The 90,149-nt window shown below is 70.4% G+C and carries 76 protein-coding genes, 5 tRNA genes and 1 pseudogene; 10 read left to right on the plus strand and 72 right to left on the minus strand.

Annotated features, from left to right (window positions below; genetic code table 11):
- Window positions 1–1,980: Ig-like domain-containing protein (locus AVW09_RS17365; protein ID WP_197462652.1), on the minus strand; the 1,980-nt coding region annotated here is incomplete at its 3' end.
- An 81-nt stretch (window positions 1,981–2,061) separates the two neighbouring features.
- A pseudogene (locus AVW09_RS18475) lies at window positions 2,062–2,817 on the minus strand (hypothetical protein); the annotation flags it as partial.
- Between AVW09_RS18475 and AVW09_RS18035 the strand changes: the two are divergent.
- Window positions 2,759–2,929 (plus strand): hypothetical protein, encoded by a 171-nt coding sequence (locus AVW09_RS18035; RefSeq protein WP_022877517.1) that lies wholly within the window; start codon window positions 2,759–2,761, stop codon window positions 2,927–2,929. The pseudogene AVW09_RS18475 and the gene AVW09_RS18035 sit on opposite strands and share 59 nt — an antisense overlap.
- A 295-nt stretch (window positions 2,930–3,224) precedes the next feature.
- On the opposite strand, the gene AVW09_RS14145 is transcribed toward AVW09_RS18035, so the two are convergent.
- The 5 genes from AVW09_RS14145 to polA all read right to left on the minus strand — a co-directional run bounded on the left by AVW09_RS14145 (window position 3,225) and on the right by polA (window position 10,898).
- On the minus strand, window positions 3,225–3,992 hold the full coding sequence (locus AVW09_RS14145; protein ID WP_197462654.1) for an SGNH/GDSL hydrolase family protein: 768 nt from the start codon (window positions 3,990–3,992) through the stop codon (window positions 3,225–3,227).
- Between the two features lie 41 nt (window positions 3,993–4,033).
- On the minus strand, window positions 4,034–5,374 hold the full coding sequence (locus AVW09_RS14150) for an MFS transporter (RefSeq protein ID WP_063258678.1): 1,341 nt from the start codon (window positions 5,372–5,374) through the stop codon (window positions 4,034–4,036).
- The gene (locus AVW09_RS14155; RefSeq protein WP_063258679.1) at window positions 5,371–6,429 is read right to left on the minus strand and encodes an LLM class flavin-dependent oxidoreductase; all 1,059 of its coding nucleotides are present in this window, start codon (window positions 6,427–6,429) and stop codon (window positions 5,371–5,373) included. Before AVW09_RS14155 ends, AVW09_RS14150 begins: the two co-directional genes overlap by 4 nt.
- A 106-nt stretch (window positions 6,430–6,535) precedes the next feature.
- Window positions 6,536–8,212: a DUF885 domain-containing protein gene (locus AVW09_RS14160; RefSeq protein WP_063258680.1), complete on the minus strand. Its 1,677-nt coding sequence runs from the start codon at window positions 8,210–8,212 to the stop codon at window positions 6,536–6,538.
- Window positions 8,213–8,258: 46 nt separating this feature from the next.
- Window positions 8,259–10,898, minus strand: coding sequence for a DNA polymerase I (gene polA, locus AVW09_RS14165; RefSeq protein ID WP_063258681.1), 2,640 nt, complete (start codon window positions 10,896–10,898; stop codon window positions 8,259–8,261).
- A gap of 59 nt (window positions 10,899–10,957) precedes the next feature.
- On the opposite strand from polA, the gene AVW09_RS14170 reads away from it, so the two are divergent.
- Entirely contained in the window at window positions 10,958–11,392 is a 435-nt protein-coding gene (locus AVW09_RS14170; RefSeq protein WP_063258682.1) for a hotdog fold thioesterase, read from the plus strand.
- 64 nt (window positions 11,393–11,456) lie between these two features.
- Here the strand turns inward: AVW09_RS14170 and AVW09_RS14175 are convergent, their stop codons facing one another.
- The 46 genes from AVW09_RS14175 to AVW09_RS14400 all read right to left on the minus strand — a co-directional run bounded on the left by AVW09_RS14175 (window position 11,457) and on the right by AVW09_RS14400 (window position 67,853).
- Window positions 11,457–12,077 (minus strand): ANTAR domain-containing response regulator, encoded by a 621-nt coding sequence (locus tag AVW09_RS14175; protein WP_022877510.1) that lies wholly within the window; start codon window positions 12,075–12,077, stop codon window positions 11,457–11,459.
- Between the two features lie 122 nt (window positions 12,078–12,199).
- Window positions 12,200–12,282 (minus strand) — tRNA-Leu (locus AVW09_RS14180).
- A 73-nt stretch (window positions 12,283–12,355) separates the two neighbouring features.
- Entirely contained in the window at window positions 12,356–13,801 is a 1,446-nt protein-coding gene (gene pyk, locus AVW09_RS14185) for a pyruvate kinase (RefSeq protein ID WP_063258683.1), read from the minus strand.
- Window positions 13,802–13,856: 55 nt separating this feature from the next.
- Window positions 13,857–15,323: a glutamate synthase subunit beta gene (locus AVW09_RS14190; protein ID WP_063258684.1), complete on the minus strand. Its 1,467-nt coding sequence runs from the start codon at window positions 15,321–15,323 to the stop codon at window positions 13,857–13,859.
- Complete coding sequence (gene gltB, locus AVW09_RS14195; protein ID WP_063258685.1) at window positions 15,316–19,893, minus strand: glutamate synthase large subunit; 4,578 nt, start codon at window positions 19,891–19,893, stop codon at window positions 15,316–15,318. The genes AVW09_RS14190 and gltB overlap by 8 nt, the downstream gene beginning before the upstream one ends.
- 52 nt (window positions 19,894–19,945) lie before the next feature.
- Window positions 19,946–20,950, minus strand: coding sequence for a prolipoprotein diacylglyceryl transferase (lgt, locus tag AVW09_RS14200; RefSeq protein ID WP_063258686.1), 1,005 nt, complete (start codon window positions 20,948–20,950; stop codon window positions 19,946–19,948).
- 10 nt (window positions 20,951–20,960) lie between these two features.
- Entirely contained in the window at window positions 20,961–21,752 is a 792-nt protein-coding gene (gene trpA, locus AVW09_RS14205; RefSeq protein WP_063258687.1) for a tryptophan synthase subunit alpha, read from the minus strand.
- The gene (gene trpB, locus AVW09_RS14210) at window positions 21,749–23,083 is read right to left on the minus strand and encodes a tryptophan synthase subunit beta (protein WP_063258688.1); all 1,335 of its coding nucleotides are present in this window, start codon (window positions 23,081–23,083) and stop codon (window positions 21,749–21,751) included. The genes trpA and trpB overlap by 4 nt, the downstream gene beginning before the upstream one ends.
- Window positions 23,080–23,856: an indole-3-glycerol phosphate synthase TrpC gene (trpC, locus tag AVW09_RS14215; RefSeq protein ID WP_063258689.1), complete on the minus strand. Its 777-nt coding sequence runs from the start codon at window positions 23,854–23,856 to the stop codon at window positions 23,080–23,082. The genes trpB and trpC overlap by 4 nt, the downstream gene beginning before the upstream one ends.
- A 2-nt stretch (window positions 23,857–23,858) precedes the next feature.
- Entirely contained in the window at window positions 23,859–24,089 is a 231-nt protein-coding gene (locus AVW09_RS14220) for a DUF6704 family protein (RefSeq protein WP_063258690.1), read from the minus strand.
- Between the two features lie 117 nt (window positions 24,090–24,206).
- Window positions 24,207–27,890 carry a beta strand repeat-containing protein gene (locus tag AVW09_RS14225; RefSeq protein ID WP_156496120.1) on the minus strand — a complete coding sequence of 1,228 codons (3,684 nt, stop codon included), beginning with the start codon at window positions 27,888–27,890 and terminating at the stop codon, window positions 24,207–24,209.
- 235 nt (window positions 27,891–28,125) lie between these two features.
- Window positions 28,126–28,713, minus strand: coding sequence for a Trp biosynthesis-associated membrane protein (locus AVW09_RS14230; protein ID WP_063258692.1), 588 nt, complete (start codon window positions 28,711–28,713; stop codon window positions 28,126–28,128).
- Window positions 28,713–29,060: a phosphoribosyl-AMP cyclohydrolase gene (gene hisI, locus AVW09_RS14235; protein ID WP_063258693.1), complete on the minus strand. Its 348-nt coding sequence runs from the start codon at window positions 29,058–29,060 to the stop codon at window positions 28,713–28,715. Before hisI ends, AVW09_RS14230 begins: the two co-directional genes overlap by 1 nt.
- Entirely contained in the window at window positions 29,057–29,821 is a 765-nt protein-coding gene (gene hisF, locus AVW09_RS14240; RefSeq protein WP_063258694.1) for an imidazole glycerol phosphate synthase subunit HisF, read from the minus strand. The genes hisI and hisF overlap by 4 nt, the downstream gene beginning before the upstream one ends.
- Window positions 29,821–30,663, minus strand: a complete 843-nt coding sequence (hisG, locus tag AVW09_RS14245) for an ATP phosphoribosyltransferase (RefSeq protein WP_022877497.1) — start codon at window positions 30,661–30,663, stop codon at window positions 29,821–29,823. Before hisG ends, hisF begins: the two co-directional genes overlap by 1 nt.
- A gap of 46 nt (window positions 30,664–30,709) precedes the next feature.
- Window positions 30,710–30,973 (minus strand): phosphoribosyl-ATP diphosphatase, encoded by a 264-nt coding sequence (locus AVW09_RS14250; protein ID WP_022877496.1) that lies wholly within the window; start codon window positions 30,971–30,973, stop codon window positions 30,710–30,712.
- 73 nt (window positions 30,974–31,046) lie between these two features.
- Window positions 31,047–31,706, minus strand: a complete 660-nt coding sequence (rpe, locus tag AVW09_RS14255) for a ribulose-phosphate 3-epimerase (protein ID WP_063258695.1) — start codon at window positions 31,704–31,706, stop codon at window positions 31,047–31,049.
- A 100-nt stretch (window positions 31,707–31,806) separates the two neighbouring features.
- The gene (locus AVW09_RS14260) at window positions 31,807–33,180 is read right to left on the minus strand and encodes an RsmB/NOP family class I SAM-dependent RNA methyltransferase (RefSeq protein ID WP_063258696.1); all 1,374 of its coding nucleotides are present in this window, start codon (window positions 33,178–33,180) and stop codon (window positions 31,807–31,809) included.
- The gene (gene fmt / locus AVW09_RS14265; RefSeq protein WP_063258697.1) at window positions 33,177–34,094 is read right to left on the minus strand and encodes a methionyl-tRNA formyltransferase; all 918 of its coding nucleotides are present in this window, start codon (window positions 34,092–34,094) and stop codon (window positions 33,177–33,179) included. The genes AVW09_RS14260 and fmt overlap by 4 nt, the downstream gene beginning before the upstream one ends.
- 60 nt (window positions 34,095–34,154) lie before the next feature.
- On the minus strand, window positions 34,155–36,137 hold the full coding sequence (locus tag AVW09_RS14270) for a hypothetical protein (protein ID WP_063258698.1): 1,983 nt from the start codon (window positions 36,135–36,137) through the stop codon (window positions 34,155–34,157).
- 99 nt (window positions 36,138–36,236) lie between these two features.
- On the minus strand, window positions 36,237–37,430 hold the full coding sequence (gene metK / locus AVW09_RS14275) for a methionine adenosyltransferase (RefSeq protein ID WP_063258699.1): 1,194 nt from the start codon (window positions 37,428–37,430) through the stop codon (window positions 36,237–36,239).
- Window positions 37,431–37,536: 106 nt separating this feature from the next.
- A complete protein-coding gene (gene rpoZ / locus AVW09_RS14280) occupies window positions 37,537–37,791 on the minus strand; it encodes a DNA-directed RNA polymerase subunit omega (RefSeq protein ID WP_055837405.1) in 255 nt (84 codons plus the stop codon).
- Between the two features lie 68 nt (window positions 37,792–37,859).
- Window positions 37,860–38,774, minus strand: coding sequence for a guanylate kinase (gene gmk, locus AVW09_RS14285; protein ID WP_063258700.1), 915 nt, complete (start codon window positions 38,772–38,774; stop codon window positions 37,860–37,862).
- Window positions 38,767–39,627, minus strand: a complete 861-nt coding sequence (gene pyrF / locus AVW09_RS14290) for an orotidine-5'-phosphate decarboxylase (RefSeq protein ID WP_063258701.1) — start codon at window positions 39,625–39,627, stop codon at window positions 38,767–38,769. Before pyrF ends, gmk begins: the two co-directional genes overlap by 8 nt.
- Window positions 39,624–42,911 carry a carbamoyl-phosphate synthase large subunit gene (carB, locus tag AVW09_RS14295; protein ID WP_063258702.1) on the minus strand — a complete coding sequence of 1,096 codons (3,288 nt, stop codon included), beginning with the start codon at window positions 42,909–42,911 and terminating at the stop codon, window positions 39,624–39,626. Before carB ends, pyrF begins: the two co-directional genes overlap by 4 nt.
- Window positions 42,904–44,076, minus strand: coding sequence for a glutamine-hydrolyzing carbamoyl-phosphate synthase small subunit (carA, locus tag AVW09_RS14300; protein ID WP_063258703.1), 1,173 nt, complete (start codon window positions 44,074–44,076; stop codon window positions 42,904–42,906). Before carA ends, carB begins: the two co-directional genes overlap by 8 nt.
- Complete coding sequence (locus tag AVW09_RS14305; protein ID WP_063258704.1) at window positions 44,073–44,573, minus strand: PH-like domain-containing protein; 501 nt, start codon at window positions 44,571–44,573, stop codon at window positions 44,073–44,075. The genes carA and AVW09_RS14305 overlap by 4 nt, the downstream gene beginning before the upstream one ends.
- Complete coding sequence (locus AVW09_RS14310; protein WP_063258705.1) at window positions 44,570–45,892, minus strand: dihydroorotase; 1,323 nt, start codon at window positions 45,890–45,892, stop codon at window positions 44,570–44,572. The genes AVW09_RS14305 and AVW09_RS14310 overlap by 4 nt, the downstream gene beginning before the upstream one ends.
- Complete coding sequence (locus AVW09_RS14315) at window positions 45,889–46,857, minus strand: aspartate carbamoyltransferase catalytic subunit (protein WP_063258706.1); 969 nt, start codon at window positions 46,855–46,857, stop codon at window positions 45,889–45,891. Before AVW09_RS14315 ends, AVW09_RS14310 begins: the two co-directional genes overlap by 4 nt.
- Window positions 46,854–47,384 (minus strand): bifunctional pyr operon transcriptional regulator/uracil phosphoribosyltransferase PyrR, encoded by a 531-nt coding sequence (pyrR, locus tag AVW09_RS14320; protein ID WP_063258707.1) that lies wholly within the window; start codon window positions 47,382–47,384, stop codon window positions 46,854–46,856. The genes AVW09_RS14315 and pyrR overlap by 4 nt, the downstream gene beginning before the upstream one ends.
- 241 nt (window positions 47,385–47,625) lie before the next feature.
- Window positions 47,626–49,827 (minus strand): RNA polymerase recycling motor ATPase HelR, encoded by a 2,202-nt coding sequence (helR, locus tag AVW09_RS14325; protein ID WP_063258708.1) that lies wholly within the window; start codon window positions 49,825–49,827, stop codon window positions 47,626–47,628.
- Window positions 49,828–50,138: 311 nt separating this feature from the next.
- Complete coding sequence (locus AVW09_RS14330; RefSeq protein WP_063258709.1) at window positions 50,139–51,713, minus strand: MBL fold metallo-hydrolase; 1,575 nt, start codon at window positions 51,711–51,713, stop codon at window positions 50,139–50,141.
- 100 nt (window positions 51,714–51,813) lie between these two features.
- Entirely contained in the window at window positions 51,814–54,762 is a 2,949-nt protein-coding gene (locus AVW09_RS14335) for a DEAD/DEAH box helicase (protein ID WP_063258710.1), read from the minus strand.
- A gap of 202 nt (window positions 54,763–54,964) precedes the next feature.
- Window positions 54,965–55,375: a transcription antitermination factor NusB gene (gene nusB, locus AVW09_RS14340; RefSeq protein WP_063258711.1), complete on the minus strand. Its 411-nt coding sequence runs from the start codon at window positions 55,373–55,375 to the stop codon at window positions 54,965–54,967.
- 2 nt (window positions 55,376–55,377) lie between these two features.
- Window positions 55,378–55,938 carry an elongation factor P gene (gene efp / locus AVW09_RS14345; protein ID WP_063258712.1) on the minus strand — a complete coding sequence of 187 codons (561 nt, stop codon included), beginning with the start codon at window positions 55,936–55,938 and terminating at the stop codon, window positions 55,378–55,380.
- An 81-nt stretch (window positions 55,939–56,019) separates the two neighbouring features.
- A complete protein-coding gene (locus AVW09_RS14350) occupies window positions 56,020–56,478 on the minus strand; it encodes a type II 3-dehydroquinate dehydratase (protein ID WP_063258738.1) in 459 nt (152 codons plus the stop codon).
- Window positions 56,479–56,633: 155 nt separating this feature from the next.
- On the minus strand, window positions 56,634–57,710 hold the full coding sequence (gene aroB / locus AVW09_RS14355; RefSeq protein ID WP_063258713.1) for a 3-dehydroquinate synthase: 1,077 nt from the start codon (window positions 57,708–57,710) through the stop codon (window positions 56,634–56,636).
- A complete protein-coding gene (locus AVW09_RS14360) occupies window positions 57,707–58,240 on the minus strand; it encodes a shikimate kinase (RefSeq protein ID WP_063258714.1) in 534 nt (177 codons plus the stop codon). The genes aroB and AVW09_RS14360 overlap by 4 nt, the downstream gene beginning before the upstream one ends.
- A complete protein-coding gene (gene aroC, locus AVW09_RS14365; RefSeq protein ID WP_063258715.1) occupies window positions 58,227–59,453 on the minus strand; it encodes a chorismate synthase in 1,227 nt (408 codons plus the stop codon). Before aroC ends, AVW09_RS14360 begins: the two co-directional genes overlap by 14 nt.
- Before the next feature lie 4 nt (window positions 59,454–59,457).
- Window positions 59,458–60,294, minus strand: a complete 837-nt coding sequence (locus tag AVW09_RS14370; RefSeq protein WP_063258739.1) for a shikimate dehydrogenase family protein — start codon at window positions 60,292–60,294, stop codon at window positions 59,458–59,460.
- Window positions 60,288–61,868 (minus strand): endolytic transglycosylase MltG, encoded by a 1,581-nt coding sequence (gene mltG / locus AVW09_RS14375; protein ID WP_063258716.1) that lies wholly within the window; start codon window positions 61,866–61,868, stop codon window positions 60,288–60,290. Before mltG ends, AVW09_RS14370 begins: the two co-directional genes overlap by 7 nt.
- A 1-nt stretch (window position 61,869) precedes the next feature.
- Window positions 61,870–62,343, minus strand: coding sequence for a Holliday junction resolvase RuvX (ruvX, locus tag AVW09_RS14380; protein WP_063258717.1), 474 nt, complete (start codon window positions 62,341–62,343; stop codon window positions 61,870–61,872).
- Window positions 62,340–65,009: an alanine--tRNA ligase gene (gene alaS, locus AVW09_RS14385; RefSeq protein WP_063258718.1), complete on the minus strand. Its 2,670-nt coding sequence runs from the start codon at window positions 65,007–65,009 to the stop codon at window positions 62,340–62,342. The genes ruvX and alaS overlap by 4 nt, the downstream gene beginning before the upstream one ends.
- 60 nt (window positions 65,010–65,069) lie before the next feature.
- Window positions 65,070–65,390, minus strand: a complete 321-nt coding sequence (locus AVW09_RS14390) for an ATPase (protein WP_231901853.1) — start codon at window positions 65,388–65,390, stop codon at window positions 65,070–65,072.
- Between the two features lie 284 nt (window positions 65,391–65,674).
- Window positions 65,675–66,304 (minus strand): 30S ribosomal protein S4, encoded by a 630-nt coding sequence (gene rpsD, locus AVW09_RS14395; protein ID WP_022879926.1) that lies wholly within the window; start codon window positions 66,302–66,304, stop codon window positions 65,675–65,677.
- Between the two features lie 178 nt (window positions 66,305–66,482).
- Window positions 66,483–67,853, minus strand: a complete 1,371-nt coding sequence (locus tag AVW09_RS14400; RefSeq protein WP_082823000.1) for a replication-associated recombination protein A — start codon at window positions 67,851–67,853, stop codon at window positions 66,483–66,485.
- 105 nt (window positions 67,854–67,958) lie between these two features.
- On the opposite strand from AVW09_RS14400, the gene AVW09_RS14405 reads away from it, so the two are divergent.
- From AVW09_RS14405 to AVW09_RS14415, 3 genes are all read left to right on the plus strand, one after another.
- Window positions 67,959–68,297 carry a hypothetical protein gene (locus AVW09_RS14405; protein ID WP_063258719.1) on the plus strand — a complete coding sequence of 113 codons (339 nt, stop codon included), beginning with the start codon at window positions 67,959–67,961 and terminating at the stop codon, window positions 68,295–68,297.
- A 469-nt stretch (window positions 68,298–68,766) separates the two neighbouring features.
- Window positions 68,767–69,948, plus strand: a complete 1,182-nt coding sequence (locus AVW09_RS14410; protein ID WP_063258742.1) for a DUF349 domain-containing protein — start codon at window positions 68,767–68,769, stop codon at window positions 69,946–69,948.
- A gap of 63 nt (window positions 69,949–70,011) precedes the next feature.
- Window positions 70,012–70,584, plus strand: a complete 573-nt coding sequence (locus AVW09_RS14415) for a type IV toxin-antitoxin system AbiEi family antitoxin (protein ID WP_063258720.1) — start codon at window positions 70,012–70,014, stop codon at window positions 70,582–70,584.
- Here AVW09_RS14415 and AVW09_RS14420 read toward each other — a convergent pair.
- The 10 genes from AVW09_RS14420 to pdxS form a co-directional block, all read right to left on the minus strand.
- The gene (locus tag AVW09_RS14420) at window positions 70,554–72,806 is read right to left on the minus strand and encodes a RelA/SpoT family protein (RefSeq protein ID WP_063258721.1); all 2,253 of its coding nucleotides are present in this window, start codon (window positions 72,804–72,806) and stop codon (window positions 70,554–70,556) included. The genes AVW09_RS14415 and AVW09_RS14420 overlap by 31 nt on opposite strands.
- A gap of 67 nt (window positions 72,807–72,873) precedes the next feature.
- Window positions 72,874–73,860: a protein translocase subunit SecF gene (gene secF, locus AVW09_RS14425; protein ID WP_063258722.1), complete on the minus strand. Its 987-nt coding sequence runs from the start codon at window positions 73,858–73,860 to the stop codon at window positions 72,874–72,876.
- On the minus strand, window positions 73,860–75,569 hold the full coding sequence (gene secD, locus AVW09_RS14430) for a protein translocase subunit SecD (protein WP_063258723.1): 1,710 nt from the start codon (window positions 75,567–75,569) through the stop codon (window positions 73,860–73,862). Before secD ends, secF begins: the two co-directional genes overlap by 1 nt.
- Window positions 75,570–75,615: 46 nt before the next feature.
- Complete coding sequence (locus AVW09_RS14435; protein ID WP_063258724.1) at window positions 75,616–76,083, minus strand: preprotein translocase subunit YajC; 468 nt, start codon at window positions 76,081–76,083, stop codon at window positions 75,616–75,618.
- 78 nt (window positions 76,084–76,161) lie between these two features.
- Window positions 76,162–77,211 (minus strand): Holliday junction branch migration DNA helicase RuvB, encoded by a 1,050-nt coding sequence (gene ruvB, locus AVW09_RS14440; protein ID WP_063258725.1) that lies wholly within the window; start codon window positions 77,209–77,211, stop codon window positions 76,162–76,164.
- Window positions 77,204–77,824, minus strand: a complete 621-nt coding sequence (ruvA, locus tag AVW09_RS14445) for a Holliday junction branch migration protein RuvA (protein ID WP_063258726.1) — start codon at window positions 77,822–77,824, stop codon at window positions 77,204–77,206. The genes ruvB and ruvA overlap by 8 nt, the downstream gene beginning before the upstream one ends.
- Window positions 77,825–77,833: 9 nt before the next feature.
- The gene (gene ruvC, locus AVW09_RS14450) at window positions 77,834–78,439 is read right to left on the minus strand and encodes a crossover junction endodeoxyribonuclease RuvC (RefSeq protein ID WP_063258743.1); all 606 of its coding nucleotides are present in this window, start codon (window positions 78,437–78,439) and stop codon (window positions 77,834–77,836) included.
- 48 nt (window positions 78,440–78,487) lie between these two features.
- The gene (locus AVW09_RS14455) at window positions 78,488–79,246 is read right to left on the minus strand and encodes a YebC/PmpR family DNA-binding transcriptional regulator (RefSeq protein WP_063258727.1); all 759 of its coding nucleotides are present in this window, start codon (window positions 79,244–79,246) and stop codon (window positions 78,488–78,490) included.
- Window positions 79,247–79,256: 10 nt separating this feature from the next.
- The gene (gene pdxT / locus AVW09_RS14460; protein ID WP_063258728.1) at window positions 79,257–79,877 is read right to left on the minus strand and encodes a pyridoxal 5'-phosphate synthase glutaminase subunit PdxT; all 621 of its coding nucleotides are present in this window, start codon (window positions 79,875–79,877) and stop codon (window positions 79,257–79,259) included.
- A complete protein-coding gene (gene pdxS, locus AVW09_RS14465; RefSeq protein ID WP_022879089.1) occupies window positions 79,867–80,751 on the minus strand; it encodes a pyridoxal 5'-phosphate synthase lyase subunit PdxS in 885 nt (294 codons plus the stop codon). Before pdxS ends, pdxT begins: the two co-directional genes overlap by 11 nt.
- Before the next feature lie 94 nt (window positions 80,752–80,845).
- On the opposite strand from pdxS, the gene AVW09_RS14470 reads away from it, so the two are divergent.
- Both AVW09_RS14470 and pdxY read left to right on the plus strand, forming a co-directional pair.
- Window positions 80,846–82,186, plus strand: a complete 1,341-nt coding sequence (locus tag AVW09_RS14470; protein WP_063258729.1) for an aminotransferase class I/II-fold pyridoxal phosphate-dependent enzyme — start codon at window positions 80,846–80,848, stop codon at window positions 82,184–82,186.
- A complete protein-coding gene (gene pdxY / locus AVW09_RS14475; protein WP_063258730.1) occupies window positions 82,183–83,034 on the plus strand; it encodes a pyridoxal kinase PdxY in 852 nt (283 codons plus the stop codon). Before AVW09_RS14470 ends, pdxY begins: the two co-directional genes overlap by 4 nt.
- Before the next feature lie 24 nt (window positions 83,035–83,058).
- Here pdxY and AVW09_RS14480 read toward each other — a convergent pair whose 3' ends face one another.
- From AVW09_RS14480 to thrS, 3 genes are read right to left on the minus strand one after another with little or no spacing between them, the layout of a single operon-like run.
- On the minus strand, window positions 83,059–83,676 hold the full coding sequence (locus tag AVW09_RS14480) for a hypothetical protein (RefSeq protein ID WP_063258731.1): 618 nt from the start codon (window positions 83,674–83,676) through the stop codon (window positions 83,059–83,061).
- Between the two features lie 54 nt (window positions 83,677–83,730).
- On the minus strand, window positions 83,731–84,297 hold the full coding sequence (locus AVW09_RS14485; RefSeq protein ID WP_022879085.1) for an HIT family protein: 567 nt from the start codon (window positions 84,295–84,297) through the stop codon (window positions 83,731–83,733).
- The gene (gene thrS / locus AVW09_RS14490) at window positions 84,294–86,303 is read right to left on the minus strand and encodes a threonine--tRNA ligase (RefSeq protein WP_063258732.1); all 2,010 of its coding nucleotides are present in this window, start codon (window positions 86,301–86,303) and stop codon (window positions 84,294–84,296) included. Before thrS ends, AVW09_RS14485 begins: the two co-directional genes overlap by 4 nt.
- Before the next feature lie 81 nt (window positions 86,304–86,384).
- On the opposite strand from thrS, the gene AVW09_RS14495 reads away from it, so the two are divergent.
- A complete protein-coding gene (locus AVW09_RS14495; protein WP_082823001.1) occupies window positions 86,385–87,533 on the plus strand; it encodes an SLC13 family permease in 1,149 nt (382 codons plus the stop codon).
- 2 nt (window positions 87,534–87,535) lie between these two features.
- On the opposite strand, the gene AVW09_RS14500 is transcribed toward AVW09_RS14495, so the two are convergent.
- The 3 genes from AVW09_RS14500 to AVW09_RS14510 form a co-directional block, all read right to left on the minus strand.
- On the minus strand, window positions 87,536–87,928 hold the full coding sequence (locus AVW09_RS14500) for a pyridoxamine 5'-phosphate oxidase family protein (protein WP_063258733.1): 393 nt from the start codon (window positions 87,926–87,928) through the stop codon (window positions 87,536–87,538).
- Between the two features lie 39 nt (window positions 87,929–87,967).
- Entirely contained in the window at window positions 87,968–88,351 is a 384-nt protein-coding gene (locus AVW09_RS14505) for a DUF7882 family protein (RefSeq protein ID WP_063258734.1), read from the minus strand.
- Between the two features lie 158 nt (window positions 88,352–88,509).
- Entirely contained in the window at window positions 88,510–88,923 is a 414-nt protein-coding gene (locus tag AVW09_RS14510; protein WP_063258735.1) for a PPOX class F420-dependent oxidoreductase, read from the minus strand.
- Window positions 88,924–89,093: 170 nt separating this feature from the next.
- Here AVW09_RS14510 and AVW09_RS14515 point away from each other — a divergent pair, with 170 nt between their 5' ends.
- Window positions 89,094–89,456 carry a hypothetical protein gene (locus tag AVW09_RS14515; protein WP_063258736.1) on the plus strand — a complete coding sequence of 121 codons (363 nt, stop codon included), beginning with the start codon at window positions 89,094–89,096 and terminating at the stop codon, window positions 89,454–89,456.
- A 56-nt stretch (window positions 89,457–89,512) separates the two neighbouring features.
- On the opposite strand, the gene AVW09_RS14520 is transcribed toward AVW09_RS14515, so the two are convergent.
- The 3 genes from AVW09_RS14520 to AVW09_RS14530 form a co-directional block, all read right to left on the minus strand.
- Window positions 89,513–89,587 (minus strand) — tRNA-Val (locus AVW09_RS14520).
- A 26-nt stretch (window positions 89,588–89,613) separates the two neighbouring features.
- Window positions 89,614–89,684 (minus strand) — tRNA-Cys (locus AVW09_RS14525).
- A gap of 64 nt (window positions 89,685–89,748) precedes the next feature.
- Window positions 89,749–89,821, minus strand: a tRNA-Gly gene (locus AVW09_RS14530).
- 151 nt (window positions 89,822–89,972) lie between these two features.
- Between AVW09_RS14530 and AVW09_RS14535 the strand changes: the two genes are divergently transcribed.
- A tRNA-Val gene (locus AVW09_RS14535) sits at window positions 89,973–90,048 on the plus strand.
- The last annotated feature ends 101 nt before the right edge of the window (window positions 90,049–90,149 follow it).

A 90,149-nucleotide genomic window follows, 5' to 3' on the forward strand; every position in this document is an offset into this window, starting at 1 on the left:
GGGTTCCGGTGTGAGGGTGGGTTCCGGTGTGGGGGTGGGCTCCGGTGTCGGGGTCGGTTCCGGTGTAGGGGGCACTGTCGGCTTCGGCGTCACGCGCACCGTGATGTTCGCGGTCCCGGTACGGCCGAGTTCGTCGGTGATCGTGTAGGTCAGGAAGGTCGTGCCGCTGAAGTCCTCCTTCGGTGTGAACCGCACGCTCCCATTCGAGGCGATCTCGACCGTCCCGTCCACGTTCGGCGCTACCGCGGTGACCGAGATCCGAGTTCCGGAGTCGTTGGCGATGGCATCCACGATCACCGGCACTCCCTGATCGGTCTGGACGTCGTCATCGACGGCGGTCGGATCCGGCGCGAGCACCGTGGGCGTCGTGCTGGTGAACGTCCGGCTCTGCGTCGGGCCGAGCGGCGCGATCGACTCCGGCGAGAACGTCGGCGGTCCCGAATACGAGAACGAGTCCGGCGGGGTGGGTGCCGGGTCCTCCTCGATCACGCAGGATCCTCCGTCCCAGAAGGCGATCGGGCTGCCGGTTGCGCTCGTACTTCCCGCCGGAACGGTCACGCTCCACGACTGTGAGGGCTGTCCGGTGCAGACGATCGTGCCTGAGAAGGTCTGATCGACCGGCAGTCCCGCTGAGGGCAGACCGGTGATCGACTTCGTCACGGCGATGGTCGACCGGGTGTTGAACAGCTGCAGCGACACGGTGCTGGAGTTGGAGGTCGGGTTGGGGTCGAAGATCGCCTCCGGCCCCGCGCTCGACACGACGGTGGCCGTGTTCTTGTAGGTCCCCGGTACGAGACCGGCCGAGCCCCGAACGACGATGGTCACGGAGCCGGCGCCCGCCCCGATGGTGGAGATCGTCGAGCCGACGGTCCGTGAATCGGCGTCGTACGAGACCGGACCGCAGACGGAACCGGTAGACGCGGTGCAGGTGGCCGACTCGTAGACGAAGCCCGAGGGCAGCGGGTCGGAGAACTGGATGGAAGTCGCGGGGTTCGGACTCGAATTCGTGACCGTGATGGCAAAGCTCACAGGCTCATTGGCGCGGGCGTCGCGCGGGGTCACGACCTTGTTGACCGAGATATCCGCACAGGTGACCTTGGTGTTGGATTCGACCCTGTTGTTCGCCGTCACGGGATCGGTCGTGCCCGCGCGAGTCGATGTCTCGAAGAGCGACGTGACGTTCGCGGCCGGACCGCACGTGGTGATGACGGGGACGAGGGTGTACTTCACCGTGATGGACGAGCCGCTCGGGTAGGTCGCCACGGGGCGATCGAATACCGGCGTGAACGAGGAGATCGTGGAATCCGGGAGCGTCGGACAGACGGCTCCCCCCGTCGTCGTGCACGACAGGATGGTCGCTCTCATCTGCGGGATGGTGCTCTGGTTCCAATAGACGAGAGACCTGATGTTCGAGCCGTCCGCGGCGGACGGTCCCTTGTTGCTGTAGGTGGCCGTGTACACGGTCGGTGCCTGATCGCTCTCTGCGACCGCGGACTGGGATTCGGTCACCTGCAGATCCGCTTTCGCGCATTCACCGCCGTCCAAGACACCGTCGATCTGGGTTCGCGAACGACCGCCGGCCGTGTTGGACGTCCCGGCGGGGGCCGCACTGCTCGCTTCGTTGGTGAGGGTGCCCTTGCCGCAGCTGGTGAACGTGAACGTCGCCGTATAGGTGATCGTCAGGGTCGCGCCGACCGGGAAATCTCCCACCTGACCGGACCAGACATCACCGAAGGAGGAGACGCTGGTGTCGCGGACGAAGGTGGGACACGTCGCTCCCCCGGAACCGACGCACGAGGTGATGTCGATGCTCACCGCAGGCGCGACCATGTTGCCCGACCAGAACATCATGTCGCGCACGGCGGCGTTGTCCGCGGGGTTCGGTCCCTTGTTGGCGTAGGTCACGGTATACGTGATCGGCGTCGTTGGCGTCACCGTCGTGGTCGACTGGTTCTTGGTCGCGGTCAGCTCCGTGGGCACACACGCGGGGCCGTTCGCCGTCACGTTGACGTTCACGGTGTTGTTCCGTGTCTGGGGATCACTGACCGAGGGCGGGGCAGTGATGGTTGTCGTGGAGGTGAGCTCCGTCGAGCCGCACAGGAAATTCGGGGTCGCCCGGAATACCACCGTGATGGATGCGCCCGAGGGAAACTTCGGGACGGCGCCCGTCCACGGGCTCCCGAAGGTCGGGGTCGTGGAGTCTTCGAGAAAAGTCGGGCACGTCGCCCCGCCCGTAGCCGAGCAGGACTGGATGGTGTTCGCCATGCTGCTGATCACGGATCCGGACCAGAAGAAGTACTCGTTGATGATGGCCCCGTCTGCGGGTGCCGGGCCGTTGTTCGTGTACGTCACCGTCCACGTGATCGGTGACCCGGGAGACGTGGTGGTTGCGGAGGGCGACGCCGATACGGCCAGGTCGGCACTCGTGTCGATTGCCGTGCTGACGCTGCTGGCGTTCGAGCTGGGGTCGCTGTCGATGGCACCGGGAGCGGGGTCGACGCGGGATGTCGCGGTCACGCTGGAGGGGGACGTGGTGGAGAAGCTCCCGGTGATCTTCAGCGTCACCAGCCCGAGGTGCGGGAGCGTGGGCACGGTGCCGGTGATCGCACTCCCGCTGACGTTCAGCGGGGAGGGGCAGACGGCGCCGTCCGCGGCGGAGCAGGTCGCCGCGACGTTGGTGGCTCCGGCGGGCAGGCCGATCGACAGCGCGGTGCCATCGGCCGCGGTCAGTGCGTTGTTGCCGACGGTGACGGTGTAGGTGAAGGCCGCGCCCGCGATGGCGTCGGTCGGCCCGCTGATGTTCGTCGTCACGTCCACTGTCGTCGCGCCGGTTGCGGCGGTTGCGGGGGCGGGCGAGCTCCCCGCCGCCATCGCTACGGCGATGGCGATCGACGCGACCATGGCGAAGATTTCACGCCTTCGGTCGTGATGTGTGCCGCCGCGTGTGCGGCGCTTGGTGCTGTGTCTCACGTGTCTGTCCACTTTTCGGGTTCGAGTGTTCCCCACGGCGCGATCGGGTCACGCTGGCTGCGAGCTGAAGGCATCCTTCGAGCCGCTATTTGCGAGGACACACGGACACGAGAGACATGACGCGCTTTTGCAAGGAAAAGGAGATGACGGCACGGCGCACGCCCGACAGCGCCCGCAGGGTGAGTGGGCTGAGGGAGACAGCGCGATACCGAGGGGAATCCGCCCTCGGTGAGAGAGGAAGTGGAGTCGGGGGCTCAGGAGGGAGTGGGGGCCAGCTCGGTCCAGCCCCCGCCGAACTTCGCCGCGCGGCCGTCCCCCGAGGACGTGCCGGTGAGGCGGCGCCGCACCCACGGCGCGACGTGCTCGCGGTAGTACGCCGAGCCCGTGAGCCGCTGGATCTCGGGGAGGTCGCGCAGGTGCCACCACTCCCCCGGCGCGGTGAGCCCGACGGACTCCAGCACGCGGGCCGCGACGCGGTGATGACCGCGGCCGTTCATGTGGAGCCGGTCGACCGACCAGAACTCGGGCCCGGCGAGCTCGCGATCGAACCAGTTGTACGCCGTGATGACGTCGGGGCGGTGCTGCAGCCGTGCCTCGACGGCGTGCGATAGTGCGTCGCCGCGCGCCTGGACGACCCGGCCGAGCGGCAGTCCCGCCGACGGGTTCGCGCCCGACAGAACGATGAGCTGCACGCCCTCCTCGTCGCAGCGGCGCACCACGTGGTCGAAGACGGCCACGATCCGCTCGATCCCGGTGCGTGGACGCAGCATGTCGTTGCCCCCGCCGTTGAACGACAGGTGCGTCGGCTTCAGCGCGAGCGCCGGCTCGAGCTGTTCGTCGACGATCGGCTGCACGAGTTTGCCCCGGATAGCCAGGTTCGCGTACTGGATCGGCTCGCCGATGGCATCCGCCCATCCCTGCGCCGCGAGGTCGGCCCAGCCGCGGACGGTGCCGTCGGGCCGCTCATCGCCGACGCCTTCGGTGAACGAGTCGCCGATCGCGACGTAGCGCACGGATGCCATCCCGCCAGCCTACGCGCGGGGCGGCGGCTCCGGCTTCAACGTCAGCCCTCGGCCAGGGCGCGCCCGCGTTCCTCGCGCAGGAACAGCGCGGCGACCACCGCGACGGCGAAGAACGCCGCGAACACCACGAACAGCAGCGGCGCCCCGCCGAGCCCCAGCAGTGGCGGGACGCTCAGCGGTGCGACGATCGATGCGATCCGGCCGACACCGGCGGCCCACCCCGCGCCCGTGGCGCGCAGCGGCGTCGGGTACGTCTCGGGGGTTGCGGCGTAGAGCGCACCCCACGCGCCGAGGTTGAAGAACGACAGCGCCATTCCGGCAGCGATCACCGCGACCTCGCCGGAGGCCGTGCCGAAGAACACCGCGGCCGCGACCGAGCCCGCGAGGAACGTCGCGAGCGTCGCGCGGCGACCCCAGGCCTCGATGAGCCACGCGGCGACGGCGTACCCGGGCAGCTGGGCCAGCGTGATGATGAGCGTGAAACCGAACGAGCGCACGAGGTCGTAGCCCTGCGACACGAGGATCGTCGGGATCCAGATGAACGCCCCGTAGTACGAGAAGTTCACGCAGAACCAGAGGATCCACAGCGCGGTGGTCCGGCCGCGAAGCGGCGCCGCCCAGAGCGCCGACACCCGCGCGCGCGGTGCAGCGTGCGTCGGTCCCGACTCGGTGGGCGCGGGCGTGAACGACACGCGCCCGGCCGCGGCCTCGAAGTCCCGGACGATCGCCGAGGCCTCGGCATCCCTCCCCCGGCTCGACAGCCAGCGCGGCGACTCGGGCAGCCCCCACCGCACGAGGAGCGCGTACGCCGCGGGGATCGCACCGAGCGCGAACGCCCACCGCCACCCGTCGGCCGACGAGGGCACGACCAGGTAGCCGATGACCGCGGATGCCGTCCACCCGAGGGCCCAGAACGCCTCGAGGAACACGATGATCCGGCCGCGCATGCGCGCGGGCGCGAACTCGCTGACATACGTGGATGCCACGGGCAGCTCGGCGCCGAGACCGAGACCGACGATGAAGCGCAGGATCAACAGCGCGACGAGGCCCCCGACCAGCGCGCTCGCCCCCGTAGCAACGCCGTAGATCAGGAGCGTGATCGCGAAGACCCGCCGACGACCGAAGCGGTCGGCGAGCAGGCCGCCGAGGCTCGCGCCGATCGCCATCCCGGCGAAACCGGCCGACGCGATCCAGGACGTCTCGCTCGGCGCGAGGTGCCACTGCGCCGCGAGCGCCGCGATGATGAACGAGATGAGCCCGACGTCCATGGCATCCAGGGCCCAGCCGATCCCCGACCCGCCCAGGACCCGCGCGTGACGGCGCGTGAACGGGAGGGCGTCGAGGCGTTCGGCGATGGCCGCGACGTCGGTCGACGTGGTCACCGGATGCCGGCCGTCTCGGTCTCGGCGAGCATCTCGTGCACGAGCGGGAGGACGCGCGTGCCGTAGAGCTCGATGCTCGACATGAGCCGGTCGTGCGAGATCGATCCGCTGGCGAACTTCAGCTGGAAGCGCGTGTTCCCCAGCGCCCGCACGGTCGCGGCGATCTTGCGGGCGACGGTCTCGGGCGAACCGATGTACATCGCCCCCTCGGGACCCACGTCGTGCTGGAACCGGAGCCGGTTGTATTCGGGCCACCCGCGCTCACGGCCGATCGTGTTGTTGAGCTCGGCGACGCCCTCGTACGCCTCTTCCCAGGCCTGCTGGTCGGTCTCGGCCACGTGCCCGGGCGAGTGCACCGAGATGGGCATCGGCGGCTTGCCGAACTCCTCGAGCGAGCGGCGGTACAGGTCTGCGAACGGGCGGAACCGTGCCGACGAGCCGCCGATGATCGCGAGCACCAGGCCGTAGCCGTAACGCGCCGCGCGCACGACCGACTCGGGCGAGCCGCCGACGCCGACCCACGCCTTCAGGCCGTTCTCGGTCTTCGGGTAGACGTCGGCGTCCTGCAGCGCGGCGCGCGTGCGTCCCTGCCAGCTCACCGGCTTCTCGTCGAGGAGCAGCGAGAAGAGCTCCAGCTTCTCCTCGAAGAGCTGCTCGTAGTCGCGGAGGTCGTAGCCGAACAGCGGGAACGACTCGATGAACGACCCGCGCCCGAGGATCACCTCCGCACGGCCGTTCGAGACGGCATCCAGCGTGGCGAAGCGCTCGAAGACGCGCACCGGGTCGTCGGAGGAGAGGACCGTGACCGCCGTGCCCAGGTGGATGTTCTTCGTGCGCGCCGCGGCGGCCGCGAGCACGATCTCGGGGCTCGTGACCGCGAAGTCCTTGCGGTGGTGCTCCCCCACGCCGAAGAACGAGAGGCCCACCTCGTCGGCGAGCACGGCTTGGTCGACGACGTTGCGGATCGTCTGCGCGTCGGACTGCAGGCTCCCGTCGGGTCCGCGGGAGATGTCTCCGAAGGTGTCGAGACCGAGCTCGAGCGGGCGATCGTTCATGGCGTCTCCTTGCCGAATCGGAAGCATTCGGATGAATGAACTTTATGCCCCCCGGCGGTATTCCCGAGAATCGGGGCGTCCGCGCGCGCGAACGCCCCGATCCGGATCACGCGGATGCGAGAGCTGCGCGCAGCGTGTCGAGCCCGACGCCGCCGATACCCAGCGCCTTCGTGTGGAACGCCTTCATCGAGAAGGCGTCGCCCTCGCGCTCGCGGTACTCGTCGCGCACCTGCTCCCAGATGCGCTGGCCGACCTTGTACGCGGGAGCCTGACCCGGCCAGCCGAGGTACCGGTTGACCTCGAACTTGACGAACTCCTCGGGCATGTTGACGTTGCGCAGCATGAACGCGAGCGCGTAGTCGTGGTCCCAGGTGCCCGCGCCGTCGAGCCGCGGCTTACCGAGGTGGACGCCGATGTCGAGCACGACGCGCGCCGCACGCATGCGCTGACCGTCGAGCATGCCGAGGCGGTCGGCGGGGTCGTCGAGGAAACCGAGCTGCTCCATGAGGCGCTCGGCGTACAGCGCCCAGCCCTCGGCGTGACCGCTGGTGCCGGCGAGCAGACGCCGCCACGAGTTGAGCTGCCCGCGGTTGTACACGGCCTGCGCGATCTGCAGGTGGTGGCCCGGAACGCCCTCGTGGTACACGGTGGTGAGCTCGCGCCACGTGTCGAAGCTGTCGACGCCCTCCGGCACCGACCACCACATGCGGCCGGGGCGCGAGAAGTCGTCGGTCGGGCCGGTGTAGTAGATGCCGCCCTCCTTCGTGGGGGCGATCATGCACTCGAGGCGCCGGATCGGCTCGGCGATGTCGAAGTGGGTGCGGCCCAGTTCCTCGACCGCGCGGTCGCTCGTGCGCTGCATCCACTCCTGCAGGGCGGCGGTGCCGTGGAGCTTCCGCGACTCGTCCTGCTCCAGGAACGCGACGGCCTCCTCGACCGTGGCACCGGGGAGGATCTCGTTCGCGATCGACTCCTGCTCGGCGACCATCCGCGCGAGCTCCTCGACGCCCCACTCGTACGTCTCGTCGAGGTCGATCGTCGCGCCGAGGAACTGGCGCGAGTGCAGCGCGTACAGGTCGCGGCCGACCGCGTCGGTCTCGCCGGCGACGGGCGCGAGCTCGGACGACAGGAAGGATGCCAGGGCGTCGTACGCCACGCGGGCGGCACCGGCGTTCTGGTCGAGGTCGCGAGCGAGCGACGCGGGCAGCTGCCCCTCCTCGGGGGCGGCGTCGCCCACGAACTCGGCGAAGAAGCCCGTGTCGGCGGTGTAGCGGGCGATCTGCGTCGCGACCTCGACGACCTGCCGACGGGCGGGGACCACGCCGCGGGAGATGCCTTCGCGCAGCGTCGCGATGTACCCGTCGATCGCGCCCGGCAGAGCCTTCAGGCGCGTGGAGATCGTGGACCAGTCCTCGACCGTCGCGGTCGGCATGAGGTCGAACGCCTGCCGGAGGTCCTGCGCCGGGGAGGCGATGACGTTGACGTCGCGCAGGTGCGTCTGCGCGGCGTGCAGCTCGAGGTGCAGGTCGAGCTCACGGCCGAGGTCGAGCTTCGTGACCTCGTCGACCGCGTCGACGGGGGTCGCGTTGTCGAGCGCGGCCTTGGTGGCGCGCGCCTGATCGGCGAGCTCGTTCGCGCCCTCGGGGCTGTAGTCGCCGAAGCGGTCGTTGTACTCCGTGCGTCCGATGTAGGTGGCGAGCGTCGGCACGCGCTCGGCCAGGGTGTCCACCCACGCGTCGGCGATCGTGTCGATCGGCGTGGGGGTGCGTTGTGGATCAGTCATAGGACGAGCCTAGGGAAGCCGGAGGGGGCCTGACCAGCCGGGGCGCTCAGTGGCCCGCTTCGTCCCAGTCCCCACCCCGGCCGATCTGCACGTCCAGAGGCACCGACAGGTCGGCGGCATCCGCCATCCGAGCCCGCACGATCGCCTCCACGGCATCCCACTCCCCCGGTGCGATCTCGACGACGAGTTCGTCGTGGATCTGCAGCAGCACGCGCGAACGAAGACCCGTGGATGCCAGCTCCTCCCGGATGCGGTACAGCGCGATCTTCATGATGTCGGCGGCGCTGCCCTGGATCGGGGCGTTGAGCGCGGCGCGCTCGGCGTTCTCGCGGAGCACGCGGTTCATGCTCGTGAGGTCAGGGAACGGGCGGCGGCGGCCGAAGATCGTCTCGGTGTAGCCGTCCTGTCGTGCCTGCTCGACCGAGCCACGCAGGTAGTCGCGCACCGCGCCGAAGCGGGCGAAGTACTCCAGCATCAGCTGCTTCGCCTCCGACTGCTCGATGCGCAGCTGCTTCGACAGACCGAACGCGGACAGACCATACACGAGGCCGTACGACATCGCCTTGACCTTCGTGCGCATCGCCGGGGTGACCTCGGACGGCTCGACGCCGAACACCCGTGACCCGACGAACCGGTGCAGGTCTTCGCCGGAATTGAAGGCCTCGATGAGCCCCGGATCGCCGGACAGGTGCGCCATGATGCGCATCTCGATCTGCGAGTAGTCGGCGGTCAGCAGCGTCTCGTAGCCCTCGCCGACCTCGAAAGCCGCGCGGATGCGCCGGCTCTCCTCCGTACGGATCGGGATGTTCTGCAGGTTGGGGTCGGTGCTCGACAGGCGCCCGGTCTGGCTGCCGGTCTGCACGTACGTCGTGTGAATGCGGCCGTCGGCGCCGATCGCGGCATCCAGCGCGTCGATGATCTGCTTCAGCTTGGTCGCCTCGCGGTGCCGCAGCAGCAGGTCGAGGAACGGGTGGTGGGCGTTCTCCTGCAGATCGGCGAGGGCCGCGGCATCCGTGGTGTACCCGCTCTTGGTCTTGCGGGTCTTTGGCAGCTGCAGCTCGTCGAACAGCACCTCTTGCAACTGCTTGGGCGACCCGAGGTTGACCTCGTGCCCGATCGACGCGTACGCCTGCTGCGCGAGGTCGTCGGCGCGCGCCGCGAGCTCGCCGGAGAACCGCGCCAGCTTCTCGTGCGAGACGGCGACACCCGCGAGCTCCATGTCGGCCAGGGCGCCGAGCGTCGGCAGCTCGATGTCGGTGAGGACGCCCGCGACGCTCTCGGGCAGGTCGCCGCGCTGCGCCTCGGACACGCGGCGCACGTACCACGACAGCTGACCCGGGGTCGCGCCCTCGGTCTCGGGCACGAGCTGCGTCGGGTCGGCCTCCGGCAGCTTCTCGCCCAGGTAGCGGTCGACGAGGTCGGCGAGCGTCTTGTCGGGGAAGCTCGGCCGCACCAGCCACCCCGTGAGGATCACGTCGTCGACGATCCCCCCGACCTCGACCCCCGCGCGGGCGAGTGCCTTGAGTTGCGGCTTCGCCGCCGCGAACGCCTTCGGGGCATCGGATGCCAGCCATCCGGCGAGGGCGTCGCGCACCGCGTCCGTCCACTCGGCCTCGGCCGCGGCGTCGGCGGTCGCGAGACCGATGCGGGAGGGCTTCTGACCGAACAGGTCGATGGTGACGCCGACCGTGCCGGTGGCCGCCGCCGTCCACGCGGCGATCGCGTCCGCGTCGAGAACGGCGGGAGTGGGGGCCTGAGCCGTCGGCAGCGCGGGCTCGGCGGCCACGGAGGGATCGGCGCCGAACGCGTCGAACACGCGCGGCAGCAGCGTGCGGAACTCGAGCCGGGCGAAGATGTCGCGCACGGCCTGCGCGTCGATGGGCTGCACGACCAGGTCGGCCGGGGCCTTCTCGAGCTCGACGTCCCGCAGCAGGCGGTTCAGGGCGCGGTTGCGCTTGACGTCATCGAGGTGCTCGCGCAGGTTGTTGCCCGCGACGCCGGTGATCTTGTCGGCGTTCTCGAGCAGCGCCTCGAGGGACCCCCACTGCGTGAGCCACTTCACGGCGGTCTTCTCCCCCACCTTCGGCACGCCGGGGAGGTTGTCGCTCGTCTCGCCCACGAGGGCCGCGATCTCGGGGTACTGCGCCGGCGGCAGGCCGTACTTCTCGATGACCGCGTCGGTGTCGTAGCGCTTGAGCTGCGACACGCCCTGCACGTTCGGATAGAGCAGCGTGATCTCGTCGTTCACGAGCTGGATCGTGTCGCGGTCACCGGAGCACACGAGCACCGAGAACCCCTCGGCGGACGCCTCGGTGGCGAGCGTCGCCAGGATGTCGTCGGCCTCGACGCCCTCCTTCATGAGGACGGGCACGTTGAGGGCGCGCAGACAGTCCTGCAGCAGCGGGATCTGTCCCTTGAACTCGGCGGGAGATTCGCTGCGGTTGGCCTTGTACTCGCTGTACTCCTCGGTGCGGAACGACTGCCGCGACGTGTCGAACGCGACCGCGAGGTGCGTCGGCTTCTCGGCCTTCACCAGGTTCACGAACATCGACAGGAAGCCGTAGATGCCGTTGGTGTGTTGCCCGTCCTTCGTGGAGAAGTTGTCGACGGGAAGGGCGTAGAACGCACGGTAGGCCAGCGAGTGGCCGTCGACGACGAGGAGAGTAGGCTTTTCGGCATCCGTCACTCGTCCAGCGTAACGAGTGCCACCGACACTCCCCGGGCTCCGGCCCACCGAAGGCGACGATGACCTCCACGACACCCGACATCACTCCCGGACTCGAATGGGTGAGACAGCGCGGAATGGGCGCCCTCGCCGAGAAGATGGGCATCGAGTGGGTCGAGTTCTCGATCGATCGCTGCGTGGCCACGATGCCGGTGGAGGGCAACACGCAGCCCGTCGGACTGCTCCACGGCGGCGCCTACGTCGTGCTGGGCGAGTCGCTGGGCTCGATGGCCGCGAACCTGCACGCCGGCGCCGGTCGCCTCGCGGTGGGCATCGACATCAACGCCACCCACACCCGCTCGGCGACCTCGGGTCGCGTGACGGGCGTGTGCACCCCGATCCACCTGGGCCGTTCGCTCACCGTCCACGAGATCGCCGTGTCCGACGAGCAGGGCCGCCGCTGCTCCACGATCCGCATCACGAACATGATCAAGGACGCCCCGACACCGGCCTGAAACTCGGACTGAAACGAAGAATGGATGCCACCGGAGTGGCATCCATTCTTCACGAATCGGGCGATCAGCCCTTCTTGGGCGCCAGCTGCTCGATGATGGCCTTGGCCACGTCCTGCATGGTGAGACGGCGGTCCATGGATGCCTTCTGGATCCAGCGGAACGCCTCCGGCTCGGACAGGCCCATCTTCTCGTTGAGCAGGCCCTTCGCGCGGTCGACGAGCTTGCGGGTCTCGAAACGCTCGACCATGTCGGCGACCTCGGCCTCGAGCGTGATGATCTGCTCGTAGCGGGCCAGCGCGATCTCGATCGCGGGCAGCAGGTCGTTCGGCGTGAACGGCTTGACGACGTACGCGAGTGCGCCGGCTTCGCTCGCCCGCTCGACGAGCTCCTTCTGGCTGAACGCCGTCAGCAGCACGACCGGAGCGATGTGGTTCTTGCTGAGCTTCTCGGCGGCGCTGATGCCGTCGAGCTGCGGCATCTTGACGTCCATGATGACCAGGTCGGGACGCAGTTCGGTGGCGAGCTGGACGGCGGTCTCGCCATCACCGGCCTCGCCGACGACGTCGAAGCCGTTGTCGCGGAGGATTTCGACGATGTCGAGGCGGATGAGCGATTCGTCCTCCGCCACGACGACACGACGAGGGGCGGTGGGTGCGCTCACCGGCGCGGCTTCGTGATCTGTCACGGTTCCATCCTATGGCTGTGTCAGGGAGGAACACCGGAACGGTGCCTCGAACTGCGGCGCCCTGGGGCACCGCGGGGGAAAAGGATATCGGGTCGACTCCCTCGAGAGCCGACCCGTCATCGTGCCGGTGGTGGGACTCGAACCCACACGCCCTTGCGGACAGAGCATTTTGAGTGCCCCGCGTCTGCCATTCCGCCACACCGGCAGGTGCTGCGTCCCAACCTATCGGCGGGAACGACGACGCGCGCCGGACGGAACCGGCGCGCGTCGCCGAAGGGTCAGTTGTCCTTGTACCCGGGAGCCGCGCCGTGCACGGCGTCACCCACGCGGTGGACGCGCAGGTCGTTGGTCGACCCCGCGATTCCGGGAGGGGAACCCGAGATGACGACGACCTTGTCGCCGACCTTCGCGAGGTCGTGCGACAGGAGGTAGTCGTCCACCTGCAGGAACATCTTGTCGGTGTGCGACACGTGCTCGACGAGGGTCGAACGCACGCCCCACGTCAGCGCCAGACGGCGGCGGATGCCGGGCTCCGGCGTGAACGCGATCATCGGGATCGTGGAGCGCAGACGCGACATGCGGCGCGCCGAGTCGCCCGACTCGGTGAACACGCAGAGGTACTTGGCATCCACGAAGTCGGCGACCTCGACGGCGGCGAGCGTGATCGCCCCGCCCTGGGTGCGCGGCTTGTTGGTGAGCGGCGCGATGCGCTCCAGGCCGTGCTCCTCGGTGGACTGCACGATGCGGGCCATCGTCTCGACGACCACGACGGGGTACGCGCCCACGCTCGTCTCGCCCGACAGCATGACCGCGTCGGCGCCGTCGAGGACGGCGTTGGCGACGTCGCTGGTCTCGGCGCGCGTGGGCACCGGGTTGCTGATCATCGACTCGAGCATCTGCGTCGCCACGATGACGGGCTTCGCCATGCGACGCGACAGTTCAACCGCGCGCTTCTGCACGATCGGCACGGCCTCGAGCGGAAGCTCGACGCCGAGGTCGCCGCGGGCGACCATGATGCCGTCGAACGCGTCGATGATCTCCTCGAGGTTGTCGACCGCCTGCGGCTTCTCGATCTTGGCGATGACCGGGATGTACCGGCCCTCCTCGCCCATGATCTCGTGCACGCGCTCGATGTCCTTGGCATCCCGCACGAACGACAGGGCGATCAGGTCGGCTCCGGCGCGCAGGCCCCAGCGGAGGTCGGCCTCGTCCTTCTCGCTCAGCGCGGGGACGTTCACGGCCACGCCGGGCAGGTTGATGCCCTTGTTGTTGGACACCGGGCCGCCGACGATGACCTTGGTCGTCACGACGGTGCCGTCGGTCTCGACGACCTCGACGCGGACCTTGCCGTCGTCGATGAGGAGGAAGTCGCCGGGCTGGACGTCCTGGGGCAGGCCCTTGAACGTCGTGCCGACGATCTCCTTCGTGCCGAGGATGTCCTCGATCGTGATCTTGAAGATGTCGCCGGGGGCGAGGTCGTGCGGACCGTTCTCGAACTTGCCGAGGCGGATCTTCGGACCCTGCAGGTCGACGAGGGCGGCGACCGGGCGGCCCGCGTCTTCTGCCGCCTTGCGCACGTTGGCGAAGTTGGCGTCGTGCACGGAGTAATCTCCGTGGCTCAGGTTCAGTCGGGCGACGTCCACCCCGGCGTCGATGATGGCGCGAACCATCTCATACGACGACGTGGCGGGGCCGAGGGTTGCGACGATCTTGGCGCGTCTCATCCGTTTTCAAGCTCCGTGAGGATATTCGGGAAGTGGCCGATCGGCCCTTGCCAGCTTAGGCGGGCAGGAGGCCGATGGCGACGTCGGTGGGCTTGACCGGTGCCGGCAGCACCGTCTTGCCCATGAGGAACGTGTCGACCTCGGCGGCCGCGGCGCGCCCCTCGGCGATCGCCCACACGATGAGCGATTGTCCGCGGCCGGCGTCACCGGCAACGAACACGCCCGGAGCGGTCGTGGCGTAGGTGGCGTCGCGCTCGACGTTGCCGCGGTTCGTGAACTGCGCGCCGAGCTGCTCCTCGAGGTGCTCGCGCTCGGGGCCGGTGAAACCCATGGCGATGAGCACCAGGTCGGCGGGGATCTCGCGCTCGGTGCCGCTCTTGGGGACGCGGCGTCCGTCGACGTACTCGGTCTCGGCCACGCGCAGCGCGCGGACCTCGCCCGCCTCGTTGCCGAGGAACTCCACCGTCGACGCGAGGAACGTGCGCTCCCCTCCCTCCTCGTGCGCGGAGGCGACCTCGAACAGGTTCGGCATCATCGGCCACGGCTGGTCCATCGGACGCTCCGAGGGCGGCTGCTTGCCGATCGCGAGGTTCGTCACGCTCAGTGCGCCGTGACGGTGCGCCGTGCCGATGCAGTCCGCGCCGGTGTCGCCACCGCCGATGACCACGACGTGCTTGCCGTGCGCCGTGATCTGCTGCGGGACCTGGTCGCCCGCGACCGCCTTGTTGCTCTCGACGAGGTACTCCATGGCGAAGTGCACGCCGTCGAGGTCGCGGCCCGGGATCGGGAGGTCGCGCGGAACGGTGGAGCCTGTGGCCACCACGACGGCGTCGTAGCGGGCGCGCAGCTCGCTCCACGAGATGTCCTTGCCGATCTCGACGCCCGCGCGGAACCGGGTGCCCTCGGCCTGCATCTGGCGCAGCCGCAGCTCGAGGTGGCGCTTCTCCATCTTGAAGTCCGGGATGCCGTAGCGCAGGAGCCCGCCGATGCGGTCGTCGCGCTCGTACACGGCGACCGTGTGGCCGGCGCGCGTGAGCTGCTGGGCCGCGGCGAGACCGGCGGGACCGGAGCCGACGACGGCCACGGTCTTGCCCGTCAGGCGCTCCGGCGGCTCGGGCTCGACCCAGCCGTTGCCGAACGCCTCGTCGATGATCGAGACCTCGACCTGCTTGATCGTCACGGCGGGCTGATTGATGCCCAGCACGCACGAGCTCTCGCACGGCGCCGGGCACAGGCGACCGGTGAACTCCGGGAAGTTGTTCGTCGCGTGCAGGCGCTCGATCGCCGCGCGGCCCTCGCCGCGCCACGTGAGGTCGTTCCACTCCGGAATCAGGTTGCCGAGCGGGCAGCCCTTGTGGCAGAACGGAATGCCGCAGTCCATGCAGCGACCGGCCTGGCGGCGGATGACGGCCGAATCGCCCGGCTCGTACACCTCTTTCCAGTCCATGATCCGCACGGGCACGGGGCGCCGCTTGGGGAGCTCGCGCTCCGTGACCTTGAGAAAGCCCTTCGGGTCAGCCACCCGTCACCTCCAGAATGCGCGTCCAGACGACGTCACCGTCGGGGTCGAGCCCCTCGGCGACCGCCTCCTGGCGGGTCTGCATGACCGCGGCGTAGTCGCGCGGCAGCACGCGGACGAAGTTCTCCACCTCGGTCTCGAAGTCCGCGAGCAGACGACGGGCCAGCGTGGAGTCGGTCTCGGCGACGTGCTTCTCGAGCAGGTCGCGCAGGATCTCGGCATCCCCCGAACCGAGGGGGCCGAGTTCGAGTTCACCGGATGCCAAGGCCTCACGGTTCGCCAGGTCGGTGTCGAGCTTGTAGACGTACGCCTGTCCGCCGGACATGCCCGCGCCGAGGTTGCGGCCGGTCGCGCCGAGGATCACGGCGAGACCACCGGTCATGTACTCGAGCGCGTGGTCACCCACGCCCTCGACGACCGCGGTCGCCCCGGAGTTGCGGACGAGGAAGCGCTCGCCCACCACGCCGTTCAGGAACATCTGCCCCTGCGTGGCGCCGTAGCCGATGACGTTTCCGGCGATGACGTTCTCGGACGCCTCGAACGTCGAGCCGCGCGGCGGCCGGACGACGATCTTGCCACCCGAGAGCCCCTTGCCGACGTAGTCGTTCGAGTCGCCCTCGAGGCGCAGCGTGATGCCGGCCGGCATGAACGCACCGAACGACTGGCCGGCCGAACCCGTCAGCCGCACGTCGATCGCGCCCTCGGGCAGGCCGTGCTCCCCGTGCGCCTTGGTGACGTGGTGGCCGAGCATCGTTCCGACCGCGCGCGCGGTGTTGCGCACGGGCAGCTCGATCGTGATCTGACCGCCGTGCGCGATGACGTCCTGCGCGCGCTCGATGAGCTGGACGTCGAAGTGCTCGTCGAGCTCGTGGTTCTGGTTGCGGCCGTGGCGGCGCGGCTCGTCCTCGGCGAAGTGCGGGCCCTCGAGGATCGGGGCGAGGTTGAGACCCCGCGCCTTCCAGTGCTCCACGGCGCCGTTGACGTCGAGGAGTTCGGAGCGGCCGACGATCTCGTCGATCGAGCGGTAGCCGAGCGCGGCGAGGTACTCCCGCACCTCCTGCGCGATGAACTCCATGAAGTTCACGACGTACTCGGCCTTGCCGGTGAAACGCTGGCGCAGGACGGGGTTCTGCGTCGCGACGCCCACGGGGCACGTGTCGAGGTGGCAGACGCGCATCATGATGCAGCCCGACACCACGAGCGGAGCCGTGGCGAAACCGAACTCCTCGGCGCCCAGGAGCGCGCCGATGATGACGTCGCGGCCGGTCTTCATCTGACCGTCGACCTGCACGACGACGCGGTCGCGCATCCCGTTGAGCATGAGCGTCTGCTGCGTCTCGGCCAGGCCGAGCTCCCACGGCGTACCGGCGTGCTTGAGCGAATTCATCGGGCTCGCGCCCGTGCCGCCGTCCTGCCCGGAGACGAGGATGACGTCGCTCAGCGCCTTCGCCACACCCGCCGCGACCGCGCCGATGCCCGACTGGCTCACGAGCTTGGTGTGGATGCGGGCCGACGGGTTCGCGCGCTTCAGGTCGAAGATCAGCTGCTTGAGGTCTTCGATCGAGTAGATGTCGTGGTGCGGCGGCGGCGAGATGAGGCCGACGCCCGCGGTCGCGTGACGCGTCCGCGCCACCCACGGGTACACCTTGGTCGGCGGCAGCTGACCGCCCTCGCCGGGCTTGGCGCCCTGGGCGAGCTTGATCTGGATGTCGTCCGCCTCGGTGAGGTACAGGCTCGTCACACCGAATCGACCGGATGCCACCTGCTTGATGGCGCTGCGACGCTCGGGGTCGAGCAGGCGGTCGACATCTTCGCCGCCCTCGCCCGTGTTCGACTTGCCGCCGATGCGGTTCATCGCGATCGCCAGCGTCTCGTGCGCCTCCTGCGAGATCGAGCCGTAGCTCATCGCGCCGGTGGAGAAGCGCTTCACGATCGCCGACACCGGCTCGACCTCGTCGATCGGCACGGGCGGGCGCTGACCGGTGCGCAGCGAGAACAGGCCACGGAGAGTCTTCAGCTCGTGGGCCTGGTCGTCGATGAGCTTCGTGTACTCGCGGAAGATGTCGTACCGGCGCGCGCGCGTGGCGTGCTGCAGGCGGAACACCGTGTCGGGGTTGAAGAGGTGCGGAGCGCCGTCACGGCGCCACTGGTACTCGCCGCCGGTCCACAGGCGCTCGTGCGCGCGGGCCGCGGCATCCTCGGGGTAGGCGTACTCGTGACGCGCGGCGTTCTCGGCCGCGATGACGTCGAGTCCGACGCCGCCGAGCTTCGTCTCGGTGCCCGTGAAGTAGGCATCCACGAATTCCCGCGAAAGGCCGACGGCCTCGAACACCTGCGCACCCGCGTACGACGACACGGTCGAGATGCCCATCTTGGACATGATCTTCAGCACGCCCTTGCCGAGCGCGTAGATCAGGTTCTTGACGGCCTTCTCGGGCGTGATGCCGGTGATGAAGCCAGCGCGCACGAGGTACTCGACCGTCTCCATGGCGAGGTACGGGTTCACCGCGGAGGCGCCGTACCCGATGAGGGTGGCGACGTGGTGCACCTCGCGCACGTCACCGGCCTCGACCACGAGACCGACCTTCATGCGGGTCTCGTTGCGGATGAGGTGGTGGTGCACGGCCGCGAGCATCAGCAGCGACGGGATCGGCGCCAGGTCTTTGTTGGAGTCGCGGTCGCTCAGCACGATGAACTCGGCGCCGTCCTCGATCGCGTGGTCGACCTCGGAACACATCTGCGCGATGCGCTTCTGCATTCCCTTGTGGCCGGCCTCGACACGGTACAGACCGCGGATCGTCACCGACGAACGCCCCGGCAGGGCGGTGTCGATGTGCTGGATCTTCGCCAGCTCGTCGTTGTCGATCACGGGGAAGTCGAGCGTGACGGTACGCGTGTGCTCGGGACCCCAGTCGAGGAGGTTGCGCTCGGGCCCCAGGCCCAGTGAGAGCGACGTGACGACCTCTTCGCGGATCGAATCCAGCGGCGGGTTGGTGACCTGTGCGAACTGCTGCGTGAAGTAGTCGAAGAGCAGGCGCGGGCGGTCGCTCAGCACGGCGACGGGTGCGTCGCTCCCCATGGCGCCGAGCGGCTCGGTGCCGTTCTGTCCCATCGGGGTGAGGAGCATGCGCACCTCTTCCTCGGTGTAGCCGAAGGTGCGCTGGCGGCGCGTGATCGAGGCGATCGGGTGCACGATGTGCTCGCGCTCCGGAAGCTCGGAGAGGCGCACGCGACCGGCATCCAGCCATTCCTGCCAGGGCTGCAGGGACGCGAGCTGCGCCTTGATCTCCTCGTCCTCGACGATGCGGCGCTCGGCCGTGTCGACGAGGAACATGCGCCCGGGCTGCAGGCGGCCGCGGCGCTTGATGCGCTCGGGCGCGAAGTCGAGCACGCCGGTCTCGGAACCGATCACGACGAGGCCGTCGGTGGTCTCGGTCCAGCGCCCGGGACGGAGGCCGTTGCGGTCGAGTGTCGCACCGACGAGCGTGCCGTCGGTGAAGATGAGCGCGGCCGGGCCGTCCCACGGCTCCATCTGCATGGAGTGGTAGTCGTAGAAGGCGCGCAGATCGGGGTCGATCGTCGCCTGCTTCTCGTACGCCTCGGGGACCATCATCATGATCGCGTGCGGGAGGCTGCGACCCGTGAGGGTCAGGAGCTCGAGGACTTCGTCGAAGGATGCCGAGTCGCTCGCGCCGTCGGTGCAGATGGGCAGCAACGGGCGCACGTCGCCGATCAGCTCGGACTCGAGCTGCGACTGGCGCGCGCGCATCCAGTTGCGGTTGCCCTTGACGGTGTTGATCTCGCCGTTGTGCGCGAGCATGCGCAGCGGCTGCGCGAGCGGCCACGACGGGAACGTGTTCGTCGAGTACCGCGAGTGCACGACGGCGAGCTCGGAGGCGAAGCGCTCGTCCTGCAGGTCGGGGTAGAACGGCTCGAGCTGCAGCGTCGTGACCATGCCCTTGTAGCCGAGGGTGCGGCTGGACAGCGACACGAAGTACGCGTCGAGCTCGTGACGCGCGCGCTTGCGCAGCCGGTAGACGCGACGGTCCAGCGCGATGCCGGAGAGCGCCGGCTGGTCGCCGACCGCGGGGTGCGACACGAACAGCTGCTCGAAGGCGGGACGCGCCTCGAACGCGAGCTTGCCGAGGTTCTCGGGCTCGGTGGGGACCTCGCGCCAGCCGAGGACGGTGAGGTTCTCGGCGGCGGCGAGCTTCTCGATGCCGGCCTTCTGCGCCGCCCGCTCCTCGTGACCGAGCGGCAGGAAGACGAGACCCGCGGCGTACTCCCCCACCGGCGGCGGGTCGAAGTCGACGACCGCGCGCAGGAACGCGTCGGGCATCTGCGTGAGGATGCCCGCGCCGTCACCGGTACCGGCATCCGATCCGACGGCCCCGCGGTGCTCGAGGTTGCGGAGCGCCGTCAGCGCCAGGTCGATGATGTCGTGCCCGGGCTCGCCACGGAGCGTCGCCACCATGGCGAGACCGCAGGCGTCCTTCTCGAACGACGGGTCGTACATGCCCTGCCGGGCGGGGAAAGCGCCGCCGACGGCGCCGGAACGGGAGCTCGAAGCCATACCAACCGTCCTCACGTTGATGCTGCGAATGGGACGACGTCGGCCCAGGGAGTTACTTCGTGGCGGGGCTGCTTGTGGCGCTGGTGCCGACGGTGTCGTTCGTCGCGGGCGGCTCGCTCACGTCGACGAAGTCAGTGGGGTCGGTCGAGTCTACAGCCCCGGGAGCCTTGCCCTCGCGCCCCGGCTGGTAGGGCGAGGGCTCGAGACCCTTGTGGCGACGCGACTGCACGATGAAGATCACGACGCCGAGGACGACGCCGATGATGGCCGCCCACACGTTCGTGCGCAGGCCGAGGATGATGTCGCTCGGGTCGATCCGGATGTTTTCCCAGACGATTCGGCCGGCGCTGTACCAGACGAGGTACACCGCGAACTGCTTGCCCCACTGCAGCGTGAACCGCTTGCCGACCCACAGGATGACCGCAGCGCCGAGCAGGTTCCAGATGACCTCGTAGAGGAAAGTCGGCTGGAAAAGAGTGCCGGCTGGCAGTCCGACGGGGATCGCCGAGTTCGGCGTGGCGATTTCGAGGCCCCACGGGAGGTCGGTCGGCTGGCCGAAGAGCTCCTGGTTGAACCAGTTGCCGAAGCGTCCCATCGCCTGCGCGATGATGAGGCCCGGGGCCAGCGCGTCCGCGAAGGTCCAGAACCGGATGCCGGTCCACTTGCAGCCCAGGTACGCGCCGAGGGCGCCACCGATCAGGGCGCCGTAGATGGCGATGCCGCCCTCCCAGATGGCCCACACGGAGCCGGGCTGGAACGGGTTCCACGGGTTGGACCCGGGACCGAAGTAGAAGCCCAGGTGCGTGACCACGTGGTAGATCCGCGCGAAGACGATCGCGATGGGCACCGCCAGCAGGCAGATGTCGATGACGACCCACTTCTCGGCGCCACGACGCGTCAGACGCGCGTTCGTGACGAACACGGCCACGATGATGCCCGCGACGATGCACAGGGCGTAGAAGTGGATGCGCAGGGGTCCGAGATCGAAGTACGAGATCGAGGGGCTCGGGATGCTGGCGAGCACGCCGGAGGCCGCGCGCGAGAGGGCGAACGTCATGCAGACGAGTCTAGGCGCGCCGCGCCGTGCCCGCCGACAGCTCCCGAGCGAGCGAGCGGAGCGCCTCGACGCCGCCGTCGCGGAGCGCCTTCACGAGCGCAGTCCCGACGATCGCGCCGTCCGCGTACTCGATGACCCCGGCGACCTGCTCGGCATTGGAGATGCCGATGCCCACGCACGCGTGCGCCGCGTCGTGCGACCGGAGACGCTCCACGAGGCCGCGGGCCGCGGCATCCAGCTGCGCCCGCTCCCCCGTGATGCCCATCGTCGAAACCGTGTAGACGAAGCCCGTGGAGGCCTTCACGATCATCTCGAGGCGCTCGTCGGTGGAAGTCGGCGCGGCGAGGAACACGCGGTCGAGGCCGGTGCGCTCGCTCACGGCGATCCACGCGGACGCGGCATCGGGCGTTATGTCGGGCGTGATGAGACCGGCACCGCCCGCGGCGAGCAGGTCGTCGGCGTAGCGCTCGACGCCGTACTGCTCGACGAGGTTCCAGTACGTCATCACGAGCACCGGCACGTCGGTGCGCGCGGTGACCTCGCGGATGATCGTGAACAGGTCGCGCATGCGGAATCCGTTGGCCAGCGCCGTCTGCGTGGCCTCCTGGATGACGAGCCCGTCCATGACGGGATCGCTGTAGGGCGGACCGAGCTCGATGACGTCGACGCCGGACTCCGCCAGCGCGACCGCCGCTTCGATGCTCGTCGCGACGTCGGGGAATCCGGCGGGCAGGTATCCGACGAGGGCACCGCGTCCGGCCGCGTGGGCGGCGTCGATCGCCGCGGACACGCGCGAGGTCACAGCTCGACCCCCGCGCCGCTCGCGGCGTCCGGAGCCGGGGTCACGTCCACCGGCGAACCGGAGGCGGATGCCACGGCCTCGGCGCCCGCGGTCTGGGCCGGACGGCCCTCCGGGGCGGGCGCGTGCTCGGCGTCGTACAGGTCGAAGTAGCGGGCGGCGGTGTCCATGTCCTTGTCGCCGCGACCGGACAGGTTCACCGCGATGATGGCATCCGGACCCAGCTCCTTGCCGATGCGGAGGGCACCCGCCAGCGCGTGGGCCGACTCGATCGCCGGGATGATCCCCTCGGTGCGTGACAGGAGACGCAGGGCCTGCATGGCCTCGTCGTCGGTCGCGGGGATGTACTGCGCGCGGCCGATGTCGGCGAGCCACGCGTGCTCGGGACCGACGCCCGGGTAGTCTAGACCCGCCGAGATCGAGTGGGACTCGGTGGTCTGGCCGTCCTCGTCCTGCAGCACGTACGTACGCGCGCCGTGCAGCACGCCCGGGCGACCGCGCTCGATCGAGGCCGCGTGCTTCGGGGTGTCGACGCCGTCGCCGGCCGCCTCGACACCGTAGAGCGCGACGCCCTCGTCGTCGAGGAACGCGTCGAACATGCCGATCGCGTTCGACCCGCCGCCGACGCACGCGAACACCGCGTCGGGGAGGCGGCCGAGGCGTTCGAGGAACTCCGCGCGCGTCTCTTCGCCGATGATCTTCTGGAAGTCGCGCACCATCGCGGGGAACGGGTGCGGACCCGCCGCGGTGCCGAAGATGTAGTTGGTCGTCTCGACGGTGGACACCCAGTCGCGGTACGCCTCGTTGATGGCGTCCTTGAGAGTGCGCGAACCCGTGGTGACCGGGACGACCTCGGCGCCGAGCAGACGCATGCGCGCGACGTTGAGCGCCTGGCGCTCGGTGTCGACCTCGCCCATGTAGACGACGCAGTCCAGGCCGAAGAGGGCGGCGGCGGTGGCGGTGGCGACGCCGTGCTGGCCGGCGCCGGTCTCGGCGATCACGCGCGTCTTGCCCAGGCGCTTGGTGAGCAGCGCCTGGCCCAGGACGTTGTTGATCTTGTGCGAGCCGGTGTGGTTGAGGTCCTCGCGCTTGAGGAAGACGCGTGCGCCGCCCGCGTGCTCGGCGAACCGCGGCACCTCGGTGAGCACCGAGGGGCGGCCGGCGTAGTCGTGGAGCAGCGCCTTCAGCTCGGCGAGGAACTCGGGATCGGCCATCGCCGACTCCCACACCGCGGTGAGTTCGTCGATCGCGGCGATGAGCGATTCGGGCATGTAGCGGCCGCCGAAGTCGCCGAAGAACGGCCCCTTCTGGTCGCGCAGGCTGACAGTGGTCATGCAGTCTCCTGGAGGAACGCGCGGAGGGTCGCGACCGGGTCGCCGGTCACCAGCGCTTCACCGACGAGGACGACGTCGGCGCCGGCGGCGCGGTAGTGCGCGACGTCGGCGGGGGCGAGGACGGCCGATTCGGCGATCTTCACGGCATCCCCGGGGAAGCGATCGGCGAGGGAGCCGAACAGGTCGCGATCGAGTTCGAAGGTCGAGAGGTTGCGGGCGTTGACGCCGATGAGCTTCGCGCCGAGGTCGGCCGCACGCTCCAGTTCTTCGGCGGAGTGCGTCTCGACGAGCGCCGCCATCCCGAGGTCGGTCGCGAGCCCGTAGAGCTCGGTGAGCGTCTTCTGGTCGAGCGCCGCGACGATCAGCAGCACGAGGTCGGCACCCGAGGCTCGGGCCTCGAGCACCTGGTACGGCGTCGCGAGAAAGTCCTTGCGGAGCACGGGCACCGATACGGCGGCGCGGACGGCCTCGAGATCGGCGAGACTGCCCTTGAACTTGCGGCCCTCGGTCAGCACCGAGATCGCGGAGGCACCGCCCTCTTCGTACAGGCGCGCCTGGTACGCCGGGTCGGGGATCGACGCGAGGTCGCCGCGCGACGGGCTCGCGCGCTTCACCTCGGCGATGATCTTCACGCGGTCGGCGGGGGCGAGCATCGCGAGCGCGTCACGCGCGGGGGTCTGCGCGAGGGCATCGCGCTCGACGGCCGCGAGCGGACGCGTCTGGGCGCGCTGCTCGGCATCCTCCACCGCTCCGGCCGTGAGATCGGCCAGCACGGTCAGTGAGCCTTCGACTGGTACTTGTCGCCGTTGGCGCCGTAGCCGGCCTTCGTCATGGCCCATCCGACGATCGCGCCCACGAGGAGGAGACCGACCGAGGCCCACACGAGAACCGGGAGGTCGAACCAGAAGAACAGCGTGCCCAGCGTGATGGCGAGCAGCATGATGATCACGGCCGTCCAGGCAGCCGGCGAGTGTCCGTGGCCGGGGTCGCCGATGGGGTTGCTCATGGATCTCCTTCGAGTCGCGCGCGGGCGCGGGGAACAGCGTGCTGTCAGTCTATCGAAGCGCGGCGGGGTGGCCGGTGCGGATGGCTCGACGGTGTTCTACGGGCGCGGCCGGCGTGCTCAGCCCAGACCCGGGATCCCGCCCGTCGCGTACTTCACGACCAGGTTCGTACCGGTGACGCTTCCACCGGCGGCGACCTCGATGCCCTTCCACGGGTACTGGTCCGGTGGGATGTTGAAGGAGCGCGTGAACACTCTCCCGACGCTGTCGTCGTAGAGCGAGGTGAACGTCACCGGGGACGCGGCGGTTCCCTGGACGACGAGGGAGCCACCGACCGTCAGTTGAGCGTCGCGAAGGTTCTTCACCACCGTCCCGGCAGGGGCGGTGACCGTAACATTCGGAGCGATGGTCAGGGTGTCGAAGACGAGCTGGGGCCCCGAGGTCGGCAGAGTCCAGTTCTCGACGAGCGTGCCACCGTAGCCGAAGAACCCGGCCTTGCCTCCGACGACCGTGTTGCCGGTCAGGGTGCTCGGACGCAGATGCACGTCGGAGACTCGGAGGGTGATGATGCTGTCGAACCCGGTGATCTGATTGTCGGTGACGACGACGGGCGCAGCGGTGGTGTTCTGCGACGTGACGTCGATACCCGAAGTTCGGGTGTTCCCGGTGATGGTCACGGGAAATGCGAAGGTCGCACCTTCCGGACGCTCGACGACGACGCGACGAAGAGCGTTGTCGGAGATCGTGACCGCGCCGCGGGCACTGCGCGACACGACGTCCCACGCATCCGACGAGATCACACGGAACAACGCGGCCTCGTCACCGACGATGCTGGAGTTCACGCGCGTGTGCTCGAGGGACACGCTCCCGCCCGGGACCGCCTTGATGCCCGACCAGATGACCGGGAGGTCGCTCGAGCCGCCCGTGGTGAACGTCACCGGCGCATCGGCCGTGCCGTGGGACACAAGAGACCCCGCGACCGTGAGGCTTTCGTCCTCGCCGAACTCCACCGTGGCCCCGGCAACGATCGTCAGGGTCGCGTCGGTGGCGACGGTGAAACTGCCGAAGAGCTGATCCTGTCCGGCGGCGCGGATGCTCCAGTTCTCGACCAGGGTGCCGCTGTAGAACACCCTCCCCAGGGGCGTGGTGTTCCCGGTCACGTTGCTGGGGCGCAGCTGCGCGTCGGTGATCCGAAGAGAGAACAGCACGGGGGATCCCGTGAGATTGTTGCTCGTCACGACGATGGGGACGGCGGAGGCGGAGGTATTGAGCGACGCGGCGTACAGCGAGCCCTGGGAGATGGTGTTCCCGGAGATCACCACGGCGGATGTGTAGCCCGCGCCGTCGGGACGGCTCACGTCGATGCCGCCTCTGGTGAACGTGTTGTCGGTGATGGTGACGGCCCCGCGGGCGGCGGCGGAGGTGACGCCGCCGTCCAAGCTCGATGACGTGACCGTGACGGACGCGGCCTCCGACGCGATCAATGCGAACTGGGCGTAGGTCAGCTGCACGCGGTCGAGGGTGATCGCACCGCCGCTGCTGACCCTCAATCCGTACCAGTCACGGCCCGGCGCGGTCCCGGTGCCGTCGGTGTCGCCGCCCACGGTGTCGTCGTGGATCGAGGTGAAGGGGATCGGCTGCCCCGTGGTGCCCCTCGCCACGAGGGAGCCGGCGACGGTGAGCTGGGCGCCGTTTGCGAACTTGACGATCGCGCGGCCGCCCACCGTCAAGGTGGCACCAGACGTCACGGAGATGGGTGCGCTGATGACATACACCGTCGAAACGGTCGGGGCCCAGGTGGTGTCCGCGGTGATGTCGCTACTGATGACCACCGTCGGCGCGGCAGGCACCGGGGCCTTCGCGCTCGTCTTCGTCACCGACACGTATCCGGCCTTGACGGCGGTGACGGTGACGGTGAGGTCGGCGCCGGCGTCGGTGGTGCTGATCGTGTACGTCTTCGACGTGGCACCGGTGATGGCGGTGCCGTTGCGCTGCCACTGGTAGGTGAACGAATCCGGCGCGGGTGACCACGTGCCCGTGGCAGCCGTCACCGTGGCCCCGGGCTCGAGAGTGCCCGTGATGCTCAGTGTCGGCGTCGTGGTGAAGACGCCCAGAATGGTCTTCGCCGCGCTGGTCCGCGTAAGGGTGGTGTAGCCGGCCTTCGTCCCGGTGACCGTCAAGCGCACCTGCGCTCCGCGATCGGCTTCGACGAGGAGGTACGACGCGCTCGTCGCGCCGTCGATCGGGGTGCCGTTCCGCGTCCACTGGTAACTCAGTTCGTCGGGCTGAGGTGACCACGTGCCTGCGACTCCGACGAGCGTGCCGCCGACCTGCGCCGATCCGCTGACGGACGGGGTGGGCGCGGTCGTGAACGTGCCCGGGGCCACCGTGACAGAAGCGCTGTTCAACGGCGTCCGCGTGTACCCCGTCTTGATCGCCGCAACGGTAACGGTGATGTCTCTCCCGACGTCCGCGGCTCCGAGCGTGTAGGTCGACCCGGTTGCGCCGGGGATCGCCAACGCGTCACGACGCCACTGGTAGGTGAAGTAGTCGGGGGTGGGTGACCACGTGCCCGTCGAGGCCGTGAGCACGGATCCCGCCGTCGGAGCGCCGCTGATGGTGGGCCTCGACGTCGTCGTGAACCGCTGCGTCGGCACGCTCTGCGCCAGGCTGACGCGGGTCGTCGACGCATACCCGGGTGCGGATGCAGTGACGGAGACGCTGAGGAGGTTCCCGGCATCCGCTGCGCTCACCTGATAGGTGGATGCCGTGGCACCACTGACGGGGGCACCATTGCGCGTCCACTGGTAGGCGAACTCGGTGGGTGTCGGCGTCCACGTGCCAGGGACGGCGGTGACCGTCGACCCGACCGCGACGGTGCCGCTGATGGTCGGCGTCGGCGCCGCGGTGAAGGGGCCAGGAGCAGGGATGCGTTCGGCGCTGATGGTCTTGGTCGTGGTGTAGCCGACCTTCGTCGCCGTGACGCTGACGGTGATCTTCTTGCCGTTGTCCTCGGGTGCGAGGAGGTACGTCCTTGCGGTCGCGCCGGGGATCGCCTGACCGTCACGGTTCCACTGATAGGTCAGCGCGTCGGGCGTGGGCACCCAGGTTCCGACCGCGGCGCTGAGCGTCGATCCGACGATCGTCTTACCGGAGATCGTCGGGGTCGGCGCGGTGGTGAAGGCGCCGGCGACCGCCGTCCTCCCCGTGCTCGTCCGCGACGCGGACGTGTACCCCGACTTGCTCGCGGTGACGGTCACCGTGATCTTCTTGCCCAGCTGCGCGGGCGTCAAGGTGAAGGTCCTCGCCGTCGCCCCGGTGATCGCGACCCCGTTCTGGTTCCACTGGTAGGTGAAGGCGTCGGGTGTCGGTGCCCAGGTTCCTGTGGCGGCCGTCAGCGTCGAGCCGATCGAGATCGCGCCGGAAAAGGTCGGGGTCGGCGCGGTGGAGAAGGTACCGGCGACCGCGGTCCGCCCCGTGCTGGTTCGCGCCGTGGACGTGTATCCGGACTTGCGGGCGGTGACGGTCACCGTGATCTTCTTGCCGACGTCAGCTGCCGTCAGAGCGTAGGTTTTCGCGGTCGCCGCGATGATCGCCATCCCGTTTCGGTTCCACTGGTAGGCGAAGGTGTCGGGGGTCGGGCTCCACGCTCCGGGGGCAGCGGTCAGGGTCGAACCCACCGAGATCGACCCGGCGAAGGTCGGGGTCGGCGCGGTGGTGAAAGGAGTGGTGACGGATTGCGCCGTCGGTGCCGCCATGGCCGCGGGAGCAGCGCTCAGTCCGAGGACGGCGACGATCACCATCGCGATCGTCGACCGAAAGAAACGGTCGCGACGGTTGTGTCGAACGTGGATGCGATCCTGCTGGTGCGCGCGCATGGTGTCCCTCCCCCAGGGGCCTCTGTAGAGCGCTCGGCTAGCGGCAACACAGAGAGAGCAGACGGGACGTGACGACCCTGCCCGCGGTTCAGCAGGCTATCGCGATCGGCGAACTCATAACAAGCACTGAACTGACGCTCAGGTGACGAGCGAGCGGGGTTCAGGCCGTGGGGTCGGCCCCGCGGGACAGATCGTCCCACGAGTCGATCGCGTCGTGGGGGCGCGAGGTATCCGCGGGCGCGTCGGTGGCGCTGCGGTACTTTCGGCCGGCACTCCCCTGCCACCGCCGGGCCGTGACGAGCGTGAAGATCGCTGCCGCGGCGAGCAGCAGCTCGGCCAGCAGCGTGACGGCGGGCCACGGGGTCAGTGACATCGACGACACGAGGTCGGCGATGGCATCCATTCCGGAGATGCCGGTCGCCTCGGTGACCGTCGCGGCGGTCGCCGAGACCGGCATGGTCAGAAGGACCTGAGCGGTCGCGACCCCCACGATCCCCGCGATCGCGAGGGCGAGGACCCCCAGCACGTACCGCAGGACACGGCCGACGATCGACAGGGCGGCACCGAGCGCGAGGGCGGCGAGGCTCAGCGGGGTGAGCACGGGCACGGCATCCGCTCCGGGGACCGCGAGCGTCTGCTGCGCGCCGTCGGCGAGGGTCACGTCGATCCACGTCTGGGTCGATGAGATCACGCCGAGGGCGCCGGCCAGGAGCATCCCGACGACGGAGAGCGAGCGCGCTCGACGCATCAGGACTGCCCGACGACGGGCTCGAGATCGGTGGAGTCGAAGCACGTGTGGTCACCGGTGTGGCACGCGGCACCCACCTGGTCGACCTCGATGAGGAGGGTGTCGCCGTCGCAGTCGAGGTGCGCGCCCTTGACGATCTGGATGTGCCCGGACGTGTCGCCCTTGCGCCAGTACTCCTGTCGCGAGCGAGACCAGAAGGTCACGCGGCCGGTGGTGAGGGTGCGGCGGAGGGCCTCGGCATCCATCCACCCGACCATGAGCACCTCGCGCGAGTCGTACTGCTGCACGACCGCGGTCGCGAGTCCTTGGGCGTCGTACTTCACGCGGTCGAACGCTTCGACGTTCATCGGCGCACCTCGATTCCTTCGGCCGCCATCGCGTCCTTGACCTGGCCGACCGTGAGCTGGCCGGAGTGGAACACGGATGCCGCGAGCACCGCGTCGGCGCCGGCGGCGACGGCCGGGGCGAAGTGCTCCAGCGCGCCGGCACCGCCCGAGGCGATCACGGGCACCGCGGCGACCTGGCGCATGAGGCCGACGAGTTCGAGATCGAAACCCTGCTTCGTGCCGTCGGCGTCGATCGAGTTGACGAGCAGCTCACCGGCTCCGCGTTCGACGGCCTCGCGCGCCCAGTCCAGGGCGTCGAGGGTCGTCTCGGTGCGGCCGCCGTGGGTCGTCACGACGAACCCGGAGGGCGTGGATGCCGCGCGCTTGACGTCGAGCGACAGCACGATAACCTGCGCGCCGAAGCGGTCGGCGATCTCGTCGACCAGGTCGGGGCGGGCGATCGCGGCGGAGTTCACGCCGATCTTGTCGGCGCCGACGGAGAGCAGTCGCGCCACGTCCTCGGTGGAGCGCACTCCCCCGCCGACCGTGAGCGGGATGAACACCTGCTCCGCCGTCCGGCGGACGACGTCGTACGTCGTCGCGCGCTCGTCGACCGTGGCGGTGACGTCGAGGAACGTGATCTCGTCGGCGCCCTGATCGAAGTAGAGCTTCGCGAGCTCGACCGGGTCGCCCATGTCGCGGAGATCCAGGAAGTTCACGCCCTTCACGACGCGACCGGCGGCGACGTCGAGGCACGGGATGACGCGGCGGGCGAGCGTCATCAGAGCCTCGCGGCGAGGATCTCGGTGACCAGGATCGCCCGTGCGCCGATCGCGTAGAGCTCGTCCATGACGCGGTTGACGTCGCGGCGGGGGCTCATGACGCGCACGGCGACCCACTCGGGGTCGCGGAGCGGCGAGATCGTCGGCGACTCCAGGCCGGGCGCGACGGCGATCGCCTGCTCGACGAGAGCGGCGGGCAGGTCGTAGTCGATGAGCACGTACTTCCGCGCGGCGAGGACACCGCGGAGGCGCCGGAGCAGCGTCTCGGTGCCCTCGACCTCGTTCGGGCCGGAGATCAGGACCGCGTCCGACTCGAGCAGCACGGGGCCGAAGATCTCGAGCCCCGCCTGACGCAGCGTCGTGCCGGTCGAGACGACGTCGGCCACGGCATCCGCCACGCCCAACTGCACCGCGGATTCGACGGCGCCGTCCAGCGGCACGATGTCGACGGCGACGCCGCGCTCGTCGAGGAACGCGTCGACGAGGCCCGGGTACGCCGTCGCGACGCGGAGGCCCTGCAGGTCTTCGACGTCGGTGAAGCGGCCGGGGCGGCCGGCGAAGCGGAACGTCGAACCCGCGAAGCCGAGCGACTCGATCTCGCGGGCGCCGGGCATCCGGGCGTCGAGCAGCAGGTCGCGGCCGGTGATCCCGACGTCGAGGGCTCCCGAGCCGACGTACGTCGCGATGTCACGGGGACGGAGGTAGAAGAACTCGACCTCGTTGACGGGGTCGACGGTGTACAGGTCTTTCGAGTCGCGACGTCCGGTGTATCCGGCCTCCGAGAGCATCTCGGCGGCGGTCTCGGCGAGCGACCCCTTGTTCGGCACGGCGATTCGCAGCATGACGGGGGCTTTCGTGGTTCGTGAGCGAGAGGTGGGCGGGAGCGGCTCAGAGATGTCGGTAGACGTCTGCGAGCGTCAGGCCCTTCGCGAGCATGAGCGTCTGGAGGTGGTACAGCAGCTGCGAGATCTCCTCCGCTGCGGCCTCGTCGGACTCGTACTCGGCGGCCATCCACACCTCGGCGGCTTCCTCGACGATCTTCTTGCCGATGGCGTGCACGCCGGCATCGAGCTGGGCCACGGTTCCGGAGCCGGCGGGGCGCTCGACGGCCTTGGCGCTGAGCTCGGCGAACAGGTCGTCGAAGGTCTTCACCTGTCTAGGGTATCGGCTCGGCGGTGCCCCGGCCGCCGGGCGGGGCTGACATCGGGGCGACGTCCCGGTCGGGTCAGTGCGTGTGGCGGGCCGCGGCGGAGCGCAGCGACTGGATCGCGCGGTCGGGGTCGTCGGCGCCGAACACCGCGGAGCCGGCGACGAACGTGTCGGCCCCGGCCTCGGCGGCCTGCGCGATCGTGGACTCTCCGATGCCGCCGTCGACCTGCAGCCACACGTTCGATCCGCGGCGGCGGGCCTCGTCGGCGAGACTGCGCAGCTTCGGCATGGTCTCGGGCATGAAGGACTGGCCGCCGAAGCCCGGCTCCACGGTCATCACGAGGATCTGATCGAACTCGTTCAGCACCTCGAACAGGTTCTCCACGGGGGTCGCCGGCTTCACGGCCACGCCGGCGCGCGCGCCGATCGAGCGGAGCGTCCGGGCGAGCGCGACGGGCGACGCCGCAGCCTCGAGATGGAAGGTGACGGATGCCGCGCCCAGCTCGGCGTATTCCGGAGCCCAGCGATCGGGGTCGTCGATCATCAGGTGCACGTCGAGCGGTACGGGACTCGTCTCCTGGATGCGGCCCACCATCTGCGGACCGAAGGTGAGGTTCGGCACGAAGTGGTTGTCCATGACGTCGACGTGCACGAAGTCCGCCCCGGCGATGCGAGCGAGCTCCGCCTGCATGTTCACGAAGTCGGCGGCGAGGATGCTCGGATTGATGCGGGGCACGGTTCCATTATCGGCGCCCGGTCCGCCGCACCCTCGCGTGAGAGGTCAGAAACTGTCGCTCGGGTCGCGCAAATGCGACAGATCTTGACCCCTCACGCGTTCAGGAGACCCGTCGCAGGAGCGCGATCGACATCGCGTCGGTGCCGTGGCGGTCGGGCCAGAGCTGGGCGCGGAGCGAGCCGTCCGACTGCGCGGGCAGGTCGATGCCGGAGCCGGCGATCTCCCGCACGACGGCGCGGGCGTCGAGTTCCTCGACGGCGTCACCGAACTCGCGGCGCACCTCGGCGAGCACACCGGAGGTCTCGGCCAGGTGCGGTGAGCACGTCACGTACGCCAGCACCCCGCCCGGCTTCAGCGCACCGAGCCCCGCCCGCACGAGCTCGAGCTGCAGCGCCGTGAGATCGGGCACGTCGGCCGGAGTCTTGCGCCACCGCGCCTCCGGACGCCGGCGCAACGCGCCGATCCCCGTGCAGGGCGCGTCGACGAGGATCCGGTCGTACTCCCCCGGCGTGCGGGCGGCGCGGTCGCGGCCGTCCTCCTCGGTCACCTCGACGTCGAGCGGAACGGATGCCACGGCCCGGCGCACGAGACCGGCCCGGTGCGGCGAGATCTCGTTGGCCTCCAGTCGCGCACCGCCCGCGAGGGCTTCCGCCGCGAGCAGCGCCGTCTTGCCGCCGGGCCCGGCGCACAGGTCGAGCCACCGCTCCCCCGGCTCGACGGGTCGGAAGCGGCTGAGGGCGAGGGCGGCGAGCTGCGACCCCTCGTCCTGCACGCGGATGCGACCGTCGGACGCGCGGATGAGCGCCTCGGGGTCTCCCCCGCGGGTCGTGAATGCCGTCGGCGCGTACCGGGCGGGACGGGCGTCGTCGGGGATCTCGGCCAGCCCCGGCAGGGCGATCATCGCCACCCGCGGGGCGTCGTTGTCGGCGGCCAGGAGGGCGTCGAGCTCGTCGCCGCGGCCCTCGGCCGTGAGGGCGCGACGGAATGCGCGGACGATCCACACGGGGTGCGCGCTCGTGAGCCCGAGGCGCTCGTCGTCGCTGCGCGCGGACGCCGTGATGCGGTCCATCCAGTGCCCGGGCGTCTCGCGGGACACCCGCCGCAGGACGGCGTTCGCGAATCCCGCGGCACCGCGACCGCCGCCGTGGCGACGGGCGAGCTCGACGGACTCGTTCACCGCGGCGTGCGAGGCCACGCGCGTCGACAGCAGCTGGTGCACCCCGAGCCGCAGCGCGTCGAGCACGGGCGGGTCGATGCGGTCCACGGTCCGATCCGCCGCAGCGGCGATGATCGCGTCGTACGTCCCGCGGCGCCGGAGCGTGCCGTACGTCAACTCGGTCGCGAGCCCGGCATCCTTGGCATCCAGCTTCGCCCGCTCGATCGCGTGCGGCAGCGACAGGTTCGCGTACGCCTCGTCGGCCGACACCGCCCGCAGGACGTCGTACGCGACGGCGCGCGCTCCCTGGACGCTCACGAGCCCAGCACCGGGTTCTCGACGCGCAAGCCGCGGAACCAATCGCCGGCGGGCATCGCGCCCTTGCCCGCGGGCTGCACGGTCTCGAGCCGCAGCGGGGAGCTCGCCGTCCCCACGAGGATCTCGCGACCGGATGCCACGACCCGGCCCGGGGGAATCGGATCCGCCGTGCTCGCCCCGGCGCGCAGCACCTTGAGCCGCGCGCCCTCGAACGTCGTGTGGGCGCCGGGTTCGGGCGTGACTCCGGCGATCCGGGCGCGGAGCGTCTCGGCATCCAGGGAGAAGTCGAGGGCGCCGTCGTCGAGGGTCAGCTTCGGGGCGAGCGTCGGCTCACCCTGCTGCGGGACCGCGACCGCGGAACCGTCGGCGATCCCGTCCACGACGCGGGCGAGGAGCGGGGTGCCGATCTCGGCGAGGGCGTCGAGCACGTCGCCCGCGGTGGCGTTCCACGGCACCGCGTACCGCTCCTCGGCGAAGACGTCGCCGGCATCCAGTGCGGCCACGAGCTGGAACACGCTCGCGCCGGTCTCGCGGTCTCCCGCGATGAGCGCCCGCTGCACGGGCGCGGCGCCGCGCCAGCGCGGGAGGAGCGAGAAGTGCAGGTTGATCCAGCCGTGCGCGGGGGCCGACAGCAGCGGCTCGCGCACGAGCCCGCCGTACGCGACGATCACGCCGAGTTCGGCCTCGAGGGCGGTGATGCGGGCGGTGGCGTCGGCATCCAGTCGGTCGGTCTTGATCGTCGGGATGCCGAGATCCTCCGCCGCCTGGGCGACCGGGGACGGCGTCAGGACGCGTTTGCGGCCGAGGGGCGCGTCGGAACGGGTGACGACGGCGGCGATCTCGTGCGGCCCCTCCGCCAAGGCGCGGAGGGAGGGGACGGCGACGGCGGGGGTGCCGGCGAAGACGAGGCGCATGGTTCTCCTCACGCTTCGGATGCGGGTGGGTGGGACCGGGCTGCTGGGGGCAGGAGGCGCTCAGAGGTCGGGCTCGGGGAGGTCGAGCCGCACTCTGAGTGTATTCCGGGGCCTCGGGCCCTTGTCCTTGGAGGACTTCCGGGCGCGGAGGGCGTCGGCGATGACCCCCGCGCGGAGGGCGTCGGCGACGGCACGACCGTGCGCATAGTCGAACCGCACGAGCGCGCGGGACGTCGGGGTGTCGGGGGCCGTCGACGTGTCGACCGGACCGAGGACGGCGAGGGCGTCGAGGTCGGGCACGGCCTCGCGGAGTTCGGCGAGGAGGGTGTCGACGCTCCGGGCGTGTCCGTCGACGCTCGCGACGCGCACGGCCGGGGGCATGCGCAGCGGCGCGCGGTCGGCCAGCTCGGCCCGGGCGTAGGCCGGCTGCGTCCAGGTCGCGAGCGCCCGGGCCACCGGACCCGCGACACCCACGAGGTGCACTGGCGCGCCGGGGGCCGCGAGGGCGGCGGCGTTCGACCACCAGCGCAGGCAGTGCTCACCCACGCGCAGCGCCTCGTTCTGCAGCATGCGGTCGCCGTCGAGCAGGATCACCGCCCGATACCCGCCGCGCGCGATCGGCTCGGCTCCGCGCGTGGCGATGACCAGGGCCGGGGTGGCATCCACCTCCGCCACGGGATGCGCGCCGTCCGCGATGATCACGCGCGTGTTCGGGAACGCGCGGCCCAGCTCGTCGGCTGTGCGCTCGCTGCCCGAGGACGCCATGCGGAGCTTCACCGAGCCGCAGTGCCCGCACGTCCACGCGTGCGCGTTGCGGCCGCACCACGCGCACACCGGAACCGCGCCGGGGCGCGCGGCACGGAGAGGCCCCGCGCAGTGCGTGCAGCGGGCGGGGCGACGGCAGTCCGCGCACACGAGCGACGGCGCATACCCGGGACGCGCGACCTGCACGAGCACAGGGCCCTGCGTCAGCGCCTCGCGCGCGGCCGCGAACGCCGAGGACGGCACGCGCGCGGTCCGCGACTCCCCCTCGCGCGTCGCGCTCAAAACGACCCGCGGACTCTGCCGCCGCGCCGGCGCCGACTCGCGCACGTACCCCACCTCGACCAGCCGCTGCACGTCGGTCGAGCGGGTGTGGCCCGCGAAGACGAGAGCCGAGCCCTCCAGCTCCTGTCGCACCAGAGCGGCATCGCGCGCGTGGACACCCGGGGCGAGCGGCTCGGCGAGCAACGAATCGCCGTCGTCCCACAGCGCGACCAGGCCCGTGTCATGGGCCGGGGCGTAGACCGCCGACCGGCGGCCCACCACGATCACGGGCACGGGCGCGAGCGTGCGCAGGTACTGCGCGTATCGCGCCGGCCCGGACTGATCGGCGTCGTCGCGGACGACCGCCTCGGCCGGCACCAGGTCGGCCAGCGCCGCCATGATCTGCGCCTGATCGCGGTAGTCCGGGACCACGAGCACGGCGCTCCTCCCCCGCGCGAGCGTGTGCACCGCGGCGGCGGCCAGGAGATCGGCCCACGCGCCCCTCGGGAGAGCACCGGTCGTGTGCGGAGGGGCGTCGACCGCGAGGCGCTCGCCGCCGTCGAGGGCGTCGACGAGCCCGACGTACGGCTTCAACGTCGTGTCCGCCCGGGCGAGCGACTCCGCCGGGACCACCGGCGTCTCGGGGACCGGTGCGGCGAGCCAGGCCTTCTCGGCCCGCACCATGCGCTTCGGCACCGCGAGGCGCAGCACGTCGCTCACCGAACCCGCGGCGCGGTCTGCGACCTTGCGCGCGAGGGCGAAGAGGCGCTCGGGCAGCACGGGCATCGTCGAGACGACGCTCTCGACGGACGACAGCGGCCGCTCCGTGCCGTCGTCGGCCACGACCTCGACCACGAAGGCATCCATCATCCGACCCGCCGACCGCAGCGGCACCTTCACCCGAACCCCGGGCACGACGTCCGCGACCAGCGGATGCGGGATCGCGTAGTCGAACAGCCGATCGAGCTGCGGGACCGGCGAGTCGAGCTGCACCCGCGCGACGCGGCGGGCGCTCACGCGGCGGCTCCGCGCGCACCTCGCCGCGCGCGGCGGAGCGGATCACGGGATGCCAGGGCAGCGGCGACGCGGTGCACGCCCGGCGCGGGCGCCCCCACGTCAGATACCGGCGGCGGTGCGCAGCGCGTCGACGCGGTCGGTGCGCTCCCACGTGAAGTCGGGCAGCTCGCGGCCGAAGTGACCGTACGCGGCCGTCTGCGCGTAGATCGGGCGGAGCAGGTCGAGCTGGTCGATGATCGCCTTCGGACGCAGGTCGAACACCTCGCGGATGGCCTTCACGATCGTCTCGTCGGCGACGTGCGCCGTGCCGAAGGACTCGACGTACAGGCCGACGGGGTTCGCCTTGCCGATCGCGTAGGCGACCTGCACCTCGAGGCGGTCGGCGAGACCGGCCGCGACCGTGTTCTTCGCGACCCAGCGCATCGCGTACGCCGCCGAGCGGTCGACCTTGGACGGGTCTTTGCCGCTGAAGGCGCCGCCGCCGTGACGCGAGGCCCCGCCGTAGGTGTCGATGATGATCTTGCGGCCGGTGAGGCCGGCGTCGCCCTTGGGGCCGCCGATCACGAACGGACCCGCCGGGTTGATGTAGTACTGCACGTCCGGGAGATCCAGACCCGTGTCGCGCAGCACCGGGTCGATGACCTCGGCCTGCACGAGGGCGCGCAGCTCTTCCTGCGAGATGTCGGGGTGGTGCTGCGTCGAGAGCACGACGGAGTCGACCGTCCGCGGCGTGTGTCCGTCGTAGCCCAGCGTGACCTGCGTCTTGCCGTCGGGGCGCAGGAACGGCAGAGTGCCGTCCTTCCGAACGGACGCCAGGCGCTCGGCGATGCGGTGCGCGGTCCAGGCCGCCATCGGCATGAGTTGCGGCGTCTCGTTCGTCGCGAAACCGAACATGATGCCCTGGTCGCCGGCGCCCTGCAGGTCGCGCGGGTCGACCGAGCCGCGCTCGCGCTGTTCGAACGCCTTGTTGACGCCCGCGGCGATGTCGGAGGACTGTGCGCCGATCGACACGCTGACGCCGCACGAGTCGCCGTCGAAGCCGGTCTCGCTCGAGGTGTACCCGATGCGGTTGACGACGTCGCGCACGATCGCCGGGATCTCGACGTAGGCGCTCGTGGACACCTCGCCCGCGACGTGAACCAGGCCCGTGGTCACGAGGGTCTCGACGGCGACGCGCCCGGACGGGTCCTCGGTGAGGATGGCATCCAGGATGCTGTCGGAGATCTGGTCGCAGATCTTGTCGGGGTGTCCTTCCGTGACGGACTCGGACGTGAACAGGCGCAGGTCGGTCAAAGCGACTCCCGGTCGGTTTCGGGCTGGGGACGGGCACAAGTATGCCCCGGACGGCGGACAGCCGCCCGGGGCATCGTCACATCTGTGAACGGATCACACCTGTGGACTATTCGGCGGCGCGAAGGCGCAGCTTGTCCTCGTGGATCTCGTGCAGAGCGATCGTGAGCGGCTTGTCCTCGACGGTGGAGTCGACGAGCGGGCCCACGTTGTCGAAGAGGTTGCCCTCGTGCAGATCGGAGTAGTAGTCGTTGATCTGGCGCGCACGCTTGGACGCGTAGATCACGAGCTGGTACTTCGAGTCGACCTTGTCGAGCAGCGCGTCGATGGGCGGGTCGATGATGCCCTTGTCACGTCCGGCCATGGGGAACCTCCTGGTTCGGCGGGATGGGGTGGATGCGGCGCCCGTCGGCGCCGAAGCATCCTCGTATTCTATCCGACGTCGGGGCGACGTGCGGCGAGGGCCACCACCTCGGCCGCGGCGCGCGCGACCTCGTCGTTGACGACCCGGTAGTCGAACTCGTTCTGCGCCGCGAGTTCGGTGCGGGCGGTGCGGAGGCGCCGCGCCCGTTCCTCGGCATCCTCGGTGCCACGGCCGACGAGGCGCTGGACGAGTTCGTCCCAACTCGGCGGCAGCAGGAACACGAGCGTCGCCGAAGGATCGGCGGCGCGCACCTGTCGGGCGCCCTGCAGGTCGATCTCCAGCAGCGCCGTGCCGCCGTCGGCGAGCACGCGCTCGATGGGCTCGCGGGGTGTGCCGTAGCGGTGCCTGTTGTGCACTGTCGCCCACTCCAGCAGCTCCCCCTCCGCGACGAGCCGGTCGAACTCGGCGTCGTCGACGAAGTAGTAGTGCTCACCGTCGACTTCACCCGGACGCGGCGCGCGTGTGGTCGCCGAGACCGACAGGTGGATCTCGGGGAAGTGCTCCTTGATGTACGCGGCAACCGTGCCCTTGCCGACGGCCGTGGGACCGGCGAGCACGACGAGACGGCTGCGCCCGTCGCGCGGGCCCGGCTCGGGCCATCGCGCGTCGAGGTAACCGCGGAGCGCGTCGCGTTGGCGGGAACCCAGACCCCCGAGGCGCTTCACGGCAGAGATGCCGAGCGAGGCGAGGATGCGATCGCGCTTGCTCTCCCCGATCGCGGGGATCGCGGTGAGGAACTCGGTCACGCGCATCGCGCCGGCCGCGGACAGCGGGTCGGCGAGTCCACGGCGCAGCAGCTCCTGCGGGGTGATGACGCGCGTGGACACGTCGCGCTTGAGCGCGGCGCGCTCGCGGCGGGCGGCGACGGCGCGGCGGGACGCCGCGGCGCGGTCGACCTCGGGCGGACGACGGGAATCAACCATTCAGGGCCTCCCGGTACAGGTCGGCGCGGGCGGTGATCCGGTCGGCGAGGCGTGCGGGGCCGACAGCGAGGACGCTGCGGCTCTCGTTGGCCACGACGGCCTTCGCGACGTACCCGAACAGGCGGCGGAGGTCGGCGGGATCGGCTCCCTGCGCCCCGAAGCCGGGCGCGAGGATCGGCATCCCGGCCAGCGTCACGTCGCCGAGACCGAACGCGGCGCGGTCGACGGTGGCGCCCACGACGACGCCGATCGAGCCGAGCGCGCCGGGTGCGCCGATGTTCGCCTCGTTGACGTCGTGGGCGACGCGCGCGGCCACGTACTCGTGGTCGCCGACGGCGAGGGCGTCGTCGACGATCGCGCTCTGCACGGGCCGCGCCTCGGGGTTGCTCGTGGCGGTGAGGACGAACGCACCCTTGCCGTGGCGCACCGCGAACGAGAGGGTCGAGCGCAGCGAATCGGGGCCGAGGTAGGGCGTGAGGGTCACGGCATCCGCCTCCAGGGGCGAGCCGGGCTCGAGCCACGCCGCGGCGTAGCCCTCCATCGTCGTACCGATGTCCCCGCGCTTCGCGTCGGCGATCACGAGGAGCCCTGCGGCGCGTGCCGCGGCCATCACGTCCTCCAACGCGGCGAAGCCTCTCGAGCCGTAGCGCTCGTAGAACGCGACCTGCGGTTTGACCACGCCGACCCGCTCCGCGGCGGCCTCGACCACCCGCAGGCCGAACTCCCGCGCGCCCTCGGGCGTGGCATCCAGCCCCCACGCCGACAGCAGCGCGGCGTGGGGGTCGATGCCGACGCACAGCGGACCCCGGGTCTCGAGGGCTGTCGCCAGGCGCTGGCCGAACGTCTCGCTCACAGGCGACCCGCGCGGTCGACGGCGTATTCCTGGAGGCTGCGGACCGCGAAGCCGTCCTTCATCGCGCCCAGGGCACTCACGGCGGCACCGAGCACGGCCATCGTCGTGAACAGCGCCTTGTCGGCGGCGACGGCCGCGGCACGGATCTCGTACCCGTCCGCGCGGGCCGTTCCGCCGCTCGGCGTGTTGACGATCATGTCGATCTTGCCGTCGTTGATGAGGTCGACCACGTTCTGCTCGCCCGAGCCCTGCGTCTCCGAGTACTTCTCGACGACCTGGACCCGGATTCCGTTGCGGGCGAGGATCTCGGCCGTGCCCTGGGTGGCCATGAGTTTGAAGCCGAGCTCCTGCAGCCGGTGGGCGGGGAGGATGACCGCGCGCTTGTCGGCGTCGGCGACGGAGATGAACACCGTGCCCGAGGTCGGCATGCCGCCGTACGCGGCCTCCTGCGACTTCGCGAATGCCGTGGGGAAGTCGCGGTCGATGCCCATGACCTCGCCGGTCGAGCGCATCTCGGGTCCGAGCACCGAGTCCACGGTGCGGCCGTCGGCCGTGCGGAACCGCTTGAACGGCAACACGGCCTCCTTGACGGCGACCGGGGCGTCGAGCGGCACGCGCGAGCCGTCGCTCTCGGGCAGCAGGCCCTCGGCGATGAGCTCGGCGATCGTGGTGCCGGTCATGATGCGGCTGGCGGCCTTGGCGAGCGGGATGCCGAGCGCCTTGGACACGAACGGCACGGTGCGGCTCGCGCGGGGGTTCGCCTCGATGACGTAGAGCACGCCGGCCGAGATCGCGAACTGGACGTTCAGGAGGCCCCGAACGCCGACGCCCCGCGCGATCGCCAGGGTCGCCTCGCGGACGCGGTCGACCTCGGTGCGGCCGAGGCTCACGGGCGGCAGGGTGCAGGACGAGTCGCCGGAGTGGATGCCGGCTTCCTCGAGGTGCTCCATGACGCCGCCGATGTACAGGTCGGTGCCGTCGAACAGCGCGTCGACGTCGAGCTCGATCGCGTCGTCGAGGAAGCGGTCGACCAGGAGCGGGAGGCCGGGGCCGATGATCGCCTGGTCGGCGACGCGGACGAAGTAGTCGCGCAGCGCGTCGGTCGAGTACACGATCTCCATGCCGCGGCCGCCGAGCACGAAGCTCGGGCGCACGAGCACCGGGTAGCCGATCTCCTCGGCGACCGTGACGGCCCCCTCGACGTCGATCGCGGTGCCGCTGCGGGGCGCGACGAGACCGGCGTCGTCGAGCAGACGCGAGAACAGCTCGCGCTCCTCGGCGAGGTCGATCGCCTCGGGGCTGGTGCCGAGGATCGTGTAGCCCGCGGCCTCGATGCCCTTGGCCAGGCCGAGCGGCGTCTGTCCGCCGAGCTGGCAGACGACGCCGAGGATCTCACCGGACCGGCTCTCGGCGTGCAGCACCTCGAGCACGTCCTCGAGCGTCAGCGGCTCGAAGTACAGGCGGTCGCTCGTGTCGTAGTCGGTCGACACGGTCTCGGGGTTGCAGTTGACCATGATCGTCTCGTAGCCGGCATCCGACAGTGCGAAGGATGCGTGCACGCACGAGTAGTCGAACTCGACGCCCTGGCCGATGCGGTTCGGGCCCGAACCGATGATGACCACCTTGGTGCGGTCGGACGGCGTGACCTCGGTCTCCCAGTCGTAGCTGGAGTAGTGGTACGGCGTGAGCGCCGGGAACTCCCCCGCGCACGTGTCGACCGTCTTGTACACCGGACGCACGTCGAGCGCGTACCGGATGCCGCGCACCTCGGCCTCGTCGAGACCGCGCAGCTGCGCGATCTGGACGTCGCTGAAGCCGTGCTCCTTGGCGAGGCGGAGGGTGTCGGCATCCAGCTCGCCGGCCGTGCGGATGATCTCGGCGACCTCGTTGATGAGGACGATCTGGTCGATGAACCAGGGGTCCATCGCGGTCGCCTCGAATGCCTGCTCGGGCGTTGCGCCGAGGCGCAGCGCCTGCTGCAGCACGACGATGCGGCCGTCGGTCGGCGTCTTCGAGATCTCGAGGAGCTCCTCGACCGACCGCGACTCCTCGCCCCAGTGGAAGCTGGAGCCGCGCTTCTCGAGCGAGCGCAGCGCCTTCTGCAGGGCCGTGGTGTAGTTGCGGCCGATCGCCATCGCCTCGCCCACCGACTTCATGGTGGTGGTGAGGGTCGTGTCGGCGGCGGGGAACTTCTCGAAGTTGAACCGAGGCACCTTGACCACGACGTAGTCGAGCGTGGGCTCGAAGCTCGCCGGCGTCACCTTCGTGATGTCGTTCGGGATCTCGTCGAGGCGGTAACCGATCGCGAGCTTCGCCGCGATCTTCGCGATCGGGAAGCCCGTGGCCTTCGACGCGAGCGCCGAGGAGCGCGAGACGCGCGGGTTCATCTCGATGACGATGATGCGGCCGGTAGCGGGGTCGACGGCGAACTGGATGTTGCAGCCGCCGGTGTCGACGCCCACCGCGCGGATGATGTCGATGCCGATGTCACGCATCTTCTGGTACTCGCGGTCGGTGAGGGTGAGCGCCGGGGCGACGGTGATCGAGTCACCGGTGTGCACGCCCACGGGGTCGACGTTCTCGATCGAGCAGACCACCACCGTGTTGTCGTGCGTGTCGCGCATGAGCTCGAGCTCGTACTCCTTCCACCCGAGGATCGACTCCTCGAGCAGGACCTCGTGCGTCGGCGAGTCGTGCAGACCCGCGCCGCCGATGCGGCGGAGGTCGGCCTCGTCGTACGCGAAGCCCGAGCCCAGGCCGCCCATCGTGAACGAGGGGCGGACGACCAGCGGGTAGCCCAGCTTCTCGGCGCCGGCGAGCAGCTCGTCCATCGAGTGGCAGATCACCGAGTCGGCGACGTCCGCGCCGGACTCGATCACGAGCTCCTTGAAGATCTGACGGTCCTCGCCCTTACGGATGGCATCGACCTTCGCGCCGATGAGCTCCACCCCGTACTTGACGAGGATGCCGCGGTCGTGGAGCGCCATGGCCGCGTTCAGGGCCGTCTGGCCACCGAGCGTGGGGAGGATGGCATCCGGCTTCTCCTTCGCGATGATCGTCTCGATCACCTCGGGGGTGATCGGCTCGATGTACGTCGCGTCGGCGAAGTCGGGGTCGGTCATGATCGTCGCCGGGTTCGAGTTGACGAGGATCACGCGCACGCCCTCCTCGCGGAGGACGCGGCAGGCCTGGGTGCCGGAGTAGTCGAACTCGCAGGCCTGACCGATGACGATCGGGCCGGAGCCGATGACGAGGACGGAGCGGATGTCGTCGCGCTTAGGCATTCTTCTTCGTCTCCTGAGTCGCGAGCACCATGTCGCGGAAGCGGTCGAACAGGTAGTTGGCGTCGTGGGGACCTGCGGCGGCCTCGGGGTGGTACTGCACGCTGAACGCCGGGATGTCGAGGGCGCGCAGGCCCTCGACCACGTTGTCGTTGAGGCCGATGTGGCTCACCTCGACGCGGCCGTAGCCGTGCGGGCTGTCGACGACCGCGTCCAGCGGCGCCTCGACGGCGAAACCGTGGTTCTGCGACGTGATCTCGACGCGGCCGGTGGTCTTGTCGAGCACCGGCTGGTTGATGCCGCGATGGCCGAACGGCAGCTTGTACGTGCCGAAGCCGAGGGCGCGGCCGAGCAGCTGGTTGCCGAAGCAGATGCCGAAGAACGGCAGGCCCTCGTCGAGCACCGCACGGAGCAGCTCGACGTGCTGGTCGCTCGCGGCCGGGTCGCCCGGGCCGTTGGAGTAGAACGCCGCGACCGGCTCGATCGCGCGGATCTCGTCGATCGTCGCCGACTGCGGGAACACGTGCACGTCGAACCCGCGGGCGGCGAGGTTGTCGATCGTGGACTGCTTGACGCCCAGATCGAGCACCGCCAGGTTGCCGATGCGCTCGGCGGTCGCCGGGGTGACCTCGACCTCGGTGACCGACACCTCGGCGGACAGGTTGCGGCCGACCATGCCGGGGGCGGCGAGCACCCGGCGCAGCTGCTCGTCCTCGTCGAGGTTCACCGCGTCGCCCGAGAAGACGCCACCGCGCATGCTGCCCGACGAACGGATGCGGCGCGTGAGCGCGCGGGTGTCGATGCCGGAGATGCCGACGATGCCGTCCTCGACGAGGGCATCGTCGAGCGAACGGTTGGCGCGCCAGTTCGACACGACGCGCGAGGGGTCGCGCACCACGTAGCCGGCGACCCAGATGCGGCGGGACTCGGGGTCTTCGTCGTTCACACCCGTGTTGCCGATGTGCGGGGCGGTCTGCAGCACGATCTGACCGGCGTACGAGGGGTCGGTGAGGGTCTCCTGGTAGCCGGTCATGCCGGTGGCGAAGACGACCTCGCCGAAGGTCTCGCCGCGGGCGCCGTACGCGCGCCCGGGGTAACGGGTGCCGTCTTCCAGCACCAGGACGGCGGGTTCGCGCGAGATGCGCGGAGGGGAGATCAGGGCGGTCATGCGTCGCTTCCTGTCGAGATGAGCGGACGGATGGCGTCGGCGAGGGATCGGGCCGAGGCATCCTGGGGTCGGAGGTAGGTGTCGACGACGGTGTCGTCGTCGATGCGCCAGCTGACGCGCGTCAGGCCGTCGCGCTCCACCACGCGGTCGATGGCGACCGTGGCAAGGGCAGCGTCGACGAGGCGGTCACGGGTGAGCGCGATGCGAGGCAGGCCCGGCAGGTCGAGGGCGATCCCGGCCGAGGTGACCGTGACGTCCACGCGGGAGCGGAACGCGAGGCCGCGGATCGCGAGGCGCTCCAGGGGCTCGTCGTGCCGTGTGGTCGCGACGTACAGACCCGGGAACACACCCGTCTCCACGGCGCCGTCGGGAAGCTCTCCCACCGGGGCGGAGTAGCGCGCATCGCGCCGCGTTCGTCGGAGCCAGGCCAGGGCGAAGACCGCCAGCAGGACGACGGCGACACCCGCCATCACCAGCAGGGCGCCCTCGCGCGTCACGCGAGCACCCCCGGCGCCTCGAGCACCGCACCGTCGACGACGGTCGGGATGCCGGAGCGCACGGTCCAGCGGATCTCGCCCGGCAGCTCGCGACCGAGGTACGGCGAGTTCTTGCTGCGACCGCGGAGGTCGCCGAGCCCGAATGTGCGCGCGGGGCGCGGGTCGTACAGCGTGAAGCTCGCGGGGGTGCCGGCGGTGAGCGGAGTGCCGTGGCCGTCGAGACGGCCGATGCGGGCGGGCGTGCGCGACATGACGCGGGCGACGTCGATCCACTCCAGCAGCCCGGTCTCGACCATGGCCTGGTGGACGACGCGCAGCGCGCTCTCGAGACCCACCATGCCGTTCGCGGCGGCGGCCCACTCGCACGACTTCGCCTCGGCGGGGTGCGGCGCGTGGTCGGTCGCGACGATGTCGATCGTGCCGTCGGCCAGACCCTCGCGCACCGCGAGCACGTCCTCCTCGCGACGCAGCGGCGGGTTCACCTTGAACCGCGCGTCGTAGTCGCGCACGAGCTCGTCGGTGAGCAGCAGGTGGTGCGGCGTCACCTCGGCGGTGACGTTCACACCGCGCTTCTTGGCCCAGCGGATGATGTCGACCGACCCCGCGGTCGACAGGTGGCACACGTGCAGGCGCGAGCCCACGTGCTCGGCGAGCAGCACGTCGCGCGCGATGATCGACTCCTCGGCGACCGCCGGCCACCCCGCGAGCCCCAGCTCGGCGGACACCGCGCCCTCGTTCATCTGTGCGCCCTCGGTGAGCCGCGGATCCTGCGCGTGCTGCGCGATCACGCCGTCGAACGCCTTCACGTACTCCAGCGCTCGCCGCATGATGAGCGGGTCGAAGACGCAGAAGCCGTCGTCGCTGAAGACGCGGACACGGGCGCGCGAGTCGGCCATCGCGCCGAGCTCGGCGAGGCGCTGGCCCTTCTGCCCGACCGTCACGGCGCCGATCGGCTGCACGTGGACGTAGCCCGCGGCTTCGCCGAGTGCGAGCTCCTGCTCGACGACTCCGGCCGTATCGGCGACGGGCGACGTGTTCGGCATCGCGAAGACGGTGGTGAAGCCGCCGGCTGCGGCGGCGCGGGATCCGGTGGCGACGGTCTCGGATGCCTCGTACCCGGGCTCGCGCAGGTGCACGTGCAGGTCGACGAGTCCGGGGAGGGCGATGAGCCCGTCGGCATCCACGACCGTCGCTCCGGCCTGCGAGAGGCCGGTTCCGGTCTCGGCGATGACGCCGTCGCGGACGAGGAGGTCGGTGGCATCCCGACCTTCGATCCGCGCGCCGCGCACCAGGAGGGTGTGGGAGGGGGCGTGGCTCATCGAAGGTCCTCTTTCTCGGAGTCGGTCCGCGCGCCCGCCAGCAGCAGGTACAGCACGGCCATGCGCACGGAGACGCCGTTCGCGACTTGCTCGAGAACCGTCGAGCGCGGCGAGTCGGCGGCTTCGGCGGAGATCTCCAGACCGCGATTCATCGGGCCGGGGTGTAGAACGATGCTACCGTCCGGCAGCGCGTCCAGGCGCCGCGCGTCGAGACCGTAGCGGCGGGAATACTCCCGTTCAGTCGGGAAATACGCGGCGCTCATCCGCTCGAGTTGAATGCGGAGCATCATGAGCGCGTCGGGACCGGTCGCGATCCCGCGGTCCAGGTCGTACTCGACCTCGACCGGCCAGCCGCTGACGTCCTGCGGCACCAGCGTCGGCGGCGCGACGAGCGTGACGTGGGCGCCGAGCGTGTGCAGCAGCCACACGTTCGAGCGCGCGACACGTGAGTGCAGTACGTCGCCGACGATCGTGACCCGGATGCCGTCCAGCCCGCGCCCGCGGCTGTCGTCGCCGAACAGGCGCTTGCGGATCGTAAAGGCGTCGAGCAGCGCCTGCGTCGGGTGCTCGTGCGTCCCGTCGCCGGCGTTCACCACTCCCGCGGTGATCCAGCCGCTGGTGGCGAGGGTGCGCGGAGCCCCGGACGCGCCGTGGCGGATGACGACGGCATCCGCCCCCATCGCCTGGAGGGTCTGCGCGGTGTCCTGGAGCGACTCGCCCTTGCTGACGCTCGAGCCCTTCGCGGAGAAGTTGATGACGTCGGCGCTCAGGCGCTTGGCGGCGGCCTCGAACGAGATGCGGGTGCGGGTGGAGTCCTCGAAGAAGAGGTTCACCACGGTCTTGCCGCGGAGCGTCGGCAGCTTCTTGACCTCACGGCGCTGCGTGTCGGCCATGTCTTCGGCGACGTCGAGGATCTCCAGCGCTTCGGCGCGAGTGAGGTGCTGGGTGTCGAGGAGGTGCCTCATGATTCGATCGTCACCTCCTCGATGCCGTCGACCTCGGCGAGACGCACGTTCACGCGCTCGTCGCGGGCGGACGGGAGGTTCTTGCCGACGAAGTCGGGGCGGATCGGCAGCTCGCGGTGGCCGCGATCGATCAGCGTCGCCAGTCGCACGGCGGCGGGGCGCCCGATGTCCTGCAGCGCGTCGAGCGCGGCCCGGATGCTGCGACCCGAGAACAGCACGTCGTCGACCAGCACGACGACCTTGCCGTCGATGCCACCCGCGGGGATGCGCGTCGCCTGCGGCGCCCGCGTGGGATTGCGGTGCAGATCGTCGCGGTACATCGTCACGTCGAGGGCGCCGACCGGGACGGCCGCTCCCCCGAACTCGCTGATCAGCGGCGCGATGCGATCGGCGAGGGTGACACCGCGAGTCGGGATCCCGAGGAGGACGAGTCCTTCCGGCCCTTTATTGGACTCCAGGATCTCGTGCGAGATGCGCGTCAAAGCGCGGGCGACGTCGGCATCGTGCATGACGGTGCGCGTACTCATCCGCTGCTCCCTTCTCCGCCTCACAGGACGGGGTTAAAGGTTGCCGTGGTTCTGTACCGAGTGTAGCGGGTGTGGATGACGGATGCCGGGTGTGCCGGGCTGTGCAGGAGGGGTGGCGCGGACGTATGGCGACGGAGCAGCCCGCGCGCCGGGAGGAGATTCGGCGGGCGGAGGATGGATGCCGCGGTTTCGGTCCTCCGGTGCCCGGATCTCCTCCGCTCACCGCCGCAGCCGTGGCCGGCTACTCCAGCACGACGAGCCGCTGCGTCGCGCGGGTCATCGCGACGTAGCGATCCACCGCGCCCGTGATCCCATCCCCAACGCGAGAGGGCTCGACGAGGACGACGAGGTCGAACTCCAGCCCCTTCACGCGCTGCGGGTCGAGCGACGAGACCCGCTCGCGCGGCGCGAACTCCGGGGCGCCGATCACCACCGCGGTCCCCTCGGTGGCTTCCCGCTCCCACGCGGCGACGATTTCGGCGAGGTCGGAGCGCGCGCCGTACTCCACGGGAACGCCCGTCCGTCGGATGGACTCCGGCACGTTCGCGTCGGGCAGCACGGCGCGGATCACCGGGGCCGCGGCATCCATCACCTCCCCCGGGGTGCGGTAGTTCACGTGCAGCGTCGCGGTCCGCACCCGTTCGACGCCCACCCGCGCGAGCCGGTCCTCCCACGACTCGGTGAAGCCGTGGCGCGCCTGGGCGCGGTCGCCCACGATCGTGAGGCTCCCGGACGGGCAGCGTCGCAGCAGCATGCGCCACTGCGCGTCGGTGAGTTCCTGCGCTTCGTCGACGATGACGTGGGCGAACGGGCCGGCGAAGGGATCGAGGATGGATGCCGCGGGCCTCTCGAGCGTCCGGCGGAGGTCCTGCCCGCGCAGCATCGACATCACCCGCATGTCGCCGTCGTCGGCCGCGATGAGGTCGGTCACGACGTCGGACATCATCCGCCGCTCTTCCGCAGCTTCCCGCCGCGCCCGACGCTCCGCGGCTTCCCGGCGCGGATCGCCCACCTCCTGGCGGGCGGCGTCGAGCAGCGGCAGGTCGGCCTCGGTCCAGGTCTCCGGCACTCCGCGGGCGACGAGCGCCGTGAAGTCGTCGGCTGCGAGCCACGGCGCGCACCGGCGGAGCAGGGCCGCGTTCGAGAGGAGCCCCCGGAGTACGGCATCCGGGTCGAGAAGCGGCCACGCGCCGTCGAACATCGCCCGTAGGTCGTCGTCGTTCTCGAGCGCTTCGCGCGGGGATTCGTCCTCGTCCCAGTCCGAGCCGTAGGCGTCGAAGTCGTCGCGCGAGCGGGAGGCCTCACCCCACCCTTCGTCCCATGCGTCGGTCGCACCTCCGCGCAGCTCGTCGTCGACGCGTTCCTCGAGCAGCGTGAGCAGCCGCTCCCACGCGCGCGTCCGCAGCTCGTTGTGGCTGACGACACCGACGCCCTCGAAGAGCTCCGCCCACTCGGCCGCGTCGACGACGACGGTGCCCCACGCGGTGTCCACGGGCGTGCTCCGGGTCGGCGGACGCTGCCACCGCCGCACGGCGGCGCCGACCGCGTCGATCATGCGACCGTCGCCGAGCACGCGGCGAAGGCGCGGATCGGGTTCGGGGTTCACACGCTCCTCCCCCGCGAGGTCGTTCACCGCACAGACGAGGGCGCCCTCCTCGCCGAGGCCGGGCAGAACGTCGTCCACGTAATCGACGTACGGGCGGTGCGGTCCGACGAAGAGCAGCCCTTCACTCTCCCCCTGCATCCGCGGGTCCGAGTAGAGCAGGTACGCCGCACGATGCAGCGCGACGACGGTCTTCCCCGTCCCCGGACCGCCGTCGACGACGAGCGCTCCGCGGGCGTGCGCGCGGATGATGGCATCCTGATCGGTCTGGATCGTCGCGAGAACGTCGCGCATCTTGGGCGATCGACTGGCGCCCAGGCTCGCGATGAACGCCGACTGGTCGTCGAGCGCCGCCCCCGCGTCGGGGCCGTCGCCGAAGACCTCGTCCCAGAAGTCCACGATCCGTCCCGCGCGCCAGCGGTAGCGCCGGCGGCTCCGGAGCCCCTCCGGGTGCGCGGCCGTCGCCGCGAAGAAGGGACGGGATGCCAGGGCCCGCCAGTCCAGCAGGAGCCGTTCGCCCGTGGCATCCACGATCCCGAACCGGCCGACGTACGTCACCGTGCCGGTCTCATCGACCATCCGGCCGATGCAGGCGTCGAGGCCGAAGCGGCGGAGGACGCGGAGCCGTGTCGACAGCTGCTGCACCTCGAGGTCGCGTTCGAGGGCGCGCTGACCGCCCGCGTGCTCCCGACGCAGCGCGGCGAGTCGGAGCTCGACCCGCTCCCCCTCGGCGGCGAGGGCTGCCGCGATCGCGGCGAATCGCTGCGCGTCGTCGCCGATGAGCGCGGCCTTGTCGTGCAGTCGCTCGGGCAGAGCAAACGGGCTCGTGTTCGTGTGCATGAATCCCCCTTGTGCGCCAGAAAGCGTGCGCGACCTGCGATTTTGCATCACAGAGGGGGCCTTGCGGCAAGCCCGGGGTCGGGCGCGATAATGGAAGGGGAAGGGGGTCCCGGTTCTGCCCTCGCCTGACGGGCCGCCCCCGCGACGGGAGGGGATCCGGGCGACGGAGGATGGATGCCGCGAATGCGGTCCTCCCCCGGCGGAATCTCCTCCGCTCACGTGGGCCTTCCCGCGGTCCGCGCCGCGACGTCTCCGCTCACGTGGGCGTTCGCGCGTCCCGGTGCCGCGACGTTTGGTGACTCCGCGGCGACTCAGCCGGCGGCGACCTCCGCGGCCTTCTCCTTCGCCAGGCCCGACGGCGTCGAACGGATCGGGTGACCCGTGGTCGTCAGGCAGCGGCCGGAGGCGAGGTCCCACTTCCAGTCGTGCAGCGAGCACGTGAGGACGCCGTCCTGGATCTTGCCGGTCTTGGTGAGGTCGGCGCGCAGGTGCGGGCACCGGCGCTGGACGGTCCAGCCGTCGATCTCGGCATCCTCGGTCTGGTCGGACTGCTCGGCGTACCAGTTCTCGACATACTCGATGCGGTCACGCGACAGGCACTTGAGGAACGTCGTGAGGAACTCGTTGAACTTGCCCGACCGGCCCACCTCGAACTGCATCGACAGGAAGATCGAGTTCGACCAGTCGATCTCGTGATCACGGATGTTCGTCGACACGAGGTCGGCGGGGATCGTGTACCAGTAGATGCACTCCTCGCCGGCGTACTCGCGGAGCTTCGCCTTGGGGAAATCCACGACCATGTCGAGCTCGCCGATGCGGAACCGCACCATGCCGCCCACGCCGTTGCGGATCGTGCGGGCGCGACGCAGCAGCGGCTCCCACCACTCCTTCAGCGCCGCGAGCATCTCGGCCGGCGGGATGATCTCGGCACGGGATGCCTCCTCCGCCTGGATCTCGGCCTGGCGGCTGTCGCGCTGCTCGGCGAGGTAGTCCCACTTGTCGCCGAAGATCCGGTCGATCTCGGCATCCGTGAAGAGAGTCTGCGTGACGGTCACGTCAGAGCCCTGCACCTCGACCTCGGTGCCGGGGAGGAACAAGTGGCCCTGCTGATCGGGGCGCAGCTCCTTCATGTGGGCGAGGAACTCTCGCTGATCGGTGAAGATCGAGTCGTTCTCGAGGCCCGTGCCGTTGTAACGGAACAGCGCTTCGCGCAGGAACATCGGCGGGCCCGCCATGGGGAAGACGTGCGCGGCATCCACCTTCTCGATGTAGTACATCGCGCGCTTGTTCTGCGCGTCGCGCTTGAGCTGCGCGAAGTTCTGCTTGGCGTCCTGGGGCAGGTCGTAGACCATGGGCCACCAGATCGCCCCCGAGACCTGGGTGAAGTACGCGTCGGGCTTGCCGAAGTCGAAGAGCTTCTCGAGGTCGAGGGGGTGCGAGTCGTTCTGATTCAGGATGGATGCCGTGCCGTCATCGACCGACAGCGAGGAATCGCCGATGGGTCCGTCCGAGGGGGCGCGGAGCGGCGTGACCATGAGCTTCAGGTCGCCGAACTGCAGCGGCACCCCCGCCTCGGTGCGGACGAGGTTCGTGTAGCCGAGGGCGATGAGGTCCTGCTCGAGGTCGTCGGTCGGGTACTCGGGCAGCAGGACCCGGATGTCCTTCGAGACGTAGCGCTCCAGCGTGGCCGGGTCGAAGTGATCGCGGTGGCGGTGCGAGATGTAGAGGAAGTCGGCCTTGCCGAACCGCTCCCAGTCGAGCGCGCGGTTGTCGGGGAACGGGAACCACGAGCCGAAGAAGCTCGGACCGATCACGGGGTCGCAGAGGATGCTGCCGCCCGCGGTCTCGATGAACATTCCCGCGTGGCCGAGGCCGGTGATCTTCATATCGCTCCTGTCCGTGAGAACTTATCGAGTCTACGCGGGGGTCTGCTGTGCGCAGGGTGGGCGCGGCGGCTTCGCGTGCCGGCGGCGCCGCGCCGGCGCCTCAGCCGCCGAGGATCCCCCGGATGTCGTCGGCGTCCAGCGCGTTCGCGAACGCCTCGCCGTCGTCGAGCACCGCGCGCGAGAGGGCGGCCTTGCGCTGCTGCAGTTCGAGCACCTTCTCTTCCACGGTGCCCGCGGCGATGAGGCGGTAGACGAAGACGCTGTTCGTCTGCCCGATGCGGTGGGTGCGGTCGATGGCCTGCGCCTCGGCGGCGGGGTTCCACCACGGGTCCAGGAGGAACACATACTCGGCCTCCACGAGCGTCAGGCCGAAGCCGCCGGCCTTCAGGCTGATGAGGAACACGGGGGCGTCTCCCCCGCGGAACCCCTCGACGACCTCGCCGCGCCGGGAGGTCGAGCCGTCGAGGTGCGCGTAGGCGAGGCCCGCGGCATCCAGGCGTTCCGCCGCGAGATCGAGGAACGACGTGAACTGGCTGAACACCAGCGCACGATGACCCTCGGATGCCACCTCGACCAGACGTTCGAGCAGGACGTCGAGCTTCGCCGATCCCAGGTGCGCGTCGCGCTCGTCGATGAGGCCGGGCGCGAGCGCGAGCATGCGCAGCAGCGTGATCGAGCGGAACACGATGAACCGCTGCCGGTCGAGGTCGTCGAGGAGCCCCAGCACCTTCTGCCGCTCGCGCTGCAGCACGCGGTCGTACAGCTCGCGGTGCGCGGGCGTGAGGGGGACGGCGATCGTCTGTTCCTGCTTCGGCGGCAGGTCGGCGGCCACGACGTCTTTCGTGCGGCGCAGCAGGAACGGTCGCACGCGCGAGCGCAGGCGAGCGAGGCTGCCGCGGCGGTGCGCCTCGGCCGCGGCGACCGACAGCTCGGTCGGGGCGTCGGACGGCAGCTGCTCGATCGCGCGGACGTACTCCTCGCGGAATCGCCGCGCCGACGGGTACAACCCGGGCGCCACGAGCGCCAGCAGCGCCCACAGGTCGTCGAGGCCGTTCTCGATCGGGGTGCCGGTGACCGCGAAGACCGAGTCGGCGCGCAGCGCGGCGACGGCGCGGTGGATGCGTGTCGCCGGGTTCTTCACGAACTGGGCTTCGTCGAGCACCACCCCGGCCCACGCGGGAACGCCGAACTCGGCGTCGTCCGTGCGCACGACGCCGTACGGTGCGACCACGAGGTCGGCGCCGTCGGCAAGCTGCGCGATCGTCCGCGTGCGCCGCACGGAGGTCGCCTCGACCGTCACGACGCGCAGGTCGGGCGCGAAGCGGGCCGCCTCCGCGCCCCACGTCGGCAGCACCGACGTCGGCGCGACGACGAGCCACGGCCGCCGCTCCCCCGTCGCTCGGGCGTGCGCGATGAGCGCGAGGATCTGCACGGTCTTTCCGAGACCCATGTCGTCGGCGAGGATGCCACCGAGTCGGTGCGCGTGCAGCAGCGCGAGCCACGCGAGCCCCTCGCGCTGGTACGGCCGGAGTTCGGCGCGGAAGCCGGCGGGCGTCTCGAGGGCGGGAACGGATGCCGCGTCCCGCAGCGCTCGCGCGAGGTCGCGCCACTCGACCGCGGCGGTGGACGCGTCGGCCAGGTCCTCGAAATCGCTCCACAAGGCGAGGTGTCGACGCGGGATGCGCGGGCCCGTCTCCCATTCGTCGAGCTCGGCGGCTTCCTCGAGCAGATCCCGGAGGCGTTGCAGCGACGGATGCGCGAGCGAGAACCACGCGCCGTCGGAGAGCTTGATGCGCGTGCGGCCGCGCGAGAGCGCGCTGAAGAGCGTGCCGAACGGGATCGTCCGGCCGTCGATCACGACGACGATGCCGAGGTCGAACCAGTCGCGGTCAGGCGACGGCACCGCGGTGATCGTGAGCGACGGGTCGCCGCGCAGCTCGCGGAACGCCGGGACGGTTCCGCGCGTGACCACGCGCACATCGTCGAGGACGTCGAGGGCCGGAAGCACCCGCGTCGCGAACGCGGCGGCGTCCGCGTCGCGCAGCACCTCACGGGCGTTGACCGGCAGATCGGCGCGCTCGGTCCACGTCGTTTCCACCCGGCCCGCGATCTCGCCCTCGGCGCGGGAGTCGCGCTCGTGGTCGGCCGGCGTTCCGTAGGCCGCGCGGATGCCGCCCGGGTACACCCAGTCGAGCACGTACTCGACGGATTCGTCGTCGCGGTACGACACGGTGACCTCGAGCGTCGGCCGCGGCGGAGGAGGCGCCGGGACGCCCGGCGCCACGGCGAGCGGAACCCGCCGCGCGAGCCGCGGGTAAGCGTCGGCGAGGAACTCCCCCGCGTCCTCGGCCGGCACGACGACCGGACCCTTGCTCAGCAAGGCCGACAGGGGCTCGGGCAGCGCGACCGGACTCAGGACCAGCGGGATCGGGTCGCGGTCGACCTCGAACGAGAAGATCCCCGCCGTGCCCAGGGGCCGCACGTGCGTGGCATCCACGGCTCGTCCGTCGATCTCGATCGCCGCCGCGAGACGCAGTCCTCCGCCGGACGCGGTCTCGACCGACACGCGCGCCGTCCCCTCCGACGCGAGGTGCACGCTCTGCTGCGGGTGCATCGGAACCAACGGGATGCCGAGCCCCGCCGCCGCGCGCAGGTGCGGCCAGAGCAGGGGCGACGCGATCGCGTCGAGGGCGACGGTGTCGCTTGCGGCGACGAACGGTCCGGTCGTGCGCATCGCCTGCGCGAGGGCGTGGAGCTCGGCGAACCAGCCGATGTGCGCCGGGTCGAAGCGGCCGGTGGATCGACGGACCGCGTCCCACGTGGCATCCGCTCGGATCCAGGTGTCGCGCGCACCGCGCACGAGCGGTCGGGCGACGAGCTGCAGTTCGTCCTGCCGCCGCGCGAGCATGCGGGGCGTGACCGGGTCGACGGACCGGGCCTCCCACCGCCCGGGGTCGTACGCCTCGCGCTGGCGCAGCTCGATGCCGAGCGCGAGCGCGTCGAAGCCGGGGCGCTCGGCGTCGGGCAGGAGGCCGCGCCAGGTGCTCATGCGGTGATCCTGACAGGGGGCACCGACATGGGCACCGTGCGCTGCTTCAGTGTCCAAGACACGCGGATGCGACGCCGCCCTATCCGCGTGTCTTGGACACTCAACGCGCCCGAAGCGTCCTCCACGCGCCACGACCCCACCCGCGAACGCAACGACGCGACCCGCGAGGAACGCGGGCCGCGTCGGAACACGTCGGTGGGGATCAGGACGAGCGGGCGATCCGGGCGAGGACGCCGTGCACGAACGAGCCGGAGTCGTCGGTCGAGAACTCCTTCGCGAGCTCCACGGCCTCGTCGATCGCGACGGCGGTGGGCACCTCGTCGTTGTACAGGATCTCCCACGCGCCGATGCGCAACAGAGCGCGGTCGACGGCGGGCATGCGCTGCAGCGACCAGTCCTTCGCGAACGTCGTGATCTGCTCGTCGATCGCCTCGCGGTTGTCGATCACGCCGTCGACGATGTCACGGGCGTACAGCCACGACGCCTGGCGGTCGGGCTCGGACGCGGCGCGCTTCGCCTCGACCGCGAGCATCACGGGAAGTTCCTCGCCGCGGACGTCGGCCTGGAAAAGGATGTCGAGCGCGCGCTTGCGCGCCTTGCTACGGGCGCTCAAGGTCAGTTGATGCGGCCGAGGTACTCGCCCGTGCGAGTGTCGACCTTGATCTTGGTGCCGGTCTCAAGGAACAGCGGGACCTGCATCTCGTAGCCGGTCTCGACGGTGGCGGGCTTGGTGCCGGCCGAGGAGCGGTCGCCCTGCAGACCCGGCTCCGTGTAGGTGACCTCGAGCACGACGGACGGCGGGAGCTCGATGTACAGCGGGTTGCCGTTGTTCAGCGCGATCTGCACCTGCTGGTTCTCGAGCAGGAAGTTGGCCGCGTCGCCCACGGTCGCCGCGCCGACGGTGATCTGGTCGTAGTCGGCGACGTCCATGAAGACGAAGCCTTCACCGTCGTTGTACAGGTACGTGAAGTCGCGGCGGTCGACGTTCTCGATGTCGACCTTGGCGCCGGCGTTGAACGTGCGGTCGACGACCTTGCCGCTCATGACGTTCTTGAGCTTCGTGCGGACGAACGCGCCGCCCTTGCCCGGCTTGACGTGCTGGAACTCCACCACGCTCCAGAGCTGACCGTCGATGTTGAGGACGACGCCGTTCTTGATGTCTGCGGTGGATGCCATGAGGTTCGATGTTCCGTTTCGTGAGTCGGTGGGGCGTCGCGTCGGCGCTCGCCCAGCGATCGAGTCTACGCGATGGGTCGCTCAGCCGTCGGCGCGGCCGCTGATGACGTCGACGAGCAGGTCGACGGCCCGCGCGTATCCGGGCACGCCCTCGCCGATGACGTGCACCGCCGCGACGTCCTCGATGTAGGAGAAGTGGCGGAAGCTCTCGCGCTCCTTGATGTTCGAGATGTGCACCTCGGCGACCGGAAGAGCCACGGATGCCAGGGCGTCGCGCAGCGCGACCGACGTGTGCGTGAACCCTCCGGCGTTGATCACGATGCCGGCGCAGTCGAGTCGGGCGGCGTGGATCGCGTCGATGAGCACCCCCTCGTGATTGCTCTGGATCGCGCGGACCTCGAGACCGCGGCGGTGGGCGGCCTCGGTGGTCACGCGTTCGACGTCGGCGAGGGTGTCGCGTCCGTAGATCTCGGGCTGGCGGGTACCGAGCAGGTTGAGGTTCGGACCGTTGACGAGGAGAAGGCGACGCGGCGTGCTCACCCCGAGCACGCTATCAGCGCGCTGGGTCGTGGCATCCCCCGTCTCACGTGCGCCGAAGTTCGCAGATTCGCACGTTCCTCGCAGAATCCGGCCGTAATGCTGCGAGATTCGCGGGATTCTGCGAACGAGCGCGTGGCCGACCGGATGCCGGGGCCTTACGCCCCGACCTCCTGATACGCCGCGAACAGGAGCGACTCGTCAGGGGCCTGCAGCACCGTCGGGCGGGCGAGGTCGTCGAGCACGATGAAGCGCAGCATGCTGCCGCGGGACTTCTTGTCGCGCTGCATCGTCGCCTTGAGCGTCTGCCACGCGCCGGCGCGGTAGGTCGTCGGGAGCCCGAGGGACTCGAGCACATCGCGGTGGCGCTGGGCGACGTCGTCGGAGAGGCGTCCGGCAAGGCGCGACAGCTCCGCGGCGAACACCATGCCGACGGAGATCGCGGCGCCGTGGCGCCAGCGGTACCGCTCGGCGTGTTCGATCGCGTGGCCCAGTGTGTGCCCGTAGTTGAGGACCTCGCGGAGCCCCGCCTCGCGCAGGTCCTCACCCACGACCCGCGCCTTCATGTCGATCGCGAGCTCGATGCAGCGGCGGAACGCGTCCCCCCGCGGGTCGACGATCCCGGACGGGTCGGCCTCGATGAGGTCGAGGATCTCCGGATGCCAGATGAACCCGGCCTTCACGACCTCGGCGAAACCGGCGGTGGCCTCGTTCTTCGAGAGCGTGTCGAGCAGGTCGAGGTCGCATACGACGGCGGCGGGCGGCCAGAAGGCACCCACGAGGTTCTTGCCCTCCGCGGTGTTGACGCCCGTCTTGCCGCCGACGGCCGCGTCGACCATCGCGAGCACCGTCGTCGGCACCTGCACCACGGCGACGCCGCGCAGCCACGTCGCGGCGACGAACCCGGCGAGGTCGGTGACGGCTCCGCCGCCGAAGCCGATGACGGCATCCGTCCGCGTGAAATCCGCTTGGCCCATGACCTGCCAGCAGAACGCGGCGACCTCGATGCGCTTGCCCGCCTCGGCATCCGGGATCTCGGCGAGCAGCACCTGCCGGTCGCCGACGAGCTGGGCGCGCAGGGACTCCGCCTGCGCCGCGAGGGTCGGCGGGTGCACGATGAGCACCTTCTGCGCCGCCGCGGGCAGCTTCTCGCCGAGCGTCGCGAGCAGGCCGCGCCCGATCGTGATGTCGTACCCGGGGTCGCCGGCGACGGTGATGGTCGTGGTGTCGGTCATGGGGTCTCCTGGGCCGGGACGGGGCGCGCCCAGGCCACGATGTCGTCGACGACGCGGGCGAGCGGACCCGACGACGTGTCGAAGGCGATGTCGGCGGTCGCTTCGTAGATCGGTCGCCGTTCTTCGTAGATGCGGAGCCAGCGCTCCGCCGGGTCCTCGCCGCCCAGCAGCGGGCGTTCGTCGCCGTGGATCCGGGATGCCACGACGTGCGGCGCCACGGTCAGCAGCACCACGCGATGCTGCGCCAGCCGCTCGCGGGTGACCGGGTCGAGCACCGCTCCTCCGCCGAGCGCGACGACACCGCCCCGCTCGAGGGCTTCGGCCACGGCATCCCGCTCGAGGGAGCGGAAGTGCGCCTCGCCGTGCGCGCGAAACAGGTCGGGGATGGGGCCGTGGTCGCGCACGACGATCTTGTCGGTGTCGCTGAACGGCTCGCCGAGGGCGCGCGCGACGCGCCGCCCGACACTCGTCTTGCCCGCACCCATCGGTCCGATGAGCACGAGCGCGCCGCCGGCCTCAGCCGAGGTCATGCGCGAGCAACGCCGCGTCGGAGGCGTCCGTGGTGCGCAGCGTCTCGGGCAGGTGCGCGAGGTACGCCTCGAGGTTACGGCGCGTCTCGGCGACGTTGTCGCCGCCGAACTTCTCCAGCACCGCGTCGGCGAGCGTGATCGCGACCATCGCCTCCGCCACGACACCCGCGGCCGGGACCGCGCAGACGTCGGAGCGCTGGTGGTGCGCGGCGGCCGTGTCGCCGGTGGCGACATCGACGGTGCGGAGGGCGTGCGGGACCGTGGCGATGGGCTTCATGCCCGCGCGCACCCGCAGCACGGTGCCGGTCGACATGCCGCCCTCGGTGCCGCCCGCGCGGTCGGAGGAGCGGGTGATGCCGTCGTCCGTCGCGAAGAGCTCGTCGTGCGCCTGCGACCCGCGGCGGGTCGTGGTGAGGAAGCCGTCTCCGACCTCGACGCCCTTGATGGCCTGGATGCTCATCAGAGCCTGGGCGAGCTTGGCATCCAGTCGACGATCCCACTGCACGTGCGAGCCCAGACCCGGCGGGAGGCCGTACGCGAGGACCTCGACGATACCGCCGAGCGTGTCACCGGCCTTCTTCGCGTCATCGACCTCGGCGACCATCGCCGCGGAGGTGTCGGGGTCGAAGCACCGCAGCGGATCGGCGTCGAGGAGGTCGACGTCGTCGGGCGTCGGCAGCGCCGCACCCTCGGGCACGCGAACGGGGCCGATCGAGAGCGTGTGGCTGACGAGCCGGATGCCGAGCTCGCCGAGGAACGCGCGGGCGACGGCGCCGAGCGCGACGCGGGCCGCGGTCTCGCGGGCGGACGCGCGCTCGAGGATCGGCCGCGCCTCGTCGAAACCGTACTTCTGCATGCCGACGAGGTCGGCGTGGCCCGGGCGGGGGCGCGTGAGGGCGGCCCCGCGACCGCGCGAGCGGTCGGACAGCTCGACCGGCTCGGGGCTCATGACCTCGACCCACTTCGGCCACTCGGTGTTGCCGATGCGCAGCGCGATGGGGCTGCCGATCGTGAAACCGTGCACGATGCCGGTCGAGAGCGTGAGCTCGTCCTCCTCGAACTTCATGCGCGAACCGCGGCCGTAGCCGAGCTTGCGACGAGCGAGGTCCGCGCGGATCTGCGCGGGCGAGATCGGGACGCCGGCCGGCATCCCCTCCATGAGGGCGACCAGTTCGGGGCCGTGGGATTCCCCGGCCGTGAGCACGCGAAGCATGCCCCTATCCTCCCACGAGCGCGGCGCGCATCGTGGCGAGCACCGTGTCCTCGCGCTCGAGCGGGACGGTGGGGTCGCCGCCCACGAACACGCGCACCTGCAGCAGGGCCTGGTGCAGCAGCATGGGCAGACCGTTGATCGCCGCGTTCCCCGCCGCGAGCCACTGCTCGGCGAGCGACGTCGGCCAGTTGCCGTACACGACGTCGACGAGCAGCCCGCCGTTCTCCACGAGGGGACGGATGCCAGGACCGGCGTCGACGTTCCCGGGCAGGGCTCCGATGGTGACGTCGACGGGCTCGGGCTCGCCCGGGGAGTCGAACGACGAGGGCACAACCTCGACGCCCACCGAGGCACCGAGGTCGCGCAGCGGGTCGACGGCCTCGGGGCGCCGGGCCACGACCTCGACGCGCGGGGCGCCGAGCTCGGCCAGCGACAGCACCGCGGAGGTCGCGGTCGCACCGGCCCCGAGGATGCGCGCGGCCCGAGGCCGCGTGACGCCCGCCTCGCGCAGCGCGCGCGCCAGTCCCCCGACGTCGGTGTTGAAGCCGTGGGGGCCGTCGTCCGTCAGCAGGTACGTGTTCACCGCGCCCGTGCGGCGCGCCGCGTCGTCGAGGGACACCGCCGACCGCGCGGCGACGTTCTTCAGCGGCATCGTGAGCGAGAGGCCCCGCCACGTGGCATCCAGGTTCTCCACCGCGGCGGGAAAACCCGCCTCGGTGACGCGCTGTCGGCCGTACGCCCACGGCAGGCCCAGCTCGCGGTACGCCGCCGCGTGCAGCTCCGGCGACCGCGAGTGGTCGATCGGGTCTCCCCAGACGGCGAGCCGGGTGCCGGTCAGCATCCGCTGTTCGGGTTCGCGCGGCACCAGTCGCGGAACTGCTGGACAGCCTTCTCCTGGTCGGCGTACGTGGTCGAGAACACCGTCTCGCCCGTGTCGAGGTTGACCGTCGTGAAGTAGTACCAGGTGCCGTCGACGGGGTGCATGGCCGCGTCGATGGCGAGGTCGCCGGCGTTCGCGATCGGACCGATGGGCAGGCCCGGGCGGATGTAGGTGTTCCACGGGTTGTCGCTGGTGAGGGCGTTCTCCGACGACGACGAGCTGCCCGCGCCGATCTCCCCGACGCCGTACTGCGCCGTCGAGTCCATCTGCAGCAGACCGTGGGTCTCGTCGTTGTCCGGCTGGAGGCGGTTCTCGATCACGCGCGAGACCTTGTAGAAGTCGTCGGAGTTGCGCGCCTCGCGCTCGATGATCGAAGCGATGATCAGGATCCGTTCGCGATCAGACTCCGGCACCCCGGCCTGGTCGAGCGACTGCACCGTGCGCTGCACCATTCTCTGGATGACCTGCGTCGCCGTGACCCCGTCGTCGAAGTCATAGGTCGCCGGGAAGATCCATCCCTCGAGCGTGGATGCCGACACCCCGTACTGTGACGGATCGGCCACCGCCGCTTCGAAGTCGGCGCGCGGGATCGTCAGCTGCTCGGACATCGCGTCGAGGGACTGCTCGAGCGTGAGGCCTTCGCGCAGTTGGACCGAGTGGTTCAGGCGGGTCGCCGGATCGCGGAGCGCCGTGAGCACCGCCGGGGACGACATCTGCTGCTGCAGCTTGTATACGCCCGGCTGGAACGTGAAGGCCACGTTGTTCTGCACCATGTACTTGTACAGCGAGTCGGACTGCTTGGTGATGCCGGCCTCGAACAGCTTCGGCGAGACCGACTCTCCGGTGTCGCCGGAGACGATCGTGACACGCGCCTCGCCGGTGGCCATACCCTCGGCGTAGTCGGTGGGTTCTCCCGTGCCGAGGAACTCGCGCACGCGGTCGCCGTAGGTGTTCCAGAGCGCGAACCCGCCACCGACGATTCCGCCGATGATCACGAGCACGACCGCCAGGGCGATCCAGCCGCCCACGCGGCGGCGCCGCTTCGGCGGCGCGGCCCACTGCACGTCGTCCGAGTGGGCGCGACCGGAGAAGAGGTCATCGAGCGACCCGGATGCGACGCCTCGGTCACCGGCGGCGGCGGTCGCAACGCCGACGGTCGCGGTCTGTTGCTGCGGACCGGGTTCGGGCTGGCGCCGCGGCGTGGGCTGCCACGCCGCGACGGGCTCGGGCCGCCGCTCCTCAGCCGGGGCGCCGATCGGCGTGGTCTGCGCCGCGGCCCGCGGAGCGGGCACCGGTGCCGTCGGCGGGGTGGGGGTGACGCCGCTCTGCGTCTCGGGAGTCTGCGGAGTGTCGCCCGTCTGGGCTCGCCGGGCCTCGCGGGCCGCGCGGCGCGAGGGCGGCGGAGAGGAGGCGTCCGGCGCGGGGGCCCCGGCGGTCGCGCCGCTGCGGGCCGTGGCATCCGTCGCTCCGGATCGGGGGTCGGGAAGTCGGCCGTACAGCTCGGCGAACGGATCGGTGGGGTCGTTTTCGGGCATGTCAGGCGGGCTCCTGTCCCGGTGCTACAGCGGGTCCGGCCGGGTCACCGGACCTTCGCTCGACGTCGAGCGCCTGCTGCAGCAGCACCACAGCGGCGACTTGGTCCACAATGCTACGAGACTCGCGCTGGGAACGCCCGGCCTGCCGCAGAACGTCGTGCGCGGAGACGGTGCTGAGCCGCTCGTCCACGAGACGGACCGGGATGCTCAACGCCGCCGCCAGCTCCCCGGCGAAGGCGCGGGCATCGGTCGTAGAGGGCGTGTCGTCACCGCGCAGGTTCAGCGGCAGACCCACCAGCACCTCGAACGCTTCGTACTCCTCCGCGAGGGCGACGATGCGGCGCACCGGCTCGCCCTTCCGCGGCACGGTTTCGACCGGAACCGCGAGCAGACCGTCGGGATCCGACCGGGCGACGCCGACGCGCGCGCGTCCGACGTCGATCCCCAGCCGGATGCCGCGGCGGAAGGCCGTCACGCGGTGATCGCCCGCACGTCTGCGACGATGCCCTCGAGCGCCTGCGGCAGGGCCGCGGCATCCGTTCCGCCGCCCTGCGCGACATCCGGACGTCCACCGCCGCCGCCGCCGAGGACTCCGGCGGCGCTCTTGGCCAGGGCGCCGGCGGCGAGGCCGCGCTCCCGCGCGGCGTCGTTCGTCACGACGACGACCGTGGCGCGGCCGCCCGCCACGCTGCCGAGGGCGACGACCGCGGGGTCGGAGCCGAGCCGGTCGCGTACCTGCAGCGCGAGCGAGCGTACGTCGTCGGCCGACGCGCCCTCCCCCAGCGACTGCGCGACCACACGCACCGTGCCCACCGCGACCGCGGATTCCACCAACTGCGGCAGGCGGTCGGAGAGCGCACGCGCCTCGAACGCGGCGATCTTCTTCTCGGCGGCCTTGAGGCTCGCGGCGAGTTCGGCGATGCGGGTCGTGAGCTGCTCGCGGGGGGTCTTGAGCGACGTCGTGAGCTGCGACACGATGGCGCGCTCGGCGGCGAGGTCGCGGAACGCGTCGAGCCCGACCAGCGCCTCGACGCGGCGGTTCGACGCGCCGACCGAGGACTCGCCGACGAGGTTGACCAGGCCGATCTCGGCGCTGCGCGCGACGTGCGTGCCGCCGCAGAGCTCGCGGGACCACGGGCCGCCGATGTCGACCATGCGCACGGTGTCGCCGTACTTCTCGCCGAACAGCGCCATCGCTCCCGCGGCCTTGGCCTCGTCGAGCGACAGCACGCGCGTCGTGACCTCGAGGTTGTCGCGGACGGCGTTGTTGGCGATGTCCTCGATCTCGGTGCGGGTCTCAGGCGAGAGCGCCGCACCCCAGCTGAAGTCGAAGCGCATGTACCCGGCGCGGTTGAGCGACCCGGTCTGGGTCGCCGTCTTGCCGAGCGTGTCGCGGATCGCCGCGTGCACGAGGTGCGTCGCGGAGTGCGCCTGCTGCGCCGAGTGGCGATTGAGGGCATCGACCACCGTCGTCGCGGGGGCGTCGACCGACACCTCGCCGCTGGTGACCTCGACCGTGTGGCTGATGAGGCCCGGCACGGGACGCTGCACGTCGAGCACCTCGAGCTCGTAGCCGGGACCGACGATGACGCCCTTGTCGGCGACCTGGCCGCCGGACTCGGCGTACAGCGCGGTCTCGGCGAGCACGACCTCGGCGATCTGGCCCTGCGACGCGCGGTCGGTGCTACGACCGTCGACCAGGATGCCGAGGACCTTGGACTCCGTCTCGAGGTCGGTGTACCCGGTGAACACCGTCTCGCCGAGCGCGCGGAACTCGCGGTACACGCTCTGGTCGGCGATCGCGCCCTTGCGCGAGCGGGCGTCGGCTTTCGCGCGGGCGCGCTGCTCCTGCATGAGCGTGTCGAACGCGCCGCGGTCGACCGTGAGACCGGCTTCCTCGGCGATCTCGAGGGTGAGGTCGATCGGGAAGCCGTACGTGTCGTGCAGCAGGAACGCCTCGGAGCCCGACAGCGTCGTGGCGCCGCCCTGCTTGGCATCCGCCACGGACTGGTCGAGGATCGCGGAGCCCGCCGCGAGCGTGCGGAGGAACGTCTGCTCCTCGGCGATCGCGTATGCCGAGAGGCGCGGGTAGTCCGTCGCGACCTCGGGGTACGACTCCTTCATCGCGTCGCGCGACGCGGCGAACAGCTCGGGGAACGTCGGTCCCTCGACGCCGAGCAGACGCATCGAGCGGATCGCGCGGCGCATGATGCGGCGGAGGATGTAGCCGCGGCCCTCGTTCGACGGGGTGACGCCGTCGGCGAGGAGCATGAGCGACGAACGCACGTGGTCGGCGACGATGCGCAGGCGCACGTCGTCGTCGTGCGACTCGGCGCCGTACGACTTGCCCGCGAGCTTCGCCGCCAGGTCGAGGACCGGACGAACCTGGTCGGTCTCGTACATGTTGTCGACGCCCTGCTTGATGAACGCGATGCGCTCCAGGCCCATGCCGGTGTCGATGTTCTTCGCCGGCAGCTCGCCGACGATGTCGAAGTCGTACTTCGACCGCACGTTCGTGATCTCGTACTGCATGAACACGAGGTTCCAGATCTCGACGTAGCGGTCGTCGTCGGTCGCCGGTCCCCCGTCGATGCCGTAGGCGGGACCGCGGTCGAAGAAGATCTCGGAGCACGGACCCGCGGGGCCCGGGAGCCCGGTCGACCAGTAGTTGGTGTCCTTGCCGAGGCGCTGGATGCGCTCCTCGGGCAGGTCGGTGAGGCGCAGCCACAGGTCGTGCGCCTCGTCGTCCTCCTGGTAGACGGTGACCCACAGGTCCTTCGGGTCGAAGCCCAGGCCGCCCTCGGCATCCGGGGTCGTCAGCAGCTCCCACGCGTAGCGGATCGCGTCTTCCTTGAAGTAGTCGCCGAACGACCAGTTGCCCAGCATCTGGAAGAAGGTGCCGTGGCGCGGGGTCTTGCCGACCTCTTCGATGTCGTTCGTGCGAATGCACTTCTGCACGTCCGCAGCCCGGGGGTAGGGCGGGGGCACCACGCCGCTCAGGTACGGGATGAACGGCACCATGCCGGCGACGGTGAAGAGGAGCGCCGGGTCGTCGGTCACGAGCGACGCCGACGGCACGATGGTGTGGTTCTTCTTCTCGAAGTAGTCGAGGAAGCGCTGAGCGATCTCGGCGGTTTTCATGTGGGGTCTTTCCGTGGGCGTGCGGATCCGCCCCGTCGAACGGGGCGGGATGCCGGGAGGTCAGTCGGTGGGGGCGGCCTTCTTCGCCGCGTCGGCGACCGTGCCTGCGGCGTCGGCGGTCGCGTCGACCGCGGCAGCCGCGACGCCCTTGGCGTCGTCGAGGATGTCGGAGAGCCGCGTCTCCTGCTCGTGGTAGGCCTCGCTCATGCGGTCGGCGAACTCGCTGATGCGCGCGTCGACCTGGGCGAGGAGCTCCTGGCCGCGGGGGTCCTTGTTGACCAGGTGCGCGGCGACGAAGCCTCCGGCGATGCCCAATACGAACCAGACGAGGCTTCTCACGATCACCACTTCTTCCTCGAGCGAGCGCCGCGGGCGCGGCATCCCTTCATCGTAGGCGACAGGGTCGCGCGAGCGCGCGCCCGGAGGGATGGATGCCACGCCCCCGGCATCCCGTCCCTCCGGGTGGCCGGTCTCGGGTCCTCGGCGTCCCCCGGATCGGGCACAACTCCTGCAGGCACGTGGGCGATGGCTGCCGTCGGCCCGAGGGGCGCCAGGATGCCGGAGTTGTGCTCGCTCAACACGACGCCAGGCCGCGCGAGAGCGCGACCGAAGACAACGAAGGGCGCCGGGAGAACCCGGCGCCCTTCGGCTCGTGAGTCGGAGACTCAGCGAGCGGCGTAGTACTCGACGACGAGCTGCACGTCACACGTGACGGGCACCTCGGCACGCTTCGGGCGACGCACGAGGCGCGCCTGCAGCGTCGAGAGGTCGACCTCGAGGTAGCCCGGAACGGGGGGCAGAACCTCGGCGTGTCCGCCGGCGGCCGCGACCTGGAAGGGCTCGAGGCCCTCGCTCTTGGGCTTGACGTGCACGAGCTGACCCGGCTTCACGCGGAAGGACGGGCGGTCCACGAGCTGGCCATCGACCAGGATGTGGCGGTGCACGACGAGCTGACGGGCCTGGGCGGTGGTGCGGGCGAAGCCCGAACGAACGACCAGGGCGTCCAGACGCATCTCGAGGAGTTCGACCAGGTTCTCACCGGTCAGGCCCTCGGTGCGGCGGGCCTCGTTGAACGCGATGCGCAGCTGCTTCTCACGGATGCCGTACTGCTCGCGCAGACGCTGCTTCTCACGCAGACGGACGGCGTAGTCGCTGTCGGCCTTGCGCTTGGTGCGGCCGTGCTCGCCGGGAGCGTAGGGACGCTTCTCGAGGTAGCGGGCGGCCTTCGGGGTGAGCGCGACGCCGAGGGCGCGCGACAGACGGACCTTGCGGCGGTCCTGGGACTTCGTTGCCACGAAGTACTCCTTCCGATGACGTGGCCGCGCCTTTCGCGGCTCACGGACGTATCGCCCCCTTCCGCCCGATCCGAAGCGCACGCCGGGGCGCACCGGAAGGTGATCACAGGAAGGAGGGGATGCCCGAAAACCCTGTTTCGAGCCGATTCATGCTACCAGAGGCGGTCCCGCCGCCGTTTCAGCCGCCGTCGAGGATGCGCCGGATCTTCTCCAGCCGCGCGGACACCTCGCGTTCCGCCCCGTGGGACGTCGGTTGGTAGTACTGCTTCCCGCGCAATTCGTCGGGCAGGTACTGCTGCGCGACGATGCCGATCTCGCTGTCGTGGGCGTACTTGTAGCCCTTGCCGTGCCCGAGGCGCTTGGCTCCCGGGTAGTGCGCGTCGCGAAGATGCATCGGCACCCGGCCGAACCCGCCGGCCCGCACGTCGGCGATCGCCGCGTTGATCGCGTTGTACGCGGCGTTCGACTTCGCCGTCGTGGCGAGGTACACGGTGGCCTCGGCGAGGGGGATGCGCCCCTCCGGCATGCCGATGAAGGCGACGGCATCCGCCGCGGCGACCGCGATCTGCAGCGCCTGCGGGTCGGCGAGACCGATGTCCTCCGCGGCCGAGATCACCAGGCGCCGGGCGATGAACCGCGGGTCCTCCCCCGCCTCGATCATGCGGGCGAGGTAGTGGATGGCGGCATCCGCGTCGGAACCGCGGATCGACTTGATGAACGCGCTGATGACGTCGTAGTGCTCGTCGCCCTGCCGGTCGTAGCGCAGCAGCGCGCGGTCGACGGCCTGCGCGATGTGATCGCCGGTGATGACGGGGCGGGGGTCGTCGGCATCCGTGTCGTCGTCGTGCTCGTCGTCGTCGCGGGCGGCGTCGTCGGCGGCCACGGAGGCCGCGGCTTCGAGGGCGGTCAGGGCGCGGCGGGCGTCGCCGGAGGCCAGGCGAACGAGAGCCGCACGTGCCTCGTCGCTGAGCACGACGCCGTCGGCCAGGCCCCGTGGATCGGTCACCGCGCGGTCCACCAGCGCCCCGAGGTCATCGTCGCCGAGCGGCCGCAGCGTGAGCAGGAGCGAACGCGACAGCAGCGGCGAGATGACGGAGAACGACGGGTTCTCGGTCGTCGCCGCGATGAGCACCACCCACCCGTTCTCGACGCCCGGGAGGAGCGCATCCTGCTGCGCCTTCGTGAAGCGGTGGATCTCGTCGAGGAACAGGATCGTCGACTGGCCGTACAGGTCGCGCTGGGTGAGAGCCTCCTGCATGACCTCGCGGACGTCCTTCACCCCCGCGGTGATCGCCGACAGCTCGACGAACCGCCGCCCCGACGAGCGCGCGATGGCCTGCGCCAGCGTCGTCTTGCCCGTGCCCGGCGGCCCCCAGAGGATGACCGAGACGGCGGAACCGGATGCCGAGGACTCGGTGCCCGCGAGCGTGACCAGCGGTGAACCGGGGCGCAGCAGGTGACCCTGGCCGGCGACCTCGTCGAGGCTCGTCGGGCGCATCCGCACCGCGAGCGGGGTCTGGCCCTGGAAGAGGGCGGAAGCACTGGTCACCGACCCAGGCTAATCGCGACCACCGACACCGGATCGAGCGGCTTTGTGGGCGCATCGACTCGATGCGTAGGATCGGGGCGGTCCGCACGGTGAGAAGAGGTCGATGTGGCGACGGGTGGCAAGGATCGGCAGAGCCGCGAGCAGCGCGAGCGTGCGCGGGCGTATCAGATGCGGCAGGAGATCCACCGTCGCCAGGGGCAGCGCCGCCGACGCGACAACGTCCTTGCCGTCGTCGTGGGTCTGGTCGTGATCGCCGGTGCCGCGGCGCTGCAGACCGTGTACTTCGTCAGTGGCCCCGGTGCTCCCGTCCCCGCCCCGACGGTGACCGACACCCCCGCGCCGGGTTCCCCGTCGATCGACCCGCTGCTCCCCGACCCGAGTTCCAGCGATTCGACGTCCACCGACCCGGTCGCCCCCGTCCCGGACACCTCGCCCACGCCGTGAACCTGTGGCGACGGCATCCGTCGTACTAGGCTCGGGTCCGTCCTTCTCCCCCAGGCGGCTCTGCCGCGATGAGGTGCTTCCCGTGACTTCCCTTCCCTCCTCCGACTCCCCCGACACCACCCCCGCCGTCGCCGACGACGTCGAGACGCCCGACGAGACTGTCGAGGCTTCCGCCGACGAGGCGGCCGAAACCGCTGCGGATGCGGCTGACGTGACCGCTGAGCCCGCGGCCGAGACCGCCGCGGACGACGAGCCGGCGGCGGAGGAGGCTCCGTCCACCGAAGCGGCCGATCCGGCCGCGGATGCCGCGGAGCCCGAGGCTCCCGCCACGGCCGAGGAGCCCGAAGCCCCGGCGGCAGCCCCGAAGGCTCCCCCCGCCCCCGGTCCCCGTCCCGGACCGCGTCCGGGCGCCCGCGTCGCGGCTCCAGTCGAGCCGTGGGGTCGCGTCGACGAGGACGGCACCGTCTCGGTGCGCGAGGGCGCCGAGTGGCGCGTCGTCGGGCAGTACCCCGACGGCACGCCCGACGAAGCCCTGGCGTACTACACGCGCAAGTTCGCCGACCTCGCGGGTGAGGTGACGCTCCTCGAGGTGCGTCACCGTCGCGGCGGCGCATCTGCGTCCGACCTGCGTTCCACCGCCGCGACCGTCCGCGCGAAGGTCGACGGCGCCGCCGCAGTGGGCGACCTCGCCGCGCTGCTCGAGCGCCTCGACGCCCTGACGGCCGAACTGGCCGAGGCGACAGAGACCGAGGCCGCCGCGGCCAAGGAGGCCGTGGACGACGCCGTGCGCGAGCGCACCGAGATCGTCGAGCAGGCCGAGGCGCTCGCGGCCCGCGACCCGCAATCGGTGCAGTGGAAGCAGATGACCACCGACATGTCGGCCCTGTTCGACCGGTGGCAGGCCCACCAGCAGAACGGCCCGCGTCTGCCGAAGTCGACCGCCCAGCAGCTGTGGCGCCGCTTCCGCGACGCCCGTGCGACGGTCGACCGTCACCGCCGCGAGTTCTTCTCCGCGCTCGACGAGACCCACAAGTCCGCCCGCGACGCCAAGACGCGTCTCGTGGAGCGCGCCGAGGCTCTCGCGCCCCGCGGGGAGGACGGCATCCCGGCGTACCGCGATCTGCTCGACGAGTGGAAGGCCTCCGGCCGCGCCGGCCGCAAGGTCGACGACGCCCTCTGGGCGCGTTTCAAGGCCGCGGGCGACGCGCTCTACGGCGCGCGGATCGAGCGCGAGACGGCGGATGCCGAGGCATCCAAGGAGAAGATCGAGCAGAAGCGCGCGCTCCTCGCCGAGGCCGCGCCGATCGTCGACGAGAAGAACCTCGCCACCGCGCGTCAGAAGCTGACCGCGATCCAGCGTCAGTGGGACGAGATCGGCCGCATCTTCCCGCGCGACAAGGAGCGCACTCTCGACGACGAGCTCCGCAAGATCGAGCAGAGCGTCCGCGCCCGCGAGGACGCCGACTGGAAGCGCAACGACCCCGAGCAGAAGGCGCGCGCCAACGACATGACGCGTCAGCTGACCGACGCGATCGAGAAGCTCGAGGCCGAACTCGCCGCGGCCCAGGCCAAGGGCGACAAGCGCGCCGCGGCCCAGGCCTCCGAGGCCCTCGAGGCGCGCCGCACCTGGCTCCGCGCGCTCGGCGGCTGAGCGTTCTCCACAGCCCCGCGTCTTCGGACGCGCGAGGGGAGATCATCCCGGCACACTGACGGGATGGTCTCCCCTTTCCTGTACTTCCCGGGCGAGCGGCTCTCGCTGGCAGAGCTCACCGCCGCGTGTCTCGACGGCCTGCTCGCCCCGATCGGCGAGGGGTTCATGCCCGCGGATGCCGTGGAGACGACGTGGATGCGCGCGCGGAGCCTCGCACCGCTCGTCGGAGATCGCTGGGCGGCCGTCCGCGTGAGTGCCGCGTGGGTGCACGGCGGCGTCGACGCCGAGCCGCTCCGGCATCACGTGCAGCGCGCCGCCGCGGAGCGCGCGCGTCCGCTGCGGGAGCCGAGCGTCATCGTCCACGACGTCCGCATCCCGGCGGGCGACCTCGTGACGATCGCCGGCGTCCGCGTCTCGAGCCCGGCGCGGACGCTGGTCGATCTCGCCCGATCTCCGGATGCCGTCGATCTCCACGCCGCTCGTTCCTGGGCACGCGCCGCTCCCGACGTCCTCGGCGATGCGCGGGCGTGGCTTGCGCGGCATCCGCGGTACCCGTACGGACGACGGGCCGGGGAGGTGCTGGACGCCGTGAGGCAGCCGCGGGATCAGGACGAGGTGACGCGGTACACGTCGTAGACGGCGTCGATGCGCCGCACCGCGTTGAGGACGCGGTCGAGGTGGACGGTGTCGCCCATCTCGAACACGAACTTGCTCAGCGCCAGGCGGTCGTTGGTCGTCGAGACCGTGGCCGAGAGGATGTTGACGTGGTGCTCGCTCAGCACGCGGGTGACGTCGCTCAGCAGGCCGGAGCGGTCGAGCGCCTCGACCTGGATCTGCACGAGGAACACGCTCTTGGTCGTCGGCGCCCACTCGACGTCGATGAGACGCTCGGGATCCTCCCGCAGCGACTTCACGTTCGTGCAGTCGGCACGGTGCACCGAGACGCCGCTGCCGCGCGTGACGAAGCCGACGATCTCGTCGCCCGGCACCGGCGTGCAGCACTTCGCGAGCTTGACCAGGATGTCGGGGGCGCCGCGGACCAGCACGCCGGAGTCGCCGCCGCGGGGGGCGCGACTGCGGCCGACCTGCGGCAGGTCGATCGGTCCGGTCGACGTGTCGTCGGCGCTCACCAGCGCCGTGACCTTCTCGATGACCGACTGCGTCGAGACGTGACCCTCGCCGACCGCGGCGTACAGCGCGGAGACGTCCTCGTAGTGGAAACCGCGGGCGACCTCGGCGAACGAGTCCTGGTTCATCAGGCGCTGGAGCGGCAGGTTCTGCCGGCGCATGGCCCGGGCGATGGAATCCTTGCCCTGCTCGATCGCCTCCTCGCGGCGTTCCTTCGTGAACCAGCCGCGGATCTTGTTGCGCGCACGCGTGCTCTTGACGAAGCCGAGCCAGTCCTGGCTCGGTCCGGCGTCGGGGTTCTTCGAGGTGAAGACCTCGACGACATCGCCCGACTGCAGCTCGGTCTCAAGCGGCACGAGGCGGCCGTTGACCTTGGCCCCCATGGTGCGGTGGCCGATCTCGGTGTGCACGGCGTACGCGAAGTCGACCGGGGTCGCACCCTTCGGCAGGCCGATCACCCGGCCCTTCGGCGTGAAGACGTAGACCTCTTTCGCGCCGATCTCGAAGCGCAGCGAGTCGAGGAACTCCCCCGGGTCGGCGGTCTCGGCCTGCCAGTCCGAGATGCGCGCGATCCAGGCCATGTCGGTGTCGGAGGCCTTGGCATCCGTCTTCCCGCCGGCCATCCGTTCTTTGTACTTCCAGTGCGCGGCGACACCGAACTCCGCCTGCTGGTGCATCTCGTGCGTGCGGATCTGGATCTCGACCGTCCGCCCGCTCGGACCGATCACGGTCGTGTGCAGCGACTGGTAGAGGTTGAACTTGGGCGTGGCGATGTAATCCTTGAAGCGCCCCGGGAGCGGCGTCCACCGCGCGTGGATCGCGCCGAGTACGGCGTAGCAGTCGCGCACGGTGCCGACGAGGATCCGGATGCCGATGAGGTCGTAGATGTCGTCGAACTCGCGGCCCCGCACGACCATCTTCTGGTAAACGGAGTACAACTGCTTGGGACGGCCCATGACGCGTCCACGTACCCGAAGCTCGCGCAGGTCGGCGTCGATCGCGTCGATCACCGTCTGGACGTACTGCTCGCGCTGCGGCGTGCGCTGTCGGACGAGGCTCTCGATCTCTGCGTAGAGCTTCGGGTGCAGGACGGCGAACGAGAGGTCTTCCAGCTCGCTCTTGATCGCCTGGATGCCGAGCCGGTGGGCCAGCGGGGCGTATATCTCGAGCGTCTCGGTGGCCTTCTTCGCGGCCTTGTGCGGCGGGACGAACCCCCACGTGCGCGCGTTGTGCAGCCGGTCGGCGAGCTTGATGAGGAGCACGCGGATGTCGCGCGACATCGCCACGATCATCTTGCGGACGGTCTCGGCCTGCGCGCTCTCGCCGTACTTGACCTTGTCGAGCTTGGTGACGCCGTCGACGAGCATCGCGACCTCGTCGCCGAAGTCGGCGGCGAGCTGGTCGAGCGGGTAGTCGGTGTCTTCGACGGTGTCGTGCAGCAGCGCCGCGGCGATGGCCTTGGGGCCGAGGCCCAGCTCGGCGAGGATCTGCGCGACGGCGAGCGGGTGAGTGATGTACGGCTCGCCGCTCTGGCGCTTCTGCCCGTCGTGGGCCTTGTCGGCCACGGCGTACGCGCGCTCGATGATGCCGAGATCGCCCTTGGGGTGGTGCGTGCGAACCGTGCGCAGCAGCTTGTCGACGTCGTCGCGCCGGGCGGCGCGCGAGAAGATGCGCGGGACCAGGCGTCGGAGCGACGACGGCGGTGGCGCGGGGGACGTGGTCTCGGTCATCGATCCCCTCCCCCGGGTACTGCGATCAGTCTTCCCATCCTACGCCGCGCGGGGCCGGTGCCCGCCGTCAGGCGGGGACACCGGCCTTCGCGCGCGCGGACACCACGCGGGCGTCCCGCGACTTGATCGCGGGCTCCCCTTCGCGCAGCAGCGCGTAGAGGGGAACGGCGACGAACAGCGTCGAGTAGGCCGCGACGATCGTGCCGACGAAGATCGACAGCGAGATGTCGCTCAGGGTGCGGGCGCCGAGCGGCACACCGATGAAGAGGATCGCGCCGACCGGCAGGATCGCGACCACGGTGGTGTTGATCGACCGGATCAGCGTCTGGTTCGCGGCGAGGTTGACCGACTCCGCGAAGGTCCGGCCCGAGAGCTCGCCGTCCTGCCGCGTGTTCTCGCGCACCTTGTCGAAGACGACGGTGGTGTCATAGAGGGCGTAGGACAGGATTGTCAGGAAGCCGATGACGGCGGCCGGCGAGATCTCGAAACCGAACACGGCGTACACGCCGATCGTGATGACGAGCACGTCGACGAGACCGATGATGGCGGCGACCGACATCTTCCACGTGCGGAAGTACAGCGCCAGGATGACGAAGGTCAGTGCGAGGAAGATCGCCAGGCCCCAGAGCGACTGGCGCGTGACGTCGGCACCCCACGTGGGTCCGATGAAGGAGTTCGTCACCTCGCTCGTGGGCACGCCGTAGCCCTCCGCGAGAGCCGAGGAGACGGCCTGCGTCTGCTGGTCGTCGAGCTGGTCGGTCTGGACGCGGACCGCCTGATCGCTGATGGTCGTGACGCGCGTCGTGGCCGCCGGGACCACCGAGGTCACGGCGTTCGTCGCGATCGCCTGGTCGAACGAGGTGGGGCTTGAAACGGTGAACTGCGAGCCGCCGGTGAACTCGATCGAGAACTGGACCGGGCGGAAGAGCGGCACGAGGGCCGCGCCGATGACGAGGACCGCGGCGATGATGAACCACAGGCGCCGACGCTGCACGAACGGGAAAGAGGTCTTCCCGGAGTAGAGGTCGTTACCGAGCTGCGACATGGAGCGCATCAGTCGTCTCCCTCCTTCGTGGAGCGGGTATTGCCCTGGGCGGCGGCCAGCTCGGCGCGCTTGCGCTCGGCGATCGTCTGCCGACGCTGAGCCTCGCCGCGCGAGCGGTTGGCGCGGCCGGTGGTGGCCGCGACCGGGGCGCGGAACTGCGCGCGACCGCGGTAGACCGCACCGAGCGCCTCGGGGTCCATGCCGGACAGCGGGTGGCCGGAGCCGAAGAAACGCGTCCGCGCGAGCAGCTGCATCACCGGGTGCGTGAACAGGATGAAGATCAGGACGTCGATCGCGGTCGTGAGGCCGAGCGTGAAGGCGAAGCCCTTCACCGTGGCATCCGCGAGGATGTAGAGCACCACGGCGGCGAGGACGTTGATCGACTTCGAGATGTAGATCGTGCGCTTGGCGCGGGACCAGCCGTCCTCGACGGCGGCGGTGATCGACTTCCCGTCGCGCAGCTCGTCTCGGATGCGTTCGAAGTAGACGATGAACGAGTCGGCCGTGAAGCCGATCGTGACGATGAGGCCCGCGACACCGGCGAGGGACAGACGGAAGCCCATGCGCCAGGCCAGGATGCACAGCGTGACGTAGGTCAGCACCGCCATGACCCCGAGCGAGGCGATGATCACCGTCCCCAACGCTCGATAGACGATGAGCGAGTAGATCGCGACCAGGCCGAGACCGATGAGGCCCGCGATGAAGCCGACCTGCAGCTGCTGCGATCCGAGCGTCGCCGAGACGGTGTCCGAGCTCACGACCGTGAAGCTCAGCGGCAGGGCGCCGTACTTCAGCTGGTCGGCGAGGGCCTTCGAGGTCGCCTGCGTGAAGCTTCCCGTGATGCTCGGGCGGCCGTCGACGATGATGCCGTTCATCGACGGGGCCGACAACACCGAACCGTCGAGCACGAAGGCGAACTGGTTCAGCGGCGCCTGCGCACCGTAGAGGCGCTGGCTGATCTCGGCGAACTTCTGCGTGCCCTGGTCGTTGAACACGAGGTTGACGGCCCACTGGCCGGTGTTCTGCTCCTGGCCGTTCGTCGCGTTGCTGATATCGGTGCCGTCGAGTTCGACGGGGCCCAGGATGTACTTCACCGAACCGCTGTCGTCACAGGTGATGAGCGGCTGGTCGGCGGGTGCCTGCGCGGGATTGTTGGCAGGGTTCGCGCAGTCGTACGCCAGGAACTGCGCCTGCAGCGCGGGCGTGATCCAGGACAGGTCGCTGCCGTTGGTCGGCGACGCGGTCGGCGTCGACGGAAGCGACGGGTCGGGCGTCGGGTACGGCGTGTTCTGGCCGTCCTGACCGACGAACGAGGTCGCGGGCGAGCCGGTGTAGAGCACCGCGCGCAGCTGCAGCTGGGCCGAACTCTGGATGCGCTGACGCGTCGCCTCGTCGGCCTGGCCGGGGATCTGAACGACGATGTTGCGGCCGCCCTCCGTCGCGACATCGGCCTCGCCCACGCCCGAGGCGTCGACGCGCTGGCGGATGATCGTCACGGCCTGCTGCATCTGATCGGTGTCGGGGTTGGCCCCGTCCGTCGTCTGTGCCGCGAGGATGATCTGCGTGCCGCCCTGCAGGTCGAGGGCGAGGTCGGGAGTCCAGGAGCTGGCCTGGAAGGCGTACACGCCGAGCGCGTTGATGCCGAACAGCACGCCGGTGATGGCGAGCAGTCCGGTCAGTACGCGCCAGGCGTGGCGGACGGGAGTCGAGGGCGCCACGGAGTCGGCTTTCTGTGCGGCGGTGAACGGAAGAGGCGAAGGAGCGTCAGGCCTGCGGGCGGTCCTTGTCGTCGCGGTCGGCGACGTGCTCGGGGTCGTCCTTGCTGAGGGCCACGCGGTGGTCGTCGCTGATGGAGGTGATGTCACCGTCGGCGACGCCGGCGACATACTCGGCCTCGGACGCCTCAGCCGCGATGAACTCATCCTCGGTCACGACACCCTCGGCGGGATCCACGACACGGAGGACGGCCTGGCTGTGGACTTCGATGATGACGCCCGGGGCGATCTCCACGCGGGCGCGCTTGTCGAGGTCCACACCGTCGTACTCGACGATCGTGCCGTACAGTCCGCCCTGCAGCAGGACCTCGGCACCCGGGATCGTCTGGCGCGCCTTCTCCTCCTGCTCGAGCTTCTGCTTCTGCATGCGGCGGCGCGAGCTGTAGAACATGAAGACCAACAGGGCGATCAGCAGGATGATCAGGCCGTACTGGCTGAAGAAGCTCGCGAAATCCATGGAGGCGGTGCACCTTTCGATTCAGGCGCGCCGTGCGGCACTGCCTAAGGGGGCGGGGAATCCCTCGCCGAGTATAGGTCATCCCCCTTGACTGAAACGGAGCAGCCCGTCGGGGTGGGGAGCACCGAGGTGGTCGTACGCCTCGGGTGTGGCGACGCGGCCCCGCGGGGTGCGCCCCATGAAGCCGATGCGGACGAGATACGGCTCGACGACCGACTCGATCGTCTCGGGCTCCTCGCCCACGGCCACGGCGAGCGTGCTCAATCCCACGGGCCCGCCGCGGAACCTCCGCACGAGCGCGTCGAGCACCGCCCGGTCCAGGCGGTCGAGGCCGATGGCATCCACGTCGTACAGGTCGAGGGCGGCGTCGACGGTGCGGACGTCGGCGTCGCCGGCATCCGTCCCGGTGGAGGGGCCGTGGACGACGAGATAGTCGCGGACGCGGCGGAGCAGGCGGTTGGCGATGCGCGGCGTTCCCCGCGAGCGGCGGGCGATCTCGGCGCGCGCGGTGCCCGGGAGGCCGACGTCGAGCATGGATGCCGAGCGCGACACGACCCGCTCGAGTTCTTCCGGCTCGTAGTACTCGAGGTGCGCCGTGAATCCGAAGCGGTCGCGGAGCGGGTTCGGGAGGAGCCCCGCACGCGTCGTGGCGCCGACGAGCGTGAAGGGGGCCAGGTCGAGGGGGATGCTCGTCGCTCCCGCGCCCTTGCCGACCATGATGTCGATGCGGAAGTCCTCCATCGCGAGGTAGAGCATCTCTTCGGCGGAGCGGGCCATGCGGTGGATCTCGTCGATGAAGAGCACTTCGCCCGGCGTGAGCGACGACAGCAGAGCAGCGAGGTCGCCGGCGTGCTGGATGGCCGGTCCGCTGGAAAGGCGCAAGGGCCGGCCGCTCTCGTGCGCCACGATCATCGCGAGCGTCGTCTTGCCGAGGCCGGGTGGGCCCGACAGGAGGATGTGGTCGGGCGAGCGCTGCTGGATGCGCGCGGCGTCCAGGAGGAGCTGCAGCTGGCCGCGAACCTTCTGCTGGCCGACGAACTCGCTGAGCGACGTCGGACGCAACGCCCCTTCGATGGCGAGCTCGGTCTCGTCGTCGGGCGTTCCGGCGTCGCGGACGACGTCAGCCACCGACCGGCTCCTTCCGCGCGGGGCCGAGTAGAGCGAGCGTGAGGCGGAGCAGCGCCTGCACCGAGGCCCGGTCGGCCTCGGCGGCGTTCTCGGCGACGGATGCCACGGCCTCCGCCGCGACGCGCTCGCTCCACCCGAGCCCGATGAGGGCCTGGGTCACCTGCAGCGGGACCTGGCCGTGCGGGGCGACGGCGGCGGGAGCCTGCGCGGCGGGGACGGCGAGCTTGCCGGCGAGCTGCACGACGATGAGCTTCGCGGTCTTCGGTCCGATGCCCGAGACACGCTTGAAGGGGGCGTCGTCGTCATCGGTGACCGCCTGCGCGATCTGCGGCACCGTCAGGGACGACAGCACCCCCATCGCGGACTTCGGGCCGACGCCGGTGACGCCGATGAGCTGGGTGAAGACCGTCAGCTCTTCGCGCGTCTCGAAACCGAAGAGCGACAGGGCGTCCTCCCGCACGACGAGGTGCGTGTGCAGGTGCACCTGGTCGCCGACGTGGGTGGTCCGTGCGACCTGGGGCGTCACCGCGACCGACAGGCCCACTCCCCCGACGACCACGACGAGCGCATCGTCGCCGACGTGCGCGGCGACACCCTGCAGCGAAGAGATCATGCGACGAGCCTACGCGCCGGTTCGGACCTTTGTTCGAGCGACACGCGTCCCTGTAGACGGCTGCCGCTTCTCGGCATCCCGCCACGCCTTCTGCGCGGGAGTGAGGGCGCCCCCGGTCGGGGCCGTCGCCGCTCCCCCGCGCCACGCGTGGCACAGGGCGAGGGCGAGCGCGTCCGCGGCGTCGGCCGGTTGCGGCAGCGTGTCGAGCCGGAGCACGCGCGCGACCATCGTCTGCACCTGCAGTTTGTCGGCGGAGCCGTAGCCGGTGATCGCCGCCTTGACCTCGCTCGGCGTGTGCGTCGCCGCCGGGATGCCGTGCTCGGCCGCGAGGAGCAGCGCGATGCCGCTCGCCTGCGCGGTGCCCATCACCGAGTGCCGGTTGTTCTGCGCGAACACGCGCTCGACCGCGACCACGTGCGGATCGTGGGCCGCGAGGACCGAGCGGATGCCGGCCGCGATCGTTGCCAGGCGCTTCTCGATGGGATCCGTGACGGCCGACCGGACCACCCCGACATGGACGAGGGATGCCGTGCGGTCGGGCGACACGTCGACCACGCCGATGCCGCAGCGCGTCAGACCCGGGTCGATGCCGAGGACGCGCAGAGAACGAGACACGACCCCCACGCTAAGCGCGAGGGCCGTGTTCCGGCGAAGGGCGCGCCCTTACTCGTCGTTCTCGAGCTCGGCCGCCACCTCGGGGCTCATGTCGAAGTTGGTGTAGACGTTCTGCACGTCGTCGCTGTCTTCGAGCGCGTCGATGAGACGGAACACCTTGCGCGCGGTGTCGGCGTCGACCTCGACCTTGAGCGACGGGACGAACTCGACGTCGGCGGAGTCGTACTCGATGCCGGCGTCCTGCAGCGCGGAGCGGACGGTCACCAGGTCGCTCGCCTCGGTGATAACGCCGAAGCCGTCACCGTGCGGCTCGACCTCTTCGGCACCGGCCTCGAGGACCGCGAGCATGACGTCGTCCTCGGTCGTGCCCTCGGACGGGACGACGATGACGCCCTTGCGGCTGAAGTTGTAGGCGACGCTGCCGGGGTCGGCGAGCGTGCCGCCGTTACGGCTGAGCGCGGTCCGCACCTCGGCCGCGGCGCGGTTCTTGTTGTCGGTCAGACATTCGATGAGGAACGCCACGCCGTTGGGGCCGTAGCCCTCGTACATGATCGAGGCGTACTCGACGGCCTCGCCGCCGATACCCGCGCCGCGCTTGATCGCGCGGTCGATGTTGTCTTTGGGGACCGAGGTCTTCTTGGCCTTGAGCACCGCGTCGAAGAGCGTCGGGTTGCCCTGGAGGTCCGCCCCACCGAGCTTGGCGGCGACCTCGATGTTCTTGATGAGCTTGGCCCACGACTTGGCGCGGCGGGCGTCGACGACCGCCTTCTTGTGCTTGGTCGTGGCCCATTTGGAGTGTCCGGACATGCGTTCCAGTCTAGAGCGAGGGCGCCGCGACCCCGGCGCGCGTGCGGACGCGGTCGAGGAACCGCGCGTGGAAGCGCGTCTCGCCCGTGGATTCGGGGTGGAACGCGAGCCCGAGGAGGTTGTCCTGCTCCACGGCCACGACCCGCCCGTCGGACAGAGTCGCCAGGGGGGTGGCATCCGGGCCCGTCTCGGTCACCACGGGCGCGCGGATGAACACGGCGTGCACCGGCGGATCCCCCAGGACCGGGACGGCGAGGTCGGTCTCGAACGACTGCGTCTGAGAGCCGAAGGCGTTGCGCTGCACGCGGACGTCGAGTCCGCCGAAGGTGCGCTGGCCGACGATCGCGCCGTCGATCCGGTCAGCGAGGAGGATCAGCCCCGCGCACGTACCGAGGACCGGGAGACCGTCGGCGATCGCGGCGCGGATCGGGTCGAACAGGCCGAACGCGCGCGCGAGCTTGTCGATGACGCTGGACTCGCCGCCGGGGAGGACGAGTCCGTCAACCTCGGCGAGCTCCGACGTGCGCCGGACGGGCCGGGCGTCGGCGCCCAGGTCCGCGAGCACGCGCAGGTGCTCGCGGACGTCGCCCTGCAGGGCGAGGACGCCGACGCGGGGGCTGTTACCAGCCACGTTCGGCCAGGCGGTGCGGTGCGGGGAGGTCGGCGACGTTGATACCGACCATGGCCTCGCCGAGACCGCGCGATGCCTCGGCCACGATCTTGGGGTCGTCGTGGAAGGTGGTGGCCTTCACGATCGCGGCGGCACGCTGCGCGGGATTGCCCGACTTGAAAATGCCGGAGCCCACGAAGACGCCGTCGGCGCCGAGCTGCATCATCATCGCCGCGTCGGCCGGGGTGGCCACGCCGCCCGCGGTGAAGAGGACGACGGGGAGTTTGCCGGTCTCGGCGATCTCGGCGACGAGCTCGTAGGGGGCCTGGAGCTCCTTGGCCGCGACGTACAGCTCGTCCTTGGTCTTGGCGCGCAGCGCGTTGATCTCGCCCGTGATGGTGCGGATGTGCTTGGTCGCCTCGGAGACGTCGCCCGTGCCGGCCTCGCCCTTCGAGCGGATCATCGCGGCACCCTCGGTGATGCGGCGCAGCGCCTCGCCGAGGTTCGTGGCACCGCACACGAACGGCACGGTGAAGTTCCACTTGTCGATGTGGTTCACGTAGTCGGCGGGCGAGAGCACCTCGGACTCGTCGATGTAGTCGACGCCCAGCTCCTGCAGGATCTGCGCCTCGACGAAGTGCCCGATGCGGGCCTTGGCCATCACGGGGATGGAGACCGACGCGATGATGTCGTCGATGAGGTCGGGGTCGCTCATGCGGGCGACGCCGCCCTGCGCGCGGATGTCGGCCGGCACGCGCTCGAGCGCCATGACGGCGACGGCGCCGGCGTCTTCGGCGATGCGGGCCTGCTCGGCGGTGACGACGTCCATGATGACGCCGCCCTTGAGCATCTCGGCGAGTCCGCGCTTGACGCGGGAGGTTCCGGTGTCGGTCATTGCGATTCCCTTCGCGCTTCGGGGCGCTTCTTTTGGCTTAGGCCAAACCGTAGCATGACGCAGGACATAGGCTGGAGCGAGCGAGAGGGGGCGTATGTCGGTCGACATCACCGGGCGCTCGGCATCCGAGATCGCCGCGGACCTGCGGGAGCGCATCGAGCGCGGACAGCTGCAACCGGGCGACGTGCTCGCCCCCGTGCGCACCCTCGCCGCCGAGCTCGGCGTCAACCGCAACACCGTCGTCGCCGCGTACCGCCTGCTCGCCCAGGCCGGACTCGTCGTCGCGCGCGGGCGCGGCGGCACCCGCGTCGCCGGCCACGCGCCCGTGGCGCAGGAGGGCTACGCGGCCGGAACCGTGCTGCGCGATGTCGGTACGGGCAACCCCGACCCGACGCTCATCCCGGACCCCGCCGCCGCCCTCGCGCGGTCGGGGCGCCCGGTGCTCTACGGCGAGCCGGTCGTCGACCCGGGGCTGGAGGAGTGGGCCCGCGCCTGGATGTCGGAGCAGCTCCCCGACCCCGACCCCCGCATCACCGTCACGAGCGGCGCCAGTGACGCCATCGAGCGCCTGCTCGCGCAGGCTTTGCAGCGCGACGACGCCGTGGCGCTCGAGGACCCCTGCTTCCTGTCCGCGCTGCACACCGTGCGTCAGGGCGGTTACCGGGCTGTGCCGGTGGCGGTGGATGCCGAGGGGATGACGGTCGAGGGACTCCGGGCCGCTCTGGCCGACGGCGTCCGGGCGGTCATCTGCACGCCGCGCGCCCACAACCCCACGGGCGCGAGCCTCACCGAGCAGCGCGCGGCGCAGCTGCGCGAGGTCCTCGCCGACCACCCGTACGTGCTCGTCATCGAGGACGACCACTTCTCGCTGCTGTCCCGCGTGCCGTTGCGCACCGTCATCGGCCCGGCGCAGCAGCGGTGGGCGCGCATCCGTTCGGTGTCGAAGTTCCTCGGACCCGACATGTGCCTCGCGGTCGTGGCATCCGATGACGAGACCGCCGACCGGCTCGCGCTGCGTCTGACCCCGGGCACGACCTGGGTGAGCCACATCCTCCAGCGGCTCACGCTCGCGCTCGTCACCGATCCCGAGGTGCGCGAGGGAATCGACCGGGCCGCGGCGCATTACGCCGAGCGCAACGACGCCTTCGCGGCGGCCCTCGCGGCGCGTGGTCTGCCGACGCCGGTCGGCGACGGCCTGAACCTGTGGGTGCCGCTCCCCGCACCGGCCGCGCGCGTCCGCGAGGACCTCATGCGCCGCGGATGGCTGGTGCGCGACGGCGACCACTTCTTCCTCTCCCCCGACACCGCCGGCGACTACCTCCGTCTCACCGTGCACCAGCTCTCGGACGCGGAGGCGGTCGCGCTCGCCGACGACATCGCGAGCGCCGTCACCGCGCTCCGGCCCGCGCCGCGAGGTGGGAGGATCGAAGGATGAAGGTCCTCTCGATCCAGTCGGCCGTCGCGTACGGTCACGTCGGAAACTCGGCCGCCGTCTTCCCGCTGCAGCGTATCGGCGTCGAGGTGCTGCCCGTCTACACGGTCAACTTCTCGAACCACACCGGCTACGGCGCGTGGCGCGGGCCGCTCATCTCCCCCGCCGACGTCGCCGACGTCATCACCGGGATCGAAGAGCGCGGAGTCCTCGGCGAGATCGACGTGGTCCTGTCCGGATACCAGGGCGGCGAGGGCATCGCCGACGTCATCATCGACGCGGTCGCGCGGGTGAAGCAGGCGAATCCGGATGCCGTCTACGCGTGCGACCCGGTCATGGGCAACGCCAAGTCCGGCTGCTTCGTGGCCCCGGCGATCCCCGACCTCCTGCGCGAACGCGTGATCCCCGTCGCGGACATCATCACGCCCAACCAGTTCGAGCTGGGGTTCCTCACCGGCACCGAGCCGGGCAGCATCGAGTCCACGCTCGAATCCGCCGACCTCGCGCGCGCCCGAGGACCCCGCACCGTCCTCGTCACGAGCGTCGAGCGGCCCGACCGCGAACCCGACACCATCGAGATGATGGTCGTCGACGACGCCGGTGCGTGGATCGTGCAGACGCCGCTCATCCCGATGAAGGCCAACGGCTCGGGCGACGTCACCGCGGCCCTCTTCACCGCTCACTATCGCCGGACTGGGGATGCCGCGGACGCGCTCGCCCGCACGGCCTCCAGCGTCTTCGACCTGCTGTCGAACACCTACGAGGCGGGCTCGCGCGAGCTGCTGCTCATCGAGTCGCAGGAGGCGTACGCCCACCCGCGCCTGCAGTTCTCCGTGCGTCAGGTGCGCTGAGGTCGCTCGGCGCTGCGTCGGGCGTCAGCCGCCGTAGACCTCGGTGTAGGCGGTGAGCCAGGCGTCGGCGTCGTCGGGGCAGAGGAACGACGTGCCGTAGACCATGAGGCTCGCGATGGGCGCTTCGGCGTTCGCACGATCCGTCCCCTGCAGGTCGGCGGGGACGAGCTGGGCGAGGATCGGCGATGTGGCCACGTGGGCCTGCAGGGTCGTGGCATCCACGCGGTGGTAGCTCAGAATGGCGGTCTCGCACGCATCGGCGACCAGCGCGAGCGAGAGGCTCTCGTCGCGATCCGTCCACTCGATGCCCTGCTGAGCCGCGTAGTCCTTCTGTTCCGCGACGAACTGCTTCTGCGCCGGGGTCACGGCGACCAGCGGCGTTCCGTCCAGGGGCAGTTGCTGCTCTTCGAAGAAGCGCTCCCGCTCCGCGAACGCGGCGTCTACGTCGTCGCCCGTGAGGGGACCCGCGGAATCATCCGGGGAGGCGAAGGGCGTCGGGCCGGCGGACTCGCCCGGCGCCGTCAGCGGTGCCCGCATCCCGTCGGGTCCGAGCGGGCTCGGCAGGCGAATGCACCCGGTCGTGGTGCCGAGCGCCGTGGCGACGAGGAGGGTCAGGGCGAGGGGACGGAGCCGAGCCTTCATCCCCTCACGCTAGCCGCGCACCGGTGACGGACCCGCGGGCTTGCGGCGGAGCGGTCACGCGTTCCAGGCGTCGGCGACCGTGCGACGCACGTCGCCGAGCAGCTGCGGTAGCGCCTTCGTTTTGGCGATGATCGGGAAGAAGTTCGCGTCCGACGCCCACCGCGGAACGATGTGCTGGTGCAGGTGCGCGTCGACGCCGGCGCCGGCGATGGCGCCCTGGTTCATGCCGAGGTTGAACCCGTCGCACCGCGACACCGCTCGGAGCACGCGCATCCCGCGCTGCGTCAGCGCGCCGATCTCGGCCACCTCTTCGTCGGTCGCCTGGTCGTAGGTCGCGATGTGGCGGTACGGGCACACGAGCAGGTGCCCGGAGTTGTACGGGAACAGGTTCAGCAGTACGTACGCGCTCTTCCCCCGCGCGACGATCAGGCCGTCCTCGTCCGACTTCCCCGGAGCCGCGCAGAACGGGCAGTTCTGCTCCATCGGTTCGCGCCCGGCCTGGATGTAGGCCATGCGGTGCGGGGTCCACAGGCGCTGGAACTCGTCCGGCACCCCCGGGAGGTCCGCGGCCGCGACGATCTCGACGCCGTCGGCCGCGGAGGCATCCGGTTCGGTCGTCACGCGAGGTCCTCGGCGGTGTCGACGAGGGCCTTCGTCGCGATCGCGCCGGTGATGCGCGCGACGGCCTCGTCGACCGGGATGCCGTTGAGCTGCGTGCCGTCGCGGAAGCGGAACGACACGGTGCCACCGGCCCGGTCCGCCTCGCCCGCGATGAGCTGCAGCGGCACCTTCTGCGTGGTGTGGGTGCGGATCTTCTTCTGCATGCGGTCGTCGCTGTGATCGACCTCCGCGCGCACGCCCTTCGCGCGGAGCTCCGCGACGATACCGTCGAGGTACTCGCCGTACTCCGCGGCGACGGGCACCGCCACGACCTGCACGGGCGAGAGCCACACCGGGAACGCGCCCGCGTAGTGCTCGAGCAGGATCGCGAAGAAGCGCTCCACCGAGCCGAACAGCGCACGGTGGATCATGACCGGGCGGTGCTTCTCGCCGTCGGGTCCGGTGTACTCGAGCTCGAAGCGCTCGGGCTGGTTGAAGTCGAGCTGGATCGTCGACATCTGCCAGGTGCGGCCGATGGCGTCGCGCGCCTGCACCGAGATCTTCGGCCCGTAGAACGCCGCTCCACCCGGGTCGGGCACGAGCTCGAGCCCCGAGGCCTCGGCGACCTCGCGAAGAGTCTCGGTCGCCTCGGTCCACAGCGTGTCGTCGCCGATGAACTTGGGGTTGCCCTCCTCCTTCGTCGACAGCTCGAGGTAGAAGTCGTGCAGACCGTAGTCGCGCAGCGTCTGCAGGACGAAGTCGAGGCTGTGGGTCAGCTCGCCCTTCACCTGGTCGGCGGCGACGTAGATGTGCGTGTCGTCCTGGGTCATGCCGCGCACGCGGGTCAGGCCCGCGAGCGTGCCGCTCTTCTCGTAGCGGTAGACCGACCCGAACTCGCTCAGCCGCAGCGGCAGCTCGCGGTAGCTGCGTCCGCGCGAGCGGAAGATCAGGTTGTGGAACGGGCAGTTCATGGGCTTCAGGTAGTACTCCTGGCCCTCGCGCGTCACGTGGCCGTCGGCATCCACCACTTCGTCGAGCGTCATCGGGGGGTACATGCCGTCCGCGTACCACTGCAGGTGGCCGCTCGTCATGAACAGGTCGCCCTTGGTGATGTGCGGCGTGTTCACGACCTGATAGCCGCTGGCGAGCAGACGCTCGCGCATGTAGCGCTCGATCTCGTAGCGGATGATTCCGCCCTTGGGGTGGAAGACGCTCAGGCCCGGACCGATCTCATCGGGGAACGAGAACAGGTCGAGTTCCTTGCCGAGCTTGCGGTGGTCGCGCTTGGCGGCCTCCTCGAGACGGTGCTGGTACGCGCGGAGGTCGTCCTTGGTCGCCCACGCGGTGCCGTAGATGCGCTGCAGCTGCGGGTTCTTCTCGCTGCCGCGCCAGTAGGCGCCCGCGATGCGGGTGAGATCCCAGCCGTTGCCGATCAGGCGCGTGCCGGGAACGTGCGGTCCGCGGCACAGGTCTTTCCAGACCGTCTCGCCGTCGCGGTTCACGTTGTCGTAGATCGTCAGCTCGCCGGCGCCGACCTCGACGCTCGCGCCTTCGGCGGCTTCGGCGGACCCGCCCTTGAGGCCGATGAGCTCGAGCTTGAACGGCTCGTCGGCGAGCTCGGCACGGGCCTCGTCGTCGGTGACGACACGACGCACGAACCGCTGGTTCTCGCGGACGATCCGCTCCATCTCCTTCTTGATGACCTTCAGGTCTTCGGGAGTGAAGGGATCGTCGACCTGGAAGTCGTAGTAGAAGCCGTCGGTGACGGGCGGACCGATGCCCAGGTTCGCCTGCGGCTTCACGCGCTGCACGGCCTGCGCCAGCACGTGCGCCGTCGAGTGCCGCAGGATCGACAGGCCCTCGGGGCTGTCGATCGTCACCGGCTCGATCCGGTCGTGCGCGTGGACGGTCGTCGCGAGGTCTTTGAGCTCACCGTTCACGCGCAGGGCGACGACCGAACGGTCGGGGAAGAGGGCGAAGCCGTCGGCGGGGTAGGTCTGCTCCGACGGCAGGGCGGCATCAGTCAAGGCGGTCTCCTGGATGGGTCGATTCCAGGCTACCCGCCGGGCGTGGCCTCAACGGCACGCCGCGTGCCGCATAGTGGAGCGGTGACTCTGGCCATCATCGGCGGCGTGCTGTGGATCCTCGGCATCATCGCTCTCCTCGTCGGCATCTTTCCCGTCGACCAGGCTCTCGCCGTCGCCGACCGCGTCTGGCCCATCCTGCTGTTCGTCGTCGCGGTCACGATCGTGGCGGAGCTGGCATCCAAGGCGGGATTGTTCGACGTCGTGGCCGCTCGCCTCGCCCGGATCGCCCGCGGACGGACCGCGTGGCTGTGGGTGCTGGTGGTGGCCCTGGCCACCGTCGCGTCGGCCTTCCTCTCGCTCGACACGACCGCGGTGCTCCTGACCCCGGTCGTCGTGGCCATGGCGGTCGCGCGCAAGCTCGACCCGCTGCCCTTCGCGTTCGTCACGGTGGTGCTCGCGAACACCGCGTCGCTCGTGCTGCCGGTGTCGAACCTCACGAACCTGCTGGCATCCGACGCGCTCGGCGGGCACGACCCGGTCGCCTTCCTCGCCCTCCTCGGCCCGTCCGCGCTGATCGCCATCGCGGTGTCGGTGGCGGTCCTGACGGCGGTGTTCCTCCGGAAGCTGCCGAAGACCTACCCGGATGCCGCCTCCCCCGTCGTTGCGGACCCGGTCCTGTTGCGCGTCTCCGCGATCGTCACGGTGGCGCTGCTGCCGTTGCTCGTGATCGGACTGGATCCGTGGATGCCGGCCCTCGCGGCCGCGGTGGTGCTCGTCGTCGCGTTCGCCCTGCGCGCGCCGCGGGCCCTCGGCATCCGTCTCGTACCCTGGTCGCTGCTCGTGTTCGCGGGCGGGCTGTTCCTCGCCGTCGGAGCGCTGGAGGCGGTGGGGATCGGGCGCGTGACCTCGGTGCTCGCCGGCTCGGGCGACGATCTCGTGTCGCTGTGGCAGCTGGCCGGCGTCGGCGCTCTCGCGGCGAACGGGATCAACAACCTCCCGGCCTATCTCGCGATGGAGTCGGTTGCGGGGTCCCCCGTCCGCCTCGCCGCGCTGCTGATCGGCGTGAACGCCGGGCCCATCGTGACACCGTGGGCGTCGCTGGCCACGCTGCTGTGGCACGACCGTCTCGTCGCCGCCGGGGTCGAGGTGCGGTGGAGCCGGTTCATCCTGCTGGGTGCCGTGATCGCGCCGCTGATCCTGGTGCTGGCCGTGCTGCCGCTGACGCTCTGACGTCAGCTCTCGTACGCGCGCCCCCAGGCTTTGCGAGGTTCGATGAGCCAGACGGCGAAACCCCGGCGGAACTCGTAGGGCTTGCCCGTGTACAGGGTCGCGATGCGGTCGATGTAGGGCAGCGCCCTGCCGCCGTCGATGCGTTCGACGGCCTCGCCGCGGACGAAGGCCATGGAGAGCGGATCGTCGACAGCCGTCACCGAGATCGCGACGCGGGGATCGCGCAGCAGGTTCCGGTCTTTGAGCGTTCCCGCTTCGATGAAGACCGAGAGGAGCTCCCCCTCGACGCCGACCCAGACAGGGACGCTGTGCGGGGAACCGTCACGCATCAGGGTCGCGAGGTGTGCCACCGCCGGCGCTTCGAAGTACGGCTTCGCTGTCGTCCAGTCGCTCATGCGGTCGACAACCCGCGCGTCGTCTCGGTCATTCCCTGCCTACCGATGCGCGGCCATGGGCGCCTGATCGTTGGGGACCTCGCGGAAGACCATCTCCCCGCGGTGCGGGGTCTCACGCACGGTGGAGTCGTCGGGCTCGGGCACGACGTACAGTCCCCGGCCCGAGTTCGCGTTGTACGTGAGGGCGTGCAGCCACGTGTTGCTGAGCTGCGGATTGCGGCTGCCGTGGTACTTGAACACCATCGAGACGTTCGGGTGGATGTAGACGGTCGTGCGCCCACCACCGGTGCTGATGTCGTCCTTCCACGTGAAGGGGAAGCTCTCGCCGCGCCGCACCTTGGCCATGATGACGGCCTGAAGATGGGCGAGGAGACGGTCCTCGAAATCGACCTTGATGTTGCCGTCGTAAATGAATTTGCCCATAAAGAACCTCCGAACGGCATCCCGACAGCCGCGCATTCCTGGCGAGAAATGACGAACGCGGGAAAGGGGGGATGCCGCTTCTGTCACGGGCAACATCTCGCGATTCGCCCCGAAACGCAAACCCACTTGCCTCCGGGACGTTTCGGGTCTAGGGGTCGTCAGGCTCCGCGGGAGATCCGGAGGATGACGCGATCGCCGGCGCGGCGCTGAAGCCGACGCATCAGAGCCTCGAACCCGGTGATGGCGCGGAACTGCCATCCGTACTTCCGCCGGAGGGCGGCGTCGGCTCGCTGATCCTCGGTACTCGGTCCGGCGATGCGTGCATGCGCCTGCACCGTGATGGCATCCGGGGCCACCGCCCCCATTCGGGAGCAGGGCCGCAGCGTCACACGGGCGTCGTTCCGCACGCGCTTGACCTTGCCCGTGTTCCGCTCGGTCGTCACGACGAGTTCGTCGCCGTCCCGGGCGATCCACACCGGCGTCGCGACCTCTTCCCCATTTCTGCGGAACGTTCCGAGCGAGACGAAAGGAGAGGCGGCGATTTCACGCCAGAGAGAGTCGGGGACGGTCATTTGCCCACACTATCGGCCCGCGGATCTCCCGGATCCGGTCTTGCGGTGCGGTGGCTTCAGGCCGCACAGTGCGCGCTCTTAGGAAACCCGGAGCATTGTTCACACGTTTGGAACATGTCGTACGTGTGTGCTTCCGATGCCCCTGCCAGGCTCGGAACGAGGAGGTTCGCATGTCTCGCCGCCACATTGCGACCCACGCCTACGACTTTCGTCGGGGGTGGGTGCGCGTCTCGCCGACCGAGGTGACGCCGGACTACGCCCTCCACCTCCGCGACGAGGGGTTCACCATCGTCCGCTCCCGTCGAGGGTGGTTCGGCATGCGTGAACTGCCGGTGAGCTGGTACATCCCGCGCTCGGATCCCGACACCGCTGACCCGACGGGATCGGCGGATGCCGCGCCCGAGGCAGCGTCGTCCACGCTCCGCGAGCGTCTCGACATCGGACGGGATGCCGCGCCCGAAACGCCCGTGCCCGATCCGGCGACCCCGAGGACGCGGCGCGCACGGCAACGGGCGGACGACGGCGACGAGTGAGACGGGCCGGGACCCTAATACACGAAAACCCCCGGCCAAGCCGAGGGTTCCTGTGGTGGTGCGCGATACTGGGATCGAACCAGTGACCTCTTCCGTGTCAGGGAAGCGCGCTACCGCTGCGCCAATCGCGCCTGTGAAGGCTGTTCAGTTATGGGCGAGGTGGCGACGGGATTCGAACCCGTGTAAACGGCTTTGCAGGCCGGTGCCTAGCCGCTCGGCCACGCCACCGTGTGTGGTTCGACCCACGTGTCGTGATCTCCCGGCCGAAGCCTGACGGCGATCTTCACACTCGAGCGGATGACGAGACTCGAACTCGCGACCCCAACCTTGGCAAGGTTGTGCGCTACCAACTGCGCTACATCCGCATTTCGTTCCCGGGGCTTGCCCCGAGCACTCGTAAGACATTACCCGATTTCGAGGCACGTGCAAAACCAGACGCGCCCCGCGCGTGTCCCTCTCGCGGTCGGTGCAGCCCCCGCGGATCGGGTAAGGTAGTCGAGTCCCGTTCGGGACGAGGGGCGATTGGCGCAGTTGGTAGCGCGCTTCCTTCACACGGAAGAGGTCGTCGGTTCGAGTCCGGCATCGCCCACCACCGGGAGGCCCGGAATCACGCGGAAACGCTGGATCCCGGGCCTTTCTCTTTGGCTTGATCGTGGGCGTGTGGCTTATAGGCAAGAACGTGTGGATGGGTCG

The organism is Microbacterium sp. T32 (assembly GCF_001619615.1).
Classification (GTDB): Bacteria; Actinomycetota; Actinomycetes; order Actinomycetales; family Microbacteriaceae; genus Microbacterium.

Excerpts from the sequence above, each read along its gene's own strand:
- AVW09_RS14505 (WP_063258734.1), bottom strand. The coding sequence starts at position 88,351 with ATGGGCAAATTCATTTACGACGGCAACATCAAGGTCGATTTCGAGGAC.
- aroB (WP_063258713.1), bottom strand. The coding sequence starts at position 57,710 with ATGACCGACACCACGACCATCACCGTCGCCGGCGACCCCGGGTACGAC.
- efp (WP_063258712.1), bottom strand. The coding sequence starts at position 55,938 with ATGGCATCCACCGCAGACATCAAGAACGGCGTCGTCCTCAACATCGAC.
- pyrR (WP_063258707.1), bottom strand. The coding sequence starts at position 47,384 with ATGAGTACGCGCACCGTCATGCACGATGCCGACGTCGCCCGCGCTTTG.
- hisF (WP_063258694.1), bottom strand. The coding sequence starts at position 29,821 with ATGACGCTCGCCCGCCGCGTCATCCCGTGCCTCGACGTCGCCGCCGGT.
- AVW09_RS14390 (WP_231901853.1), bottom strand. The coding sequence starts at position 65,390 with ATGCCGCGCCCGCGGCGCTCGCTCGAGGAAGAAGTGGTGATCGTGAGA.
- AVW09_RS14420 (WP_063258721.1), bottom strand. The coding sequence starts at position 72,806 with ATGACCGAGACCACGTCCCCCGCGCCACCGCCGTCGTCGCTCCGACGC.
- mltG (WP_063258716.1), bottom strand. The coding sequence starts at position 61,868 with ATGCCCGAAAACGACCCCACCGATCCGTTCGCCGAGCTGTACGGCCGA.
- helR (WP_063258708.1), bottom strand. The coding sequence starts at position 49,827 with ATGCACACGAACACGAGCCCGTTTGCTCTGCCCGAGCGACTGCACGAC.
- fmt (WP_063258697.1), bottom strand. The coding sequence starts at position 34,094 with ATGCGCCTCGTCTTCGCCGGCACCCCCGCCGTCGCCGTCCCCTCCCTC.
- hisI (WP_063258693.1), bottom strand. The coding sequence starts at position 29,060 with ATGAACGTCGAAGCGTTCGACCGCGTGAAGTACGACGCCCAAGGACTC.
- AVW09_RS14145 (WP_197462654.1), bottom strand. The coding sequence starts at position 3,992 with ATGGCATCCGTGCGCTACGTCGCGATCGGCGACTCGTTCACCGAAGGC.
- ruvA (WP_063258726.1), bottom strand. The coding sequence starts at position 77,824 with ATGATCTCTTCGCTGCAGGGTGTCGCCGCGCACGTCGGCGACGATGCG.
- alaS (WP_063258718.1), bottom strand. The coding sequence starts at position 65,009 with ATGAAAACCGCCGAGATCGCTCAGCGCTTCCTCGACTACTTCGAGAAG.
- AVW09_RS14470 (WP_063258729.1), top strand. The coding sequence starts at position 80,846 with ATGTCGGTCGACATCACCGGGCGCTCGGCATCCGAGATCGCCGCGGAC.
- AVW09_RS14160 (WP_063258680.1), bottom strand. The coding sequence starts at position 8,212 with ATGACTGATCCACAACGCACCCCCACGCCGATCGACACGATCGCCGAC.
- gmk (WP_063258700.1), bottom strand. The coding sequence starts at position 38,774 with ATGGTTGATTCCCGTCGTCCGCCCGAGGTCGACCGCGCCGCGGCGTCC.
- pyk (WP_063258683.1), bottom strand. The coding sequence starts at position 13,801 with ATGAGACGCGCCAAGATCGTCGCAACCCTCGGCCCCGCCACGTCGTCG.
- secF (WP_063258722.1), bottom strand. The coding sequence starts at position 73,860 with ATGCGCTCCATGTCGCAGCTCGGTAACGACCTCTACTCCGGGAAGACC.
- AVW09_RS14335 (WP_063258710.1), bottom strand. The coding sequence starts at position 54,762 with ATGAGCACCTGGCGCGGCCTCCTGCCCGACGCCGAGCGCCCCGGCTTC.
- AVW09_RS14360 (WP_063258714.1), bottom strand. The coding sequence starts at position 58,240 with ATGACCTCGGCTGAGGCCGGCGGCGCGCTCGTGCTCATCGGACCGATG.
- AVW09_RS14315 (WP_063258706.1), bottom strand. The coding sequence starts at position 46,857 with ATGAGGCACCTCCTCGACACCCAGCACCTCACTCGCGCCGAAGCGCTG.
- AVW09_RS14515 (WP_063258736.1), top strand. The coding sequence starts at position 89,094 with ATGTCTCGCCGCCACATTGCGACCCACGCCTACGACTTTCGTCGGGGG.
- AVW09_RS14230 (WP_063258692.1), bottom strand. The coding sequence starts at position 28,713 with ATGCGTCGAGCGCGCTCGCTCTCCGTCGTCGGGATGCTCCTGGCCGGC.
- AVW09_RS14435 (WP_063258724.1), bottom strand. The coding sequence starts at position 76,083 with ATGGATTTCGCGAGCTTCTTCAGCCAGTACGGCCTGATCATCCTGCTG.
- aroC (WP_063258715.1), bottom strand. The coding sequence starts at position 59,453 with ATGCTTCGCGTGCTCACGGCCGGGGAATCCCACGGCCCCGAACTGGTC.
- AVW09_RS14330 (WP_063258709.1), bottom strand. The coding sequence starts at position 51,713 with ATGAAGATCACCGGCCTCGGCCACGCGGGAATGTTCATCGAGACCGCG.
- AVW09_RS14415 (WP_063258720.1), top strand. The coding sequence starts at position 70,012 with ATGGTCTCCCCTTTCCTGTACTTCCCGGGCGAGCGGCTCTCGCTGGCA.
- AVW09_RS14480 (WP_063258731.1), bottom strand. The coding sequence starts at position 83,676 with ATGAAGGCTCGGCTCCGTCCCCTCGCCCTGACCCTCCTCGTCGCCACG.
- AVW09_RS14310 (WP_063258705.1), bottom strand. The coding sequence starts at position 45,892 with ATGAGCCACGCCCCCTCCCACACCCTCCTGGTGCGCGGCGCGCGGATC.
- lgt (WP_063258686.1), bottom strand. The coding sequence starts at position 20,950 with ATGACGTTCGCCCTCTCGCGCGCGGCCTCCGGCGTGCTCGCCAGCATC.
- AVW09_RS14170 (WP_063258682.1), top strand. The coding sequence starts at position 10,958 with ATGACCTCCACGACACCCGACATCACTCCCGGACTCGAATGGGTGAGA.
- AVW09_RS14455 (WP_063258727.1), bottom strand. The coding sequence starts at position 79,246 with ATGTCCGGACACTCCAAATGGGCCACGACCAAGCACAAGAAGGCGGTC.
- AVW09_RS14500 (WP_063258733.1), bottom strand. The coding sequence starts at position 87,928 with ATGAGCGACTGGACGACAGCGAAGCCGTACTTCGAAGCGCCGGCGGTG.
- AVW09_RS14220 (WP_063258690.1), bottom strand. The coding sequence starts at position 24,089 with ATGAGCAACCCCATCGGCGACCCCGGCCACGGACACTCGCCGGCTGCC.
- pdxS (WP_022879089.1), bottom strand. The coding sequence starts at position 80,751 with ATGACCGACACCGGAACCTCCCGCGTCAAGCGCGGACTCGCCGAGATG.
- carA (WP_063258703.1), bottom strand. The coding sequence starts at position 44,076 with ATGACCGCCCTGATCTCCCCTCCGCGCATCTCGCGCGAACCCGCCGTC.
- carB (WP_063258702.1), bottom strand. The coding sequence starts at position 42,911 with ATGCCTAAGCGCGACGACATCCGCTCCGTCCTCGTCATCGGCTCCGGC.
- hisG (WP_022877497.1), bottom strand. The coding sequence starts at position 30,663 with ATGCTGCGAATCGCCGTGCCGAACAAGGGGTCGCTCGCCGAGACCGCC.
- rpoZ (WP_055837405.1), bottom strand. The coding sequence starts at position 37,791 with ATGGCCGGACGTGACAAGGGCATCATCGACCCGCCCATCGACGCGCTG.
- AVW09_RS14155 (WP_063258679.1), bottom strand. The coding sequence starts at position 6,429 with ATGAACGATCGCCCGCTCGAGCTCGGTCTCGACACCTTCGGAGACATC.
- gltB (WP_063258685.1), bottom strand. The coding sequence starts at position 19,893 with ATGGCTTCGAGCTCCCGTTCCGGCGCCGTCGGCGGCGCTTTCCCCGCC.
- trpB (WP_063258688.1), bottom strand. The coding sequence starts at position 23,083 with ATGACCACTGTCAGCCTGCGCGACCAGAAGGGGCCGTTCTTCGGCGAC.
- AVW09_RS14225 (WP_156496120.1), bottom strand. The coding sequence starts at position 27,890 with ATGGTGATCGTCGCCGTCCTCGGACTGAGCGCTGCTCCCGCGGCCATG.
- AVW09_RS14510 (WP_063258735.1), bottom strand. The coding sequence starts at position 88,923 with ATGACCGTCCCCGACTCTCTCTGGCGTGAAATCGCCGCCTCTCCTTTC.
- AVW09_RS14370 (WP_063258739.1), bottom strand. The coding sequence starts at position 60,294 with ATGCTGACCGGCACCCGGCTCGCCGTCTGGGGAGACCCGATCGACCAC.
- pdxY (WP_063258730.1), top strand. The coding sequence starts at position 82,183 with ATGAAGGTCCTCTCGATCCAGTCGGCCGTCGCGTACGGTCACGTCGGA.